The sequence below is a fragment of the Pseudoalteromonas sp. SMS1 genome (genome assembly GCF_021530565.1).
Taxonomy (GTDB): Bacteria; Pseudomonadota; Gammaproteobacteria; order Enterobacterales; family Alteromonadaceae; genus Pseudoalteromonas.
Map to the genome: position 1 here is coordinate 1 of NZ_JAKGBI010000021.1, position 111624 is coordinate 111624.

Annotated in this window: 87 protein-coding genes and 4 tRNA genes; 41 read left to right on the forward strand and 50 right to left on the reverse strand. The window is 44.7% G+C overall.

Annotated elements, in window-relative coordinates:
* From L1286_RS19505 to murB, 8 genes are all read right to left on the reverse strand, one after another.
* On the reverse strand, window positions 1-99 hold a 99-nt coding region (locus L1286_RS19505; RefSeq protein WP_235408380.1), incomplete at its 3' end, for a GTP-binding protein.
* 139 nt (window positions 100-238) lie between these two features.
* Window positions 239-314, reverse strand: a tRNA-Thr gene (locus L1286_RS19510).
* Between the two features lie 12 nt (window positions 315-326).
* A tRNA-Gly gene (locus L1286_RS19515) sits at window positions 327-401 on the reverse strand.
* A gap of 45 nt (window positions 402-446) precedes the next feature.
* A tRNA-Tyr gene (locus L1286_RS19520) sits at window positions 447-531 on the reverse strand.
* 42 nt (window positions 532-573) lie between these two features.
* A tRNA-Thr gene (locus L1286_RS19525) sits at window positions 574-649 on the reverse strand.
* 117 nt (window positions 650-766) lie between these two features.
* On the reverse strand, window positions 767-1480 hold the full coding sequence (locus L1286_RS19530) for a type III pantothenate kinase (protein ID WP_235408691.1): 714 nt from the start codon (window positions 1478-1480) through the stop codon (window positions 767-769).
* Entirely contained in the window at window positions 1480-2475 is a 996-nt protein-coding gene (gene birA / locus L1286_RS19535; protein ID WP_235408692.1) for a bifunctional biotin--[acetyl-CoA-carboxylase] ligase/biotin operon repressor BirA, read from the reverse strand. Before birA ends, L1286_RS19530 begins: the two co-directional genes overlap by 1 nt.
* On the reverse strand, window positions 2468-3478 hold the full coding sequence (murB, locus tag L1286_RS19540; protein WP_235408693.1) for a UDP-N-acetylmuramate dehydrogenase: 1011 nt from the start codon (window positions 3476-3478) through the stop codon (window positions 2468-2470). The genes birA and murB overlap by 8 nt, the downstream gene beginning before the upstream one ends.
* A gap of 131 nt (window positions 3479-3609) precedes the next feature.
* Here murB and L1286_RS19545 point away from each other — a divergent pair, with 131 nt between their 5' ends.
* Window positions 3610-5454 (forward strand): M1 family metallopeptidase, encoded by a 1845-nt coding sequence (locus L1286_RS19545; RefSeq protein ID WP_235408694.1) that lies wholly within the window; start codon window positions 3610-3612, stop codon window positions 5452-5454.
* A gap of 57 nt (window positions 5455-5511) precedes the next feature.
* Here L1286_RS19545 and L1286_RS19550 read toward each other — a convergent pair whose 3' ends face one another.
* Entirely contained in the window at window positions 5512-6099 is a 588-nt protein-coding gene (locus L1286_RS19550; RefSeq protein WP_235408695.1) for a DUF2057 domain-containing protein, read from the reverse strand.
* A 155-nt stretch (window positions 6100-6254) separates the two neighbouring features.
* Here L1286_RS19550 and L1286_RS19555 point away from each other — a divergent pair, with 155 nt between their 5' ends.
* The 5 genes from L1286_RS19555 to L1286_RS19575 all read left to right on the forward strand — a co-directional run bounded on the left by L1286_RS19555 (window position 6255) and on the right by L1286_RS19575 (window position 17165).
* Complete coding sequence (locus L1286_RS19555) at window positions 6255-6626, forward strand: histidine triad nucleotide-binding protein (RefSeq protein ID WP_063371468.1); 372 nt, start codon at window positions 6255-6257, stop codon at window positions 6624-6626.
* Between the two features lie 227 nt (window positions 6627-6853).
* Window positions 6854-7510 (forward strand): helix-turn-helix transcriptional regulator, encoded by a 657-nt coding sequence (locus L1286_RS19560; RefSeq protein WP_039611367.1) that lies wholly within the window; start codon window positions 6854-6856, stop codon window positions 7508-7510.
* A 176-nt stretch (window positions 7511-7686) separates the two neighbouring features.
* Entirely contained in the window at window positions 7687-9846 is a 2160-nt protein-coding gene (locus L1286_RS19565; RefSeq protein ID WP_235408696.1) for an ATP-binding protein, read from the forward strand.
* Between the two features lie 302 nt (window positions 9847-10148).
* Window positions 10149-13472, forward strand: a complete 3324-nt coding sequence (locus L1286_RS19570; protein ID WP_235408697.1) for an amidohydrolase family protein — start codon at window positions 10149-10151, stop codon at window positions 13470-13472.
* A gap of 381 nt (window positions 13473-13853) precedes the next feature.
* The gene (locus L1286_RS19575; protein ID WP_235408698.1) at window positions 13854-17165 is read left to right on the forward strand and encodes a methyl-accepting chemotaxis protein; all 3312 of its coding nucleotides are present in this window, start codon (window positions 13854-13856) and stop codon (window positions 17163-17165) included.
* A 43-nt stretch (window positions 17166-17208) separates the two neighbouring features.
* Here L1286_RS19575 and L1286_RS19580 read toward each other — a convergent pair whose 3' ends face one another.
* Together L1286_RS19580 and L1286_RS19585 are read right to left on the reverse strand one after the other, a co-directional pair.
* The gene (locus L1286_RS19580; protein WP_235408699.1) at window positions 17209-17997 is read right to left on the reverse strand and encodes a nitrilase-related carbon-nitrogen hydrolase; all 789 of its coding nucleotides are present in this window, start codon (window positions 17995-17997) and stop codon (window positions 17209-17211) included.
* A complete protein-coding gene (locus tag L1286_RS19585; protein ID WP_235408700.1) occupies window positions 17985-19124 on the reverse strand; it encodes a methionine aminotransferase in 1140 nt (379 codons plus the stop codon). Before L1286_RS19585 ends, L1286_RS19580 begins: the two co-directional genes overlap by 13 nt.
* 96 nt (window positions 19125-19220) lie before the next feature.
* On the opposite strand from L1286_RS19585, the gene L1286_RS19590 reads away from it, so the two are divergent.
* From L1286_RS19590 to L1286_RS19600, 3 genes are read left to right on the forward strand one after another with little or no spacing between them, the layout of a single operon-like run.
* Window positions 19221-19838 carry a methylthioribulose 1-phosphate dehydratase gene (locus tag L1286_RS19590; protein WP_235408701.1) on the forward strand — a complete coding sequence of 206 codons (618 nt, stop codon included), beginning with the start codon at window positions 19221-19223 and terminating at the stop codon, window positions 19836-19838.
* Window positions 19835-20518, forward strand: coding sequence for an acireductone synthase (gene mtnC / locus L1286_RS19595; RefSeq protein WP_235408702.1), 684 nt, complete (start codon window positions 19835-19837; stop codon window positions 20516-20518). Before L1286_RS19590 ends, mtnC begins: the two co-directional genes overlap by 4 nt.
* On the forward strand, window positions 20519-21061 hold the full coding sequence (locus L1286_RS19600) for a 1,2-dihydroxy-3-keto-5-methylthiopentene dioxygenase (RefSeq protein WP_235408703.1): 543 nt from the start codon (window positions 20519-20521) through the stop codon (window positions 21059-21061).
* 60 nt (window positions 21062-21121) lie between these two features.
* Here L1286_RS19600 and mtnA read toward each other — a convergent pair whose 3' ends face one another.
* Window positions 21122-22129, reverse strand: coding sequence for an S-methyl-5-thioribose-1-phosphate isomerase (gene mtnA, locus L1286_RS19605; protein WP_235408704.1), 1008 nt, complete (start codon window positions 22127-22129; stop codon window positions 21122-21124).
* A gap of 132 nt (window positions 22130-22261) precedes the next feature.
* Here mtnA and mtnK point away from each other — a divergent pair, with 132 nt between their 5' ends.
* Window positions 22262-23464, forward strand: coding sequence for an S-methyl-5-thioribose kinase (gene mtnK / locus L1286_RS19610; RefSeq protein ID WP_235408705.1), 1203 nt, complete (start codon window positions 22262-22264; stop codon window positions 23462-23464).
* A 32-nt stretch (window positions 23465-23496) separates the two neighbouring features.
* On the opposite strand, the gene L1286_RS19615 is transcribed toward mtnK, so the two are convergent.
* Window positions 23497-25263 (reverse strand): DUF885 domain-containing protein, encoded by a 1767-nt coding sequence (locus L1286_RS19615; protein WP_235408706.1) that lies wholly within the window; start codon window positions 25261-25263, stop codon window positions 23497-23499.
* A gap of 311 nt (window positions 25264-25574) precedes the next feature.
* Between L1286_RS19615 and L1286_RS19620 the strand changes: the two genes are divergently transcribed.
* The 12 genes from L1286_RS19620 to L1286_RS19675 all read left to right on the forward strand — a co-directional run bounded on the left by L1286_RS19620 (window position 25575) and on the right by L1286_RS19675 (window position 35784).
* A complete protein-coding gene (locus L1286_RS19620; RefSeq protein ID WP_235408707.1) occupies window positions 25575-26585 on the forward strand; it encodes a GGDEF domain-containing protein in 1011 nt (336 codons plus the stop codon).
* Window positions 26586-26690: 105 nt separating this feature from the next.
* Window positions 26691-27446, forward strand: a complete 756-nt coding sequence (gene ubiE, locus L1286_RS19625) for a bifunctional demethylmenaquinone methyltransferase/2-methoxy-6-polyprenyl-1,4-benzoquinol methylase UbiE (RefSeq protein ID WP_235408708.1) — start codon at window positions 26691-26693, stop codon at window positions 27444-27446.
* 20 nt (window positions 27447-27466) lie between these two features.
* Entirely contained in the window at window positions 27467-28063 is a 597-nt protein-coding gene (locus tag L1286_RS19630; protein WP_235408709.1) for a ubiquinone biosynthesis accessory factor UbiJ, read from the forward strand.
* Window positions 28064-28080: 17 nt separating this feature from the next.
* A complete protein-coding gene (gene ubiB, locus L1286_RS19635) occupies window positions 28081-29694 on the forward strand; it encodes a ubiquinone biosynthesis regulatory protein kinase UbiB (RefSeq protein ID WP_235408710.1) in 1614 nt (537 codons plus the stop codon).
* A gap of 65 nt (window positions 29695-29759) precedes the next feature.
* Window positions 29760-30008 (forward strand): Sec-independent protein translocase subunit TatA, encoded by a 249-nt coding sequence (gene tatA, locus L1286_RS19640; protein WP_235408711.1) that lies wholly within the window; start codon window positions 29760-29762, stop codon window positions 30006-30008.
* A 4-nt stretch (window positions 30009-30012) separates the two neighbouring features.
* On the forward strand, window positions 30013-30330 hold the full coding sequence (tatB, locus tag L1286_RS19645; protein WP_235408712.1) for a Sec-independent protein translocase protein TatB: 318 nt from the start codon (window positions 30013-30015) through the stop codon (window positions 30328-30330).
* Between the two features lie 25 nt (window positions 30331-30355).
* Window positions 30356-31102, forward strand: coding sequence for a twin-arginine translocase subunit TatC (gene tatC, locus L1286_RS19650; protein WP_235408713.1), 747 nt, complete (start codon window positions 30356-30358; stop codon window positions 31100-31102).
* Window positions 31095-31619, forward strand: a complete 525-nt coding sequence (locus tag L1286_RS19655) for a hypothetical protein (protein ID WP_235408714.1) — start codon at window positions 31095-31097, stop codon at window positions 31617-31619. Before tatC ends, L1286_RS19655 begins: the two co-directional genes overlap by 8 nt.
* The gene (locus L1286_RS19660; protein WP_235408715.1) at window positions 31620-32414 is read left to right on the forward strand and encodes a TatD family hydrolase; all 795 of its coding nucleotides are present in this window, start codon (window positions 31620-31622) and stop codon (window positions 32412-32414) included. It begins immediately after the preceding gene.
* 12 nt (window positions 32415-32426) lie between these two features.
* On the forward strand, window positions 32427-34292 hold the full coding sequence (locus L1286_RS19665; RefSeq protein WP_235408716.1) for a sensor domain-containing diguanylate cyclase: 1866 nt from the start codon (window positions 32427-32429) through the stop codon (window positions 34290-34292).
* 10 nt (window positions 34293-34302) lie between these two features.
* The gene (gene hemB / locus L1286_RS19670; protein WP_235408717.1) at window positions 34303-35313 is read left to right on the forward strand and encodes a porphobilinogen synthase; all 1011 of its coding nucleotides are present in this window, start codon (window positions 34303-34305) and stop codon (window positions 35311-35313) included.
* A 300-nt stretch (window positions 35314-35613) separates the two neighbouring features.
* Window positions 35614-35784 (forward strand): hypothetical protein, encoded by a 171-nt coding sequence (locus tag L1286_RS19675; protein WP_235408718.1) that lies wholly within the window; start codon window positions 35614-35616, stop codon window positions 35782-35784.
* On the opposite strand, the gene L1286_RS19680 is transcribed toward L1286_RS19675, so the two are convergent.
* From L1286_RS19680 to L1286_RS19695, 4 genes are all read right to left on the reverse strand, one after another.
* The gene (locus L1286_RS19680) at window positions 35781-36206 is read right to left on the reverse strand and encodes a hypothetical protein (protein WP_235408719.1); all 426 of its coding nucleotides are present in this window, start codon (window positions 36204-36206) and stop codon (window positions 35781-35783) included. The two genes, L1286_RS19675 and L1286_RS19680, sit on opposite strands and share 4 nt — an antisense overlap.
* A gap of 554 nt (window positions 36207-36760) precedes the next feature.
* A complete protein-coding gene (gene fusA, locus L1286_RS19685; protein ID WP_235408720.1) occupies window positions 36761-38848 on the reverse strand; it encodes an elongation factor G in 2088 nt (695 codons plus the stop codon).
* A gap of 163 nt (window positions 38849-39011) precedes the next feature.
* Window positions 39012-39800 carry a TIGR00266 family protein gene (locus tag L1286_RS19690; protein WP_235408721.1) on the reverse strand — a complete coding sequence of 263 codons (789 nt, stop codon included), beginning with the start codon at window positions 39798-39800 and terminating at the stop codon, window positions 39012-39014.
* 107 nt (window positions 39801-39907) lie between these two features.
* The gene (locus L1286_RS19695) at window positions 39908-41209 is read right to left on the reverse strand and encodes a GntP family permease (protein ID WP_235408722.1); all 1302 of its coding nucleotides are present in this window, start codon (window positions 41207-41209) and stop codon (window positions 39908-39910) included.
* A 1244-nt stretch (window positions 41210-42453) separates the two neighbouring features.
* Between L1286_RS19695 and L1286_RS19700 the strand changes: the two genes are divergently transcribed.
* Window positions 42454-43872: a sensor domain-containing diguanylate cyclase gene (locus L1286_RS19700; RefSeq protein ID WP_235408723.1), complete on the forward strand. Its 1419-nt coding sequence runs from the start codon at window positions 42454-42456 to the stop codon at window positions 43870-43872.
* Here L1286_RS19700 and ylqF read toward each other — a convergent pair whose 3' ends face one another.
* Entirely contained in the window at window positions 43873-44817 is a 945-nt protein-coding gene (gene ylqF, locus L1286_RS19705) for a ribosome biogenesis GTPase YlqF (protein ID WP_235408724.1), read from the reverse strand.
* A gap of 104 nt (window positions 44818-44921) precedes the next feature.
* Here ylqF and L1286_RS19710 point away from each other — a divergent pair, with 104 nt between their 5' ends.
* Both L1286_RS19710 and L1286_RS19715 read left to right on the forward strand, forming a co-directional pair.
* Window positions 44922-45458 carry a YaeQ family protein gene (locus tag L1286_RS19710; RefSeq protein WP_235408725.1) on the forward strand — a complete coding sequence of 179 codons (537 nt, stop codon included), beginning with the start codon at window positions 44922-44924 and terminating at the stop codon, window positions 45456-45458.
* 8 nt (window positions 45459-45466) lie between these two features.
* Window positions 45467-46072 carry a PGAP1-like alpha/beta domain-containing protein gene (locus tag L1286_RS19715; protein WP_235408726.1) on the forward strand — a complete coding sequence of 202 codons (606 nt, stop codon included), beginning with the start codon at window positions 45467-45469 and terminating at the stop codon, window positions 46070-46072.
* 1 nt (window position 46073) lies between these two features.
* On the opposite strand, the gene L1286_RS19720 is transcribed toward L1286_RS19715, so the two are convergent.
* Window positions 46074-46283 carry a hypothetical protein gene (locus L1286_RS19720; protein ID WP_235408727.1) on the reverse strand — a complete coding sequence of 70 codons (210 nt, stop codon included), beginning with the start codon at window positions 46281-46283 and terminating at the stop codon, window positions 46074-46076.
* Window positions 46284-46658: 375 nt separating this feature from the next.
* On the opposite strand from L1286_RS19720, the gene L1286_RS19725 reads away from it, so the two are divergent.
* Window positions 46659-47126 (forward strand): Dps family protein, encoded by a 468-nt coding sequence (locus L1286_RS19725; protein ID WP_235408728.1) that lies wholly within the window; start codon window positions 46659-46661, stop codon window positions 47124-47126.
* A gap of 4 nt (window positions 47127-47130) precedes the next feature.
* Here L1286_RS19725 and L1286_RS19730 read toward each other — a convergent pair whose 3' ends face one another.
* From L1286_RS19730 to L1286_RS19760, 7 genes are all read right to left on the reverse strand, one after another.
* Entirely contained in the window at window positions 47131-47535 is a 405-nt protein-coding gene (locus tag L1286_RS19730; protein ID WP_235408729.1) for a hypothetical protein, read from the reverse strand.
* 55 nt (window positions 47536-47590) lie between these two features.
* On the reverse strand, window positions 47591-49657 hold the full coding sequence (locus L1286_RS19735) for a S9 family peptidase (RefSeq protein ID WP_235408730.1): 2067 nt from the start codon (window positions 49655-49657) through the stop codon (window positions 47591-47593).
* Between the two features lie 260 nt (window positions 49658-49917).
* Entirely contained in the window at window positions 49918-53070 is a 3153-nt protein-coding gene (locus L1286_RS19740) for an efflux RND transporter permease subunit (protein ID WP_235408731.1), read from the reverse strand.
* Window positions 53071-53085: 15 nt separating this feature from the next.
* Window positions 53086-54252, reverse strand: a complete 1167-nt coding sequence (locus L1286_RS19745) for an efflux RND transporter periplasmic adaptor subunit (protein ID WP_235408732.1) — start codon at window positions 54250-54252, stop codon at window positions 53086-53088.
* Window positions 54253-54341: 89 nt separating this feature from the next.
* Entirely contained in the window at window positions 54342-56741 is a 2400-nt protein-coding gene (locus tag L1286_RS19750; protein WP_235408733.1) for an ABC transporter permease, read from the reverse strand.
* 102 nt (window positions 56742-56843) lie between these two features.
* Window positions 56844-57569: an ABC transporter ATP-binding protein gene (locus tag L1286_RS19755; protein ID WP_235408734.1), complete on the reverse strand. Its 726-nt coding sequence runs from the start codon at window positions 57567-57569 to the stop codon at window positions 56844-56846.
* An 8-nt stretch (window positions 57570-57577) separates the two neighbouring features.
* Complete coding sequence (locus L1286_RS19760; protein ID WP_235408735.1) at window positions 57578-58825, reverse strand: HlyD family secretion protein; 1248 nt, start codon at window positions 58823-58825, stop codon at window positions 57578-57580.
* 325 nt (window positions 58826-59150) lie between these two features.
* On the opposite strand from L1286_RS19760, the gene L1286_RS19765 reads away from it, so the two are divergent.
* Window positions 59151-60320, forward strand: coding sequence for a tetratricopeptide repeat protein (locus tag L1286_RS19765; RefSeq protein WP_235408736.1), 1170 nt, complete (start codon window positions 59151-59153; stop codon window positions 60318-60320).
* Window positions 60321-60422: 102 nt separating this feature from the next.
* Window positions 60423-62240: a pre-peptidase C-terminal domain-containing protein gene (locus tag L1286_RS19770; RefSeq protein WP_235408737.1), complete on the forward strand. Its 1818-nt coding sequence runs from the start codon at window positions 60423-60425 to the stop codon at window positions 62238-62240.
* Window positions 62241-62303: 63 nt separating this feature from the next.
* Here L1286_RS19770 and L1286_RS19775 read toward each other — a convergent pair whose 3' ends face one another.
* The 6 genes from L1286_RS19775 to L1286_RS19800 form a co-directional block, all read right to left on the reverse strand.
* Window positions 62304-65126 (reverse strand): TolB family protein, encoded by a 2823-nt coding sequence (locus tag L1286_RS19775; protein WP_235408738.1) that lies wholly within the window; start codon window positions 65124-65126, stop codon window positions 62304-62306.
* Window positions 65127-65191: 65 nt separating this feature from the next.
* Window positions 65192-65434, reverse strand: a complete 243-nt coding sequence (locus tag L1286_RS19780; RefSeq protein WP_235408739.1) for a hypothetical protein — start codon at window positions 65432-65434, stop codon at window positions 65192-65194.
* 99 nt (window positions 65435-65533) lie between these two features.
* Window positions 65534-66817: a sensor histidine kinase gene (locus tag L1286_RS19785; protein WP_235408740.1), complete on the reverse strand. Its 1284-nt coding sequence runs from the start codon at window positions 66815-66817 to the stop codon at window positions 65534-65536.
* Complete coding sequence (locus tag L1286_RS19790) at window positions 66807-68189, reverse strand: sigma-54-dependent transcriptional regulator (RefSeq protein WP_235408741.1); 1383 nt, start codon at window positions 68187-68189, stop codon at window positions 66807-66809. Before L1286_RS19790 ends, L1286_RS19785 begins: the two co-directional genes overlap by 11 nt.
* Window positions 68190-68261: 72 nt before the next feature.
* Window positions 68262-69113, reverse strand: a complete 852-nt coding sequence (locus L1286_RS19795; protein WP_235408742.1) for a D-hexose-6-phosphate mutarotase — start codon at window positions 69111-69113, stop codon at window positions 68262-68264.
* A 134-nt stretch (window positions 69114-69247) separates the two neighbouring features.
* Window positions 69248-71209 carry a methyl-accepting chemotaxis protein gene (locus tag L1286_RS19800; protein ID WP_235408743.1) on the reverse strand — a complete coding sequence of 654 codons (1962 nt, stop codon included), beginning with the start codon at window positions 71207-71209 and terminating at the stop codon, window positions 69248-69250.
* 160 nt (window positions 71210-71369) lie between these two features.
* On the opposite strand from L1286_RS19800, the gene L1286_RS19805 reads away from it, so the two are divergent.
* The 3 genes from L1286_RS19805 to L1286_RS19815 all read left to right on the forward strand — a co-directional run bounded on the left by L1286_RS19805 (window position 71370) and on the right by L1286_RS19815 (window position 74813).
* Window positions 71370-72626 (forward strand): carbohydrate porin, encoded by a 1257-nt coding sequence (locus tag L1286_RS19805; RefSeq protein ID WP_235408744.1) that lies wholly within the window; start codon window positions 71370-71372, stop codon window positions 72624-72626.
* A gap of 343 nt (window positions 72627-72969) precedes the next feature.
* Window positions 72970-74208, forward strand: coding sequence for a FlxA-like family protein (locus L1286_RS19810; RefSeq protein WP_235408745.1), 1239 nt, complete (start codon window positions 72970-72972; stop codon window positions 74206-74208).
* Window positions 74209-74423: 215 nt separating this feature from the next.
* A complete protein-coding gene (locus L1286_RS19815) occupies window positions 74424-74813 on the forward strand; it encodes a YbaN family protein (RefSeq protein WP_235408746.1) in 390 nt (129 codons plus the stop codon).
* 2 nt (window positions 74814-74815) lie between these two features.
* On the opposite strand, the gene L1286_RS19820 is transcribed toward L1286_RS19815, so the two are convergent.
* From L1286_RS19820 to L1286_RS19840, 5 genes are all read right to left on the reverse strand, one after another.
* Entirely contained in the window at window positions 74816-75937 is a 1122-nt protein-coding gene (locus L1286_RS19820; RefSeq protein WP_235408747.1) for a cytochrome c peroxidase, read from the reverse strand.
* A gap of 62 nt (window positions 75938-75999) precedes the next feature.
* A complete protein-coding gene (locus tag L1286_RS19825) occupies window positions 76000-76227 on the reverse strand; it encodes a hypothetical protein (RefSeq protein ID WP_235408748.1) in 228 nt (75 codons plus the stop codon).
* 11 nt (window positions 76228-76238) lie between these two features.
* Window positions 76239-78974, reverse strand: a complete 2736-nt coding sequence (locus tag L1286_RS19830) for a TonB-dependent receptor (RefSeq protein ID WP_235408749.1) — start codon at window positions 78972-78974, stop codon at window positions 76239-76241.
* Window positions 78974-81754 (reverse strand): Ig-like domain-containing protein, encoded by a 2781-nt coding sequence (locus L1286_RS19835; RefSeq protein ID WP_235408750.1) that lies wholly within the window; start codon window positions 81752-81754, stop codon window positions 78974-78976. The genes L1286_RS19830 and L1286_RS19835 overlap by 1 nt, the downstream gene beginning before the upstream one ends.
* 169 nt (window positions 81755-81923) lie before the next feature.
* Window positions 81924-84164: a TonB-dependent receptor domain-containing protein gene (locus L1286_RS19840; RefSeq protein ID WP_235408751.1), complete on the reverse strand. Its 2241-nt coding sequence runs from the start codon at window positions 84162-84164 to the stop codon at window positions 81924-81926.
* A gap of 221 nt (window positions 84165-84385) precedes the next feature.
* Between L1286_RS19840 and L1286_RS19845 the strand changes: the two genes are divergently transcribed.
* From L1286_RS19845 to L1286_RS19855, 3 genes are all read left to right on the forward strand, one after another.
* Window positions 84386-84826, forward strand: coding sequence for a DUF4920 domain-containing protein (locus tag L1286_RS19845; RefSeq protein ID WP_235408752.1), 441 nt, complete (start codon window positions 84386-84388; stop codon window positions 84824-84826).
* A gap of 8 nt (window positions 84827-84834) precedes the next feature.
* Complete coding sequence (locus L1286_RS19850) at window positions 84835-85389, forward strand: PepSY-associated TM helix domain-containing protein (RefSeq protein WP_235408753.1); 555 nt, start codon at window positions 84835-84837, stop codon at window positions 85387-85389.
* A 146-nt stretch (window positions 85390-85535) separates the two neighbouring features.
* Window positions 85536-86012, forward strand: a complete 477-nt coding sequence (locus L1286_RS19855; protein ID WP_235408754.1) for a DUF1842 domain-containing protein — start codon at window positions 85536-85538, stop codon at window positions 86010-86012.
* On the opposite strand, the gene L1286_RS19860 is transcribed toward L1286_RS19855, so the two are convergent.
* From L1286_RS19860 to L1286_RS19880, 5 genes are all read right to left on the reverse strand, one after another.
* Complete coding sequence (locus L1286_RS19860; protein ID WP_235408755.1) at window positions 86009-86422, reverse strand: carboxymuconolactone decarboxylase family protein; 414 nt, start codon at window positions 86420-86422, stop codon at window positions 86009-86011. The two genes, L1286_RS19855 and L1286_RS19860, sit on opposite strands and share 4 nt — an antisense overlap.
* Before the next feature lie 98 nt (window positions 86423-86520).
* Window positions 86521-87015, reverse strand: a complete 495-nt coding sequence (gene lspA / locus L1286_RS19865; RefSeq protein ID WP_235408756.1) for a signal peptidase II — start codon at window positions 87013-87015, stop codon at window positions 86521-86523.
* A 169-nt stretch (window positions 87016-87184) separates the two neighbouring features.
* Window positions 87185-88876 carry a methyl-accepting chemotaxis protein gene (locus L1286_RS19870; protein ID WP_235408757.1) on the reverse strand — a complete coding sequence of 564 codons (1692 nt, stop codon included), beginning with the start codon at window positions 88874-88876 and terminating at the stop codon, window positions 87185-87187.
* A 52-nt stretch (window positions 88877-88928) separates the two neighbouring features.
* Window positions 88929-89345, reverse strand: coding sequence for a BLUF domain-containing protein (locus tag L1286_RS19875; protein ID WP_235408758.1), 417 nt, complete (start codon window positions 89343-89345; stop codon window positions 88929-88931).
* A 126-nt stretch (window positions 89346-89471) separates the two neighbouring features.
* Entirely contained in the window at window positions 89472-91115 is a 1644-nt protein-coding gene (locus L1286_RS19880) for a methyl-accepting chemotaxis protein (RefSeq protein ID WP_235408759.1), read from the reverse strand.
* A 234-nt stretch (window positions 91116-91349) separates the two neighbouring features.
* Here L1286_RS19880 and L1286_RS19885 point away from each other — a divergent pair, with 234 nt between their 5' ends.
* Window positions 91350-93476, forward strand: coding sequence for a TonB-dependent receptor plug domain-containing protein (locus tag L1286_RS19885; protein WP_235408760.1), 2127 nt, complete (start codon window positions 91350-91352; stop codon window positions 93474-93476).
* Complete coding sequence (locus L1286_RS19890; RefSeq protein ID WP_235408761.1) at window positions 93466-93981, forward strand: TlpA family protein disulfide reductase; 516 nt, start codon at window positions 93466-93468, stop codon at window positions 93979-93981. The genes L1286_RS19885 and L1286_RS19890 overlap by 11 nt, the downstream gene beginning before the upstream one ends.
* On the opposite strand, the gene L1286_RS19895 is transcribed toward L1286_RS19890, so the two are convergent.
* A complete protein-coding gene (locus L1286_RS19895) occupies window positions 93974-94144 on the reverse strand; it encodes a hypothetical protein (RefSeq protein WP_176716792.1) in 171 nt (56 codons plus the stop codon). The two genes, L1286_RS19890 and L1286_RS19895, sit on opposite strands and share 8 nt — an antisense overlap.
* 524 nt (window positions 94145-94668) lie before the next feature.
* Here L1286_RS19895 and L1286_RS24250 point away from each other — a divergent pair.
* From L1286_RS24250 to L1286_RS19910, 3 genes are read left to right on the forward strand one after another with little or no spacing between them, the layout of a single operon-like run.
* Window positions 94669-96204, forward strand: coding sequence for a PAS domain-containing hybrid sensor histidine kinase/response regulator (locus tag L1286_RS24250; RefSeq protein WP_235408762.1), 1536 nt, complete (start codon window positions 94669-94671; stop codon window positions 96202-96204).
* A 23-nt stretch (window positions 96205-96227) separates the two neighbouring features.
* Window positions 96228-97019: a substrate-binding periplasmic protein gene (locus tag L1286_RS19905; RefSeq protein ID WP_235408763.1), complete on the forward strand. Its 792-nt coding sequence runs from the start codon at window positions 96228-96230 to the stop codon at window positions 97017-97019.
* Window positions 96982-97629, forward strand: coding sequence for a LuxR C-terminal-related transcriptional regulator (locus L1286_RS19910; protein WP_235408764.1), 648 nt, complete (start codon window positions 96982-96984; stop codon window positions 97627-97629). The genes L1286_RS19905 and L1286_RS19910 overlap by 38 nt, the downstream gene beginning before the upstream one ends.
* 48 nt (window positions 97630-97677) lie before the next feature.
* On the opposite strand, the gene L1286_RS19915 is transcribed toward L1286_RS19910, so the two are convergent.
* A complete protein-coding gene (locus L1286_RS19915) occupies window positions 97678-101316 on the reverse strand; it encodes a LamG-like jellyroll fold domain-containing protein (protein ID WP_235408765.1) in 3639 nt (1212 codons plus the stop codon).
* Between the two features lie 335 nt (window positions 101317-101651).
* Here L1286_RS19915 and L1286_RS19920 point away from each other — a divergent pair, with 335 nt between their 5' ends.
* Window positions 101652-102503: a DUF417 family protein gene (locus L1286_RS19920; RefSeq protein ID WP_235408766.1), complete on the forward strand. Its 852-nt coding sequence runs from the start codon at window positions 101652-101654 to the stop codon at window positions 102501-102503.
* 43 nt (window positions 102504-102546) lie between these two features.
* Here the strand turns inward: L1286_RS19920 and L1286_RS19925 are convergent, their stop codons facing one another.
* Window positions 102547-104154: a CHASE domain-containing protein gene (locus L1286_RS19925; RefSeq protein ID WP_235408767.1), complete on the reverse strand. Its 1608-nt coding sequence runs from the start codon at window positions 104152-104154 to the stop codon at window positions 102547-102549.
* 235 nt (window positions 104155-104389) lie between these two features.
* Here L1286_RS19925 and L1286_RS19930 point away from each other — a divergent pair, with 235 nt between their 5' ends.
* Entirely contained in the window at window positions 104390-105811 is a 1422-nt protein-coding gene (locus L1286_RS19930; RefSeq protein WP_235408768.1) for a DEAD/DEAH box helicase, read from the forward strand.
* A 13-nt stretch (window positions 105812-105824) separates the two neighbouring features.
* On the opposite strand, the gene L1286_RS19935 is transcribed toward L1286_RS19930, so the two are convergent.
* The 5 genes from L1286_RS19935 to L1286_RS19955 all read right to left on the reverse strand — a co-directional run.
* A complete protein-coding gene (locus L1286_RS19935) occupies window positions 105825-107090 on the reverse strand; it encodes a sensor histidine kinase (RefSeq protein WP_235408769.1) in 1266 nt (421 codons plus the stop codon).
* Between the two features lie 31 nt (window positions 107091-107121).
* Window positions 107122-107808 carry a response regulator gene (locus tag L1286_RS19940; protein ID WP_268832628.1) on the reverse strand — a complete coding sequence of 229 codons (687 nt, stop codon included), beginning with the start codon at window positions 107806-107808 and terminating at the stop codon, window positions 107122-107124.
* Window positions 107809-107884: 76 nt separating this feature from the next.
* Window positions 107885-108253 (reverse strand): hypothetical protein, encoded by a 369-nt coding sequence (locus L1286_RS19945; protein ID WP_235408771.1) that lies wholly within the window; start codon window positions 108251-108253, stop codon window positions 107885-107887.
* The gene (locus tag L1286_RS19950) at window positions 108250-110835 is read right to left on the reverse strand and encodes a reprolysin-like metallopeptidase (protein ID WP_235408772.1); all 2586 of its coding nucleotides are present in this window, start codon (window positions 110833-110835) and stop codon (window positions 108250-108252) included. Before L1286_RS19950 ends, L1286_RS19945 begins: the two co-directional genes overlap by 4 nt.
* Before the next feature lie 602 nt (window positions 110836-111437).
* Window positions 111438-111624, reverse strand: a 187-nt coding sequence (locus tag L1286_RS19955) for a hypothetical protein (protein ID WP_235408773.1), incomplete at its 5' end; no start/stop codon positions are given.

Below are 111624 nucleotides of genomic sequence, written 5' to 3' on the forward strand. Positions count from 1 at the left end.
AGTGATTGCTGCTGTTAGAGTTGTTTTACCGTGGTCAACGTGGCCAATTGTACCTACGTTTACGTGCGGTTTCGAACGTTCAAACTTTTCTTTTGCCATGACGGAACCTATAAGTTTTTGTGTATCTAGATTACATATAAAAATAATCCACGCGCGCGCGCGGGGACTATGTTTATTCTTTACAATTATAAATGTTTTTGTGACAAATCAAAGGAAGTATTTGGGAAGATCCGGAGACTGGTGCTGATAGGCAGATTTGAACTGCCGACCTCACCCTTACCAAGGGTGCGCTCTACCAACTGAGCTATATCAGCACACCAGAAATCTGGAGCGGGCAGCGGGAATCGAACCCGCATCATCAGCTTGGAAGGCTGAGGTAATAGCCATTATACGATGCCCGCTTTAAGAACCTGTTCTTAACTACCTCAGAACCGTCAAGAATAAAGTGGTGGAGGGAGCTGGATTCGAACCAGCGAAGGCTGAGCCGTCAGATTTACAGTCTGATCCCTTTGGCCGCTCGGGAACCCCTCCACATAAAAATTCTTTTCTAAAGCGTGTTCTAAATCATGAAAATGGTGCCGACTATCCGAGTCGAACGGATGACCTACTGATTACAAGTCAGTTGCTCTACCAACTGAGCTAAGTCGGCACTGCTTTAGTACGGGGCGAGATATTAGAGCAACCGCTGGCACTATGCAACAGTTATATTAAAAAAAATCACAATTTATTGTTTAAATGCTCATATTTACAGCAAAGCTTTCATTAATTAAGCATTTTGATGGTATTTGCGCCAAAAAACCAACCCTTGCATCACCAAATCATCAAAGTAGATGCCTGAACAATCAAGGTGTTGTTGAATAAGCTCGCCGTAGCCACCCGCAAAAACAAGTTGTATTGGCTGTGCCTTTGACGATTGCTGCATGTCATCAAAAGCTCGTTGTGCCAGTGCCACAGTCGCACTCAGTGCCGCATTCTTTACCGCATTGGGGGTGTTTTTACCAAGCGTCGTATCAAATTGAGTTTGCGCATCACTAAACACTCTTTGGGTATTGGCCACCAAACTATCTATCATCATATCTAGACCTGGTAGAATCCATCCGCCTTGATGCTGACCTGAAGCACACAACACATCAATCTTCGTAGCCGTGCCTGAATCAACGATAAGGCACGCTGTCTCAGGAAACAAATAATGGCTTGCCACGACAGTAAGCCAACGATCAATCCCCAAATTTTGGTACTCTGGATACGCGCACACAAGATCACCTAACGTTGCTGTCACATGAGCATAAAAGTAAGGAACGTCATGGGCTTTCGCATTTTCTAATATTGGCGCAAGATCATCGTTTTTACCGACTTGGGCTATCAGCACTTCCGAGATATCTTGCCAAGGGATGCTTTCCTCAGTCGTGAGTGTTATCTGACCACGATATTCCGTCGCCACTTTCACTGCGGTGTTACCGACATCAATCAGTAAACGCATTATCCCTCCTTACGCAGTGAGATCTCACCGCCATAATACGACTTACATTCACCATCTTGGCGCAGTACAATCCCACCTTGTGTATCAATCCCTTCGCAAACGCCTCGCCATTGTCGCTGGCCCGTACTCAAGCACACGACTTGATTGCGAAACGCATTGAGTTCATTCCATTGTGTGACCATGTCAGCCAAGCCATTGCGTTGATACATGGACAAGCGCTTTTGCAAACACAGTGTCAGTACTACAGCTAGCTGGTTTTTATCTATGTTTGCAACATGCTGACTCAAGTCCGTCCAAGCTTGATCTATCTGCTGCGCGGCACCCGCTGGCATTGCCACATTGAGGCCAATGCCTATCACCAAATGACAAGGGCCTTCCATTTGTCCGTCTAATTCTACGAGGATCCCTGCCAGCTTTTGTTCACGAATGTAGATGTCGTTTGGCCACTTTAATTGTACATCTAAGTCATATAACGCTTGCAGTGCATCATACACCGCCAATCCGACAGCAATGGAAACCCCCATTGCCGCCTGCATTCCCTCTTCAAAGCGCCAATAGTAGCTGTAATACAAATTGGCACCAAAGGGAGATTGCCACTGTCGACCACGACGGCCACGCCCCGCTTGCTGCATTTCAGCCACCAACGCCTGCCCTGAGTGCATCGAATTATCGGGTGCTTGAATGCGACGCATCAATTCACTATTGGTGGAGTCGATAATAGGATGTACTTCTATGTAACAAGGCTGGTCGCTTAATGCCTGCCATACAGGTAAAATTTTACTTTGATCAAGCAATGGTAAACTATGGTTCAATCGGTACCCTTTTCCCGTCACTTTAAAGATATCGATGCCCATTTCTTGCAGTGATTTAATATGTTTAGACACCGCAGCACGGCTGATCCCTAACCTTTCACCTAACGTCTGCCCAGATATAAAGTGATCACGACTCAGCGCGCTCAATATTGCAAGCTTATTGCCTGTGGGTGCCTTAACCATGCTCTACTCCTTTTGAAAGCTCACCATTGCGGCCAATTAGTCGTACTTCCGGACTCAGTTCAACGGCAAATTTTGCCAATACCGTTGCCTGAATATGTTCAATCATTGTCAATAAATCACGCCCCGTGCCCTGGCCATCATTTACCAGCACCAAAGCTTGCTTGTCATATACGCGTATGCCACCAATACGGTGGCTTTTTAAGCCCGCCCGCTCAATCAACCAACCAGCCGCTAGCTTTTCTTTGTTATCACTCACGGGATAAGTTGGTATGCCTTCGTAACGTGCACGCAGCTCACTTGCCAATGCTCGACTTACAACTGGATTTTTAAAAAAGCTGCCCGCATTAGCACACTGCGCCGGATCTGGTAATTTACTGCGGCGGATCTGCATAACTCGATTAGCCACTTGTTGTGCATTCACCTCCCTCCCAATGAGATCACGAAGCGGCCCATAGTCAAGCACGGGTCGCCATTGTTTTGGGAGCTTAAGTACAACTTCTGTGATGATAAAGCGGCCATACAATGCCTGTTTAAATACCGAGTCACGGTAACCAAATTCGCAGGCCGATTTATCCAAAGTGATAAATGACTGTGTCTCTAGGTGATACCCTGTCAAGTGTGAGAATACATCCGCTAATTCGACGCCATAAGCCCCAATGTTCTGCACCGGTGCGGCACCGACCGTGCCGGGGATCAAGGCTAAATTCTCTAATCCGCCAATGCCCATATCGAGTAGTTTAAGCACCATCGGATGCCAACTTTCTCCCGCAGCAACACGAATTTGGTAGTGCGAGTCTTGTTCGGAAACCGTAATACCGCGGTTCGCCAACTGTATCACCGTCCCCTCAAAATCATTCAAGAAAACACTGTTACTCCCTTCTCCAAGAATGAAAAAGGGCGCATTAAAATCAATTGATTGTAATTGCTCTGACGCAGTTACACGCACTAATTTTTGACAGTGCGTGGGAAGAGCAAATGTATGTAATGACTGCAAAGACTGCACAGGTTGCGCCTATCATGAATACTGACTATTTGCGGTAGTTTACCTGATTGCGACCGCCAACGCATCTGAGTAGCTTTTGTACATGGAAGTGGTATAACAGAGGCCACTCTCAATCATGAGCAAGGATAAAAATGAAACTCTCAGCCTTAACTTTTGGCCTCGCCATTGCGGGCCTCTCTCACACGGTTATGGCGGCTAAGGCCGTCGACGAGCATACCTATTCAAATCTTAACGATGTGATAAGTACACACCTACACCTCGATTTAGATATCGACTTCGAAGACAAGCAGCTCGAAGGGTTCGTCGAGCATACGTTACAATGGCAAAACAAACAGGCACGTGCATTGGTGCTAGACACCCGTGATCTTGAAATTGACCGAGTCATGTATCAAAGCAAAGACGGCCAATGGCATCGAGCAGACTTCTCATTGGCACCACGTAACGGCGTGAAAGGAGCCAAACTCACCATCACATTTAAACAGCAAGCGAAAAAAGCCCGTATTTATTACAACAGCTTGCCGCAAGCATCCGGGTTACAGTGGCTAACACCAGTGCAAACGGCCAGCAAAACGCACCCGTTTATGTACAGCCAATCTCAGGCAATTCATGCCAGAAGCTGGATCCCTGTGCAAGACACACCAGCTATGCGTACCACCTACACCGCGCGTATTCAAACACCTAAAGACGTGCGTGCAGTCATGAGTGCGGATAATTCAGAAGCCTTTGTTAAAGACGGCGACTATTGGTTCGACATGCCACAAGCGATACCACCATATTTGATCGCAATTGGCGCAGGCAACTTAGAATATAAAGAAATGTCCCACCAGACCGCGATTTTTGCTGAACCCCAAATCCTTGATGCATCGGTTGCTGAGTTTAATGATACCCAAGCGATGATAGACAAAACCAATGCAATGTACGGTGAATATGCGTGGGGCCGATATGACTTGCTAATGTTGCCACCTAGCTTCCCATTTGGTGGTATGGAAAATCCTCGTTTGTCATTTATTACGCCAACGGTTGTGGCCGGTGATAAGAGTTTGGTTAATCTCATCGCCCACGAATTAGCACACTCTTGGTCGGGTAACTTAGTCACGAATGCCACATGGGAAGATCTGTGGTTGAATGAAGGCTTCACCTCCTATGTGGAAAACCGCATTATGGAAGAAGTGTTTGGCCGCGACCGCGCGGTGATGGAGCAAGCGCTTGATGCCGCGGGTTTACGCGCACAGCTGACAAAAATTCCTGAGCCGGATACCCGCTTAAACTTAAAGCTCAATGGCCGTGACCCTGATGATGCTTTTAGTAAAGTGCCTTACATAAAAGGTCAGCTATTTTTAATTTATTTAGAAGAAAAATTTGGCCGTGAACAATTTGATATTTTTGTGAAAGGCTATTTTGATGCCTATGCATTTAAATCACTGACAACAGGAGAGTTTGTTAAGTATTTAGATCAGCATTTATTACAAAAGCACCCGGGGATTGTGTCACTGGAGAAAGCCAAAGAATGGATCTATCAACCAGGCCTTCCTGCTGATGCCCCCACCCCTACCTCAGATGCATTTAACCAAGTAGATAGTCACACACAGGCGTGGTTGAGTGGGAGTAAGCAGCTAAACACCCTGCCGACAAAAAGCTGGACTGTGCACGAGTGGCTGCACTTTCTAAACAACCTACCAAGAGATCTCTCACTGGAAAATATGGCGGCATTGGATAAGGCATTCAATCTCACCAATTCAACCAATGCAGAATTGGCGTTTGCATGGTATATGCTGGCAGTTGGGAATGGCTATGAAGCAATATACTCGGCGCTAGACAAGCATCTGACAGGGATCGGCCGTCGTAAGCTGATAGTACCGCTTTACAAGGCACTGGTGGAATATGACAAGCGTGATTGGGCATATCGTGTCTATCAGAATGCACGCCCAGGGTATCACCCTTTGGCACAAGGGACGATTGACGCAATCTTTAAATAAAGGGCACCGACCTACTCGCTTGAGCATCAGCGCTGCTCAAGCGATGCTGTTAACAAATCAGTGATCTGTGCTTTTAATAGACGCCAAAAAGGCAGCACGCTGTGCTGGGCTAGCTTGCTGCCACCAAAATTCTAACATCGCCATGGCATCGGGTTTGCCAGCGGTCGGAGCGGGTTTCACGTCGTTCATCGATCCGACAGGCGGGGTGGAGATGGCCACTTTCATGAGGGCTGCGGGCTTCACAGCATGCTCTTTTAAACGCGTTGCATTTACCGCCTCACCTTGACGTGCCTCAAACCAAATCGTCGGTGATTTTGCAAAACGACGGGCGTGCTCAACATCATCAATGGCCTCAAAGCGCACTTGGTAATCTTCAGCATGCAATGTTACTTCGACCCAAAATGGGGCAGAGTCAACAACTTCATGTTCGTCATAATCTAACTCGAATAAGTCAGAGTATTTCACTTTGATACGATGCGTACCTGCGGGTAAGTCTAAAGTGCGAACTTTGTTAAAAAAAGAATGCTCAATCTCCTTGTCGTTTACTTGCAAAGGAAGCAATTCTTCTGGGAAATTAACTTCCCCTGAAACAGAAATACCACTAAAAAGTGCTACTAAAACGCCAAATATACTAATTTTCTTCATATTTCCTCTTTATTTGCTTGCTACCTTTGTCAATGCAGGTATTTGTGCCAAATTCAGTTACAATTATGAATGTATGCTAATTGTAATTTCCCTTGTATCTTGTTACGTCCACGCTATGCTGAACAGCTAAACTAACGTATATAAGGAAAAAAGTAATGAGCCAAGAGACGATTTTTACGAAAATAATTAATCGCGAGATACCTGCAGACATCGTGTACGAAGATGAAAAGGCACTTGCTTTTAAAGATATAAACCCACAAGCACCTTTTCATGTATTGGTTATTCCAAAACAGCCGATCGCGACAATAAACGACGTAAATGAAGAAAATGCACACTTAGTTGGGCATTTACACTTGGTTGCAGCTAAACTTGCCAAAGAGCACGGATTCGCTGAAAACGGTTACCGCGTGGTCATGAATTGCAACAATGATGGCGGACAAACTGTGTACCACATTCACTTACATGTTTTAGCTGGGCTTGAAATGGGTTGGCCTCCGTACCAAAGTAGGAAAAAAGTAGTATCTTAAATTATTCTTTGTTAAAAAATGTAATTGACTAAGCTATTACTCTATAGAAATAAATTCTCCTACTAATCAACGAGTTGAGTTTTTCACAATCTAATTCTGTTTACAAAACGGTCAATCGTGCCACACTTTGTACTGTAAACATTGTTTTATTGATGAAATTTCTAATACAAAAGGTCTGAACCACGTGATAGCATTGCGTAATCAGACAGAATGAGAGTGTTTTTCAAATGAGCAGTACTGCATTTTTATTGCTAGATAAAGAGCCTATCAATACGATAGGAATAAACGTTTTACAGCCACTCCTGAAAACTCAGGGGTTAGACGTAATCACAGGAACTGATATCTCCGAAGTACCAGAAGATACTCGGTTGCTTTTTATTGAGACAGCAGTCAATGATGCATGGGGTAAACTCAAAGAGCAGTTGGTAAACCTAAAGGTCAGTTGTGATATTGTGCTGTTCAATTTAGATGAAAATCCGGAATTGGCTAATCGCGCGCTATTGAGCGGTATTCGGGGCGTGTTTTATACCACTGACAATGCGGATGTATTGATGAAAGGCATTCGTCTATTGATGGAAGATCAACTGTGGTATCGCCGTGAGATCATGTGTAACGCGTTAAATCGCATGTTGCAATTCAACAAAGACGCATTGCACAAACTCACCGAAGGTGACATCGAACCGGTTAAACTCACAAAACGTGAAAAAGCAATTATCTCGTTAATGAGTAAAGGTGCGAAAAACAAAGAAATTGCTGAAGATCTAAACATCAGCCCACATACGGTAAAAACGCATTTATATAGCGCATTTCGCAAAACAAAATGCCGTAACCGTATTGAGCTTTTGTCTTGGGCACAGCAAAATATTCCTGACGAAATTCGATAAGTACATCAGGTACACTACTCTTCGTAATTCTGTGAAAAAGCATGTGTAAGCATGCTTTTTTTGTATGCTACGCATCTATATACCTAGCAACTCTCATTATTTTCTGGTTCCTCAGCTTTACTGACTTGAGCCTTCGCTCTATCCTAGGTACGTCTATTAATTGTTAACGTAGCCTTATGTTGGACCACAAAACCCTGTACGTAGCCAGTGCAGCGATGACCGCAATGATGACGCTCATCAACTATTTGACCTGGCGAGCAAACAAGAATACGCCCGGCGTATTACTGTATATCTTTTACCCGCTTGTGTTGTTTGCAGCCATATCGATGTTTGCTTTGCACAGCTTTCTCTCTCAGTGGCAGACCATTGGCATCGCTAACACCCTACTCTTTCTTGCCTCCATCATACATTGTTGGGCTATCAGCCAATTTTTGGGTCAGCGAGGTCTAGAGTTTCGACTTTATTTATTTGCCACCCTCTTTTTGCTGTCTGCATTAATCTACTATGCCGTGGTAGATGACAGCTTACGACAGCGCATTCTGATCTCCGACCTACAGCATATCGTCGAAGCGATCCTCCTGAGTTACTATTTTATTCGCTATGCAAGACCACTCTATCCAAATGGCAGTATTGTGTACCTCATTGTTTTAGGGTTTGTATTTACCGCTTTTATTGGCCGAACCGTATTTATGGGCCATGTGGACTCCGTCACCCTGTTCGATGATCCGTGGTTTTCTATCGCCATCTTTTTTAATGGAGTACTGGCACCAATTTTCTATGCAACAGGCATGGCACTGCTGTGCAACGAACGCCGAGAACTCAACTTAAATAAATTAACTGAAAAAGCACAAAAGGATTTAGAGATCAGAGGGTTATTTTTATCGACCATTAGCCATGAGATTCGTACTCCGCTCAACGGTATTTTAGGCAGCGCGCAATTGGTGCTTAATCGCAGCCATGATCAATCTAGTAAAGCTTACTGCGAAGCAATCATTAACTCGGCTGAGTCCCTAAACCTACTCATTGACAAAGTACTCGACTACGCGAGTTTAGACCAAAGTGATGAAGTCTTATCATCTGAAGACGTTGAATTAAAAAGCTGGCTGGACAACTTGTGTTTGCTGATGAGCCCGCTTGCAGAACAAAAGAAACTTACGTTTTCTTTGGTATACGACCTGCCTGATCAAGTTTGTTATTACTGCGACCAACAAAAGCTGCGGCAAATCTTACTTAACTTGGTTGGCAATGCCATTAAATTCACTGACAAAGGAGAGGTCAAACTGTGTGTCGAATTGCTCGAAGAAGCCAATATGTCTCACATTGTGCGCTTCAGCGTCGTTGATTCAGGGCCTGGTATTGAAGAAGAGGACATCGATAAACTGACCGAACCATATGTACAAAGCAACGCGGGGAAAACCAAAGGCGGTACGGGGCTTGGATTGGCTATTACAGCAAGATTATTAAGCAAGTTAGGAAGCCAGCTAGAAATTCTCAGTGAACTGGGTAAAGGCAGCTCATTTAGTTTTGATGTCAGCTTGCCTGTCGGAGAGCTAAGCTTGGTCGAACAACGTCACCACAACCCTGAATATCCCACGGGGTTATCGGTGCTCTTGGTTGAGGACCTTGACCTCAACCGTAAAATTGCCATTGAATTTATGGCCACTGACGAGCACAAGATTAAGCTTGCCTATGATGGCACCAGTGCCATTGAACATCTTAAAGAACATGTTTTCGACGTCGTGTTATTAGATATGAACTTACCTGATTTTACGGGACAAGAAGTCTTGAGGCATCTGCAAACCGTCGAACATAAAAATAAACGCACCCCGTTTTTGGCTTTCACCGCCAGTTTAAGCCCAGAAGAGATCAAAGAGTACCTCTCTTTGGGGATAAAAGATGTCGTCGGTAAGCCCATTAAACAAGAAAAACTTCGCCAAGCGATCAGTGACTCACAAAAAGCACAAAAACCGGATATGCGTGTTGAGTTATGCGATACCTTATACGATGACACCGCGGTCAACTCACTGAAAAGCGGCTTTAGTGAAGACGAAGTCTCCTCGATTTATAACGAATTTGTTCTCTCGGCACGCAACAAACTGATTCACATTCAGCAACTGCTTAATGAAGATGAACAACAGTGTATTAAGTCTCTTCACCGCCAGGCCAGCACCGCACTGCAATTAGGTTTTAATCGCTATGGACTGGCCCTGAAGAAAATTGAACGCCGTCTATTAGACGGGAAGCAATGCGACGATGACCTCACACAAGCAATGGCCTTGTGGCAAAAAAGTTTAGAAGCGTATTTACAATTTGTCAGACAACAAACACTGAGCTAACCAAATGGTGTCTAGGCTGTTGTGAAGGGCCTTTTTTCACAGCAGCTTTCTACCCACAACCACATCACGCAAAAGTAAAATGATCGACCTAAAGTGCATCAATTTGCGCGCGCTACGTCAATTTGTATTAAAAGCACACAAAATCACCCTGTTTGATGACAGTTTTATCGTCATTTAGTCGACTTTGGTAAAAAATTTCGCCATTCTACCCGAGCAAGAAAGCGAATAGCTCACAACAAGACAAGTAATCAAAACACAGCCTCAGACTGTGACTTGACTAAGACAACACATAGGAATACACCATGGCATTATTTAAATCCCCTATCGCCATTGCGATAGGTGCGGCTTTGATCGGGCTAAGTAACCCAAGCATCGCAGCACCAGCTGGCGCTCAGAATGACACTGCTAACTGGGACGTGCTAAACCCTCCAGGCGAAAAACAGACCATTACCATTGATACTAACGAAACCACGTGGAGTAACTTAGACGTTAGCCCTGATGGCAAACAAGTTATTTTTGATATGTTAGGTGATTTATATGTCATGCCTATTGCAGGTGGCAAAGCCACGGCATTGACCAACGATCGCGCTTGGAACTTCCAACCCAAGTTCTCTCCAGATGGTAAACACATTGCCTTTATCTCCGACCGAGCAGGTGCTGAAAACCTATGGGTAATGGATGTTAACGGCGAAAATTTACGCCAAGTTTCGGATGAGACTCACAATTTGATCCACAACCCATCTTGGTCTCCGGATGGTCAATATATTGCGGTTAAACAAGGCCAAGTGACAGGTCGTACGATCCCAGGGGGGTCAATCCGCATGTATCACATCTCTGGTGGTCAAGGAGTACTAGTTCGTGAAAGGCTACATGGTGCCAAATCACAGAAAAACGTCGCTGAACCCGTTTTTTCGACAGACGGTAAAAAAATCTATTACTCCGTAGATGCAACACCTGGTGTACGCTGGCAATACAACAAAAACGCATTAACTTCAGTATTTGAGATCCGTTCTTGGGACCTTGCAACAGGTGAAGAAGAAACCGTGATCCGAGGTGCCGGTGGTGCAATCCGCCCGACGCCAAGCCCAGATGGTAAATCACTGGCGTTTGTAAAACGTGAAGACAATGGCAAAGCCATGATCAGTGCTCTATATATCAAAGACTTAAAGTCTGGTATCGAAACACAAATCTTCTCCGGACTCGATCGCGATTTACAAGAGGCAAACGGTGCACAAGGTAACACCCCTGCATTTGCATACACGCCCGATGGCAAAGCCTTGGTATTCTGGTCTGGTGGTGTGTTCCACAAAGTTGACATTGAGAGCAAGCAAGCACATGTGATCCCTACACGCGTAGTTGCTGAAAAAGAGATCACGCCCGCGCTGAAGTTTGCAGTAGACGTGGCACCGGATAACTTTAAAGTAAAGCTAGCACGCTGGTCACAAATTTCCCCTGACGGCGAAACCGCGCTATTCCAAGCGCTCGGTCACCTTTACGTGAAGGACATTGCGTCTGGTGAAGTACGCCGTGTAACAAAACAAAATGAACATTTTGAGTTCTACCCAAGTTATTCTCGCGATGGTAAACAGATTGTCTACACAACTTGGGACGACCAAGAGTTGGGGAGTATTCGTGTTGTTTCTGCCAAAGGCGGTAAGGGTCGTATCATCAGCGAAGAACCGGGCCACTACACCTCGCCAAGCTTCTCACCGGATGGTAAAAAAGTAGTGTATAAGAAAGTCACGGGGGGTTACTTGCTCAGTGGCGATTGGTCAATGCACCCAGGCATTTATTTGGTTGATAGCAAAGGCGGCGAAGCCAAGCGTATCGCTAAAAGTGGTGATAACCCACACTTTGGTGCAGACCCAACACGTGTATTTTTCTCCGTTGAGAGCAGTGAAACTAGCCGTGAACTAAAGAGTGTTGACCTCAATGGCCACGAAGAACGTAGCCACTTCAAAGGCGAGTACATCTTTGACTACCGAGTTTCTCCAGATGGTGATTATGTGGCGTTTATTGAACACTTCAACACATTCGTTGCACCATTTACCAGCACAGGTAAGACATTGTCGATTAATAAAGGTGGCAAAGCATTCCCTGTCAAACAAGTATCAAAATACTCTGGCGCATTCCTGAACTGGAAAGCAGACAGCAGCGCACTGACTTGGGCATTTGGTCCTAATTTATATCAACGAAAGCTCACAGACACCTTCTCGTTTGTAGACAATGCCTCAGAAAACTTAGATACATTGACTGCGGAAGGCATCGACCTGAGTTTTGAACAACCTGCTGACAAACCAAAAGGCCTATTAGCCTTAGTTGGCGGTAAAGTCGTGACCATGCGTGATGCTGACAATCAACAAGAGATCTTCGAAGATGGCGTGGTTGTGATTGAAGACAATCGTATTATTGCCGTGGGCGCACGCAGTGATGTGAAAATCCCAAGCTCTGCCAAAGTCATGGATATCACAGGCAAAACCGTGATTCCAGGCTTGGTTGATGCGCACGCACACGGTAGCTACGGTAGCCGCCAGCTGCAACCTGAGCAAAACTGGAATCAATTCTCTAACGTCAGCTTTGGTGTGACAACCATTCACGATCCGTCAAACGACTCAAACGAAGTCTTCTCAATGGCTGAGCTACAACGTGCCGGCTTAACGATTGCACCACGTATTTACTCAGTCGGTCGCATCTTATACGCTGGTCATGCACCGGGTTATAAAACACCTATCAGCAACCTTGAAGATGCCCAATTCCATGTTAAGCGTCTGAAAGATGCGGGGGCGATTTCTGTTAAGAGCTACAACCACCCACGCCGTGATACACGCCAACAGGTACTTGAAGCAGCAAAACAAATGGAAATCATGGTCGTGCCAGAAGGCGGCTCAAAATTCCAGCAAAACATGAATATGATCATCGATGGTCACACAGGCCTTGAGCACGCGTTACCTATTCCGCATATCTACTCAGACGTGACACAAATGTGGAGCCAAACAAACGCAGGCTTCACCCCTACGTTTAACGTTGCCTACGGTGGTATTAAAGGTGAGGACTATTTCTATAACACGACCAACGTGTGGGAAAACGAGCGCCTAATGAGCTTCGTACCTGAATATGTTGTTAAGCCAATGTCGATTCGTCGTGAAAAAGCACCAGAGCACCACTACAACCATATCAATGCTGCAGTTTCGGCGAAGCAATTGCGAGACAAAGGTGTCACAGTGCATATTGGTGCACACGGTCAACGTGAAGGCCTCGGTGCGCATTGGGAATTGTGGTCCATGGCGCAAGGTGGCTTCAGTGCATGGGAAGCATTACGCAGTGGGACAATTGACGGTGCAAAATATCTCGCACTAGACAACGACATCGGCACAATCGAAAAAGGCAAGCTGGCTGACTTAGTGATTATTGATGGCGACGTATTAAACGACATTCGCGAGTCTGAGAAAGTGGCCTATACGATTCTAAACGGTCGTGTTTATGACGCAGCGACCATGAATGAAATCGGCAATTACACTCGTCAACGTCAACCTTTCTTCTTTGAGGGGGGCAGTAAAACACCAATGCACCCAGACACCGAAGCCTATATGGAAGAAAAAGCACATAGCTATCACTGGAAACACTAATAGCATGTCATTTTTGCATTAATTAGGAAGCAGCATTCGCTGCTTCTTTTTTTGGTAATTGTCGTTTAAATGACTTAACTTACTCTCAAACTTGCAGGTTCTCTGCTTTCTCCTTCAAGATTAAAAAACACCTTGTAATTCAATCGTTACAAGAACTCAGATTCCCCTATTTTTTGTACAGTTAATTGAAATTGAAACGCTAGATCTTATTGAGAAGTGTTCTAAACTTGAATCAGATCTGCACAATTATTCGCCTTTTCTCAGCGCCCACACGCGCTGAAGATAGTCGTTAAGGCTGCGCAGTAATAAGTGGACAGAGCAATGTAGCAAGCACAGCAACACGCTTTTTTAACCAAGGAAAATAGGATCAGGGAGACCACTATGTCTAGTCTCAGCCAGTTCTTTAAATCGCTTGATTTAACCAAAAAACTCATGGCCGCTTTTTTATTGGTAGCCCTCATTCCAACTACAACCATCATTGCCTTCTCACTGATACAAGCATCAAGCACGATAAGTGATCAGGTATACTCACAGCTGGGGGCGGTGAGTAAAGTTAAAAAAAGGGCGGTACAAAGGCACTTTAAAAGTGTAGAAGACAAGTTGCAGTCGTTAGCGATCAATCCCTATGTAATCACCGCCAGTCAAGACTTTCTCGACGCGTTTGACGAACTTCAGGCAACCGATACCAACTCGCAAAGTCTCGAAACATTTTATCAGCAACAGTTTCAACCCCGCTTTGCTGACAAAACAAACAACACAATTTCAGTGTCTTCCTTGTTAGCACCACTCACACCGCAAAGTATCGAGCTACAAACTCGTTACTTAGCAGATAACCCACATCCACTGGGCGAAAAGGTGGCGTTAAAGAAAACTGGCCATTTAGATAGGTACGACATCGTCCACCAGCGGCACCATGAGTTTTTCCATAAAATCGCAGAAGTGTACGAGCTCTATGATATTTTTCTCGTAGACAATTACACTGGCAATATTGTTTATTCCGTATTCAAGGAGGTTGACTTTGCTACGTCATTAAAAGACGGGCCATATGCCAATAGCAATATCGCAAACGCCTTTACAGAGGCGCTCATTCAACAAGATGAAGTCATTTTTGCCGATTATGAGCCCTATTTACCGTCGTACAATGCCCCGGCCAGCTTTATTGCCATCACCTTAGATTTTGATGGTATCTCACAAGCCACATTGATTTTTCAGCTTTCAATCGATGCACTCAATGAAATTATGACGGAACGCCATGGCCTTGGACACAGCGGTGAAACTTATTTAGTCGGCCCGGAAGGCCTTATGCGCTCGGACTCGTTCTTAGACCCCATTCACCACTCCGTCGTCGCTTCATTTTCAAACCCAGAAAAAGGGACAATCAGTACCGAGGCGTTCCAACTCGCGATGCAAGGATTGCAGGGACAAAAAGTGGTCACTGACTACAATGGCAACCCGGTCTTATCAGCTTACAGTGGTATGGATGTGTTTAATGTCCGCTGGGCATTGCTGGCCGAAATCGATGAATCGGAAGCTTTTTCGACCGTCAGCGCACTGCGACAAACCATGGCCATCGTTATGGTGATCAGTGCCGTGCTCATCATATTAATCGCCATTTGGTTCTCGCGCTCGCTCACGCGCCCCGTCCATAGCTTGGTGAACACTATGCGCGAAGTACAAACAAAAGGAGACTTTTCACTGCGGGCCAAGGTGTGCTCTCAAGATGAAATAGGACAAAGCGCTCAGGCTTTTAACTCATTACTTGATGCGCTACAGCTATCCATTTCAGAGGCAAATAGAGTCCTCAATCAAATGGCAAAGGGTAAGTTTTGTGACCGCATAAGTGCACCTTGCAAGGGCGAACTGGCTACCTTAAAAGAGGCTACTAACGAATGTGCCACCAGTTTACAAACCGCATTAAAAGAAATTAACTTGGTGATTCAATCTATGGCCCAAGGGCGGTTCAATCAACATATCACCGCCGATTTAAGCGGTGAATTGGATCTTCTCAAAAACAACATAAATCACTCGGTCATCTCCATTGATGACACCATGAACGACATCATCACGGTGATGACCTGCGTCGAACAGGGTGAATTTAAACAGCAAGTTCAGGTAGACGCCAAAGGCAACTTAGCGCGCTTAAAAGACAGCGTTAATAATTCAGTGCTTAGCCTGAGCGGGGCAGTAGACGAGCTCAGTCATACAATGGGGGCAATCCGAAGTGGTGATTTCTCCAAGCGCATAGAATTGCCTTTGTCGGGCCAGCTAGAACAGCTCAAAGTGGATACCAATCGTAGTATGGATAACCTTGAAGCCATCATAAAAGCCATTGGTGGTACCATGACCGCGGTGAGTGAAGGCAACTTTAAACACCCCATCACAGTGCCCGCCAAAGGGCAATTAGCGCAGTTAAAGTCCAGTATTAATTTGTCAGTTGATAGCCTAGATAAAGCAATGAGCGAAATCTCGTCGGTGATGATGGCCATCAGTCACGGACGCTTCGATAGAACCATCAACTCACCGCTCCAAGGCCAACTGGCCACCCTTAAAAATGACATCAACAATACAGTGAATAATCTCAATCGGGTCATTGAAGAATTAGCCAGTGTGATGGCTGCAATGAGCAGTGGTGATTTCTCGCAAAAAATCGACTCGCCATTGCAAGGACAGTTGCTTCAATTGAAAAAGGATGTGAATACCTCAATTGATACCATTTCAAATGCCATCCATGCCGTCACATCTAGCCTCAGCGCCATTGCAAAAGGTAATCTCTGTGAATCCATTGAAGGTCAATATCAAGGGGTTTTTGCGACACTACAGCAAGACGTCAGTATCACCACACATAAACTAACGGAGGTGATTGAAGGGATCCAAAATGCGGCAAACCTTGTCACGCACAGCGCAGGGGAGATTGCAGCGAGCAATACAGAAATAAGTCGCAGAACGGAGGAACAGGCCTCCAATTTGGAACAAGCCAGTGCTAGTACAGGCCATATGCTTGAAGAGCTAACGTTAGTGGCCGAGCAATCGGAAACTGCGGTAAATAAATCAGGCAATGCGCAAACTATTGCAAAAGAAGGCGGTACCCTATCTAAGGATACCGTCAACGCGATTAATGAAGTGAACACCGCTAGCAAGGATATTAATGAGATTGTTTCTGTAATTGATGAATTGGCATTTCAAACGAATCTGTTAGCGCTCAACGCTGCCGTTGAAGCCGCTCGCGCGGGCGAAAATGGTCGTGGCTTTGCCGTTGTTGCGAACGAAGTTAGGGAGCTTGCGGGTCGCAGTGCAGCGTCCGCCAAGCAAATTAAAGACATCATCGCCAACAGCAATGACAAAGTTCAGCAAGGGACGACGCTAGCAAATAGCTCGGGACAAAAGCTCGAACACATCGTCTCAGCAGTGGCCGATGTCAATGACAATATCGTGAGTATTAACCGCTCAACCCTGACACAACAACAGGCCATCAAAGAAGTCGATATTGTGGTACAAAGACTCACCGACCTGATCCAAGAAAACTCCGCCATAACAGAAGAAACGATGGCCGCGGCCAAACGTATGGCCACGCAAGCAGCAGAAATGAGACAATTATTAGGCTACTTTACACTGCCGGAGCAAGAGCATGATGACGGGGCATTGCGCTCAACGGGCGGCCAAGAGCTGTTGGTACACCAATATAATACCCCATAAAAAGGGGACACCTTAGGCGCAAACTATGCGCTTAAGGTGTCTGTTAGGGTACGAGCTGAAAATGGTCGGCATCTAAATGAGCTGGAAACTGGCTTCTAAACGCATCTAATGGGGGCTTAGACAGCGTCACGGTAATGACGCCCATCTGGTCATCTGGCACTTGCGAAATCGGTTGTCCCAGATAATCGATAGCCACCGTGCCACCATTATGCGCAATACCATATCCATCATCACCGAGGCGATTACCCGCCAACACGTAACATTGGTTTTCGATGGCGCGTGCACGCAATAAGGTATCCCAAGCATAGCGACGTGCAGCGGGCCAATTTGCCACATTAACCATCACATCATAGTCGTTTCTGTTACGCTGAAATACAGGGAACCTCAAGTCGTAGCAAACTTGTGGTAAAATTTTAAATTCACCGATTTCAATCACTTTGCGTTGTGTGCCCTCGACAACGTAGCGGCCTTCATTCCCGAGACAAAATAAATGCCGTTTATCATAGTATTCTACGCGGGCGATGTCGGCACCTTCTGTTGCAGGCCAACACCAATAGAAACGATTGGCTTTTTTATCCCCTTCAGGTACCAATACCGATCCCGCCACAATGCATTGATGTCGCTTTGCCAACCGCTGCATAAATGCCAGCGCATCATTGGCAAATGGCGCGGTCTCTTCTTTTAAGGCAAAGCCCGTTGCAAACGTTTCGGGCAACAGCAATAAGTCACATTGCACCAGATCAGATGTCAAACGCTCAATCGTCGTAAAATTGTCTTCTGGTGCCAACCATGCAATATCATATTGCACCAAGCTCACGGTTAAAGTTGACATAATTTCTCCGCCGCCGTTAGCAAGGTGCCCTGCTCTTTGGCAAAACATAAGCGGATCACTTTGTCTTCATTTGGCGACGCATAAAATACGCTCAATGGGATCGCTGCGACGCCATGCGCTTCTACTAAATACCGACAAAATGCAACGTCATCCAAATCAGAGATAGCACTATAATCAAGCAGCAAGAAATAGGTACCTTCACTGGGTAAAATTTTAAAGCGGCTGGGCGTTAACGCCGTCACTAATACATCACGTTTTTGTTGATAAAAGTCAGCCAACTCATCCACGTGTTGTGGTTCATACTTAAGCATTTCTGCGAGTGCCAGTTGCGCCGGTGTAAAGCTAGAGAAGTTCACAAACTGATGGATTTTTCTAAACTCTTGCGCAAGTTCTGAAGGCGCAACACAATACCCCATTTTCCAACCCGTACAATGGAAGGTTTTGCCAAAACTAGATATAACAAAACTGCGCTTTAGCAGCTCTGCATCACGCAATACGCTCAAGTGTGATTGACCATCAAAAGTGATATGCTCATACACCTCGTCACTAATAACGTATAGGTCATGTTGTGCAACTAACGCTTTTAACGCGTCAAAATCAGCATGTTTCAAGGTTTTTGCGCTGGGGTTATGGGGTGTATTGATGATAATGGCACGGGTTTTAGCGGTAATTTTATCCGCGACAATTTGCCAATTAATTGCATAGTCAGGTGCATAAAGCGGAATATGAACCGTTTTACCACCAGCCAGTTCCACAGCAGGACGATAGGAATCATAAGCTGGATCAAAGACGATGACTTCATCATTAGGGCGTACCAAGGCTTGAATCGCCACAAACAATGCTTCTGTTGCCCCTGCTGTCACTGTCACTTGCTGTGATGCATCGATCGTCTGATGATATCTTCGCGCAATTAACGCTGCGACTTCCTCTTGCAAAGGCGCAACACCCGGTGATGGGGCATATTGATTATGTCCAGCCGTGCTGTACTCGGCCAAAGCAGCTTTAAGTCGATTGGGCGCATCAAACTCTGGGAAGCCTTGAGATAGATTTAGGGCATTGTGGGCATTTGCAAGGCCCGTCATCTGACTAAAAATACTTGTACCAACACTCGGTAATTTACTTTCCATCCTATGTCTCTTTTGGTTATGGCGTAGGCGTTAAAGCGATGCTATCATTGCCTTAAATAGAAGTATAGCCGTCCAAACCTTTTGGGTAGATCGAACATGCAAACAAAGGCAGCAAAACAAGCGCTCATTGATGCTGGTCGCTGGGTGAGCCAACAAGGCTGGGTCCCAGCAACTGGCGGTAATTTCTCCATTAAAACAGATAATGGATTTGTGGTCACGGCGAGTGGCTTTGACAAAGGACAGTTAACACCAGAGCAATTCCTAGAGTTAGATCAGTGTGGCACTATCCGCTCTGGCGATGGGAAGCCATCAGCAGAAACCGCGTTGCATCTGAAACTGTATGAACTACAGCCAAGTTCAGGCTGCATCTTACACACTCACTCTGTTGCTGCCACCGTACTTTCTCGCTTTATCACCGCAGATCGCTTCGAGGTAAGTGGGTATGAGATGCAAAAGTCTCTGGCAGGCATTCAAAGCCACTTAGATACTCTGTCGATCGCTATTTTTGACAATGATCAGGATATTCCCGCTTTGGCACAGCGTGTTGCTGAACATCATCAAAAAGATCCTGTCCGTCACGGCGTATTAATCCGTGGCCACGGGTTATATGCATTGGGTCGTAGCGTATTCGAGACAAGACGTCATATCGAAGGACTCGAGTTTTTATTTGCCTGTGAACTAGAAAGAATAAAATTAGAAGGGGCAACGAAATGATCAGAGCCATTTTAACCGATATTGAGGGTACCATTACCCGTATCTCCTTTGTTAAAGATGTACTGTTTCCATATGCAGCCAAACATTTACCGGAATTTGTGCGTCAAAATGAACATAACGAACTGGTTAAAAGCCAACTCGATGCGGTTCGTCAGGAAATTGACCACCCCTCGGCAAACATTGACACCATCATAGCTCGCTTGCTGTCTTGGATAGAAGACGATTTAAAGATCACACCTTTAAAGCAGCTACAGGGACTGATCTGGCAAACAGGCTATCAACAAGGTGATTTTACCGGACATATTTATCCGGATGCATACCAATATCTGAAACAGCAACAACAGGCGGGTAAGGCGCTTTATGTCTACTCCTCGGGATCTGTCAAAGCGCAGCAATTATTGTTTGCCCATTCGGATTACGGGGATATCCGCCCACTCTTCACGGGTTATTTTGATACCAAAGTCGGACCCAAAAAGTCGTGCTCATCATATCAAAATATCGTCAACCAGCTGCCTTTCGCGCCTCATGAGATCCTCTTTTTGAGTGACATTGTCGAAGAATTAGATGCCGCCAAGCAAGCAGGGTTACAGACTTTACAGTTGTGGCGCGATAATCAAACACAAAGTCAGCATCACCCATTTATCGTCAGTTTTGAGCAGTTTGATAGTGAGAAAATATAAATGAGTCAACTACATATCTACCATCATCACCAACCCGAAGTACGGCTGCTTGAGTGCAGTGATCCTGCACTCATTGCCGCTGAATTGGCAGCGGTAGGTGTCCACTTTGAGCAATGGCAAACGACAAGAGAATTGGCACCAAATGCGTTAGATTCAGAAATTTTGCAGGCTTACAACAATGACATCATCCGTCTTAAACAACTTGGTGGATACCAAACTGTGGATGTGATCGCGCTGCAAAAAGGTAATCCCAATGCCGCCAGTTTAAGAGAGAAGTTTCTATTTGAGCATACGCACAGCGAGGATGAGGTACGCTTTTTTGTCGCAGGACAAGGCTTATTCTGTCTGCATATTCAAGATAAAGTGTTTCAAGTACTTTGCCAACAAGGTGATTTGATTTCAGTGCCACAAAATACACCACACTGGTTTGATATGGGCAGCGATCCAGAGTTTACAGCCATACGTTTGTTCAATAACACCGAAGGCTGGATTGCCACAGAAACAGGGTCTGATATCGCCACTCAGTTTCCTTTACTAGATTGACCTGTAGCGCCGATATGCATACGTCACTGCACGACATACTGGCGTATGCATCATTGAAAATTAAATCGTTGCAAAATTCGGCTCGTGATAGATCCCGCTATCAAATACCCAAGCGGTGACCAGACTCGCAGGCGTCACGTCAAATGCCGGATTGAACACTGGGGTATTTTCAGGTGCCCATTGGCACTCGCCAAAACTGCCACTGACGCCTGTTACCTCAGTATGACTGCGTTGCTCGATTTCAATATCTGCACCGTGTGCACACGTTGCATCAAATGTGGTTCTGGGTGCGACGACATAAAATGGAATGTCATGATAGTGCGCCAAGACGGCTAAATTATAAGTGCCTACTTTATTCGCAAAGTCGCCATTTGCTGCAATGCGATCGGCACCTACAAACACCTTATCTACCTTACCCGCCGCCATTAAGGCAGCCGCCATATTGTCACAAAGCACAGTGTAAGGAATTTGCCAACGCGCCAGCTCGTAGGCTGTCAAGCGCCCGCCTTGCAGCAAAGGCCGCGTCTCATCCACCCATACATGAAGGTGGCTCAGTTGCTGTGCAGCTGTGTATATCACACCCAACGCGGTACCGACTCCAGCCGTTGCAAGCGCACCTGTATTGCAGTGAGTAAGAATGTTGTCGCCCTCGTCCACCAAGGCAACGCCATGCTCACCAATGCGCTGGCATAACGTCACATCTTCCTCAAACAATTGTTCAGCACGGTGCACAATGGCCGCTACATACTGCGTTTGTCGTAATGCTTGCCTCAAAGTATCCATGCAATGCTTTAAGTTAACTGCCGTTGGACGCGTCGCTTCCAATGCATTAATGGCCTCACCAAGTGCCTGCTTATTCGCCCCCTGTTCCGCCAAATACGCCACCAGTAACGTCGCCGCTAATCCAATGAGCGGTGCACCTCGAACTTGTAAGTTATTGATAAGATTTTGCATGCTCGCAACGTCTTCACAAGTATGCCAAACCTCTTGGTGCGGCAATAAGTATTGGTCTAGTACACGTACTTTACCTGCTTGGAATTTAAGACTGGCAGCAATCAGCTCTTTCATATTTCTTACTTACATCTCAATAATGAATCATGACACTCGACCATTCTACATAAAGATCTAAAGATGTATAGACATCTAAACGCTTAAAAATATAGAATGCTAAAAACAATGGTAATTTTTAGGTAAATAACAGTGAGCAAATACGCCGCCTTTGATAATGAAACCGCGCTCGATTACATCAAATCGCTTGGGCAGTTCTTTGCTGAAGATGCGCAGTTATCCTGCTATGAATTTGGAGATGGCAACCTAAACTTAGTGTTTAGAATTGAAGATCAGGCCAATAACAGCATCATTTTAAAACAAGCACTTCCCTATGCCAGGTGCGTTGGTGAAAGCTGGCCATTGACCCTAGACAGAGCACGTATCGAAGCGCTGGTATTGCAACAACACGGCAGTGTTTGCCCAGCGCATACTGCCAGCGTGTTACACCATGACAGCAACCTTGCGGTTACAATTTTAGAAGATTTAGGCCATCTGGCTATTTTGCGAAGCGAGCTCATCGCTGGCCGCACCTTTGATAACCTAGGTTATGATGTTGCCAATTACCTTGCCACTACCAGTTTTTATCATTCTGATTTTTACCTCGACCCACAAGAGAAAAAAGCGCAGGTCCAAACTTTTACGAACCCTGAGCTGTGCGCCATCACAGAGGATTTATTCTTTGATGATCCCTATCGAGATTGTGAGCGCAATAACTTTCCAAGCGCACTGACTGAGCAGGTCATGCAATTGCGACAAAATAAGGCGCTGCTCTGTGTCGTCGCACGCTTGAAAGCAAAGTTCTTGTCTTCACCGCAAACGCTATTGCATGGCGATGTGCATACGGGGAGTATTTTTGTCGGTGCAAAACAGACTAAACTGATCGATCCAGAGTTTGGATTTTTCGGACCAATTGGCTTTGACATTGGCTCGTTTATTGGGAATTTATTACTCAATTACTGCGCGCAAAATGGTCGCGTCAAAGAGCCCCCTAAGCGTCGAGACCTGCACTCATATTTGCTCAATACCATTTCTACTTGTTTGCAACAGTTCGAGCAACAATGGCACACACTGTCGCAAAAACACACCCGAGACCACGCACTGCAGGCAGCCGGGTACATTGACTCATTTTTGCAAGAAGTATTGCAAGACGCGATGGGGTATTGTGGTGCTGAGCTAGTACGCCGTACTATTGGCCTAGCGCATGTTGCAGACATCGCTGACATAGCGGACGAATCACAGCGTCTACTCGTGCAAAAGCAAACATTGCAACTTGGCGAACAGCTAATCCTAAACGCCAAGAGTTGCCGTTCAACAGATGACTTTTACCAGCTCATCATCAGCTTTGTACATTAAGTAAAAAGCCGCTTGAAGCGGCTTTTTGTGTTTTATTTTTGAGCTTGCAATGTACTTGCAATGTACTTATCAATCTGTGATTCAAGTACAAACAATGGTACAGACCCATTCTTGAGTACTTGATGATGAAATTCTCTGAGATCAAATGCCTGACCCAACTGCTGTTCTGCCTTGGCGCGCAAGCGCTTGATCGTCAATTCGCCTACTTTATAGGACAGGGCCTGAGCAGGCCATGAAATGTAGCGATCAGTTTCTGTTTTGACATTATGTAGCGACAATGCCGTATTATTTTGCATAAACTGCATAACCTGTTCGCGCGTCCAACCAAACATATGTACGCCCGTATCTACCACCAAGCGCGCTGCACGCCACATTTCATAAGTCAGTCTACCAAAGTCACTATACGGATCTTGATAGAAACCAGCTTCAATGCCTAAATACTCCGCATATAGTCCCCAACCTTCACCGAAAGCCGAGATATATTCGTGTCGATACACCGGTAAATGTGCCAGCTCTGAATTGAGTGAAATTTGTAGATGGTGTCCAGGAACCCCCTCATGCAGGGTCAGCGCCTCTAGTACATACAGTGGCCGTTTATCTAATGCATATGTATTGACCCAGTAGTACCCTGCATCAGTATCTTTGTTTGGACCAATATAACGCCCAGTGGTGTATTTAGGTGCGATACTGTCGGGCACCGGTGCCACGCCATACGGTAATCTGGGTAAGGTATGAAACAATTGCGGCAACTTCGCATCTATCTTTTTAGCAATGAACGAGGCTTCTTTGAGTAACTCAAGTGGCGTTTTTGCATAAAATTGAGGATCGGTTCTCAAGAAATGAACAAATTCAGCAAAGCTGCCTTCAAAGCCCACTTGCTTGATAATGGCGTCCATCTGCGCACGAATACGTGCCACCTCTTGCAATCCCAGCTCGTGAATTTCCTTCGGTGTCATTTCTGTGGTCGTGAAATGTTTAGCACGGTTGACATAAAATGCTTCCCCGTTGGGCACGCTAGACCAAGCAATATTGTCCCGAGCATTCGGCCTGTACTCTTGGACAAAAAAATCATGATACTTGAGGTAAGAAGGATTGACGTACGTCTCAATCACGCGTTTGGCTTGCGCTTGCAGCGCAAGAAATTCTGACTCAGGTAGATTCGCTCGATTGCTCACAAACGGGGCAAAGTAAGGAGACTTTTCTATCTCTTCACCTTGGGCTACAAACGCCATGATACTATTTTCATAACCCTGCAAAACCACCTTAGGCTGTGTCAGCCCAATTTTTAGGCCTTGCTTCATCCAATACATATTCTGCTCGAAGTATCTCGGCAGTTGCTTCATTCTTGCTATATACAGCTGGTATCCCAGTTTTGTGCTGTAGTCATGCCGTTGGATCATAAATCTGAGCGCGCTGTGAAACCCATACTCCGACGATAAAGGCACATAATGATCATTGAATCGGTAGAGGTCGACGTTATTTTGGATCTGCGCGCGCAAGATCGCAAAGTTGATTTGATTTTCTTCACTCAGTCGCGCTTTATCTATTTCGTCTAGCTTTGTTAAGAAGCGGATCCGTTGTCCGTTCGCCGCAGCAAGATGCTCAGGAGTCAAGTTCGACAAAAGGTAATCGGCATCTAAATCTGTCAGGCCTTGTGCATTTTCTTTCGCACGAAATGCCGTAACTTGCGCGGCAAGCTCTGAGAAAGACGTATTAGGATTGCTAGTCGTGATCTGACACGCTGACAAAGTGAGTGCTAACACAATTGCACTAAGAGGTTTTCGGAGTGAATTTAACACTACAGGGTTCCTTAACTTTCGCTGTGGTCTGCACCTTAACGAAGCCTTTCATCAAGATGCAAATTTAATCGACCAAGCATCTTGGTTATGCGACTAGTCAGGCATAATACAAAGTACAAAAGGTAAAGTTGTTGATAAATTCACCTAACAAGATTAAATGTATATATTTTCCACTCGAAAAACGCAAATTTTACTTTTAAATTGTCGCAATTGCGATTAATGTAGCCAAACTTCAATTCGGATGAAATTATGACCCACGCCAAAGGATACTAGCGCTTCAAGATTAACTGTAATATTTGGTAATTAACTACATGATGTTTCATGATCCAATGGCGCTAGCGCAAGAAAAAATGACGAAAGTCTGCCATTTTTTGGAACAGCATCAACTGCCTCCGACGCCGCTTAATTATCAGGTAACATATACCTACATCAGTCGCAGTAACACTGAATTAGTTGAACGTCTCGATAGAGATCTGCGCAATAACATGACCATTGACAACGTCTACATCGAACAGCTTTATTTCGAGTTTATTTATGCTGAGCACCAAGCCGAGCTTGCCGTACTGAAAGAAGTAGATAACGTCATTGACGAGTTATCCGTGTCAAGTCGACGTTCACAGCAAAACATTAAACAGTTTCGCCAGCAAATAAAAAATTGCAGCCACGCGTTAAATAATCACGACACTCAGACAAATAAAAAAATACTCGCTGAATTTTCATTGCATACCGAGCGCTTACTTGAACAGCAACAGCAATTTAAGGTCAGCCTAGAAAAAGCCCGTAAAAAGCAAAGTGAACAGCGACAAGCGCTGAGTAAAATTCGAAAACAACACCTCATTGATCCCCATACAGGATTATATAAACGTCACTACTTGAGCCAGAAAGCCGAGATGTGGCTAGACCAAGAGAAAGCCTTGTGTGCGATTTCGATTCAAGTCGATAATTTGGCAGAATTCACAGCCAAATATGGGGATGTTATCGGTGAAGCAGTATTACAACGCATCGCGCAAAAAATTAAAAAGTACGTTGTCGAAAGCGGCGTCCCCGGGCGCACTGGTAAACAAGAGTTCACGATTTTACTCGCAGATATCGAACCAGAAACCGCGCAAATCATCGCTGCGAAAATTCGTCAAGGCATTCAAAAGCTCAAATTTGTCAGCAACCGAGGTAATATTCAATTCCCCGAGATTCAACTGGCCGTAGGCATAGCCAAAAGGCATACCGAGGCAGATTTCAATGAGCTGGCGAACAAGGCCTCATTTGCGGCGCATAAAGCATTGACGCTGGGCCGAGATTGTTACATTTCAGGTGCCAATTTATAGTATCTAAATCAATAAATAATTGGTTAAATGCTGTCACTATAAATTGCACCAACATATCCCTATCAAGTACACTATGTGCATCTAAACCGTGTCAGCAAGGGCAACATGAAAGAAGAAAATCGCGATACCACACATTTTGGTTATAAAACTATCGAGTCCAATCAAAAAGAGTCACTGGTTGCAGATGTTTTTCACTCTGTCGCAGCCAAATACGATATCATGAATGATTTTATGTCGTTCGGTATTCATCGTCTTTGGAAACGTCAAACAATCGCATGTTCTGGTGTTCGTAAAGGTCATCGAGTGCTAGATCTTGCAGGTGGCACGGGCGATTTGACCGCAAAATTTAGCCAATTAGTTGGGGAAACGGGCCAAGTTATCTTGGGTGATATCAATGACTCCATGCTTAAAGTAGGCAGAGATAAACTCAGAGACCTCGGTCTAGTCAATAATATTGAGTACGTGCAAATGAATGCACAAGCCCTGCCTTTCCCTGACAATAGTATTGATGTGATTACCATTGCATTTGGCTTGCGTAATGTCACGGACAAAGACGAAGCCCTGCGTTCAATGTATCGAGTGCTTAAACCAGGCGGACGTTTATTGGTCCTAGAATTTTCTAAAACTGATAACGAAGCGCTGTCTAAATTATACGATTTCTACTCCTTTAATATCTTGCCTACGATGGGCAAACTGGTAGCCAATGACAGTGAATCATATCGTTACCTTGCTGAGTCAATTCGTATGCATCCAGATCAAGATACATTAAAGAACATGATGGAAAATGCGGGATTTGAGCAAGCCAGCTATCAGAATTTTACAGGTGGCATAGTTGCATTGCACAGAGGATTTAAGTACTAGTATCAAGGATATAAAAAGTTATGTGGATATCTGTGCTCACAGCAGTTACTGAACAAATTGTCAATCGGTTAATCACACTCGAACCCTCGCTCAGGCAAGACTTGCGCGACGCTGAGCACAGAGTCCTTGCTGTCACGCTGACCGACTTAAACCTGTCGTGTGCATTGCATTACAATGGCGATCACTGCTTTGTATACGGAAACTATCTCGACAGCGCGGATTGCCATATTACGACCGCACTAGACACGGTCTCCGAGCTAAAAGACCCCAGTCAATTAACACGCCTTATCCGTGCAAACAAGCTGGATTTACAGGGGGATATTCACCTTGCTCAAGCATACAGTAAAGCGTTCTCAAACCTGAAAATAGATTGGGCTGAACATGTATCCCGCTACCTCGGCGATGCAGGTGCACAGCACCTTGTAAACACAATTGGACAAGGTAAAAGTCGCGCTCAAAAGCATTGCGAAACCTTTGAGGACATCTTTACACAGCTATGCCAAGATGAGCTGAATGTCACTGTTCACCCACTCGAATTAGAACAATTTAAATCTCAAACAAGGGCGCTATCACAACACTTGAGCGCACTTGAACAACGTATCAACGCACTCGACTAACGATTAAGGAGCTGGAATTGTCCTTCGCTCGCCTCTACCAAATAGGTAAAACTTTTCTCAACTACGGCCTAGATGAGCTACTACCACAGCAATTACAACCCTGGTATGCGAAATTACTACGCAAGGCGCTATTTTGGCTTCCCAACAAACATACTGAAAAATCAGCAGGCGCAAGACTACGTCTTGCGTTGCAAACCCTAGGCCCGGTGTGGATTAAATTTGGCCAAATGCTTTCAACTAGGCGAGATTTACTGCCACCAGATATCGCAATAGAACTGGCCGAACTGCAAGACAACGTGCAGCCATTTTGTGGTACCGATGCGCAAAAGCTCATTGAAAAAGCGCTCGAAATAGAGCATATCGAAGCACTGTTCGAGCAATTTGATCAACACCCTTTGGCTTCTGCATCCATTGCTCAGGTTCACAGTGCCAAACTACACACCGACGAAGGCCTTAAGGATGTCGTGATTAAAGTTATTCGTCCCGATATCGAAAAACAAATCCTTGCTGATTTGTCTCTCATGGAGCAATTTGCAAAGTTACTCGCTGGGTTGGTCAGTGAGGGGCGCAGACTGCGTCCTGTTGAAGTCGTTAGAGAGTATCGTAAAACCCTGTTAGATGAATTGGACCTCATGCGAGAGGGCGCCAATGCGATTCAGCTGAGACGCAATTTCGAAGGCTCTGACTCTCTGTATATCCCCGAAGTTTACAGCGAATATTCACGCCAAAATGTCTTGGTCATGGAACGTATTTACGGCATACCTGTGTCTGATACTGAGACGCTTATTGAGCAAGGTACCGATATGAAGCTACTTGCCGAACGAGGGGTTGAGGTCTTTTTCACGCAAGTATTTCGAGACAGTTTTTTTCATGCCGACATGCACCCCGGCAATATCTTTGTCTCTTACGAGACCCCCCATAACCCCAAATATATCGGTATAGACTGTGGTATTGTGGGTACTTTAAACCGTGAAGACAAGCGTTACCTAGCAGAGAACTTTATTGCCTTTTTCAATCGTGACTATCGCCAAGTCGCTCAACTACATGTTGACTCCGGTTGGGTGCCGGCAGATACCTGTGTCGAAGAGTTTGAATTTGCTATTCGTACGGTTTGCGAGCCAATTTTCAATAAACCGTTAGCTGAAATTTCATTCGGCCATGTATTGGTAAACTTATTCAATACTGCCAGACGGTTTAACATGGAAGTGCAGCCTCAATTGGTTTTATTACAGAAGACTTTGCTGTATGTCGAAGGGCTTGGTCGCCAATTGTATCCTCAACTCGATCTGTGGAAAACGGCCAAACCCTTTCTTGAACACTGGGTTCAAGAACAAGTGGGTCCGCTGGCGGTGGCGAAAAAGCTATATCAAAACTTGCCATTTTGGGCAGAAAAAATGCCTGAGCTGCCTGATTTAATATATCAAAACTTGAAGCGTCAGCATCCGCGTCCACACGCGACTTCTCATCGTCCGAGTAAGCAGTCAGTACAAAGTATCTTACTGGGCATGGCAGCCTCAACGTTTGCAATCATTGCCGGGCTATGTTTTATCGCTGGACTACATGGTGCCAGCATGGCTAATGCAACCATTGCGATATTGATATTTATCAGTGCATGGCGTAAAACAGGGTGATATTTTACGCACTCGGCGTATAATCGAATTAAACCTAACAAATAATATTAAAAAATGGAGTAACTATGGGATTCGGCGGTATCAGTATTTGGCAATTATTAATTGTATTGGCAATTATCGTATTACTTTTTGGCACTAAGAAACTACGTGGCCTCGGTGGCGATCTTGGCAATGCCGTAAAAGGCTTTAAAAATGCCATGTCAGACGAAGAGAAAAACCAGAAAGAGTCAGAGAAGCCAAAAGAAGCAATTCAAAACCAGACTCAGCAAAACAGCAACGCAACGAGCACTGAATCTGACAAAGAAAAGGTGTAATTAGATGGGCATGTGGGAACTAGTCGTCGTCCTCATCGTCGGCTTAATTGTACTGGGGCCTGAAAGATTGCCAGTTGCGATACGGACGGTAAGTCGCTGGATAAAAACGCTGAAATCGGTGGCTAATTCAGTCAAAGCGGAAGTGAATGAAGAACTTCGAGTTCACGAGTTACACTCAAATCTAAAAAAAGCAGAACAACAAGATATGAGTAATTTGGCACCAGAGCTTCAGGAGTCCGTTGATGAGCTAAAAAAAGCAGCGCGGTCGGTACAACATAGCTACCAAGACACTTCTGCAGCACCACCACCTAAAAAAGATTAAATACTAAGAAGTAACGGGAATTTTCATGTCCGACACGGCAACTAGTGGCTTTATAAGCCATCTAATTGAACTTAGAGATCGATTGATCAGAGCACTGGCTAGTGTACTAGTGATTTTTCTTGCTCTGGTATATTTTGCCAATGACATTTATGCTTTTGTTGCAAACCCACTGGTTCTGAGCTTGCCAGAAAATACCACAATGATAGCGACAGATGTTACGGCACCATTTTTTGCCCCTTTCAAGCTCACCTTGTTTATCTCTTTGTTCTTGGCAATCCCTTTCATATTGCACCAAGTGTGGGGATTTTTAGCACCGGGCTTATACAAACATGAGAAACGCATGCTCATGCCAATTTTGTTATCCAGCGTAATACTTTTTTATGCTGGCATCGCATTTTGTTACTATGTTGTCATGCCCATTATTCTTGGCTTTTTAACCGCTGCGGGTCCATCCATGATGACCTTGTCACCAGATATCAGCAGTTACTTGGCCTTTATTTTAAAACTGTTTTTCGCTTTTGGCGTGGCCTTTGAAATTCCAGTGGCCATTATGCTTTTGTGTTGGAGTGGTGTCGCGACAACGCAAGGTCTTAAAGAAAAGCGTCCTTATATTGTCGTCGGGGCTTTTGTTGTAGCCATGTTCCTCACCCCCCCCGATGTGTTGTCTCAAACTTTGTTGGCTCTACCTATGCTGCTGTTATTCGAAATTGGAATCATTTTAGCTGGTGTATATAGTAAGAAGTCACAACAACAGGAAATCAATAATGAATAAAGTTTTTGCAGTACTTGCTTTTGGTTTATCCGTCACTGCCAATGCGAACACAGTCGACATTGCGGCGCTAGAGTCTTGTACGACAATTCAAAATGCACTTAAACGCCTTGTCTGTTTTGATGAAACCATGGCTGGTAACCAAAGTACTGCCGCCGCCCCCACTCAACACGCTGTCACTGACAGTGCATCATTGCCAACCGCTACACAGGCCCTAGCTCCAGCAACGACAGCCGCAAAACCGCAATCAGCAGAGCAAAAGTTTGGCCTTGAAAATAAGGTCAAAGAGCAGCTGTCCGATATTGAAAATATGACGCTTGAAGTAGTGAAGTTGAAAGAGTCTGCGCGCGGAATACGTACATTTACTTTGGCCAATGGGCATGTTTGGAAACAAATAGGCAGTGATTCATTTTTCGCCAAAGTGGGCGATGACGTTACCATCAAACGTGCTGCTTTTAATTCTTACTTAATGAACAAAGCTGGTTCTAATCGCTCTATCAGGGTGAAAAGACTACAATAAATGCAGCAGACCATGATCGACGCAGGCGTAAACTTGACTAGCCCTCAATTTGAAAAAGACAGAGGGGCTGTACTTGAGCGGGCACGAGCAGCAAACATTGCGAATATGCTGCTCATAGGCTGCGATATCCAATCGAGCATTGAAAGCCAAGTAATGGCCAGATCATATGGGTTTTGCAGTACGGCTGGTGTTCATCCACATGATGCCAAAGATGCACCTGAGGACTTGGCACACCAACTTACTGAGCTTGCGAGCTCGGAAGAAGTAGTGGCAATTGGTGAATGTGGACTCGACTTCAACAGAGACTTTTCACCCCGACCCATTCAAGAACAGGTCTGTATCACGCAGCTGCAACTGGCAGAGCAACTTGCGATGCCAGTGTATTTACATGAAAGAGATGCGCACCTTCGCCTAAAAGCACTGCTCGAAGACGTTAACGTAAAAGGCGTGTTGCATTGTTTCACTGGCGATAAAGCTGCGCTGAGATACTACCTAGACTACGGTCTAATGATCGGCGTAACGGGCTGGGTTTGCGACGAAAGACGAGGCCAGCAACTGAGAGAATTGATCCAATATATTCCCAATGATAGGTTGCTGATAGAAACAGACGCGCCCTATTTACTGCCACGCACGCTCAAGCCAAAACCTAAATCGAGACGAAATGAACCCGCATATCTCAGAGAGATTGCGACACACATTGCAAGCCTAAAAGATGCGACCACTGATGCCATTGCAACTTGTAGCAGCAATAATTTTAATGCGTTATTCTCACCTCATCTGACGGATGGATATTAACAGATGAGGGGAATGCTGCTGTTGTTAGTGATGCTAACCAGTTTGTCAGCTTGGTCCAGTGAGACAGAGTCAGAAACCAGCGCAAGCAATGTATTTGTATTGCCCGCCCAGTTTCGCCATGAAGCTGCCTTACCATTTAGCTATACCGTTTCTCATCACAACCACATTGACGCTTTGCTCGCCAGCGCTCCTAAGTGGCAACAACATGATGCAGGCGCGTTAAACTTAGGTGAAGTTGACGACCAAGTATGGCTTAAAGTTATCCTAAAAAATGACAGCCTAATAGAAATCCCATTGCTACTCAGTATCAATAATAATCTCCTAGACAGCATCACAGCTTATATTTTACAGGCAAATCACTCTATCTTGACGCTTGATTTGGGTGATAGCCGGCCACTTGTGCAAAGGCCCATCAAACATGAAGCCCAGTTAGTGCCCCTTGAAATTCCGGGGAAAAACCAAATTGTCGTGTATTTGAACGTGCGCCATCATGGCGCTTTAAATATCCCTTTGAGTTTGTGGCACCCAGTTGAATACTTAAAATATAAAAGTAAATTTAATCTCATCTACGGCATACTTGCCGGGTTTATTCTTGCAATGATAGCCACCAATTTTATGATGTATAGTTTCACACGTCGTAAATACTTTCTGCACGGCACCTTACTACTCACCAGTATATGGCTGTTACTTGTACACTTATATGGTTTTGGTTACCGCTATCTATATGCTGATTGGCAATGGATGCAGCAATATGGCCAAAGTATCTTAGTGCTTATGTCGACGCTTCTCCTGATACCGATACAACGCAGTGCCATATTGCCTGTAACTCATCGAGAAAATGTTGATAATAAACTCAAATATTTGCTTATCATTAGCTGCCTAGTGACGGTTATTTGTACATTGTTGCCCATTTCATTCGCAATGAAATGCGCCTATGTCTTTTCAATTGCATTGGTACTGTACTTCTGCGGTATTACGCTCTTTGCCAACGCCACTAAATTCAGCCACAAGCTTGTCGTCATTGGCGTTTATGTCTCACTACTGATTTCTCTTTGCTACCAATTTGGCTTTGAGTTGGGACTACTTTCAGGCGCGCTCTTGGAGCGTCCTGTGACCTATTTGTGCTCTTTATTTTTATGTTCGTATGTTAGCTATATCCTTGCAAAGCAGTATATTGCTGAGCGCGAAGCGCATATCAAACAACAGGAGCATAAACTCGCGAAAACACGTGCCGAAGATGCCTTACTCAAAGAGAAATTAATTATCCAAGAACAGGCTAGAGAAGATCTCGAAAGTAGTATTGATGAACGAACTTTTGAGCTTCAGGTGACACTTCGAGAGCTCGAAGAAAAAAATCGCGAGCTAGAAAAGCTCAATATGGAAGACCCGCTCACGAAAGTGAAAAATCGCCGTTACTTTGATAAACGCCTCATGATGGAAGTTCGCCGCTCACGACGTGAACAAACAACATTGAGCGTCATTATGCTGGATATTGATCACTTTAAGCGCGTTAACGATGTCTATGGCCATCTTGCTGGCGATCATACAATTTGCGCTTTCGCGCACAGCATTCAACAGCATTTGAAACGACCACACGACGAAGTCTTCCGTTACGGCGGAGAAGAGTTTGTGATCTTATTGCCAAATACTAGTCAACAAGGTGCACACGATATTGCGCAGCAAATTCGAGAAGCAACCGAGCAATGCGTCGTGAATATTGCCGATCAAACGATTCGCTTTACAACCAGTGCTGGTGTTTACAGCGCAATAGCAACAGATACCCAAAACCCCACTATTTTTACCGATTTGGCCGATAAAGCATTGTATGAAGCAAAGCAACAAGGTCGAAATCGCGTTTGTACATATCAACTTAAGTAGGAGACTTAATGTGGCTCAATCTGGACTCGATCTTTTTCCCTACACGCGCATGCGCCGCATGCGTCGCGATGATTTCTCGCGACGCTTAATGTGTGAAAACTCATTAACAGTTGCTGATCTCATTTACCCTGTCTTCGTGTTGGAAGGAACAAACCGCCGTGAAGCGATCCCATCGATGCCTGGAATAGAACGTCTTTCTATCGACTTATTGATTGAAGAGGCAAAACAGCTACAGGATTTGGGTGTGCCTGCAATCGCCATTTTCCCTGTCACACCAGCTGACAAAAAATCACTAATGGCCGAAGAAGCATATAGTCCAGAGGGACTCGCACAACGTACAGTACGTGCGCTCAAAGAGGCTTGTCCACAACTCGGCGTCATCACGGATGTCGCTTTAGATCCATTCACTGTACATGGCCAAGATGGCATCATAGATGAAGATGGCTATGTCATGAATGACGTGACTACTGAGGTTTTAATTAAACAAGCGCTGTCACATGCCGATGCTGGCGCGGATGTCGTGGCCCCCTCTGATATGATGGATGGCCGTATAGGCGCGATTCGTGACGCATTGGAGGAAGCTGGCCACATTCATACTCGGATCATGGCATATTCAGCTAAATATGCATCTAGTTACTATGGCCCATTTAGGGATGCCGTTGGGTCAGCAGGCAACCTCAAAGGGGCAGATAAAAAAACTTACCAAATGGATCCGGCTAATTCAGATGAAGCACTGCGTGAAGTTGCACTGGATCTGCAAGAAGGTGCGGATATGGTCATGGTCAAGCCTGGCATGCCATATTTAGATATCGTACGTAGAGTAAAAGATGAATTTGGTGTGCCCACTTTTGCTTATCAAGTCAGTGGGGAATATGCCATGCACAAAGCGGCGATTGATAACGGTTGGTTGGCAGAAAAACCGACGATTATGGAATCCTTGTTAGCGTTTAAGCGTGCAGGTGCAGATGGCATTTTGACTTACTTCGCGAAACAAGTCGCTATATGGTTGAATGAAAAATAACGTATCACGATAGATAAAAAAGGCGCTATTCATAAGCGCCTTTTTTTTCACCTGCGGTATGTCGACTCACCGTGCAGCAACGAAAGGAGTTGCGCACCATTCAAAAATACACAGAGACATGTGGAAAACAGTTTTCACCCCCCTTTTAACCAAATGAATACAAGGTCCATTACCAAGGGTATGATCGCTCATGGCTCACCGCTTTGTTTATTGCAGCCTAAAAAGCAACATCTGGTGGCTTTTGGGACGACTTCCGCATAGATGGATAATTCGCCTTTTAGCTAGCCCGAAATAGCAATAATGAAGCACGTAGTGAGCTTGAATAAGTTTTTCGATGAAGGTGTGAAACCTCGACTTTATAAGATAGCGTTCAAAGGTGTTGATACCCCAAGCAACCAATCAGAGCTTCGTATTCACCCCCTAGTTTGCGACTATCCGAATAGTAAAAAAGCGCCGAAGGCGCTCTTTTAAGCTTTCACTTGTAACGCAACTTCACCGATTAGTGCACAGTCAAATAATTTGGCAGCCTTTTGTACGTCCTCTATATCAACTGACCAAAATAAAAACAGAACTTGCTTTTTAGACTTAAGCTCCACGGAAACCGTGTTTGCACCGAGGATCTTTATCACTTTAATCGCAGCTATTTCATCACTGTGCAAGTAACATGTTTTTGAGAGGCATTTATAGCTAAACCCTGCCCTATCGATATGTACATACCTGTGCTTCTGTTGGATAAGCAATAGCGAGATAAATATATAAAGTGCACTTACACCCATAATTAAATACGCTAATTGCGACATTCCAAGACTTGAAAATATTGTGAAAAATAATGCGGTTAATAGTATTTGTATCGAATATACATACCAATTGATTCGCAAATTGACTGTTTTCATGAGTACCTCCAAATTTTACTCAACCCATCAATGTAATACTAAGAGCTGGGTATGATAAATTCGCTCTGTTCCTAAATCAAGCATGAAAGTCTATTTTTATTCAATAATATATTGATGACTATTGTTCGGTATCTGTTTATGAATTCTTTCTTAAATGACTTGGAATTTATAAAAGTTCTTTATAATTAAATAATTAAGAAAGGAAATGTAAATTACAACAAAACAGTTTTACTTAAATGTAGCATTTCAATAATTGCAAATAATTTCATTTATTGAAACAAATCTAATTATTTCATTAACTTATAAAATAATGATGTATATACGTAATTTTATTTATAAATAAAGTTAAGTAAAAAATAGTAAAACCACCTTTTACTATTAATAATTATCTATATATATAGAAATTATACTGAGTTTTTTAATTTTTAAAAATTGAGCGGCATGTGAGTTGGGTTGGCGTTTAGTTGTGTGAATTGCAAAAATCAACTTCTTAAAATATACACATAAAAAAACCGCCTTACGGCGGTTTTTTAAAAGTCAGCTAAAGTAACAAATTACTTAGCCGCTTTCTTTTCTTTCTCAGCTGCGATTACCGCGTCAGCAACGTTTTGCGGACATGGTGCGTAGTGAGCGAATTCCATTGAGAACTGACCACGACCAGACGTGATAGTACGTAGGTGACCAATGTATCCGAACATTTCAGATAGAGGTACTTCACCCTTGATACGAACGCCCATTGCGCCAGCTTCTTGGTCTTTGATCATACCACGACGACGGTTAAGGTCACCGATTACGTCACCTACGTTGTCATCTGGCGTGAATACGTCAACTTTCATGATTGGCTCAAGAAGTTGTGCACCCGCTTTAGGGATAGACTGACGGAAAGCGCCTTTAGCAGCGATTTCGAATGCGATTGCTGATGAGTCAACTGCGTGGAAACCACCGTCGAATAGCTCAACTTCAACGTCTAGTACAGGGAAGCCAGCTAGAACACCTTCTTCCATCATTGACGCGAAGCCTTTCTCAACTGCAGGCCAGAATTCTTTAGGTACGTTACCACCAACAACTGAAGATGAGAACGTGAAGCCAGAACCAATTTCACCAGGCTTGATACGGTAGTCGATCTTACCGAACTGACCAGAACCACCAGACTGCTTCTTGTGCGTGTAGCTGTCTTCAACTTCTTGCGTGATAGTTTCACGGTAAGCAACCTGAGGCTGACCAACAACTAGTTCAACGCCGTAAGTACGCTTAAGGATGTCTACCTTAATGTCTAGGTGAAGTTCACCCATACCTTTAAGGATAGTTTCACCTGAATCTTCGTCAGTCTCAACCTGGAATGACGGATCTTCTGCTACCATCTTACCGATAGCGATACCCATCTTCTCGTTACCACCTTTGTCTTTAGGTGCAACAGCGATAGAGATTACCGGATCAGGGAAGATCATCGCTTCTAGTGTACATTCGTGCTTAGGATCACATAGCGTGTGACCAGTTTGAACGTTCTTCATACCAACAACAGCGATGATGTCACCCGCTTGTGCTTCAGTAAGTTCGTTACGCTCGTCTGCTTGCATCTCAACCATACGGCCGATACGCTCTGTTTTACCAGTTGCAGAGTTAAGGATCGTGTCACCTTTTTTCATGCGACCAGAGTAGATACGGATGAACGTAAGTGCACCGAAACGGTCGTCCATGATTTTGAACGCAAGCGCTTTAAGTGGCTCATCAGCGTCAACTGTTGCAACGTCACCAGTAGGTTCACCAGTGTCTTTGTCAGTTAGAGGCTGAGGATCAACTTCTGTAGGTGCAGGTAGGTAATCTACAACTGCGTCTAGTACTAGCTGCATACCTTTGTTTTTGAATGCAGAACCACAGAAAGTTGGGAAGAAAGCAAGGTCACGTGTACCTTTACGGATACAAGCTTTGATTTGCTCTAGTGAAGGCTCTTCACCTTCCATGTATGCTTCCATTAGGTCGTCGTCTTGCTCAACAGCAGACTCAACTAGCATCTCATGGTACTCTTCAACTTTCTCAACCATGTCAGCTGGAACGTCAGTGATTTCGTAGTTTTCTGGAAGGCCAGTCTCGTCCCAGATGTATGCTTTCTTTTCTAGTACGTCAACAACACCTGTGAACTGATCTTCGATACCAATAGGAAGAGTCATAACTAGTGGGTTTGCGCCAAGTACTTTTTCTACTTGACCAACTACGCGGTAGAAGTCTGCACCCATACGGTCTAGTTTGTTTACGAAGATACAACGTGCAACTTCTGATTCGTTCGCATAACGCCAGTTAGTTTCTGACTGAGGCTCAACACCACCAGAACCACAGAATACACCGATACCGCCGTCTAGTACTTTAAGTGAACGGTATACTTCAACTGTGAAGTCAACGTGTCCAGGAGTATCGATAACGTTTAAACGGTGGCCTTTCCACTCACAAGTAACAGCTGCTGACTGGATAGTAATACCACGCTCTGCTTCCTGTTCCATGAAGTCAGTAGTTGACTCACCATCGTGTACTTCACCAGTTTTGTGAATCTTACCAGTAAGCTTAAGAATACGCTCAGTGGTCGTAGTTTTACCCGCATCAACGTGCGCGAAAATACCAATGTTTCTGTATTTCGATAAATCTGCCATTGTTTTACTCTATTTAAAGTAGAAAAATTATTCGGCGGGAGTATATCACCTCTTTAGGCGAACATCATCCTTGAAGTCGATTAAAATGCAGCCAATTTGCAATTAAAACGCATTCATTGCCGTATTGCATTGTTGAACGAGGCAAAATAAGCCAAATAAAGGCTTAATCACCATCTATGATGTCACCAACTTGACCGAGAACAGACCCTTCTCCCTGTCGGCTGCCCCCCTGTTTTGGCGCGCATTCAAGCACTCTGTCAGCGAGTCTAGAGAATGGTAAGCTCTGGATCCAAACGGTACCATGTCCGCGCAAAGTAGCTAAAAATAGCCCCTCTCCACCGAAAAACATACTCTTTAACCCTTTTACTCGCTCAATATCAAACTCAATTCCTTCGCTAAAGCCAACCACACAGCCAGTGTCCACTTTAAGCATCTCGCCATTTAATTGCTTTTCAACAACAGTACCGCCCGCATGCGCAAATGCCATGCCATCCCCTTGTAAGTGCTCCAAGATAAAGCCTTCGCCACCAAAGAAGCCAGCTCCGAGCTTACGCTGAAATGCGATATCCACTTTGGTACCTAAGGCTGCGCATAAAAAAGAGTCTTTTTGCAGATAAACAGATTCACCTAATGTCGCCATATCAAGCGCCAAGATAGAGCCAGGAAATGGCGCAGCAAATGCGACGCGCTTTTTACCACTCCCTTCATTAGTAAAATGGGTCATAAACAATGACTCACCGCTGATCAAACGCTTACCAGCACTGAACAATTTACTCATAAAACCCTGTTCAACGTCGGCACCGTCCCCCATTTTAGCTTCAAAATTGATACCCTCTTGCATGTAGTTCATGGCACCAGCTTCTGCTATCACCGTTTCATTCGGATCTAGCTCTACTTCCACCATTTGCATAGACTCACCAATAATTTCGTAATCAATTTCATGGCAATGCATTACACTCTCCTTTTTATTTGTTTGCTGTGCTGATTTTGATACTAGCTACTACTGTTAACTTAGTTTAAATCACCTTGCTTTGTATAACATGACAGTGTCACGTCAGATTAAAACCAGATAAATAATCCGAGCACCAACGCAACACCGAGTAACGGCACACATACGGTCAATACCGCGAGCGGCCAATAAGCATCTTGATGTTTTTCACCACAGATCGCCCTAACCGTTGTCACGACATAGCCATTGTGAGGCAGCGTATCCAGTGCCCCTGAACTTATTGCGACCACACGGTGTAATTGATTAGCATCGACACCCAAATCCAAATAATGTGGTGCAACAAGCGGTAAGGCAATTGCCTGACCACCTGAAGCAGAACCTGTTAATGCGGCAATCACACTAATAGCAATGGCAGCGCCTAATAATTCGTTACCAGGAATTGAAGTCATCAACGCAACCGCTTCTTGAAATGCCGGCGTGCCTTTGGCAACCGCACCAAATCCAACGACAGCTGCCGTATTACCTATGGCTACTAAGGCACCGGTTGTGCCCAAATTTATTGCCTGAGTAAGATTTTTAAAATAGTTAAAGTTCACAGCGCAAATCGCCAGTACACCGCCTAAAAGGGCCACGATCAATGCACTTTGCTGCAATTGCTCATGGAGAAAGAAAGACAGTAATAAAACAACCAGCAAAGGGATCAAACCGGTGATCGGATGAGGTAAATGACGTTTATCTTCAACAGGATCGTCTTCTCGAGCAATAAATTGCTCGCCATTATTAACCGCTTTTTTAATCATTTTCACCAATAAGAAATATCCCAAAATCGCCATGAATATGGCCACAATTAAACTCTCTTGCCACGCCGCATACGGTGACGTTCCCAAGTACTTGATTGGGATCCAGTTTTGAATTTCTGGTGAACCTGCCGACGTCATGGTGAACGTCACAGATCCGAATGCCAGCACCGCAGGGATGAAACGCCGTGGCAAATTGGCATCCTTAAATAAACTCAACGCCATGGGATAAACGGAGAAGGCCACAATAAATACGCTGACCCCACCATAGGTCAGTAATGCACATGCTAATACTATCGCGAAGACCGCATGCTTCATCCCAATTTTATCCGTGATGTAACGCGCAATCGCGTCTGCAGCCCCCGTATCTTCCATAAATTTGCCAAACAAAGAGCCCAACAAAAACATAAAAAACCAGGCTTGAATAAAGCCGCTAAACCCAGACATATATAGCGTCACAAAGTCCTGTCCAGACGCGCCATTGAATAACACAAGGTTACTACTGAGTGCCACAACCAGCGCACATAACGGTGCAGAAATAAACAGGTTCATCCCACGCAAGGTCAACCAAATCAGTCCTGCCAATGCCAGAACTAGCCCGAACATACTGAGCATTAAACCACCTCTTTTGTTATTTTTATGTAACTGTTATACGCCGAATTACACATGAAATAAAGGTAGGTTTTACTACAACCACCAAGTGTTGTTACGACGCCTCTCGCGTATTTTCATAGGTGCTCAAAAATTAAATGAGAATTATTTTCAAAAACAAGTTGACACACACCTTAATGTTATTGATAATCAATCTCAACAAAGTAAGTGACGGTTTATTTTGTTGAAGTACTCTATTTTGTTTCTCGACCCTGAAACACGTTGAGCGAACGTAACACGCTAGGTTAGCGCGAGCTATTTTACGCCCCTAAAATTGCACGCAAACAACCGACTATTTTACTTGCTACATTGCTCATATCAGTGACGGTAGATATGACACTAAAAGCCCGCTCGACCCGCGGGCTTTTCTATGCCTGTAACCCCGCACTTTTATCATCTATAACAAGCGTTTATAAACCCCATGATCTCAGTTTAATACCCCATATACACAACTATTCAATACGCGACTGCATCACCATAAATATAAATGAGAATTATTTTCATAAAAAATATTGACATAGATCAAAATACAATTGATAATCAATCTCAACAAAGTGAGTTGACGGCTTATTTTGTTAAGTACGCTAAATTGTTTCAAGACCCTGAAACACGTGATGCACACGTAAAATGCTTGGTTGCAGATGCTTTGCTCTAACGCCCCTTAAAGTAAAGCATACTCAACCTACTTACTAATTTTACTTGCTACATTGCTCATATCGGTGACGGTAGATATGATCATTAAAAGCCCGCTATTGCGGGCTTTTTTATTTCAATTATGCCCGCTTGCACCGATGCCCTACTCTGAGATCGCAACACTTCATCAATACACACCGATACAAATGAGAATTATTTTCAAATAAGTGTTGACACACCTTCAAATCTAATTGATAATCAATCTCAACAAAGCAGACAAGCACTCACTTTGTTGACGTACTCAAATTTGTTTCTCGACCCCGAAACACGTGTCGCGCACGTAAACAGCTTTAGGTTGTCAGTGATGAACTTTAACGCCCCTTAACGTGATTCACTAACAACCGACTTACTATTTTACTTGCTACATTGCTCATATCGGTGACGGTAGATATGAACCTAAAAGGCCCTTCTGGGCCTTTTTTATTGCCCCTTTGTACCCATTTGTAATCTCATGTAATAGCATCTAATTTGTGCCCTTGATAGAGTTGGCTGCCTTTGATTTCTTGCAACTTGCCATGACCAAAACACGCTATCGATATAATTTAATTTTAACGATACTGCTACTGGCTGGGTTTATCTTTACCAGCTGGTTTAGTCTAGTCATCGCCAAGCAATCCTTATTTAACGGTATCGAAAACGACGCATTGCCTTTGACCAGCCACCTTATTCATACTGATCTGCAAAAGCAGCTACAAGCTCCGATTATTATTTCTGCGCAAATGGCAAACAACACTTTTTTGCATGCCTGGTTGATGACAGCTCAAGATAATAAACAATTGCTATTTGAATATTTAAGACAAATGCGGCGTGAGTTCGGGGCTGTTACCAGTTTTTTGGTGACCAGTGAAGACCAAACCTACTATCGCTATGACGGCGAAACGTCACAGTTAGATAGTTTAAATGCGCGAGACAATTGGTATCGAGAAACCATAGATAATTCAAATCCGTACACTTTAAATGTGGACTTTGACCCACGTGATGACCATCAAGCAGTTGTCTTTGTAAACCACAAAATTCAGCACAATGGTGTACTGGTTGGCATTACGGGCGTTGGGGTAAAACTTGACCACCTAAAGCGATTAATTGATAAATATCAGCATACCTACAATAGAAAAGTTTATTTTATTGATCATAAGGGCCGTTTACTTTTTTATAATGATGCGACATTTACCGATGCAACACTCGCCGATAAATTTGGTTCGCACAGCGCTAAACTACTCAATAAAAATCACTACAAACTCAGACTGGAACAAAATGAAACCACCACATTTATTAACTCACGCTATTTGGCGCAATTTGGGTGGTACTTGGTTGTAGAGCAAACCTTGACACAAGACAAATCATTTTCGGACACGTTATACATCAATTTATTCATGGGGATCGTGATCACCGCAGTGATACTGCTAAGTGCCCAATTGACGTTCAATCATTACCAAAAACGTCTCGAAAAAATGGCCACTTATGACAAGCTTACCGATACCCACAATCGACAAGCCTTTGAACCTTTATTGCAAAAAGCGTTGCATAAAGCGCGCACGCAATTTACACCATTAACGATGCTAATTCTGGATGTTGATCACTTTAAAAAAGTCAACGATGAGCACGGGCACTTAGTCGGGGACAAAGTCTTAGCTGAGGTCGCTCAGACATGTAAACGTATCGTCACAACCAAAGGGTTAACCTGTCGCTGGGGAGGCGAAGAGTTCGTCATTTTACTGCCCAAAGCCACATTAAATACGGGCCACGAGTTGGCCCAACAGATCCACGAAGCATTGCGATCAAGTAACTGTGAGGTCAACGTCACTGCAAGTATTGGCATCGCACAATACCATATTGATGAGTCCGAGGATGGCTTATTAAAACGGGCCGACGCAGCTTTGTATCGTGCGAAAAGCACCGGTAGAAATCGTACGGTGCTTGCAGAAGCCGCCTAATCAGCGGCGATTTTTTCTCGCCCGAGCGCGGCGCTGACGCTTCTCTTCTTCACGTGCTGCTTTTTTTGCCTCTGCTGCGGCGCGAATTTCTGCCACCATCAGCTCTTCATCTTCGCGCATCTGCGGGGTTTCCATTGTAACCCTGCCAAGGATTGCATCACGTAATTCGTTAATGAGGATTTCCGACATTTTATGCGTATCGACTTGATTGCCACCGCGAATACATCCGCGCTTACGGCCAGCCATTTCAATAAAGGTCCAGTCACACTCTGGTAACTCGTCGATTTTGTAACGGCTTTGTAATAGCTCCGGATAAGCCTTCAATAAGTACTCAGCAGTATAACTCGCCACTTCCTCATAATTAATGGCCGTATCACGAATTGCCCCTGTTGCAGCCAGTCGATAACCTGAGTTTTCGTTTTCTACCTTTGGCCAAAGCATTCCCGGCGTGTCGTACAACATAATGCCATCTTCCAAACGAATGCGCTGCTGTGCTTTAGTCACCGCAGGCTCGTTACCCGTTTTTGCGACAATACGACCTGCCAGAATGTTAATCAGTGTCGACTTGCCAACATTGGGGATCCCCATAATCATGGCTTTGAGCTGTTTGTCCTGACCCACTTTATGCGGTGCAAGTTTTTTACACAAGGTATTAATACGGTGTACTTCTGCCGCTTTGTCATGACCAAATGCCAGCGTTTTAACGCCGTCTTCTTGCTCGAAATATGCCATCCAAGCCTTGGTCATATCCGGGTCAGCCAGATCTGCTTTATTCAAGATTTTGATGACCGGCTTGTCACCACGCAGCTGCGTTACCATTGGGTTTTCACTGCTATATGGGATACGTGCATCAAGCACTTCGATAATGACATCCATTTGCGGCATGATCTCTTTGATCTCATTGCGCGCCTTATTCATATGCCCAGGAAACCATTGGATGGCCATAAAAAATCTCTCCAAAACTAAAATCTGACGCTATTTTAACGTAAAACACGCCAGATAGATAAATCTTGATATAATGATGCTTTAAAAACTCTCTGCGCACTATCATGGCACTAAAATCGACAATCTTAAAAGCACACCTTAACATCAGCGATATGGATAGACATGTTTACACAGACAAGTCACTTACGCTCGCTCAACACCCCTCGGAAAACGAACAGCGTCTCATGGTTCGTTTACTTGCGTATATATTGCAATACAATGAGGAGTTATCATTTACCAAAGGATTATGCGTGGACGATGAACCCGCAGCATGGCAAAAAAACCTCACAGATGATATCGAATTGTGGATCGATGTAGGTTTACCTGACGAAAAGCGACTTAAAAAAGCGGCAGTACGCTCAAAGCAAGTTGTGTTGTACACCTACGGCGAAAATACTCAAGAAATATGGTGGAAGAAAAATCAGTCAACTGCCAATCAATATCGTAATTTATCTGTGTTTAGCCTACCGTACAGTGCCACATCTCAAATGACGGAATTGTTCTCTCGTTCAATGGATTTGACAGCTACCATTCAAGATGGCGAAATATGGCTCAGTAATTCCGAACATAGTGTGCAGATCACACCACAACAACTAAAGTAGGGACATCCATGAGAATAAAGCGGATCATTGTATTACACGGGTTATATATGTCGGGTTTTGTGATGCAACCGCTTTGTAAGCGCTTAGAGAAAACTGGCTGCGATATTCTCAATCTTACCTACAACACGCTAGACCCAGACAAATTCGCCATCTTCCGTAAGATTGATGAGTTTGTAGAGTCTCAACCCACCGCTCTGGTGTGTCACTCAATGGGCGGGTTGGTCGCCAGAGGGTACCTGACAAATGCATCGGATCAAAGCCAATATATTAAGAAAGTCATTACGTTAGGCACACCTCACAAGGGCAGCGCAATCGCCAAGCATATGCATGACAAAGGGTTTGATCGCTTATTAAAAAACAGCGTCGAATACTTGCTGAGCGAAACCAATACATGGCCGTTTAATGCATATCTTTATAGTATCGCAGGTGATCTGCCCATTGGTCTAATGCCGCTATTGCAAAAAGGCAGTCGCTCCGATGGCACAGTTTTGCTGGATGAGACAAAACTAAAGGGTATGGCTGAGCACAAGGTATTCCACCTCAGCCATACCACGTTAATTTATTCACGCACAGTGATGGATTACATTATCGAGATCCTACATCGTGATGAATAACTCACTTATCCGCTCTTTGTGCTACCTTGTAGGCAACTAAGGCAATAATGCCCATAATAAGTGGTACAGGTGCAGCTAAATAGCCAAACGCATCTGAATTCGCATAACTTGCGCCAGCGAGGTGCCCAACTAAACCAACCACAAACGCAACTAACGCAATAACCACTACGAGCAGTTCGCCGCGGTGTTGTGACTCTGTTTTACCTTTCATAGTGCTCTCCTTGATTACACTCACGCTCTAAAAGGTGAATTCATACATTGAATAGAACGTTTTGCCAGTTCATTATGGCGCCTCAAAGCGTTTAAAAATTGACCTGAATCAAGCAGGTTATTCACAAACATCACCCGCTAGCTGACGCTTGCGGTGGATCAAGTAAGTGGCGACTAAGTAAGCAACTTGGCAAACTTTAAGCAGGAGTAAACGCCTTTTTCGATGACGCTAATCGCTTTTCCTCGTTGGCCAAGTCACTGAAGTTCAGCCAAACTAGGTGTCATAGCGTTGATGCACGTAAGACGTCCATAACGTGCTCACAAGATACTTTTATATGCGGTTGAAACCGCAAATCGAAACAGGGTGGAATAAGATATGAGTAATAGCATTGGATTAGACGCACAAAAAAGTCAGCAAGTTGTGGCAGCACTGAATACGTTACTTAGTAGCTATCAAATTCAATATATGAATGCCCGTAGCTTTCACTGGAACATCAAAGGCAGGGAATTTTTTGAACTACACGTTAAGTTTGAAGAAATATACAACCAGCTCCTTCTTAAAGTAGATGAATTGGCCGAACGTATTCTAACGATTGAAGGAACACCACTTCACGCATTCAGTGACTACCTAGCGATGAGTGAAATCCAAGAAGCGAAAGGGGTACAAAATGGACCTGAAGCGGTCTCAATACTACTCGAAGGCTTCACGCAGCTGATCAAGCGCCAACGCGGCATCTTAACACAAGCCTCTGACGCGAACGACGAAGGGACAGCGTCGCTAATGAGTGATTACATTACGGAACAAGAAAAACTCGTATGGATGCTAAAAGCATACTTAGGTTAATCGGTTACTCCATCAGCCAGCTGGCCTCTCCTCGATGAGTTGGATGCTGGCTAAGGTACGTGGCGACATCAAGGTAAAGTTGCACTTTGATGTCACTATGTGACCACAACTCACTGATAATTTTTCTCGAAAGTGCATCAATACCAATATAATCGATCCGACGATATCCCCGCTTCTCCATATCAGCAAAGTAATCTTGCAATGCTGCAATGCTGTCATTGGTCGTCATCTCAAATTCACTCAAGTTAATTACCGCGCCGTATAGTTGGCCAGGGTTATAAGACTGCCACTTTTGACGCGCTTCTTTTTCCAGCGCTGTCATTCCCTCGCGATTAAAAGCCCCAACTAAATTCACATATACATAAGGGGGAGTAATATTGATTTGCCATTGTCCGTGTACCGTAAACATGCCACCTTCTCTCATACCTTCATTGCGGTGCCTTCGCACCGCAGCAGTTGATGTATCAGCGGGCCGATTCCGGAAGCAAAGAAATGAAAAATGCCATTTCGAGCGCTTTTTCATGCAAACTTTTGAATCTACCCGATGCACCACCGTGACCCGAGTCCATATCCGTTTTAAACACTAAGAGATTGTCATCCGTTTTTAATTCTCTCAGCTTTGCTACCCACTTCATTGGTTCCCAATACTGCACTTGCGAATCATGCAACCCAGTTGTAACCAGAGTATTAGGATAGCGCTTAGCAACCAGATTGTCATAAGGAGAATACGATAATATGACATCATAGTATTCTTTGTCATTGGGGTTACCCCACTCATCATACTCATTGGTCGTCAATGGGATCGATTCATCTAACATAGTTGTTAACACATCGAGAAATGGCACATGACAACCTATGCCAAGATAAAGCTCTGGAGCTTGATTGATTACGGCGCCCATCAACAGACCCCCCGCACTACCACCGGACGCAAAAATCTTGCCCGCATCACCATATTGCATATCTACCAAAGCACGCGTCACGTCCACAAAATCATTAAAGCTATTTTCTTTGTGTTCTTTTTTGCCGTGCTCGTACCATCGACGTCCCAACATTTCAGAGCCGCGGATATGTGCAATGACATAAACAAAACCCCTATCTAGCAAACTTAAGGTGCTACTGGAAAAAACCGGGTCAATAGTAAAGCCATATGCACCATAGCCATACTGGAGCAAAGGATTAGTGCCATCTTTCTTAAAGCATGACTTGCGATACACGATCGATACAGGCACTTCCTCACCATCACGCGCCGTAATATGTACACGCTCTGAGGCATACTCTGTGGGATTAAAATCTCCCAGCACTTTCATTTGTTTCTTGAGGGTCTTTTCCCCTGTCACCAAATCACACTCATAAATGCTACTGGGTGTGGTCAAGCTCGAGTACGAAATACGTACTGATTGGGCACTGGGTTCAGGGTTGTATGCAACCCCGGCATAATAGCAAGCATCGTCAAACCCTAACTGATAACTCGCCCCTTGGTAGTCATGAATGACAAAGCGGATCTGACCCTTTTCACGTTCGGTGATCACAAAGTGGCTATCAAATAGTTCCAACCCTTCAAGTAAAACATCATCTCGATGAGCAATGATCTCTTGCCACTTACTTGGGTCACCCACCTCATCCGTCACGGCACGAACCAAGCGGAAGTTTTTCGCATCGCTATTTGACAGCAAGTAGTAATAATCGCCGAACTTTTCTAGTCCGTATTCGTGACCTTCCTGACGTGCAAGCAAGCGTTTAAACTCACCATCGGGATGATTGGCATCTAAATATAAAACATCACTCGTTTCAGTCGCAGAGAGGTAAATAAAGATTTCGCTTTCATCTCGGCTTTTACCTAAGCCCATGTAAAATTGCCGATCTTGCTCTTCATACACCAGTACATCTTCACTTTGAGGGGTGCCGAGTACATGTCTATAAACTTGAAAGCCTAATAGGGTTTGCAAGTCTTTTTTGACATAGAAAACCGATTGATTGTCGTTACCCCAAACAATTTGTCCCTCGGTCTCAACGAGCACATCTTCTAACAATGCGCCTGTCGCAAGATCTTTAAACCGAGCAGTGTAAATACGGCGGCCATCAGTGTCGTCACAATATGCCAGCAAAGCGTCATTCGGACTAACGATCAGTTCAGCAAGCTCATAGAACTCATGTTCTTTGGCTAATTCATTCACATCGAGTATTAACTCTTTGTTGTCCATATTTTCATTGAGCGCGCGGTAATGGCGTCCATACTCTTCTTCGCCACTCACCTCATTGGTGTACCAGTAACGCCCATCTTTAACAGGTACAGATGAATCATCTTTGACGATTCGCCCTTTCATTTCTTCAAACAGCGTTGCCTTTAATGCAGCATGAGGTTTCATCACTGCTTCGCAGTACGCATTTTCAGCTTTTAAATGGGCCAGAATTTCTTCATCTTGACGGTTGTCATCGCGCATCCAGTAATAGTTATCGGTCCTTTGATGCCCGTGGTTCTCCATATGATAGGGTACTTTTTTTGCCACCGGTGGGGTAAGCGCTTTGGTCATGTATCTGTTCCTGATTTATTATTATGCTACCAGTCTATCACAGCCGTAAATTACGTACAGCGCAGGTTTCTCACCCTCATTGAGTTGATTAACTCAAAGGATAAGTAGGATGCATAGTTCATTACTTGTGATATCAGACGCTGCTCAGCTGCATTACTTTATAACATCACAAAATAACACACGACTTTCCGTCTTTATATTGCCCTTTTAAACAAAAAAGCCCAGCATATCGCTGGGCTTTGTAATATTACGTGGCGTTGCTATACCTGTTCCGCCGAACGGCCTTCATCCAAACCTTTATTGCGACGGGTGACTTTTCCAAACAATTTGGCAAAGACACGTTTTATATCCACCAAAATAATGTACAAACAAGGCACTAAGATTAAGGTGATCATGGTTGCAAACAACACCGCAAACCCAAGGGAAATCGCCATAGGAATCACGAACTTAGCTTGCAAACTAGTTTCAAATATAATCGGTGTAACCCCCGCAAATGTCGTAATTGATGTTAAGGTGATTGCCCGGAAACGGGCACACCCAGCTTCAATCACCGCATCTTTCAATCTTACGCCTTCTTTACGTACCTGATTGACGTAGTCTGTCATCACCAAGGAGTCATTGATCACAACCCCCGCGGCAGCAATCAGACCAAAGGTCGACATCATACTCATATCTAGGCCATTCAACCAATGGCCCCACACAGCGCCAATTAAGCTAAACGGTATTACCGACATAATAATCAATGGTTGAGAGTAACTCTTCAGTGGCACAGCTAATAAGATATACACAATCAACATACCTGCGACGAAGAACAACTTCTGTTCATCAGCCTGTGCTTGAGTATCTTCGACAGATCCCCCTAACTCCGATTTAACACCAGGGAATTGACTTTGTAGTTCAGGCAAGAGCTTTTCTCTAATGTTTTTAACCACTGCAGACGGCTCAATCACTTGCTCATCGATGCTGCCGTATACATACACAGTGCGATAGCCGCCTTCACGACGGATATAACTTACGCCTGGTTTTTCTATAAATTCAACCACGTCACCTAGGACCACTTCCTGTCCCTGTGGTGTTTTAACTAAGGCATACCTTAAAGAGGCAATGGCTTCACGATCAAGTTCTGGGTAACGCACCATCACTCGGATTTCTTCACCATCTCGTATCACACGCTGCGCTTCCCCGCCATAAAAGCTGTTACCAATTTGACTTGCTATGTCTGCGAGATTTAACCCTAGGTCATAAGCCACAGGCTTCAAAGTAAGCTGTACTTCTTTACTGGGTGGATCAATGGTCGAGCTAATATCAAATAACCCTTTTTCTTGTTGCAGCATCGAAATAAACTGCCTTCCAGCGGCATTCAGGGTATCAATATCAGGCCCATAAAGCAGGTAACCAAATTCACCGTCTCCCCCTCCGAAGTCATTGACATCATCAATGACAAGCAGTGATTTAACGCCTGCAATGGTTGGCATGTTCTCACGCCATCTCCGAGAAAGTTCAAAAGCATCAAATGGACGTAAGTCTTCATCCACTAACACGGCAAGCACAGAGCCCTCGCTGCGACCCTCGTTCCAAACGAGAATATCTTTGAGCATCTTCTGGCCGTATTCTTTTTCCACTTCTCGGTCCACTTCTAGCATCATTTTTTCAACTTTCATCATGGCTGAAAGCGTTTGCTCATCTGACACATTGTCATTGAGTAAAATCTTCACCATAGGATAGTCATGCGGCACTTTCGGAAGTGGGATAAATCGCACTTGGCTAGAGGTAATCAGTGACATACTGATCATAAACACTGCGATAAAGCCAAAAAATACAGCCCAACGCCATTCCACGCATTTTTCAACGGTGCGGCGATAAGGGCCATTCACAAATTCAAAAAAGCGCTTGTTGAATTTAGCTCGCCAGCTATTCTCACGCATAGGCTTAAACTTTGTATGTGCTAAGTGCGCGGGTAAGATCCATTTTGACTCGATCAAACTGAATACCAAACACAAAATCACGACAATGGAAATAGATTTGAAGAAAGCCCCTTGTGGGCCACTCGACATAACCATCGGAGCAAATACAGCCATGGTGGTCAGCACCCCAAAGGTTGCCGGCGTTGCAACTCGTTTCGCGCCACGAACGACACTATCAACGCTCGCGCCACTGCGCTCCACTTCAGTATATGAGGACTCCCCTATCACAATAGCATCATCGACCACGATCCCCAGTACCATGATAAATGCAAATAGAGAGACGATATTAATACTGATGCCAAATACAGGCATTAACATGATGGCGCCGAGGAAGCACACTGGCAATCCTATCATGACCCATAATGCTAATTTAAAACGCAAGAAAATCGACAGCATAATCGCCACAAGAATTGCCCCTTGGAACATGTTCTTTTTCATCATTTCTAAACGCGCGTCCAAATAATAGGTCATGTCAACAATGGGGGTGAGGGTTACACCCGCTGGCAATGTCTCATTTTTCTGTTCGATATACGCATGTACCGTATTTGCGATCGGTATCATGTTTTGATCTTTTGTCGCCTTAACAGACAGGAATGCAGCATTGACACCATTTTGTTTGAAGTAGAATTCCCCCTCAACGAATGCATCTTTGATGACTGCAACGTCTTGGAGATATATCTTCGCCCCATTGTCACCCACTTTAACCGGAATGCGCTTAAACTCATCACCGCTGTACTTCTGATTTTCCACACGAACAGAAATAATACCTGCTTCAGTTCGGATCTGACCCGCTGACATATTTGCCGAATAACGACGGATCGAGTTGCTGATGTCATTGATGCTCAATCCGTACCGTCTCAACGTATCAGGATCAATTTCAATTGCAATTTCATACGCAGGTGTGCTGCGCTCAACCAAAGAGACGCTTGATAGTTGTAACAGCTCATCTTCAATTTCTTTCGCGAGTGGCTTCAGCTCAGTCAAAGGTATATCGGCAGCCAATGCCATTTGAATAACATCTTGACGAAATTCCCTTTGCTGAACTCGGATCGGTTCCATATCAGCAGGAAACGTTGCAACCCCATTGACCCGAGTCCTCACTTTTTCCGTTACTTCATTTAAGTCAGCACCCGTATCAATATCCAATACCACGCTGCCATTACCACGCGTGGCACGATAGACTCCTTTTTCAATCTCGGTCACATCTTTCAACGCTTCCTCGATCTTGATTAAGATACTCTCTTCGATTTCCTGGGGGGAAGCGCCCGGATAAGATGCATTGACAGATATTTTGTTAATTTCCTGGCTTGGAAACATCTGCCGCTGGATTGTCACATAACTCACAATCCCCATTATCACGATAAAGAACATCATCAGGTTTGCGGCAACAGGGTTATGTGCGAAGTACGCAATTAACCCTTTTTGGGAAGTTTTGATTTGATCAGTCATAGTCATTCCCTGCCGTTATAGCTTTCCCACATTGTCAGTATCTCCCTGACTCTGCTCACTACCAGCCACTTTTACCGCCATACCACGTTGTGGATATTCAGGTAACGTTACAACGACCGTATCATTATTTGAAAGACCTTCACCGACAAGGTAATAAGCCCCTTCCTCGCGAATAACCTGTACTGTACGAGGCTCAAGCTGAGCGTCTGAATTTAGCAACCACACGGTTTGATTATTCACTAACTCTTGCGGCAAGCGGTAAATTTGTTTGAGGGTTTTTCCAGCAAATTGAACCTGAACATATGTACCAAATTTTATTGCTGGCGCATTGCTTGTTAAGCCATAGGGATCATCAATACGAACCACCAGATTGTTCATGCGAGTTTGTTGATCGACTACGCCTAAGTCTCGATGAATATAGGCTTGGCGCGTGAAACTGTTGATGCCTTTTTGCGATAGCGTTGCCTCTATACCAGATACATTGTCTGGCAAGAAAATAGAATCAAAGCCCGCAATCGGGATAATAATCTCAGCCTGCTCTATGTTATTTAACTTCGCCACTGAAGCACCGGTATTAACAAATTGACCCAGGCCGACATCTCGGGAAACAACCAATGCATTAAATGGTGCCACGACTTCGCAATTGTCTAAATCTCGCTGAGCTCTACTCAATGCTGCTTTAGCAGATTTAACTGCAGCATGAGCACTCAGTAGCTGAGGCTTGCGAAGGAATAAATCAGTGTGTGTTTTATTTGGAAAGCGTTTTGCTTCATCTGCGGCAACATCCGCCAGAGCTTGTTCTTCGATGAGCTGGGCTTGTGCACTTGACAGGGTGGCTTCGGCTTGCAAGAGCGCCGCTTGGTAATTGTCCTTTTCAATTTTAAGGAGCACATCTCCTTTATTAATCACACCACCTGCGACGAAGTTTGGATGCCAATATTCAATTTCACCCGAAACCTGTACTGACAAATTCGTTTGCTCAAGCGGTTGTACTTCACCATAACTGTTGATCACAACTTGATGATCTTGCGCTCGTAGTGCTTCGACCTCAACGATAGGTCGAGTGTCTACGACATCTGACTCATCATCATTTTTTGCAACAGCATTTATGCCCATAAATCCAGCGATACCGATACCCAACGCAACGAAGGGCAATATCCATTTTAGTGTCTTTGCTTGCATGACCGCACCTATTGATAATTTCCTACTGCTATCTTAACAAGATTTAGGCCATGCAGGGTGTGACATTTGTAAGAATCTGTTACAACTCTTCAGTCTTTTTTCAACTGCCGATAGACATGGTATATATCTATATAAAACAGTAAGCTAAATAAAAAAACAACGGCAAATGCGTAACTAAAGAATAGTATGGATATCGGCACAGTGACAACACTTGCAATAACGAGGATTACACTTGTTGCAATCACCAATGCGGCCGTGAAATGACCCAATCGCAACCTCACTTGTTCACGCACCAAGTGTCGATGTTTGGCACCAACCTGTTGTTTAATTCGTATTACTTCCCGCTGGCCTAGTGCGAGATTTCCCAACAAACCAAATAATCCCACGACCACTTGAATAACAATCAAAATACACACCCCAATACCGCCAATTAAGCTCACCATAGCTGTGCTATTTAATTCTCTAATTTGTGCTGATAAGGCGCTGTACCTTTGTACATTTTGTGCCACTGCTTGCTGTTTGAGTAATGCCACCACCTCTGATTTATGCATCGTTTGACCCGGCCTCAGCTTCACCAACATATTGGTCTCATAGTAATTGTGTGGAAAATACAAGATCGGTAAAGCGCCGGTTGTATGAGTAAAAATATCCTCAACAATTCCGATTAAAATCACAGGTGGCTGATTTCCAGGATACAGCGTCATGCCAATATGCAGCTCATCAATGCCGAGCTGAGACGCAGCCTGACGGTTCATGATCAGTACGTTGCGTAGCTCAGTATCTCGTTGATTAAATGAACGTCCTGCAACAACCTTTTGGCCAAGCAGCTGAAAATAGCCAGCGCCAACAAGCTGTGAATTGACTGTGAGTTGGTCAGCACTTTTTGGGGTCTTACCAATACTTGCAAGATAACGGTTATCAAAAGGCATAATGGCACTGAGTGCAACGGACTCGATTTTTGGGTGTGCCAACAGCGCTTGCTGATTAGCAAAAAATAACTGTTTGCGCGCGGCAACATGCGCGGCTTCTTTGCCCCATGAGTGCTGTTGACGCTCAATGAACATAACCCCTTGATCATCGATACCGACAGGTGTTGAAAGGCGATGAGTAAAATAGATAGATGACCAAGCGGTGGTGCACAAGACAATGATCCCCACGCTGAGCTGGGTGATCAGGACATTGACGGTCAACCAGTGCGGTAGCTGCTTGACCTGGCCCTTACCTGCGCCATGCATTTGGCTATGTAAATGCCGAAAAGACAAGTGGGACAACCCAAGCTTGGCAAAACTCGCAGATAAAATAAGTGCAACCCCCACCATGAAAACGTGGTGCCACCATCTGATCGTTAACCAGTGAATGTGTGCATACGTTGAAGCTGCAGCCTGTTTAATCACATACACCGTTATTTCGCTCAGCAGCATGGCACACAATGCGGAGATCAAAAATAACGCACTCAATTGAATGTAATGTGCGCCTCGTAACATACTTAGTTTTGCACCCAAGGTCACCTTCAAAGCCAATTCACTATGTTGTTTCTTAACCTCCAATAAGTAAAAGGTGAATAAGTTAACTAACGTGATGAGTAAAAATGCGCTCCCACCCAGTAGCAACCAGTGGCTGGTGCGCTTCAACGGCGCTTTCAGTCGATCTTGTAAAGGCATAAATTTAAATTTCAGATGTTTACCTTTGCCATAATTAAGACTCATCAATCCTTGTGTAAACTGTTGATTGAGATAGCCTATCACGTCAGGGGCTACGGGTTTGATGGTGCTGGACCTTTTGAGACGACCGACAACAAAGGTGTTTTGTCTCACTGTAAGATGTTCTAACAATGGTTGCGCAAAATTGATCGTGCTATTAAAGTCCATGAAGACATCAGTGCGATAATTTGCCGCACTTAGCTGGGGCTCTTTATTACTGCATGCAACAACACCCGCAATACGATATTGTTGATTGTCTAGCACGATTGATTGGGAAAGCAGCTCAGTCATAGAACGTAGTGGCTGTTCAACACTTCGCATATAGCGATGTGCAAAACATTCGCTAATAACCACCTCCCGAGTCCCATTGTGTTGCGTTTGGTTGAAATAACGACCGGCACGCAATTCTAAATCAAATAAGGTAAAAAAATTCGGATGAGTATAGGTTACATTTACTTGCGGCGCAGCGGCATGCGTTGTGTATAAAAGCTCTCCATAAAAAATTGGGGCGATAAGCTCAAGTTGTGATGTGCGACTACTAATATGATAGGCAGCCATATTTGACAGTGCGTTATCCATAATCGGTTCTTCTTGCCGATTAACCATCGTACCGTGCAACCATACGAGCCTATCTGCATGCGTGTAGGGCAACGGGGCATAAGCTTGCCAATAGAAGAGACTGACCACCAATCCACCAGCCAAGGCCATGGTCAATAAAAAAACGAACACCAGTGTAAATCTAGGTTTGGCACACAGCGTAATAATTGCGCTGAGAGATTCCTTCCACATATTACTCTCCTTGTGCTCGGCTCTGTTTGATCATTGCTATCGCCCATACAGCAGTAATGACTATAGATTGTCGAAAATATAAATGTGAATACATCATGGGCTTCAAGCTACTCCGTTAAACTGAGTCTGGTTGGAGCGGCTGATTTGTGCACTGCCCAGTAACTCACCATCAAACAGCTTAATTTGCCTCGCGGCCATGTCAGCATAGCGAGGATCGTGGGTGACCATGCAAATGGTAGTCCCTTGTTGGTGTAGCTCCCCAATTAGTGACATCACCGCATCCCCACTTTTAGAATCAAGATTACCCGTCGCTTCATCAATCAATAAGATACTTGGTTGAGTGACGAGGGCGCGCGCTATGGCCACACGCTGCTGTTGGCCACCTGACAATTCACCGGGCCGATGTGTTAAGCGATGTGACAGCCCCACTTTATCTAGACAATTCAAAACTATTTTTTTTACTTGCTCGGCGGTCATTTTTGGTTCCCGATAACGCAGTGGCAATGCCGCATTATCGAACACATTCAACGATTCTATGAGGTTAAAAGATTGGAAAATAAATCCGATATGCTTGTTTCTTAGTTCAGCGCTCTGATCAAATGACAACGCGTCCACCCGCTGTCCAGCTAAGAGATACTCGCCAGACGAGGCCGTTTCTAGCAACCCCATAATCGATAATAACGTCGATTTTCCACACCCAGAAGGACCAGAAACAGAAACAAATTCACCTGATTCAATCACGAGATTGATATTTCTCAATGCATGCGTCTGCAAATCGGACGTTTCGAAGACTTTTCCGATATTCTTCATTTCAATAATATGCGGCATGTCGACTCCTATTTAATGGCAATGGTTGCACCTTGCAGTGCAAGGCTATTGAGATCCGAAATAATGACGTTTTGACCTACTGATAAGCCTTGCTCGACAACGATATAACGGCCCGCATCAACACCAAATACCACCTCTAGCAATTCTGTTTCTTGCGTGTCTAGAACGTTGTAGAGCAACCCACTTTCAAGCGTTAACTGGTTCGCAGGGCGACGAATATAGACGACATCCTGCAAGTGTTCGATGATAATCGATGCGGTAATGCTGAGTTTGAGCCGCGCAGCTGTGGGGATCTGAGGTGGTAACCTCGCCTCAACCACAATGCTGTGGTTAGTCACAACAGGATCAATACGTGTTATTTCAGCTGTCACCACTTCATCACCAACCTTGATTTCAACGCGTTGTCCTAACTGGATCTGTTGGCCGTGTAATTGCCCAACGTGAAGTACGGCGGTGAATGCTTTTTGATTGCCAAGAGTGGCAATGTAGCCACCACTTTGTACTTGCTCACCCAGCCCCAGAGGCATCTGCTCAATAACCCCATCACTGGGCGCTCGCACCATCAATGCCGCTACTTTATTATCGAGTACGGTGAGTTCCTGCACTTTCAACGCGATTTTATTTTCTATGATTGCACATTCATGTTGATGTAGCTCACTAAGTTGCCTCATACGTGTTTCTGCATACACAAGTCGCTGTGTTGTGCTGTCCAGACTGGCTTGAGTTTGAAAAAAAACGTACTTAGAAATTACACCTTGTTGTGCTAATTCATGCTGTGCTTGATAGCGAAACTGCAAAGTGGCCAATTCGCCTTTCAACTCATCTAATGTTGCTTGCTCGGTAAGTCGCTCACGGTGCTGTAAAATTTTTTGCTGTTCCAATTGTACTCGCATCTCAAGCAGTTGTTGCTGCGTTTGAGCCTGCTTGAATACCAAATCATCATTTTTCAAAATAACAATAACTTCCCCCTTGACCACAGCTTGGCCAGCTTTGTTGACGATGCTTGTAACAGTGCCTGCGCTTAAGGTCGTAATGGTTTGCTGATGCGCACTTTGCAGTTTACCAAAAGCGTCTATGGTCCGTGTTAAAGGTCCACGCATAACAGGGGCAATGATGAGCGAGTCTCGCTCAATCTCAATGGCTGAACTGGCTGTTATATAGAATAACACTCCGCTCGCAAACAAGCATATGCATCCATATATCACCCAGCGATATCTGTTTGCAGATGACTTATGGGACGGGATCTTAATATCCATACAATTTTCACTCTTCGTCGAGGTTGCGTATCAACAGTGATACCTTGGTATCTCAGCGAAAAACGTACCAGAAATTAAAATCATTATTTTCAAACACTTAAAATTTTCATATCAAAATAAGTGACTCAGTTTCGACATAACATCGTGTCGATTCCGGAATCGTACCGCATACTCATTAGCAAAAATCCTGAATAAAAGACTAGGCAATACGTGCCCCCATCACTCTGCCCGCACTTTTCAATCTAGTAATTGTTATTTTATTGATAATCATACAAATACATGACATAACTAATCCCTGACCAAGCATCTTGAAGGAGTGCGTTAAATGATGAAAAATTTGGTTTTGTTACCTTTAGTTGTGCTGCTGGGCGCATGCGCTCAGACCCATACACCCCAACAGCAAGCGATACCGAAAGTTACTGACTTCTTTAGTGCTACTGCTTTTACTCTTCAACCAACCATTGATGAAGCCACTATTTTCTCTTTGCCAGAGCACGAGCAAGTCAAATTTTTAGCTCATTATAACAAGGCGTTAGACAATGGAATTCGACCAGATAAAGCCGTATTTAATTACCTTGAACAACGTCTTGATAGGTTTACGTATGATGGTGATACACTCACTGCGCAAGAATCACTGCAGAGAAATGAAGGAAACTGCATTTCTTTGGCCATATTAACTCAAGCGTATGCAACACTCGCCCAAGTGGACACCACGTTTAGAGAAGTCGGCACCATTCCAGTATTCCGTAAAAGTAACAATACGATTCTCGTGTCCAATCACTTTCGCACCAAACTACTTGCCCCGAAGTCGACGAACAATGACGAAGAAATTGAGATTATTCGCGCAGGTACGGTGGTTGATTATTTTCCAGCTCAAGATAGCTTCTACCTAGACACCGCCACATTCCAAGATTTGGTTGCCAAATACTATGCCAATAAGTCAGTTGATGCACTGCTAGAAAAAGACTTTGACATGAGCTACAGCATGTTAACAAAAGCGTTACACTACGCGCCATACGATCCAGAACTCATCAATATTTCGGCCGTTTTACATCGCAGAAGCGGACGCGCCACAGACGCACTAAAAATATTTGAATATGCCAATCAGCATCAGCTTACAAGTCAAAACTTGCTCGTCAACTACCTCTCTTTGGCCAAAAAGCAGACCGATACCCAATTGATCGAATTGCTCGAAGCCAGTATAGAAAACAGTGCTGAAACGCCCTTTGATAAAATTCAACTTGCTCAACGATCGATGAAAAAAGGCAACTACAACAAGGCAATAAGAGAGTTAAAAGACATCATTTTAGAGACCCCTTATATCCCAGAACCTTATTTTGAACTGGCACGTATTTACTACACCAAGGGGGATATAGAAAAGACGGAACGCTTGCTTACACTCGCCATTGAACGCTCATCGGATCCTGACAAACGCGCTCTATTCCAAGCCAAGCGAAACGGGATTCCAGCACGACGCTTAAAAAACACAAATTAAAAATATTTGATTATCAATTTCTTTACAATTGGGATTTATAGGATTATTTTGTTTCGTGGATGTTTAATTTTTATTCAACAACCACACTAACAAGGAACATAAATGAAAACTCGTTTTTTACTATCTGCACTTGCGCTCGCATCAGCAAGTAGCATGGCGCAAACGACTGCGCTAACAGAAGCCCAAATGATGCAATACACGAGCAAAGCCAGCATGGCCACCATTGGTAAACGTGCTGAATTGAATTTAGTGATTCAACCTCATGCCGTTGCGACATATGCTAACGACGCTGAAAGCAGCACCAACGTCATCACCCAAAAGGTCACGCATCCTAATGCAAGCTACCTAAAACTACATTTTAAAAATATTAATTTAGCTGGCGGTGGCAAACTCGTTGTGCGTTCAGAAGATGGCACTGAGCGCTATGAATACACAGAAAACAACATGCGTGCCGCCACATTGAGTCAAAGTGACGATGGTGTCACGAGTTTCTCAGCCATGTCTATTTCTGCAGATACCGCAGTGGTAGAGTACACACCTGGCAGCGAAAACACCGTGATGCAAAACGCCATCATTGATTATTATGACCACGGTACTGAAAATGAGCCACAGATGGCGCCTGCAACCGACGTTGGCATCAGTTCAACGTGTGGTGCAATGGAAAGACAAGACGTCCAATGCTGGTCAAATACTCATCCAACAGAGTTTGAGCGTAGCCGCCCTGTTGCGCGTCTACTCATGAACGGCAGTGGTCTCTGTACGGGCTGGCGTGTTGGCCCTGACAACCGTATGTTTACCAATAACCACTGTGTAGAAAGCGCTTCCGAGTTGGCCAATACTGAAGTTTGGTTTAACTATCAGCATACCGCATGTAATGGCTCAACCCTTGAAACTGTGGTCAAAGTTACAGGTAAAGACTTCCTTTCAACAGACTATACCCTTGATTACACACTGTTCACCATCAATGACTTTGCAAAAGCGCAGCCATTTGGTTATTTCGGTCTTGATGTGCGCAATGCAACACAAGGTGAACGTATTTACATTCCCCAGCACGGTTCGGGTAATCCGAAAGAGCTGTCAATCGAGTCCGATCGTGATAGCACCGGCTTGTGCTCTGTCAATGATGCCAATGCCAATGGCAGAGGTACTGGTACAGACTTAGGTTACTACTGTGACACCATTGGGGGTTCTTCTGGATCACCGGTGTTGGCAGCTGCAAGCAACAAAGTCATCGCGCTGCACCACTTAGGTGGTTGCCACAACAAGGGGGCAAAAGTCAGCCTGATCTGGCCAAAAGTGGCAACACACTTCAATAACCAAATCCCAGATGGGGATAACAACAGTGATCCTATGCCTGTTGCTAACTTCTCATTTGACTGTAATGCACTAAGCTGTAGTTTTGATGGCACAGCATCAAGCTCTCCAAATGGTGCGATTAGCCAATATGAGTGGAGCTATGGTGACAATTCAAACAACGGCTTTGGTGCCAATGTGAGTCACAACTATGCAGCGTATAGTACTTACACTGTGTCACTGACAGTGACAGATGCAACGGGGGCATCTGCCTCGACATCAAAGCAGATACAACTAGTTGACCCAAATAACGACCCCGCCAAGCTCATCAATGGTGTCGCGAAAGAAGGGTTGAGCGGTGCGCGATCTGATACTGCATTCTACTATTTTGATCTACCAGCAGGCGCGTCTAATGTGACTGTACGTATTTCTGGTGGATCAGGTGATGCAGACCTGTACGTCAGAAAAGGCAGTAAACCAACCACGTCAACCTATGACTGCCGCCCTTACCGCTGGGGGAATAGCGAATCATGTAACATCACCAGTGGCGCAGGTACTTATTGGGTTATGCTACGTGGATATAGCGCATATTCTGGCGTAACGCTCGAAGCAAGCTACACTGAATAAGTAATTTAGTTATAACAGACCAACCAATTGTTAAGGCGGACGTCAGTCCGCCTTTTTCTCTGTCTATAACTCATGCCAGACGCCAAACCAAGCCCGCCATTCATTATCAAACACATCACTGGTAACTCGACTCAGTCCCAAACCCAACCGTAAATTTGATACACCCGCAGGCGCAAATTGTGCTGCATTACCTAATACTTTACGAGTCAAATCAATCTGCCATTTTGCGCCCCAACTCCGCGCAATCATATGGCCGTCGATCTTGTGATGTTTTAAATATAAACGCGGCATTCCGCCGCGCCAACTGGTTGCAAATTCATATCCTAAATAATGTAAACCGCGCTCATATGCAAAAGGAAGCTCAGCACTGTGTATTGAGTTGGCACCCACTTTGTCATAGACGCTATTGACACGGTAGCCCCCTATTTGCATTGTTGCCTGGTCACGATATCGATTTATAGACTGCAGAAATATTGGCCAATGCCAAAGCTTCGCATACCCATTCATGACAAGATCATGTCCTCGATTGTGGCCCCATATACTAGCCCCATCGACACTAAAACCAAAAGCGAATGCTTGCCTATCTCGATGAAAAGCCAGTTGATTGCCAAGCCAGTAACTATGGTCAACAGAACGCTTACGCAATGCTTCTACATACCACCCGGTATACGGCCGCCAAACCCACCCTTCTCTTTCAAACGTTGTCGCGAGTTCCAATGTGTTTGACCAGCCAACCCAATCCGCTGAGCGACTCAGTCGCTCAGCGGATTGGCGAGTCAGGTCGAAGTCAAATAGTCGCACCGCATTTTTCAGCTCAAATAGGCCATCAAAATATTTGAGATCTGCATATCCGCCACGCAGAAAATCATTATCAGGGCTGACATTAACCCCTGCTTGCCAACTATATTTTTTAAGAATGTCTGAGCCAGCGATGCCTAAACCCACCATGGCTTCACTAGCAGAGGCCACCTGTGCCGAGACTGTCCCCCCCCAATTTTGTGCAGATGCGTGGTACGGACCTAGATGCAACGACTCAGTATCAATTTGCGTTACCTTATCTCCCCCTTTTGCATGTGGAGCTGCATGGGCCATCAAGGTCGCATCGCCGAATTCTCCTGTATCTGCCAAGGTGCCAAGCTTAGCGCCATATGGCGTGCTCTCTAAAAACAACAGTTGCCCGTTAAGATTACCGACGACTTCCTCAAACACATGGCTGCCAAATGCCAGCTGTCGGAGGATTTTCGTCAAAAGGTGATATTGATAAAGCCCCAGCTCACCGTGACGTCCGGCAACAAAATACAAAATCTGTGATTCTTCGTGCCATCGCGGCGCAGTTACATATTGTGCACCTTCGGGCAATGGCACCTGTACGGCAGTGTGCGCTTGAGCAAGGTTGGTGACAAACAGCTGCCAACCCTGCGCCGGTGTTTGTTTTAAGTAAGCTAACCTGTCCCCACGGCTATCTACTGTCGGATAATCAAATACGGTATTGAGATCACCACTGAGTAGCACCGTGATCAATTTCGACTGCGTGTCAAAGCGTATTAGCTGGGAAAAGCCATTGATAACGCGCTCCGCAATCACCTCATGAGTATTAATAAAGGCAAATCGGCGTATCCCCAAACCACGTGATACGCGAGTCACTTGATCGCCACTCACATGCCAACGATAAAGATCATTAACCCGAGAACCTGATTGTCCTTTGCTGCGTGCTACGAAATAGAGGGTATCTTCGTCACCCCATTGCGGGTGATAAATACCCGAGAAATCAACCGGTTCATAAGTCGCTAAAACCTCATGAACAAAAGAGTCTGGCTGTCTATCCGCAATATCTTGTGGGTCACGCATTAGCAATGCTTTTTGTTGCGCTTTAAACTGTGTCAATGCTGCGGTATTCTCTTCACTTGCATACACCTTGAGTACTGTTTCATTATGTTGGTTGGTTTCGACAGCAGCAAATTTACGCTGGCTTTTAGAGAACTCAACATCACGAGCAGCAAAAGCAAACTGCATAAATTCGCGACTGTCAAAAGGGGTTAGCTGCTGTGCGTGCTGAATAGCTTGAAACGTATATTGCGCGATAAAACGTTGATATAAGCGTCGTGCCGGTTGACCAAAAATACCGTTAAAAGCGCTTTCAAAGTCACGTGACTCGACCGCCATGGTGCGGGTCCATACAGCATCTAGCGTTTGTTGGCCAAACTCTGCCTCTAGCCAGGCTAAGAACCGCGAGCCTAGCAAATAGGCCATGGCACTTGCCCGATAACTGCCATCGCCAAAATTGAGTGCAGCGTAGGGCAGTAACGCACCTTGTCGCGCATAAGCTCGTAATAATGCTTCACTGTAATTGTCAAACAGACGGCCTTTGCCGGTTAACTTCGACTCTTGTAAAGTGGCATACCCCTCGGCCACCCAACGAGGTTGTGCAGCCACAGCAAGATCATAACTGTCGCTTAGGTCTCGCAGCCACTGAGTATGGGCATGTCGGCTTGGCTGAGACAAATGCACTAAATGGATGTACTCATGAAGTACCAGTAACTGCAACCAACTCTGGTGATGGGCAATCTCCATATCAGATTGAGGCGGAGTCACATAAAGTACCATCAAAGGATTGTCCGAACTGGGAAGAGCATAGCCGTTGGGCAAATTAAAAGGATCAAGGATCACGGCATCAACAACGACGTTCAATGCACGGCCTTGTTGGTTAAGCACGGCCTTACGCGCGCGTTCTAGCTCAATCGCCGCTTTTTCAGCCCAAGTTTGATGATGGGGTTGAAAGTGTACTCTAAAATGCGAGCTGGAAAAGGTCAGCCACTCGTGGGCCACCGTATTTAACGACGTAAGCCACAATCCTACGACGAACAGCAATAGCATGCCTCTATGCATTGATTATCCCTTGCACGATTACCTAAGTGATAAACCTTAGGCTATATTGCGTGTGCAAGAAAGGATTAATCGTGACGTGCCATGGCGCCTAAAGACGTAAACAAAGTGAGGATGGCACCCACCACAATAAACGCCACCATGGAGAATAACGCGCTTAGTCCCAATGTAAATTTGGCGACCGCCATGGCCGCAGCAACGCCCCAAACACTCACTCGACTCAGCCATCGCTTTGTATTGCAGGGCAATTGCATATGTTTTAATACAAAAGTCATGAACAAAAAAGCCACAAATGGATATAACACTAACATAATGCACTCCTCGCTGCGTTAGCCAAGCCATATCGCGACACGCATAGATGCTTGCCACATGTAGATAGGAATTGAATTATATAGTAATGAGAATTATTATCAATTGGGAAGGGTTATTTTTATTTCCGCGCCCTGTAAACCATTGCTTACTGACAAATCTCCACCGTGTTGTTCAATGATATGTCTGCTCAATGTGATACCAATTCCCTGACCATCTGACTTAGTGGAGTAAAAAGGCGTTGTCGCGTTTTCTAAGTTCGCAAATCCACCTCCCTGATCGGTCACGATTATCACCACGTGAGAAGCCTGATAAAATGCATTGAGCCCTACCCAATGTCGCGGCGGGTTAACGGCTTCATTGGCTTCAAATGCATTTTTTATCAGGTTTATTAACACCTGTTCAAGCAACTGCGGGTCGCAATAGCAGTATCGCACCGAACACGCTAAGTCGATGCGCTGATCTTCGTACATTTCGCTGAATAACTTTTTGATAGACATCAATAGATCTAACAACACCCGCTTTTCTCTATGTAACTTGAGCGGTTTAGATATTTGACTATAACGCCCTACAAATGCTTGTAAGTGTGCACAGCGCTGCTCAATGACGCTCAATGCATTGCGATCTCGCGACTGCGTTATTTTTGTTTGTAAGCTTTGCGCAAGCGAGCTCACGGGGGATAAGGAGTTATGTATTTCATGCCCAATCACCCGAATTAATCGCTGCCAGGCTGACAACTCTTGGTGCCTTAATACTTTACGAATATCCGTCGCAATAATCAGACGGTGGCATTCTCCTTGTTCATAAAACTCGCTGCTATGTAATGTCCACTGAACACGTCGCGATTCAGTGCGAAAGCGCCACGCTCCCTGACATTCTTCTAGGTCTAACTGCATCGCTGTATGACCTTGCACAGTGTGCCATGATTGATGATAAATTAATTCAAAGGCAGCGTTAGCATAACTGAGTTGCTTTTTTTCATTAAACACCCAAATCGGGCTGGGTAGTTTATCAATCAGTTGGTAGAGCACGAAAGATTGACGGTTATATCTTGTTTTATCTTTGTGCAATCGCTCGCTCAGCGCCACCATTTGAGCTTCCAACTCAGCCGCCTCACCCGTGTGAAAACGCGGCTTCACTTGATGGTTGTAATCTGTCTGCTGTATTGCTTCCAGTTGAATATTGACCCGTCTGAAGAGGCCAACAACTCGCCCAACTTGCCATTTGGCCATACAGTGTAAAAGATAAAAAGAAACACAACTCACGCCGATAGACCAGAAAACAGCAAACGACTGCAATGAGGTCACAACGCAGACTAACCCACTGATCACCAAGTTTAATAACAGCAAATATAGGCGCAACTCACGCTCTAAATTAGCCTTCATTTTTTAGTCCATGTTTTTCAATACGCCTATATAGTGAAGACTTACTTACACCCAGCCTGTTTGCGGCTTTGCTAACAGCGCCTTTTTCCTCAGTTAACACGTGTGTAATTGCGGCTTTTTCTAACTCTGCAAGTGTCTGTCCCTCAGAGTACGATACCGTTGCTTGCGCATAGGACGGGGCCGGGGTACTGGCAAAGCGCAGTTGGCAGTCATGCAAATTAATGTGCGTGCCATCACTCATCAGCAAAGCCCGCTCCATAACATGACTTAATTCGCGGATATTACCAGGCCATGGGTAATGCAAGAATGCGGCGCACACTTCTTCGTTAAGCGGCTTTGTTGCCATCTGATAACGCTGAGCATGTTTAGCCAGCAAATGTGTTGCAAATGGCACAATGTCTTCTTTACGTTGGCGCAAAGGGGGAAGCTCAAAAACAAACGTATTGATGCGATATAACAAATCGGTGCGAAATTCACCTCGCGCGACCAGTTGAGCAAGATCCGCATTGGTTGCACAGATCAGCCTTGCGTCACTTCGCTGTGTCTCACTGCTGCCCAGCACTTCATACTCCCCCGACTCTAAAACACGCAGTAGCTTCGCTTGCAAAGGCAATGATAGAGTTGCGACTTCATCGAGAAACAATGTCCCCGTGCAAGCGCTTGCAAAGCGACCTACGCGATCTGCCTTTGCATCTGTGAATGCTCCTTTTTTATGACCGAATAATTCACTTTCAAATAGGCTTGTAGAAAGCGCACCAACATTGACACTCACGAGGGGGCCACCAGCTCTCTGAGAGCATTCGTGTAACCACTCAACAATGTGACTTTTGCCTACCCCACTCTCGCCACACAACAAGATCGACGCATCGGTTTTGGCAATACGTGCCAATTGTGCTTCTAGGTTGCGTATTTCAGGGCATTGCCAAACATAGCTCTGGGAGGTATTGATTTGCGGCTGTGGGTGCTTAGCCGCGCGATCTATTCGCACTTTTTGACGTTGACTTACCTTCAACTGCTGTTGAATAGACGCAAGCAACGCGTCGTTTTGCCAAGGTTTTTCAATAAAGTCACTGGCACCAAGCTGCAATGCTTGTACCGCGAGTGCTACACTCCCCCACCCAGTAAGGCAAATCACGGCTGGCGCTGTACTTTGCTTGTTTAACCAGCGTAAAAAGCTCATGCCCTCTTCACCAGAAGTCGTATCTCTTGAAAAGTTCATGTCGAGTAAGATAAGCGATACGGCCCTGACACTTAAGAGCTGTTTAGCACTCGTTGGAGAGTCGGCTTCAAGCACCTCAAAGCCCTGATCTTCAAGAAAATAGGCGATACTCAATCGCACTTCTAGATTGTCATCAATGATCAATATGGTCATGATTGATACCGCGCGCATACCCCAGCTATCAAAGTGTCGCTAGGATACGCCAAACGCGGTAAATCTAAAAGGTCATAGCCAACGGATCTTCGTCATTAATGTATGGCTCTGTCCAGGTTCAATTGTTGCGGTGTCTTCCAATACATTCGCCGCTTCTAAACACAGCATGGTCAAATACTCTTCGTCTTGGAAGTTGCTCAAACGCTTCGATTTTTCAATCCATGGATTCCACAGCACGCAGGACATTGAATTTTCTCGAGATACTTCAATCACCCCTTGTGGTGTATGAATGGTTTGCACAGGCCCAGCTTGGGTATAAACCATGTCTGTTTCACGCGCAAACTCAACGGTATTGTCTTGCGTATAAGGCCCCTCACCAAACTCAATGAACTTTGCTCCTTGCAACCCATCCACTTTTGTCGATTTGATATCAGGTGTTGGTAGATAAGTATGTAGCGCTTGTGTAAGTGAAAATGGCGCTTTACCTAGGTTCGTATTGGTTAGTCTGACTTCTACAGCGTCACTCAATACAAATTCTACCTCTAGCCTAGACTCATAAGGCCAGTAGAGATCGTCTATCATCATCATAGGTAGTGAGAGGGAAATACGGACTGCATCTGCAGTTTCAACCACTTTTTCAGCGCGCCATACGACTTTTCTCGCCACGCCATGTGCAGGCCAGTCGGGGTTTTCGTGCGTGCCAAACCAAGGCCAACAGATTGGAATGCCACCTCTTACCGATTTACCCTCTTGATAATCTTCATCCGCAGAGACCCACATTAAATCCGTTTTACCGGTGGGAATAAACTCTGTAAGTTGCGCACCTTGGAGAAAAATCTTGGCTTGGCATAATGGGCTGTTTACATCAAAATACTCCAACCCAGACTCGGTTCTCGCTAATTTTACCGATTCGGAAAATTCCATGATCCACCTATAAATTGTCTTTAACTCTCCCTACATTACCGACCCACTTTCATCGAGTAAACCTCAATTACGCACTATGAATGATCTTCAACAGTTTTGTTTAAAATAGCGCCAAATATTTACCATTTGCTCGGTTAGACTTTGAATTTGCCTACCAGCTCAGTGAGTTGATGTGACAGTCCTGTCATTTTTTCACCGTTGTCACACGTATCACTGGCTATCGCACTGACACTGTCAGCGGCATTTTTAATTTCAACAACGTTGCGGTTAATATCTTCTGCCACATGTTGTTGCTCTTCAGCAGCCGTGGCGATTTGAGTATTCAAATCACTGATATTTTGAATCGACTGTGTAATTTCAATAAATTGATTTTGCGCAGAGTGGGTTAACTCAACCGTTTTTTCTGTTTTCGTCAAACTATTCTTCATATCCGTTGAGACGCCTTCAGTCATTTTGCGCAATTTATCGAGTTGCGACGCTATCTCTTCCGTTGACTCAGAGGTACGTTGAGATAAGGCCCTGACTTCATCTGCCACAACCGCAAAGCCGCGACCATGCTCACCCGCGCGAGCAGCCTCAATCGCCGCATTTAAAGCCAACAAATTCGTTTGCTCCGCGATGCCCCGGATCACGCTCAATATCGACATGATGTTTTCACTCTCACTGTCGAGCTTAGTGATGTCCGTTGTCGCGCGATTAATTACCTCAGACAAATCAGCCACACTGTGCACCGTTTCGGTAATCACCGTTTGGCCCAACTCGGATGCATGCTGAGTCTGCGAAGCAAGTTCTGCGGCATTGGCACAACTAGATGCGACCTCATTGGCTGTGGCTGCCATTTCATTGATGGCTGTCGCTGCCATTTCCAAAGCTTGTTGCTGTGCACTTGTTGAGCCAGTTAATTCATCAGCTTGCCCCGCGGTGGTCAGTGCCGTTTGATTGACCTGTTGCGCGCAATGGTTAATTTGCTGCACCAGCTGCGCAATCAAGTTCAAAAATTGGTTGAAGCTTTCGGCCAATCTGCCCGTTTCATCTTGTGTATTCACATCAAGACGCTTGGTCAGATCCCCTCCACCTTGAGAAATTGCCGTTAAACCATCACTGACGTTAACAATCGGCCCAGACAGCAAACTGGCTATATACGTTGCTAATACGATAAAAATGGCCACTAAAATGAGGCTAATCACAATCAAGGTCCACATCATATTATTGGCCGTGCTCATCACCTCTTGCTGTTCAACAAAGGCGATGAACTTCCAACCCAGTGTTTTTGATGTGTAAATATTGGAAAAGTAGTCAATGCCATCAATGGTAATTTCAAACAGGCCGTCAGGGCTACGATTTAACTCGCGATACAAACCGTTTTCCACTTCATCAATGTGCTTAAAGGTATAATCTGGATGTTTTGCATTGACTAAAATCGTGCCCGTGTCCTCTTCCAACATTAAGTAACCGGTCTCTCCCAATTTGATGCTTTTAATGATGTCTGTGAGGCCTTTCAAAGACACATCCATTCCTTGCACACCGATAAACTGACCACTGCGCGACTGTACCGCTTTCACGGTCGAAATGATTGCCGTGTCATCGGGCGCCCAATAATACGCATCGGTCAGTGACGTCTGTCCATTTGCACTTTTGCCAGTTGTATACCAGGGCCTGACTCTTGGATCGTACTGCGCGCTCACCTGCCCTTTTGGCCATTGAATATAGCCGCCTTCGGGGTTACCAAAATAAATATAAGAAATACCAGGATGGGAATCGCCAAATTGGCTGTACAATTCAAACAGTCGCTGCTCTACCGTTGTGCCTATATCAGGCGTCATTTGCTTTGCGCTGGGGTTATCGATATATACAGACACCCCTGCGCTGCCATTTTGCACATCCGGATGACCGGACAGGTATGACACATTCTTGGCAACTTCATCAAAGAACATGCTAATCCCGTTATCTATTTGTTGTGCTTCACGACTGCTCATTTCAACAAACTTTTCAATCGCAAGCTGCCGAGTTTGACTGATCACGATGGCGGCAATAATGACGAGGGGTACCACAATCGCGGTAATGAATGCGAGACGTAACTTTTGAGAAATATTCATAGCGAGACTTCCTGTGAGCATTCAAAAAATATAGTTGCAGATCTTCAACTATACAAAAAGATTAAAAAATTCCGGCCCAATAGCAGCTTGGTGCGGTGTGCAATCTCCGTAATACTCAACTACGCTTAGCTACAGTAACTCCCCATACGGACACCCCAACATGTTACGCAAAACCAAAATCTACGTTGCCATGGCACTGTTGATACCGGCAAGTACATCGTCCGCGCTAGCGTCTGATGATGAATTGGCTGAACTCAAACAACAGCTGCTCAAGCTGCAAAAGCGCATCACTCAACTTGAACAAACCAAACAACAAGAAGCGAAGCAACGAGCGCAAACAAAGGAAAGCGCACTGAAGCCAAGCGTCAAAGTAGGCGGCGCCGTCAGAACAACGTTTAGCCACACCTCTTATGATGATGACAATAAAAATCGCGGGGGCGATTTTGAGCTCGACGTATTTCGTATTAATTTCTCAGGAAACATTGGGGGGTTTGGCTTAAATGCCGAATGGCGTTACTTCGACTATATGACCGCAGTAAAATTCGCGTATCTATATTATGATTTTGCCCAAGATTGGCAAGCACAAGTGGGCCTGACAAAAGTACCTTTTGGTAACTGGCCATATAATTCTCACAGCTGGTTTTTTGGCACCACATACTATGTAGGTTTGGAAGATGACCATGATATGGGCGTGCTGTTTAAGCGTAAACTTGCCGACAACTGGCAACTGGACCTTGGCTTTTTTAAAAATGATGAACTCGGCGGTGTTGACGGGTATGTGGAAGACCGCAGTGATCGTTACTCCTATGATATAGTGGGATTTAGAAATGCAGGAGATGGAATATACGACGACCCTAACCAAGCTATAGGTGAGTACAATACCTTTTCTGGTCGTTATGGCTATCACTTCGAGCACGAAGGTGGTACGACTGAATTAGGCGTCTCAGGGCTAATGGGCGATCTACATAACGGTGTCGCTAAAGCGGGTGATTATCATGCGTGGGCAGTACATCTAAATGCCAATATTGGGCCTTGGAATTTTCAGCTGCAACATGGTGAATATGATTACAGTATCGCCAACGTCGATCGCATCGCCGTGGGCGCATACGCTTTTTATGACTCTATTGCAGCACAAGCGACCATGTCCAACATCAATATCGCGTACAGTATGAAAGTCAAACTTGGTCCGATAAACTCGCTACAGTTCTACAATGACTTTGGCATTATTTATGACAAATCAGATCATACCAACGACACTTGGATGAATGTCACAGGGGTCTCTATGTCCGCAGGCGCCTTCTTCTCTTATTTGGATTTCGTCAACGCAAAAAACCAGCCCTTTGTGGGTGGATCCATCGCCGGAGACAGTGATGATACAGAACGCAGATTTAACTTAAACTTTGGTTACTACTTTTAAACAGGTGACTTTCACAGTAAAGCTAAAAAAACGCCCCACAAACGGATTTTTTTTAGTTTTACAGCGCTGTCTGGCTTACAAGAGATGTTTTTTTACAGTGAAAAACACAAGTCCTTGTTTAATAAAATTATACCTGTAAACACTGTTTAATAAAAACACACTTGGACGGTTCCAAAAATAACAAGTTTGAAGCAACAATCTGACAATCAATAATGCCTGTTACGACATTGATACAAGCCAATTACAAACACTCAAAAGTTGCAAACTTACCCAATTTGCAGACATAAATTTTGTACGTTAGGCTTGCGCCTTTGTTAAATCTCACCCCTCGGATAATCACATAATGTCAAGAAGTATCAGACATGCTTTCGTACTGGGTACGCCACTTTTATTGGCCTCTCCCCAGACACTTTCTGCCACCAATGAGCTTTCAGAACTGAAGCAACAGCTGGCCAAGTTACAACAAAAAATCGAACAAATAGAATCACAACAAGCAACACAAGCTCAGTCAGAAAAGTCACAATCAGGGATCAAGGTTGGTGGTGCTATCCGAGTTAATTACGCAACCAACTCGTATGATGAAGATGCGAAAAACCGAGGGGGCGATTTTGATTTCGACGTCTTCCGCTTTAACTTCTCAGGAGAAGTGGCAAACATTGGCCTCAATGCCGAAATCCGCTTTTTCGATTATATGAATGTCGTAAAATATGCCTACCTCGACTATGACGTCACGTCACAATGGCAAGCACAACTTGGCTTGACTCAAGTACCATTTGGCAATGACCCGTATAACTCCCATAGCTTCTTCATGAGCCCCAATTATTTCGTTGGCCTCGAAGACGACTATGACATGGGTATTGTGATGAAGCGCCGCGTCGCCGATAACTGGCAATTGGATCTTGGCTTTTTCAAAAATGATGAATTGGGTGGAATCGATGGGTATGTGGAAGATCGCAAAGACCGTTATTCCATCGATATTGTCGGTATCAGAGGACAAAAAGAAGGGATTTATGACGCCCCAGAAGTACAGCTGGGCGAACAAAATACTTTTGTCGGGCGCTACCATTACCACCTTGAACACTTTGCAGGTTCGACTGCATTCGGTATTTCTGCTCTCAGAGGGGGCTTACATGATGGCCAGTACAGTGCAGGAGATTATCAAGCATGGGCTATCCACGTTAACAGTCATGTCGGCAATTGGAACGTTCAACTCCAGCATGGTCAATATGACTACCAACTTACCAATGTAGAGCGTATTGCCATTGCGGCCAACGCCACTTATGACACTATGCCAGCCAAAGCGACCATGTCGAGTGCAAACATAGCCTACAATTGGTCCGTTAATTATGGTCCTGTTACACATTTACAGCTATATAACGATTTTGGCACCCTTTACAATAAGTCAGATAACTCAGCAAACACATGGATGAATGTCACAGGCGTTGCGCTTACAGCGGGCCCTATTTTCTCATATATCGACTTAGTGCATGCGAAAAATCAGCCCTTTGTTGGCGGTACCATTGCAGGTCAAAGTGAGGATGTTGAACGACGCTTCAATATCAACATCGGTTACTACTTCTAGTGCTTCATATTGCCATGCAAATTCTCCATATTTGCATGGCAAACTCCCCTCAAGCCACGTCCTCAGAATAAATTACTGCACATTTCGTCTATAATGGAAAAGCAACAGCTGTTAAAATGATATGGGGTCCATACTGTGATCAGCGCATTTTTTGATTCAATTTATGGATATGTGACAGGCGCACAGCACACTTTAAACAGGAGAAACAGCACAACATGAAAAAGCTATTTAATCGCTGTTTCTGGCTACATGCTGCGGGGATCATTTTTGTCGGCCTTGGTTTTATCGGTATGGCATTGCCAGTGATGCCAACCACGGTTTTTTTCATTCTTGCGCTAGCCTGCTTTTCTCGTTCATCACCCAAATTTGAAAACTGGCTGTTAACACACCCTAAATTTGGCCCCTCACTCATCGCTTGGCGAGCACATCAGGTTGTGCCTCCAAAGGGCAAGTGGGGTGCCGGCATCGGTATGCTCATTGGCTATATTTTATTATGCTTTAGCCAAGCTCCTTGGTATGTATTGGTGCTCGTGGCCATCATCGAAGTATCCGTATTAGCATACTTGCTCACTCGACCATCACACCCTCCGATCACCAATACGTAAAATTAGTGCACAATGCCTGCGCTCGGGTATGGGGTCAGCGCATCCATAAATGCCACCAGCGCTTGTTGTTCCTGCTGAGTTAAAGAAAGCGGCTGTAGTAAAGGCGATGTAATAGGCGCGAGTGGATCTTTAGGGTCCCCGCGAAAACGAAAGCCTCCAGCATTATATACCGCCATAACGCCTTCCATATCAGCCAGTAACCCATTATGCATCCATGGTTTACTGTTCATTACACCTCGTAAACTTGGTGTTTTAAACTTACCCACATCGCTCGCTTTACCTGTCACTAAATAGCGCCCTAAGTCTTCATACTCACGTTTATAGTAGGTCAATCCAATATTGTGAAAACCATTATCACTGAACAGTGGTCCATTGTGACAGTTCATACACCGTGCCTTAGTCCTAAATAGATGCAACCCCCACAGTGCCTGATCACTGAGTTTTTGGTTATATGCCTGCTGAATCCTTGAGTGTGACTGTGTTCTAGCCAGTAAGAAGTAGTCAAAATCTGAGCGCCTCGATACAATTGTGCGCTGATAAGTCGCTAGCGCCTTTGCAACCTGCTGGACAGAAATCGTTTTCGTCCCAAACACGGCTTTGAATACAGATTGATAGCTTGGATCTGCGTTCAATTTTTCTAATAATTCAGGCAAGGTCATATTCATTTCGAGCGGATCTTGAATAGGCATTAAAGCCTGCTCTTCTAGGCTTATCGCACGTCCATCCCAAAATAACGTTTGCCAAAAAGCGGCATTTTCAACACTCGGCGCATTGCGCTTGCCTGTGAGCCTGTCATGCCCAAATGACACTGTTCTGCCATCAGCCCAGCCTAAGTCGCGGTCGTGGCAACTCGCACACGCAATCTGCCCAGAGCGTGATAATTTGGGGTCGAAAAATAGCCGTCGCCCGAGTGCTGCTTTTGCTTGACTAAACGGGTTAGACGATGGATGTACCACATCAGGTAGAAGCCCAAGCTCACGATGTGCGACCCCTGCACTGAGCTCTGGTTTAGGCCAAGCTTCTGGTGCCTGACTGTATGTACTGCGTAACGCCTCGAAGTCAACCTCAGCAAAGGCCACGAAAGAACATGAAAATAAAATAACAAATAGAACTGCTTGATACATAGATGACTTTAAAATGACCGCGATGTGCGGCTATGCACATCGCTTAGAGTTAAAAAAGAGCGTTATTTTGCGTGAAGTGCTTTAGGCTCTGCGAGTAGTAATTGTTTCGCCTCGAGCTGAGTGACTTGATGCTGACTGACCTCAAGACATACCGGCTTATTTTCTTTTCTTGCCTCACTTAGCGCAGTACCAAGTTCACCGAAGCGTTCAAACTTTATCCCATGAAGATCTTCGCTTGGTTGGTAGCAAAGCTGAGCGATTACTGCGACGCCTACAATTGAAATTGACATATTCTTTTCCTCTAAAGATCTAGTTTCACCCCTAACCAAAAGCGTCTACCTACTTCTAATCCAGTAGATAAAGGCGCAATGGTATAGGTACGTTGATTAAATAAGTTTTCAATCTCTAAACTGAGACTGAGTTGATACTGCTGAGTATTTAACAGTTTATATTTGATGTTGCTATTGACCGTTGTCACACTTGAACGACGCCGCTCGAAATACACAGAATATGCTTTTTGTGCAGGGCTACACGTTTCACAAATCCCCGCAGCACTGCTGATACTTCGCGTATAAGGCGCTTTGTACAATACATCTTGAGCACCGCTATAACGCGCTATCATCGACAATTGCCAATCTCCAAAATGACCGCCCCAACTGATATTTGCGATAAGTGGACGATTAAAGTCCTGCTTTTGGAACTCGATATCTTTGAGACTCATAAGGTAGTACTTGGTGTCGAGCTCTCCGTTCAAGTTCATCTCATCTACCGCAAAAAACGCCAGTTCATCACTCTCAAAAGCCTCATTCGCGACAAATTTATTGCCACCCAATTTCAAGGCAGGATCCCCATCAAATGAAGTAGCTGCTATCTCATTACTGACTTTTGATAAATTAATTTCAACATGTTGATTATCAAATCTGGCCATCCAGGATGCGCTCAGTCTTTTATACCGATAGGCACCGTCATTGCCTGCCAATAAGGTCGCTTGACCAATCTCGTTGTGCCCTTTTAAACGGTTAATCCCATCTCGCCCAAAGCGATTCAACCATTTGAGCTCCAATGTGCCACCCAATACTTGATGGCGATAAGCCAAGATTAACTCATCGGTATAAGGCGTTCGAATATCGCGATATTGATAAATAAAACCACGTGATACCTTCGACGAATACCATTGCGATAAGCGCCCTTGCTGTAAGTGCCTCAACTCGAAATGGCTAGGCTGCTTGGCTTCATTGAGTTTGTAATCCAGCTGGTCTTGGCTGTAGTATCTATTTGCACCGAACACCCATTGCCCCCGCTCAGACAATACCGACCAACTGCCGCGAAAACGTGGTGCAACATTGTGGTTTTTAACAAAATCATTGTAGTCATAGCGCCCACCTAGCGTGATAGTTAGATCTTGCCACTGCCACTGCCCTTCGATATAAGCACTCAGGTTATTGATGCGTGCACTGGCATCTCCTTTGGGGTTCACTTCACGCTGTGCAAAAAACTGCCCGCTCTGTAAAACGTTATTATTTAAAAGCAGGATGTCTTCAGGCTTGGTTAAATCGAGCGCACGACCGAGCTGTGCTTCAAGCGTGGACACAGGCACCTTGTACTGTGTTTCAACACAGTCAATTGTGTAACCTGAGCAATTGACACTGGGGCGAATAACAGAGCCATTATAAATAATAGCTTCTTCTAATCGGTTGAATCGCGCATATTGTTGCTTAAGTTCAAAGCCTGCTTGCCAACTTAGTTTATTGCCTAGTAAAGCGCCATAATCAAATTCAAAGTCCTGACGAAAAGACAGCGTGCGTTGTGACTTTTCAATGTCACCATAGCCCCCCTCAATACTTGATTCATATCCAAGCTCGCCTCCCCAAGATTTACCGGGTAAGCTCGCCCATGCGAACCAATATGGCGCCGTCTCCTTAGTATTTTCGCTTGTGCGCCAACTCAATTGAGAGTCCATCACCCCCCAACTACGCAGCGCAGACCACTTCACATTAAGGTGATAGCCGCCCCCCTCAACTGTATAGTCACTATTCAGGGCATTCTCGCTAAAATACTGGCCTTTAAACGGTGCATAACTGGCGCTAACTGTCAGGTCATCATTGGCAGTCAATGCATGGTCAAGTTTGATAAAGCCATTGTAGTTGGTCTGCTTTTGCAATCGCAGATGCCCTAATTGGAACAAAGACTCTTGCGACTCCAGCAGGTTGAATTGGGCAACCAAACCAGTATCAGCGTTTATTGGTGCTTTGACATAAGCACCGATATTGTGTTTTTTGAAGTCAGGTTCGCTCAGTACATCCTTACCACTAAACCAAGGCGAGTAAAATCGTTCGTACTCAACCGCTGATGTATTGGTGCCTCGATAGGAAATACCAAATTGCAACTCGTCCCCAGCTTTGGTCGTATCAGCATTCACGACGCCGCCACTAAACTGACCAAAGCGTGCGGGGATATTGCTATCAAACACTTCTATATTGTCTACCAGATCTAGGTTCACAAACGTCTCTTGACTGTGCCCCATGACATCCTGAAGATAGTTGCGATTAGCGTTATTCTGTTCATTGCCAAGTAGTGAATTATTATTTACCCCATCAATGAAATAACCGGATTCTCGACCACTGGCACCAGACAATGAAACTTCGGCCGGGCGAATATTACTCAGTTGATCCGCGCCAAGCATCGCCTCTGAGTACTGTACACCCGGTAATATTCCAAGTATGTCAGTGAAATTGCCATTCCCGGTTCGGTAATCTCTTAGCAACTGACTGTCTAAAGTATATGCACCCTCACTCGAGATGGAGATCGGATTAAGTTTGTCGCCGCGTACTTCAATTTGCTCAATATAGTCTCGTCGGCATCGCTTTGACTCGTTATCGCAATCAATATAGCGGCTTTCTTCTATCAGTGTTGCGGTATCCGTATCCACTTGCGTAGACAGATCTGAACTTTGCTGTGGCTCACTCTGGGCGAATGCCATGCATGAGATAAAGGGCAGCAATACATTGCTAACCCTTATTGGTGTCAATACCTTCATTATTGGCGCTTACTGTCTAATGGGTAGGTATCTTGCGAATCTTCGACGCCATCGTTATCACTGTCCGTGTCAAGCACAAGACCAGATGCATCAATCATTGCTTCGGTCGCATGTTCAGCGAAGAAATTCACCAATCCATCACCGTCTGTGTCTACGTGTGCAATAGAAGAATGAATAAATGCATCTTCACTGGCATAGTACAGTGCAACTGCAGTGAGCATACTGTCGCGTTCTACTTCTCCAAGCAGTGTGTGCCCAGATAGCTCAATCGCACGTTCAGGTTGTGCTAAACGCAGCAGCTGTGAAGAGAGGTTTGTCAGTGCAATGATGCGCTGTTGCTCAAGCACCGTTTCCAGATCTTCAATATGTGAGTTTATAAGGTCAGTCCATACACTGCGCACTTTTTGGATAGCTGCTGGATAATCTGAATGCTTGCCCGCTAACCGTTCGAGTTCACCTAAATAACCAACTTCAGAACCATTAGCTTGAAGATAATCAAATGCGTCATAGGTCAAAGTAAAGCGCATACTCGCATCTAACGTGGCATCAAACTTTTTAATTAGCGCAACAGCTTGCTCATAGTAAGATAAGCTCGTCGTTAACTGCTTACCTGCGGCAAGCGCTCTTGCAACGCGCAGCATATACTTACTCGCTTCATCATCTTGAGCTTGGGCAATGTCAGTATCGAGTAACTTTAGTATTTCAGCTTGTTCCTCTGCTAACTCAAATTCACCGTAATATGGCAGCAGATTAATTTTTGCGGCAATGCGCTCGCCCAGCTCAATGCCTGTATCTGTTGCATATAAATCCGATGCGATTTTATGGCAAGCCATAAAGGCTGACTGCGCGGCGGTTTTGTACTGTGCATCCGCGCTCAAATCAGCGATACTGAGGTATTGATTGATGATTGTTTCACACCCTGTGGCACCCGTTGTAAATGAGACAATATGTTTGTTTGCCTGCAGGTAGTCATCACTACTCAAGATGTCTAATCCCGCTTTTAAGTAAGCCGCGGCCTCGGGGTAAAAACCTTGCTCTTTGATATAAATTGCCGCACCAGGGGTATTAATGTTGTAAGAGATTAAGTCAACAAATAAGGCGCGCATATCACGTCCTTCTTCGTTTTTCAGTAGCTCAGCCAACACTGCCAGTTTGTCTTCACCGTTTCTCACTTTCGATAACAATACCGCACCGTCCGCTTGATCTTTCGCCCAGCCATATTTCCAATCTGTGGTTTCAAACTTACCTAATAACAGGTTCACATCTTTTTCTGGATAGAGTAAAACAAAGCGCGGAATGGCATCGATCAAACCAAATGGGTATTCGTCCATCGTGACATCAGCGTACTGATCAATGTCCAATACGTGGTGCTCGTCATATCCAACTATGCCATATAGCGACAACACTTTTGCTAAAATGGGCTTTGCTTTATCGAACTCGTTGAGGTTGGTGTAATGATCAATGACATAGCCTAAAGCCACTTGTAATATCGAATAGTACGGTTTGCCTTCATTGCCGTTTAAGTCGTTACGAGCATGGCTGATTGGCATTTGCAATGCGTAACGATAAAGCCTGTCTAGCTGCGCAGTTGCAGCTTGCTTGTCAGTATCGCTCAGACTACTTTGCCATGTTTTAACCAGTTCACCGGCATGGTCTGAAAATGAGAAATAGGTACGCATGGCAGCCGTAGCGTTGCCCGCAATCACAGAAGAAAACGCAATGTCTAAGATATTATAAGCTTGATCCGCTAATTCTTGCTGGTCGGAACGCAGATAGGAGTTAGCCAATTCAGAGTAAAAACGCTGATCCTCACTATAAAAGTTTGTAATGCCTTTTGATGCCATATACTCGGTATATAGCTGATTGGCAGACTGCCTCAAAGTATTGGCATGCGCTAATTTGTCTTGCTCAATATAAGCATTGGCCACATACAACTTTGCCCACGCCAAGTCTTGAGGCTGCGTGATAAAGTCTTCTGACAGTAATTTTGTCACCTCATTGTCTAAACCGGCAGTCGCATACCCTTGGGCAATATTTGAATAGACATTACCCTTGTTAAGATCACTGCTTAGATTTTTGGCCTGTGCGTCTGCTTTGCTTAAATGTGAGTTGTCACTAGCAAAATAATAATATGCACGATCTGTATTACTAGTTAGCCCCAGCGTGATCTCTAAATTTTTCTCGACACTACCACCTTGTGCATCAGTTACCACAACCACGACACTGTCGCTTGCAACTGATAACTTTTCTGGCGTATAGGTCACGGCACCAGTTTGTGCATCAACGCTCAATGTACCATTTTGAGGTGCTGCTTTAACACTATAGGTCAGACTGTCTCCATCAATGTCGGTGGAATTTATCTGACCGACTTTGATCTCTCCGCCCAGTACTTGCAACTTATCCTGCGCTATTATAGGTAAGTCGTTGACTGGACTCACCGTCACACTGACAGTTGTTTGCGTGGTACTTTGACCATCACTTGCCGATACTTTAAAACTGTCAACACCATGATAGTTTGCTTCAGGCGTATATGTAATCGCGCCAGTCTGTGCATTTACTTCAACAATCCCATGCGCGGGGGCATTCGCCAAGGCATAGGTCAATGACTGCTGCTCTTTATCAGTCGCTGATACGGTCAAGTTGTGTGCGCTGTCTTCTTGTAAAGAAACTTCATAGTTTTGACTTGAAAAAGTTGGCGCCGAATTGCTGTCTGAGCCACTTGATCCACACCCGGCTGCCAACAACGCGGCAATTGTCACTGATAAAAATTTCAACTTCATTGTTAGGTCCTGAATAAAAAATACACGCAGATCCTAATAGAAACAATTATCATTTTCAAATGTATTTATCTTTGCATTATTTTATTATTTGTGGTGATTTGTTGCATTTATGTTTAATTGAGAGGTAATTTACCCACATAACGCATTACGCATGTGGGTAAACTTATTATCAGAATGTATAACTTAGAGTCAGTTTATAATTTCGGCCAAGCTCACTGGGATCTCGAGCCTCACCAGCTGGCGCTCGCACATATCGCTCATCGGTTAGATTATCGATACCCACTCGAACCAATAACCCAGACAAACTGCCAGTGCCTTGATACTTAGCTGTGAAATTAACTAACTGATACGAGTCGGTCCCATAACCCCGGCTTAAATAGACGTCGGTCAAACGCCTCTGCGAACGATAAGCCAGCATTTGCAATCCAAAATCAAAGTTATCAAACACGTGATATTGCAAACTCACATTGAGTTTATCGGCGGGGGCTTCTGAATATGCTTGCTTGTTTGTCTCAACACTGCCCAAGAAAAAGTTTGGCACACCGTAAGCATCCATGTTGATGGTTGAGTACCCGACATAACTGGCAAATTTACCGAGTTCATAGTGCATTTCCACTTCCCAACCACGGCTCACCAACTTACCAATATTCTTCGCACTGTAATCTCGATGCGTTGCCACAGGTACCCCATTCGCCGGTTCAGGACCAGGTGCCCCCTGCTGCTTATCGCCATTCTGGTCGTAGTAATACATAAATGGGACGTTGTCGATAAAGTTCACGATTTCATTATCAAAATGAATGACTTTTAGCTCAAATTTGTCACCCCAATTCATCTCATCCCAAAACACACCAAACCCACCTTCTAAGTTTTCGGACTCCTCGGGCTTTAGGTCTGGTTGAGGTTCGTAATAGCAAAATTTACCGCCAATGTGACAACGCCACTCATCTTTTTTGTACAAGTCTTGTACCGACGGTGCGCGAAAGGCCTCACTGTATTTGGCGTAAAGATTGATATTATCGCTGACTTTGAATGTCAGGCCCAATTCATTCGATAACTCACTGTCATCATGATCGTCAAACTGGGTGTATACATCACTGCTACGCTTATAACTATCCAGTCGCAGGCCCGCCGTCACAAGCAACTTATTATCAAACAGTGCAACGTGATCGATAACCGATAATGATACATTTTGCGCATCGCTGTCACCGTATTTTGTACTCATCCCCTCATCTGGCGAAAACTCTGACTGGCTAAATGTTTCGTAGTCATAATTCAGTTCTACCGCAATTTGATGGTCAAACTCATCGCTTAAATCAACTAAGTTCGCAAACCTCGCCCCGTAGCGCTTTGTACTGCCTTGTTTTGTTCCTGAAAAGTCGATTTTTCGCTCGCCGCGCATAATGTAGCCAAACGTCTGTTTTTCATAGTCTTTATCTGAGTACACAAACTGTGCATCAAAGTCGATATAGCGATTGTCAGGTTGATATACATAGGTGGAAGTGATCTCGAGGTAGTCATTACTAAAATCTTGACTCAATGCAGGATATGCAAGGCCATAACCGGCATTTAAGTTGTAGGGCTGGTCGTCTGAACGAGACTCTGACCAATCAACTTTGCTCTGTACGCTGTGCGCTTTGCTGATAAACCAAGTATTCTTTAACGCGACATTTTTGCGCTCAGAATCATTTTTGATTTTGTCGAGTTTTGCGACTTCATTAATTGCTTGTGCCTCAGTATCTTGTATATTCGATCCTACAACGTCGATGTCTGAAAACGTGACACGACTTACATGTAAAACGGTGTCCATGTTGTCACTAAGCGAAAACAAAGAACCAGAAATCAATGTGCTATCTGAGTTACTTTGATGCATGGCCATCACTTTAGCCCCCACCCCAGATTTGCCATGTAAATAATCACTGGCATCTTTGGTGACTAAACGAATACTCCCACCAATCGCCCCTGAGCCAACGGTAAGGGAATCAGCACCACGCAGTACTTGCACCTGCTTCAATTGACTGGGGTCTATACCTAAGCTATTGATAGCAGATAAATTTTCATTTCCATCAGACTCTATTTTACGCTTTACGTTGTCTACTGAGACATGGATGCGTTCACCATACAAGCCTCGAACACTAGGCTGAGCCGCCAATGGCGTCACACCACCAGAAAGCTCAACACCAGGAATTTCACGCAATATTTGCGTCAGCTCAGCTTGCTGGCGACGTGCCATCGCTTCACTGTCCATGGCGGTTATAGAGCCTGCAGCATCTTTATTGATCACAGATAATTTATGACCGTGAACTTCAATGACATCGTCTATTTGATTTGGTTTAGTTGTTTGCGCTTGAGTAGTGGTAGCGTTAAGTGCCCCAAAGACGCCAACAGATAGCGCACAAAGAGTGAGTTTCATGTCCTTATTCACCTAGGTTAAATGATAATAATTATGAATCGCATTTGAAATGCGCGATTAGAATAATTAAACTAAGCGCCCAACGCAATAAGCAAATAACTTATAGTTATAAATAGATCGGGACATACTACCCAGAAATTAGGGTGAGCAATTTACAACCACACGTATTCTAGCGTAACGTAAAACGCCTTGAGATTTGATTCATAGGAAGGGGTAAAATTATGAAAGCAGCATTAATATCAGTTACTTTACTAACAATAATGACATTGAGTTCAAACGCACACAGTAAAACTTTCAATGGGGGCGCAGATAAATCTAAATTAGTGCCCATTTCCATGCTACTGAGTGATGCACAAAGATACACAACAGAGTCAGCGACTATAGCAGGCACCGTCACTCGAGTTTGCCAAAAGCGCGGCTGCTGGATGCAACTAGCCAGTGACAAAAAGTTTCAAACTTTGATGGTCAAAGTGCGTGATGGCGACATGGTGTTTCCAATGACTGCGCAAGGTAAAACCGCCTATGCCACAGGGACGGTCAAACTGATCCCTTTGTCACTGGAACAAACCAATGCACGGCGCAAAGCCCAGCAATTAGAACCCGTAGATAGCCCAGAAACATTGCACTTATTTACCCCTGTTGCTGTGACTATCGAGGACTAAAATTGAGTATGTCTTGGTTTAAACTCAATCGCAGTTTGCATCGCGATATCGGCTATTTTTGTATTGGCATGACTTTGGTATTTGCCATTTCTGGTATCGCGCTTAATCACATCCATCAGTTTAACTCTAACTATCAAGTTTCAAGAGTCTCCCATCAAATTACACTTGATGTAGAGCGTATTGAAACGCCAGAATTTGAAACTCAACTGCTGCAAAAACTGACTTTGACGACGCCTGTCAAAGCGCGTTTTTGGCAAGACAAAAACACTTACAAACTGTTTTTAGAAGACACAACCTTATATTTGAACCCGCAGGCCAATACGGTATTAGTAGAGCAAGTCAAGCCTCGGCTTTTACTCCGCCAGCTCAACTTTTTGCACTTAAATGAAGCACGTGCAGCTTGGATGTGGTTTTCGGATTTTTACGCCGTGCTATTAATTTACTTAGCGCTTTCTTCTCTGTTTATGGTAAAAGGCAAAAAGGGCGTTTGGGGTCCAAGAGGCGCTTTAGTGTTGGCGGGATTTGCCGCACCAATTGGATTTGTGGTTTATTATTCAAGTTAGCGAATCAGCCTACCACCATACGTCCCCTGTAATATCGTGTAATAGCGCGCATGCAAATCAGATACTAGAGTGACACCTAGGGTGCTGACATTGCATGCAGTGCACAGCTTTGAGTAATGTACGTTATGGGTAATATGGGCACGCTTATGCTGCACACGCAATCAGGAATTCCAGGCCTATTCCTTGCCAACTTTCTATTGGGGGATAAATCGCTCAATCACGTGCACTTGAATATATCCTTATTAGTGTACGCTCGAGACAAAACGATTTCTGGTCGAGGTAAAGTGTTTATTCCGTCAGCCTCAGAGCAAGATGTCATCTCCAACCTCTATGGCGAATTTCACTATCAGCGTGCAGCCGATAAATGCGATATCGTGTTGGACTTATTTGGGCATCAGCCGTGTATTGGTATGCCACCAACCTGTAAAACAACGCATAACACCAGAATAAACTTACTCCTTGATGATAACTGGCAGATCGGTGAAGCCAGTCTTAGCTATATTGAGCCAATTTCTCAGAACTGGCAATCGGTCGAACGACTGCCAGTCAGACAAGTAGATCACAGTAATATTGCCGACTTGTCACAGCTCGCAATTCAAGTGAAAAATGCCCACCGACACTAAAAACCCAAGCCAATCGCAATACGATTCCAACTATTTATTTGCAGCGTGACAGCCACAACCGCAAGGCGCTGCTTTTCCTTGAGTATGTCATTACTAAAAGGTGTCAGAGGTTTCACTTCTGTGACTTGTCGCGCTAGCTGTAAGACGCCCCGTTCAAATTCAGGCAGTGAGGCTAAATTTGGCTCACATAACGCCTTATGAAAATGCGTAAACTGCTCCTGACTGGTGGTGTCTTTCAATGCCTCTTCGTGCATAATTTGACAGTACTGACAGCCATTTATTTGTGACACATACAATCTGATCAAGTGCACTGTCGATGCAGGCAAACATTGCTCAGCTTGCGTACTTAATCCGCCCAGTGCAGTATGAATATATGGATATTGGGTTAATAGATGTGATTGAGAAATCATGGAAAGCTCCTTATTAAAAACGAGTAAAGAGCTTAAAACAGCTATTGCCTAAAAAATTGGATATTTCCGACATACTTAAGTCGCAATATCAACGCTACTTAGGTGGCAGACTTCTGAACATTTATCGGTGTTGCCAAAATAATGATAACGGCACCGACCATGATCGCGACATCAGCAATATTAAAAATCCCCGTACGAAGCGACCCCACACCGACATTAATAAAGTCGATAACAGCACCTTGATTGAAGACCCGATCAATGAGGTTACCCAAGCCACCAGCAAAAATAAGCGATAAAGAAGTCACTTGTAACTTAGTCAAATCATGTGACTTCAGCATATAGCCCATCAACGCTATGAGAAAAACACCGACCGCAACAACAAAAAATAACGTTCTTTGAAGAGGTGTAAAGTCTGCTCCAAAACTCAGGAATACTCCCATATTCTCGGTATAGCCAATTCTAACAATATCACCCCAGTAGCTAGTCATCTGCCATGCGACCAGATAATCACTGGCCCACCACTTTGTGCCTTGATCTAATATTAAGCAAATTGCACATACCAGTGCGATATGCACAGCTCTATTCTTTGTCATTGTTCGCTCCCATAGCTCAGTACTTCACTATAAAAAACCATTGGTGAACATAAAATGACAAACAGACTAACACCGTAATAAATTTATTTTTTTATTTTATATCAATACGTAAGGAGAAGGTCGAGGTTTCACTGCTTAGATACCTCGACCCGATGGTTAATGATGCAGGTTAGGTCACAAAGCGGTTAAAGTTGGTATGTAAATCGATGATCCTTTTCGCAATGTTCTGATTAGCATCCGCTGTCTCACTTGCGCCTTGTGCAGTTTCTTTAGCTAGTTCATTAATATTATTGATATTTTTATCAATATCTACGGCTACCATGGACTGCTGCTCTGTTGCCGTTGCAATTTGCGTATTAAGGTCGTTAATTTGCTCTATCGCCCCAGACGCCTCATCAAGCATGGTCTGCGTTTTCTCACTTTTTTCAAAGCAGTTATGGGCGCTCACCTTACCTTTTTCCATACTATTGACCACTTTATTGGCCTCTGTTTTCAAGCGATCCAGTAAGTCTTGAATATCTGCGGTTGACGATTGCGTTCGTGTTGCTAGCGTCCTGACTTCGTCCGCAACCACCGCAAAACCACGACCACTTTCACCTGCACGCGCAGCTTCGATGGCCGCATTGAGCGCCAACAGATTCGTCTGCTCTGAAATACTTTGAATGGCCTCTAATACTGAGCTGATGTTGTTGGTTTCTTCCACCAACTCAGCAATATCATCTGACGCCAAGTTCAGCTCAGAAACGAGGTTTTCTATGATCTGATTGGTTTGAGTCGCAATTTGTTTACCCGTCTGAACTTTTTCTCGCACCTTGGCTGTCGCTTCAGCGGCGTGAGCCGTACTTTTTGACATATCTTGCGTCGTGGTGGTCATCTCATAGACTGCCGCAGCCACCATTTCGGTTTGGTTTTTTTGCTCAGTGACGCTTTTTTCTGTTTGGCGCATCACATTCATGGCCAACTCGGAAGAATCCCCTAAGCTACGCACTACATCGTTCGTACTCATAATCGTCGAACGTAAGCCGCTTATGAATTTGTTAAATTCCCGAGCCATGACGCCCGTTTCATCTTTTGCCGACTCATCTAACATCACGGTTAAATCACCATCACCGCTGGCGACAGATTTCAAACGAACGATAAGCTCATCAATGGGTGTGGTAATGGAGCGACTAATAATAAACGCAGCACCAAGGGCCACCAATAAAGCCGCAATAGCCGAAATCGATATCAATTTAATGGCTAGTATTTCGTCTTTTTCAGCCTTTAACGTAGCCTTTTGAGTAAACGCCTGTACTTCAGCAAGGACTGCTATCAGCTCGTCTTTAAGCTGATCTTCCTCTGCTTCGATTTTCTTTGCCAGCGGCATCAATTCTAGAATAGACTGACTGGGGAGCTGATTTAGTAATTGCTTTAGATCTATACTCGCCTGAGCATAATGCTTGGTGATGACTTGGAGCTCCCCTTCAACCTCGTGAAATTTACTGGCCGCTTCTTGGGAGTGCGCCATAGTGATAGCCTGCGCAGCAAACGCTGTCGTATCATCAATTTCTTTTTCGACTTTCGCCATTGAAGTCAATAATTGTTGCGATAACAGCGTTACCTTTGTGTCATAACCTGCTGCACCGCTCTCTGACAAAGATTTATACAACAACAATCGCTCAAATAAAATTGCTTGTTCTAGCTGATGCTCGGTGATTTGCGTTAAAAAGTTATTCAGCGGAATATCTTCCTCGGCAATATCTATCAGTTCATATCCGATCTTGGCCATTTGCACTAAAGCGATTGCACTCACAAGCAATAACATTGCAAGTTGCACAGCCGCCATCAAGTAGATGCGTTTGGCAATACTGAGATGGTTCATACACACGACGCCTTATTTGATTGAATGTGAACACAAAAATATGTGTTCGTACTCAACAGGTTTTAAAGTAGCAAAGTAACTGCACCGAAAAATCGGGGTGACTTTGCAAAAATGCGTAGCTATCTTCCTGACTTAAAAACTCCGAAAACCCTTCTTCATCGCACATCTTTTTGTTATTCAAACGCTTAAAGCCCATTTTCCAGTGAGAAAATACGCGCTCTGGCACGGACTGCTCATGCAATTTATTGATGCGCTCATGGCGAGGATCGTTTGATATCACTTCAAACAGAGCCCGAACTTCCTCTTTTTTACCTTCAAGTAGTTGAATAAAGGTGCCTCTACCATCATAAAGCAGTAGGCCCGTGATCCCCTTTGCGACGTTACGCTGGCGAAACTTATTCATCATTTTAGCTAATTCTAATTCTGTATGGCGCTTTTTTGCTTTACTGATATAAACTAGCTGAAACATGAAATAACACTCCGCGCGATGTCGTTTTAACGGCTTTACTCAGACTTTAGTTCTTAATACGCCTTTTAACGTCTAGCACACAGGCTTTTAAAATACCAAGTATGTATCAAAATCAGTGACTAACATTTACCGCACTTTGAAAAAGCTAATCGCTTCGTGCATCCCCGCAGAAAGCGCATCCAATTTTTGGGTTGCATTGCGGTTGGTTTCGGTCACTTCAATGGCATTGTCTGACATCGCTGAAATAGATCCCATGGCATCGGACACTTCTGAAATGGCGCTGACCTGCTCACCACTTGCCTGCACGACTTCACGCACGCGACGCAGTGAATCACTGGCTTGTGCATCAATGCTTTGCAACAACTCGGTGGCTTCTTGGATCAGTGCCTTGCCATTTTCTACTTGTGGCTGGGTTTGCTCCATTGCCTCAACTGACGCCGAGGTTTCTTTTTGGATTTCGCCTATCATGGCTTCAATTTGTGCAGTTGCCTCACCCGTGCGTTTGGCCAGTTGCCGGACTTCGTCGGCAACCACCGCAAACCCGCGACCAGACTCACCCGCACGCGCCGCTTCAATGGCAGCATTGAGTGCCAACAAGTTAGTTTGTTCTGAAATGCCACTGATCACGTTGGCAATACCACCTATTTGCTCAGTGTTCGCTTCGAGCTTTTTAATTTGTGCCACAGTGGCGTTGACCGTATCCGCTATGCGGACGATTTCAGCGGCACTGGCAGCAATCGCATCTCGTCCCTTGTCGGCAAACTGTACGGTCGACTCTGAATTCTCTTCTGTTTTAGTGGTCAGCTCGCTCACGTGATCGATACTGCTGCGTAAATGTTCAAGTCTTGCCACTGTCTGCTGAGTCAATGTTGCTTGCTGTTGCGCGGCGGCATAAATATCGTCAGAGCCAGAAGAGACCACTTTCGCCTGCTCGGCTAAGTCGGATGCGCCACCGACCACCTTGGAGACGATCTCAGTTAATTGCAATTTCATTTCAAAGAGCTTGGCTAGCATACTGTTAGGATAATCCGTGGCCATATGTTGCGTTAAATCACCTTGAGAGATGGCCGATAACGCGCCTTCAGCTTGACGCACTTCTCCCCCTAACGCCTCTCTAATACTCTTAGCAATCATCAGCCCGATAAACACACTGACCGCAATCGCCAGCAACGTGGCGGCAATCATAAACTGAGCGAACCCGCCCGCAACATCACGTGCTTCTGGCGTTGCCAGTTGGTTCGCTTCTTCTTGATAATCAATAAACTCATTGATGCGTGCTAGCCAAGTGATAAAAGCAGGGCGAGCTTGTTGCAACACGATGTCATCAACCTCTTGTCCGTCTCTTTTGAGTGCAATGATCTTGTCCACCAATGGACGAGTTGTGACTTTAATCTCTTCGATGCTGTTTAAAATCCGCCTTTCTTTATCATTAAACGGCACACCCTGTGATTTCATTTGCGCCATGTTATTCTCAGCTTCCACATAAAAGCTCTGTAACTGGGCAATCTCTTGTTCAAATTCTCTCAGTTCAGCTGAGGAATTGGTAATGGCGACATCTCGGATGGCAATGGCAGTATCATGTACACTCCCCCTAAAGTTAATTGCATAGCGCTGCTTAACTGAGTTGACGTCTGTCATCTGCGCAAGCGTGTCATCAATAAAGTTAACATCCTTAATGCCTATACTGGTCAGTAAGATCATGAGGCACAAAATCGCACCATACCCTACAGACAGCCTCTGTCGTATTGTGAGCCCAGCTAGAAAGTTCATTTATTCACCTTTTTGTCACATCCACTCTGTAAATTTAGGTCCAATCAAGGCTTGGCGCCAATTATCAGTGCGGCAAAATTACGTTTATTTTAATACTCATAGATTACTAGACCCTACTCATTACAAATTAGTCACGCAATATTTCAACCAATTTTTTAAATAATTTATTACTTGAAGTTCAGAAGTATAACGCGTTAACATAAATAATAATCATTATCATTAAATAGAAGTAACGTGAAGCTCTCTAACCCATATTTATCAAACGTTTTCATTGCCATCACTGTGTTTACGGCCCCATCTATGTATGCAATCAGTAACGAAAAACAACATTTGGAGCATATTGAAGTACAAGGTGTACAGTCACGGCTGCAAGCACGCGGCATTCTCAAAGACAGCATTGCTAAAACTGAGTTAATTGATGCGCAGCAACTAAAAAATATGCAAGCGGCTAATCTAAGTGAAGCCATTGATAATGCGCTGGGGATTAGAGTGTCAAACGAGTGCTCAATGTGTGGTGCAAAACGCATCATGATCAATGGCATGAAAGGTGAGCACACCAACATCCTCGTTGATGGTGTGCCTTTGCACACCATGTTATCTGGGTTTTATGGCATGGACAGTGTGGCAACAGCAGGGATCGGTACCATTGAAATTGCACGCGGTGCAGGCGCTTCACTCACCGCACCTGAAGCCATCGGTGGAACTGTAAATTTGGTGTCGCAGAAACCGACCAAAAATGGGGCTGAAATGGATGTGGCATTTGGCAACCAAGACTACCGCAAAGTATCTATGGTCGCTATGGGGCTCAGTGAGGATGAAAAAAGTACCGTGAGCGTTATCGCCCAACATGATAGTCGCGCCCAGTTTGATGGTGATAACAATGGAGTAAGTGAGTCCCCACTATTAGATAATCACTCATTGGCAGTAACAATTACCCATGATTTCTCTTTAGATACGACGGTCAAAGCTCGCTATGGCCGCAGCCAATCGGAGGTCTTTGGCGGGCCGGTTATCGGAGATACCACCAGTTCCATTGCAGAAACACTTGCCAGTGTGAGTAAAGGTGAAGCTGACAACTTATTTGTCGATAATGATGTGCGAAATCGCTACATTGGCAACCCGTGGGAAACCGCAGAGTGGGTTGATACCCAGCGCGAAGAGTGGCTATTTACCCTACTTCATAGCTTCAATGATAATCTCGCGCTGGATGTCAGCTATGCCAATGTTGAACATGTACAAGATTCCTTTTACGAAAGCATCGATTACTATGCTAAAGATGATATGCAGTTTGCTGCAGCCAAGCTCTACTACACGCTGAACAATCAACACCTAATTACCTTAGGCGTGGATCGCCGCGATGAAACCATGCGCAGTCATACCGACGCACTGGCAAATAATCCGCTTTACATGTCAGATAGCTTTGATTACACCGTGGCAGGGGTGTTTATACAAGATACCTACACACCATCTATCGATTTTGAACTGGCATTAGCCATACGGATCGACCAAATTAATGCGAATTTTATTGCCAACCATGCTATTGGTGATGAAATTGATGACACCTTGATATCACCGCGCTTAGATATGAGATGGTTCCATCATGAAAATTGGACATCACGTTTTTCAGTCGGACAAGGCTATCGTGCCCCCCTATCATTTTTCGAAAGTGATCATGGCATTTTAGATGCGGAGAAAGGATACTTAGTAGATGTGCACGATGTAGAGCGCTCTCTGGGCTACAATTATTCACTGAATCACACAGCCGACAGGCTAAATGCAACGTTGTCTGTTGCCTACACGCAAGTCGATAATCTCGCCTCGTTGACGCACAATGCCGCTGGCACACCGGTGCTAGGTCAATTGACTGAACAAGCGGATGTATTGGCATGGGATGTTGCGATGAGCTACCAGCTTACACCATCATTGTTGATTGGTGGCAGCTTTGAAGCCTATCAGTACAATGATGTGTTTAAGTCTTCGTTTGGCATTGCCCCCACTGAACAGCGTGCAAATGTTAACTTGGAGTATGTATTAAACGCGTGGAGCCTCAGTGCAAACTATTTATTTGTACCCAGCAGAAATCTGGCCGAATACGGCTATGAGGCGTTCAATGATCAGCAAGCCACACAAGCCAAAGAAACCAATGTAGGTAGCTATGGTCTGTTCGATTTTAAAGTGACCTATGCACTGAACAAACAAGTTGCACTGTACTTTGGTGTCAATAATGCACTTGACTACAACCAAGCCGCAGATGAAGACACCCCAATCATGTTTGACAATGAAGGGGGTTACGACGTCACCTATATATACGCCCCACTGCGCGGTAGGTTAGCCTACATCGGCTTCGACTATGACTTTTAAACAAGCACTACACATGCTCCCTTTGCTCGTGGCATCATTTTTTAGTGATGCGATGAGCCCGTTTTACGCATTAGAGCTCACCCCCTTAACGCCTCAAGCCCCGGACTCTTTAGCGTACTATCAAGGTCAGGTGCTCGCACTCATGCTGATCCAGCCAAATTGTAGCTGGTGTAAAAAACAGCACAAGTTACTGCAGCAGATGTATAATGTGCAGTCACAAGATTGTCAAAAGTTCTCGGTTTTGATGATGGCAACCGGCGCACAAAAGCGCCGGCTTAAAAGACTGAAGGCACAGTATCAATCACAGTTTGCAATAGCCACCTTACCGAATTCGTTGGCTAATTTACTCGAGCATAAAAGCACACCGCAGTTGTTTATACTCGACTCACAGGGAAACCTCGTTACTTACCACGTAGGCTTTATGCCCGAGATCGCCCTGCGTGCGCATATGACACCTTTGCTGAAAAATACCACATGTCGCATCAAAGCAGTGCGGGTTAGTTAACTTTACCTAACCAGCTTAAAAACCCTTTGGCATCCGCTGTATTTTCAAACGCGATGTAGCTCAGGCCATCTTGGTGTTTTACCGCCATGCGGCATTTGTTCATAGAGATTGATTGGACTGGCAAAGTGATCGCCACCTGCTGTCCTTGGTATAAGTAAGACATAATAAAACGCTCATAAATTAATTTTAATATCTCATCGCGTTTGAACGCGGATCAATATCGATTTACAGGGTGCCTTATTAAGGTCTGCTGAATAGATGCATCGCAAGTCGATGCTCAGTGGAATCATGTTTTTACATGATTGGAAACTTGATAATTTCAAGACAGACGCATAAAGGCGCTAACTTTAAAACTATGACTGACTGGATCAAGGTAAGACATAAATGTTGCTTATTAATTTGAGTCAAACAAGCAAGTCGGCCAGCATACGTTAACTCATCAAAATATACAAGAGAAAAATGATATTAATATGGCAATTCGATTCTTCTCTCGTACATTTGTCGTTTATTGTCCTCACAAGTCAAAAAAGTATACGTCACGTAATATGCTTGATATGTGCAAACTGTTTACTAACTTGCTACAAAACTGGATATAAATCATGCAATACTAACGCAGTAAAAGTAGGTTATGACTATACTTAAGCCTGCACCGTGCTTATAAAGTTTAATTGCCGTTGGAGGGGTCTTGTGCACAGACTTGAAAAGGAACTATACGCTCAAATTAAAAAAAGCCCTGAGATATTTAACTTCTTGGTTGAATGTTCATTGGATGGTTTTTGGTACTGGGATTTAGAAAACCCAGCACAGGAGTGGATGAGTCCTAAGCTTTGGCAAACCTTAGGGTATGACCCAAAGACCAAGCAGCATTTAGTCTCTGAGTGGCAGGATATCATCAATCAGGATGATCTGAAGCTAGCAATGGAAAACTTTGAAAAACATAAGGCAGATCCAACTCATCCTTATGACCAAATCGTACGTTACACCCACGCGACCGGTAAAACAATTTGGATACGCTGCCGCGGACTGATTATCCGCGATGAACAAGATAAACCGATACGCATGGTAGGGTCACATACAGACATTACTGAAATAAAAGAGAGTGAAAAGCGAGCCATTGAAGCGCTTGAAGCACGAGAACAGTTTTTTGCCCGTATGTCTCATGAAATTAGAACCCCATTGTTTGGCATTTTGGGTATCGCTGGGACGCTAAAAAGCGCTGTCGTCAACGACAAAATAGCGCAAGATATCAGTACTATTTTAAGCTGTGGAGAGCAATTACAGTCATTGCTAAATGACATCCTCACGTTGGCAAAACTAGACGCAGAAAAACTTTCCACCAGCATTGAAATTGTTGACTTAGAAAGTGTATTTAGTCATATCCATGAACTGTACAATGCAGCAGCAGATGAAAAACACTTAACCCTCGACGTCGCAACTGACAAGGTGTCAGGCCAGTTTGTTAGAACCGACAAAGTCCGCCTGACACAAGTGCTAAGTAACCTTGTCAGTAATGCGATTAAGTACACCAAAACAGGAGCGGTAAAAGTAACTGCAGACATCGACAGTGACACCTGTACCATTTCTGTCATAGATACAGGGGTCGGCATCAAAGATGTGGATGCGATTTTTAACGCGTATACGCAAGAAGATACCTCTTATGAAGGCATGGTGAGCGGCAGCGGTTTAGGCTTAGAAGTGGTCAGCCAACTTTGTGAACTACTCAATTATGATTTAAGCTTCAACTCTGAAGTCAATGTAGGTACCCACGTCACCTTGTCGATGAACGCCGTTCAAGTTCAAATGCAAAGCACTGAACAGGCAAAAATGAGTGAGCCGCAACCAGAACTGTCCATTTCACGTGCGCTTATCGTGGATGACAATGCGCTTAATCAAGTTATCACAGCCAAAATGCTACATTCGATATGCACACATATTGAAAAAGCCTCGGATGGTTATGAGGCCTTGCAAGTCATCAGTAAAAGCGCCCCCTTTGATTTAATATTACTAGACATTAATATGCCTAAGATGAATGGCTACGAGGTACTGGCTCTTATCAATACCATGTCGCTCGAAAAACCGCCCTATATTATTATGCTCTCCGCAGATGCATTTGAAGCAACCCAACAAAAATGTTTAGAACTTGGTGCTGATGGTTATCTTACTAAGCCATTTACACAACAAGCATTAACGGAGGCATTAAGCGCAATGCCCATTTCCACCTAACTCACCTTGCAGTAACGACCTTTATGACAACCAAGCAACCACATCTAGCCCTAATACTCTTGCTATTCATCATACTTATAGTGAGGCCCGCATTTGCACAAACACTCACCATTGCCATCGGTGACTACCCCCCCTATTCAGGTGAAAAATTAAAAGGACAGGGACTCATCCCACAGGTTATTCGTGCCGCATTTGCGCAACACAATATCCGTGTCGACTTTCAATTTATGCCGTGGGCACGCAGTTTTATGGAAGCAAAAAAAGGTCAGTATGATGCCTCGGCTTATTGGTATTGCACTGAATCTAGACAAGCGCACTTCTCATGCAGTATGCCTCTCTACGAGGAGTCCGCAGTTTTCTTTTTCAACAAAAGCAACCCTGTACCGAGTTGGAATACTTTGGCAGAGCTAGAAAACTATCGGATTGGTGCAACCCGAGGTTACAGTTACACTGATGAGTTTTGGCGACTGGCGAACTCAGGCGATCTCAACGTTAATATTATGACCCGAGATGAACAAAACTTTTCAATGCTCTTAAAGGGCCGTATTGACCTCTTTCCTATTGGCTTGTTACCTGGTCAGTACTTGCTGGAAAAAAATTATCACAATGAGAAAAACGCGCTCAACTATTTACCCAAACCGCTTTTAACCGGCACGTTACACTTACTCTTTCTGAAAAATCAACCAACTTCTATGCGGTTGCTAAGCATTTTTGACGATGGGCTGGCCAAAATAAAACGCTCTGGTGAATATCACGCTATTTTGGCACAGTATCACAATGACCCGACTCTACAGCCGCCAAGCAATGCCCCATAACACGATTTATACGCTATCGGACGCGCTCGATAGCAAAGCCAAACAGTGGTTAAATGATCAAGAATGGTCAGTTCAACATTATACAAAGCGCCAGACATTTTTTGCGCAAGCCGATCTCTCTTTGCCGACTTGTGTCGTGCTTCAACTCAATAACTCTGTGCACCATTACGCTGCGCTATACCGACAATTAACCGACAGCAACAGTCCAATACAACCTGTTATTCTCGAATCTCCAAAAACCCTGTTCCCTCAAAAGTATAACTACCTGTCTACATCACTTAACTTTGTCGCCTTGCCTGTTGAAGTTGCCTCGCTTTCACAGCTTGTCAATCACGCGTTAGAAGCGGCGGCAGAAAAACAACAGAGCATTCGCATGCTGCGTGTGTATTGTGACGTATTTACCGCCAGAGAGTTAGCCATCGCACATCACCTTGCCAACGGGAAAATAGCCCATGAGATAGCACAGTGCTTGCAATTACCCTCTATCACCATTGAAAAGTACCTGATGCGTATGGCAGAAAAAACCGCATGTCAGACACCCGCCGCGTTAATCCAACTGCTTGCCAAATACCCTCCCAAATGGGGGTTACCGCCACACCAAGACCGATAAAAAACGCGGCAAACTGTGCCGCGTTTTTTATTTTGGGCATACACATCACTAACAGAAGATATGACAAATAAAATGCTTCGCGCCATTGTAGGCGTCTTTTGCCGTATCTTCGGCTTTATCTTTCGCCGTATCAAATGCAGTGCCAGCAAAGTCCCCCGCCTTTGCACCATAGTTATTGACCGCATCATCGACACTGATAATGCCGCTAAACACGGCTTCTTGCGCTGAGACCCCATATAGGTTCATAGCCTGATCAAGCGGTAACATATTGGTCTGTACAAAGCGAATTGCTGGCACATAATACTGGGTTACGGCTTGATCAACGGTGAGCATATTAGAGTTAACGGCTTCCAACCCACCGATTACCCCGTTTCCAACTAAATCTGCGGTATCAGCCACTGAGTTAGTATCAATCACCACGTTAACGTCGACATCTAGGCCGATTAACACGGCTAATTCTCCTGATACACCGACAGTAAGTTCACCGTCCTCATACCCTGCCGTAGCGCCCGCATTAATACCCACACCTAGACCCGCTTCAACTCCGCCTTCTGCATTGCCGCCAACACCTGCTAGCGAGCCGCTAGCATAACCGGAAGCTGTTGCCATAATCCCCGCTTCAGCCCCCGCGGAACCCGAAAGACCATAACAACCGTCGCCATAGCATAGCTTGCTATCACCTTCGACATTCGCATAAGCAGACAATGCTGCCGTGCCTTCGGTAGTTGCATTTGTACCAGGTACAAAATCTACTTCAACTTCCAGGGTACTCGTCGCTGAAACCGTTGCTTGCGTGCCTAATTTAACATGCTGAGAAAGCTGTGTTTTATCTGCGGTTAATTGCGCTTCAACTTCAGCATCTACCGTCACCTCTACACCATATTCCTGCGATGCAGAGCCAACGCCATCGACTTCCACAGCACCACCCGCAGTTGCCACCGCACCTGCACCAATATAGCTTCGCGCTTCTGCGTTTACACCATCGGGACCAACGGAGAATGACAGCTCAGCATCCGCCTCAGCATAGGCTTTCGCATTTGCATAGCCATTAATGCGCACACCACCAATCAGTTCTTTACTGATCGAAGTCTCTGCGGTGACACCAACTTTAAGTTCAACGGCCTTGTCTACCTCTACGGTCGGAAAGTCAATTGAAAAGGCATGGGACTGAATTTCATCCGCAAGCAGCGCAAATACACCATTGCCCATGGCCACTGAGTTATTCACGACCGCTCCAGCAGGTACACCCGCAATCATCACCACATTGCCAGGACTTGTATTGACCGACACGGGCAATTGATATGTTTTGGAGTAATCCGCAATCGCCACGACATTGTCTGTAAAGCGAATATAGTCAACATCGGTCATCAATAAACGCGTTACACGTGTTTGATCATAACGATAAGTAAGCACCAGTGAATTCCCCACACGCTCAACCGTATAATTTTTTCGGTTATCCGCCACTTGAAAAACGGTCCCGCCGCTGACGCTGCGCTCCAACTCAGCATCATCAATAAAAATCTTTTGTTGAGATGAAACTAACTGACCATCATACCGTGCTGTCAATTCAACATTGACGTAAAAGTCATGATGAGCATTACTGATATCAAGCTTTAAGCCTTTCGCGTCACTGGCACTTAGATCAATGCTGCCACCTTGTATTAGGTACTTATTGTCCTTATCCAATAGCACGACATCATGCGGTAACCCGGAGATAGTCACCGTCGCACTTTGCGCAACTTTTGGATTCACGATGACGTTCAACGGTACAGCTTTGCCAACACCAAAGCTACTTTTGATATCTCGATACTTCCCGTTTACCAAGTACCAAGGCTGATCCGCACTGCCCCTCACATAACGGTCATTCTTTTCTGTCACCACCCAAACACGACCATCGTTATCAACGGCGATCTCTTTGGCTTTTGCACTGAGCTCTCCTGCGCCGCCATAACTCGGAATGTAATTTGGATCATTAACTGGCACGGCTTTGCTGGTATCACCAAATACGTCTGTGGTTGGGTCAAATGGTGCATTGCTGTCACCGCCTGAAGCAGATTGCGGATCAAAAGCATCAGAAGGCGTAAAGTACCAAGGCGCAGAAATACCAAAACGATTTTTTACATACCCTGCGTAGTCGATGCCCCAAACTTGACCATCGGCCCCCACTGCGAGCTTTTTCATAAAGCCATCTTGGGTTAGCCAATCCCCTGATGATTTTTTACCATTGAGCTTTATCTCTCCTTTCAAGCTATTTCTTACATACACTTCACCATTTTGGCCTGTCGCAGCAGCCCAAACATAACCATTTGGCTGAACCGCCACTTGCGGAAAGAAACCATCAACTTGCTGCCAAGGAGAATCGAAGCGATCGCGAAAATACACGCTCCCATCATCCGTACCGGCCCAAATACCGCCGTCTTTATCACTGCCAATACTGACAAAACGCATACCTTGGTCGACATCAGTATCAACCTTCCAATCGGTAGTTTTTGTTCGACTAAAAACCACACCGCGTTTATTTATACCCCAATAAATGTCACTGTGATGTGTCACTTGTTCAATGGGTTCACCAAAATCAATACTGCCACTTTTCGCGAATAATATATCATCTGCTTTTGGCGGCACCACATACACAAAATTATAACGCTGCACGGGCATGATGGAATAAGGCTGCATACTACCGGCATGCACTTCTACCTGTAGAGAAAATTTGCCAAAGAAACCTTGTGGAATATTAAGCAGTAACCCGTCATCTTGCAGTGCTTTTAAATCCAACACTTGCATATATGTGCCATTTTTATTTTTCTTTGGCAGCAGTGCATTTCCCTTAACACTCACCCCTTTTGGCAAACCAGAAACGGTGACTGCACGATAATTTTGCGGTACGCGCAACTGAGGTACGGTAAAGGGGTAATCTGCAGATGTTGTGCGAGCGGTGCCTGCACGTGCACCATGAAGGTGCATATAATCGCCACCGGTCGCATGGTCTATCACGCTCCCATCCACAATGTCTTTCTCATTGGCTGGATAATTGGCAATTAAGTGAGCGGTCACTGCACTTAATACCGCGCGATTATTTGCTCTGAGCTGCTTTTGTGTTCGCGCTGTGTTCCATATTCTAAAATCATGGATAGCACCTTGGAGTAGTCCATCCCCATTCCATGCACTGCGGCCAATATAACGATGACGGCGCGGCTCGTTACTCGGCAGATTCATATTGCGGTTAGTTGCAACCAATTCACCGTTTATATAGAGTTTGGCCGTTTTCTTGTCGTGTTCGAAAGTTGCTGCTAAATGTGTCCAATAGCCAATGGGAATGGCTTTTGGCGAATCAACCACCGTCTCATGACCATCTCGGTATACACTGAATCTTGGTTTGCCCGTTGTCGCGATTGACGTGGCAAAAATGATATTATCTTGACCTGTTTGGTTGAAAAAATCGAGCAAACGCGCGAAGTGCGTCACTTGGTCCACTTTTACCCAAGCTTCAATTGTAAAGCTCCCTGAGACATCCACATTTTTGTCACTGACGAGTTCTGCGTAGTCATCTTGCCCATCGAACACAATTGACGAGGCAATACCTCGCTCTAACACCCTATACTCTTCTGCTGCAATCGTTTGCGAAAAGACGCTAAACAAAGCAATGAGGGCATATTGAGTGATCCGCCCAATACCGTGATTCAACATGATTAATTAACCCTTTCTTTGTCTTTAAATCGGAATCACCATAATGTGATTCGCACCATAGAGGTAAGCGATACTCTAAAAAAGAAGTATCTGGAATGAAATATTCCCGAAGGCGCTAGGTTAGCATGTAGAGCAATACAAAGTGGTGTGACGAGAGAGTGAAGTACATAAAAAAGCATTAAAAAATGGGACTGTACGCTAAGCTAGAGCCGAATTCTAAAAATAATCGCAAGATCACCATCGTTTCTGAACTTTCCCCTGAATAGCCGAGAAAAATTGAAATATATATCCAGAACCATCGGTCTTTAACGATAATCTATTTTCTAGGAGTTCACATGCAACATAAAACACTAATTAATTTGGTGACCGGATTAACGGCATTCAGCTTGTTTATCTTCGCGCTATCTATGATGCTAGGTGGAAATGATCGATATGTACAAACACTCTTAACATTTTACTACCTAGACTCAGCGATTTCTGACGTACTGGCAGCGCAGTTGTTAGGAGGTGCCATTGTGGTTGTGAGTGCTTTGCTTGTCGCCAGACAGAGTACACTAAAGAAAGCTGCTTACTGGGGCCTAATGAGCATTGCAACTCTATTTCTCGTGACTTTGCTTTCCGAAGCCCGCTGGATCCAATCTCATGGCGGCTTTCCGGTCATAGGTTCCGGGCAAGGGATCATCAAATACTTCGCTCTTTTACCCATCGCGATTTATTTGTTTACCAGAGAAAAGTTCAGTGCCAAGGTACACTTATGGTTAAACTTTTTTCCTGTCGCACTGGTATTACTGTGGATTGGTGGGATGAAATTTCTGGAGCTAGAGGCCAAAGGTATTGAACCACTCGTCAGCCACTCTCCTTTCATGTCATGGTTGTATGACTTATTTTCAGTACAAATGGCGTCTAACCTGATCGGTATTTACGATATCTTTTTCACCGCCTTGCTCGGCCTAGCGCTCTTTTTGCGCCATAAACCGCTATTTTTAGTTTCTGCACTGGCGTGTGGTGCCGTGTTTACAATGACACAAACTTTTCTGTTTACCACACCAGGCGCACTTAGCGCATCTACATTGCTGACCGGCACAGGGCAGTTTGTCATTAAGGATATTTGGTTTATCTGTAACTTATTGATCCTCTACTACCTCATCAATGACCAGACGCATTCTAACAATGCCACAGTGCAATAAAGCCAACGACTTGAAGCGGTGAAAGACACACTAGGCAGTCCTATCAATTGATTGTCAGCCTACCATATTCTGTATTCACCGCTTCATGCATAAGCGTTTTCACTGTGAACGTATTCCTTCCAGCTTCCTTTGCTCGGTACATCGCCTGATCCGCGGTGTCGAGTAATTGTGCACTGTCATCCTCATTTGCAGGCCTGATTGAGCTTGCCCCAATACTGATGGTGACAAATGGGCCCACAGTGGATTTCTCATGAAGAATCTCCAATGCGACCACCGCCGTTAAACACTTTTCACAAAACACCTCGACCTGTTCGGTATCTGGCAAAATAAATATGAACTCTTCTCCACCAATACGTGCAAAAACATCACATGCTCGTTGCGCCAATTGGCTGAGGGTTTTTGCAACTAGGCATAAGCAGCGATCTCCCGCGACATGGCCATAGTAGTCGTTGTACTCTTTAAAAAAATCGATATCGATCACAACTAAGCTAATTGGGCTTCCAACACGCACTGCACGCCGCCATTCCTTTTGAAATTGCATATCAAAATGACGACGATTTGACACATCAGTCAGGCCATCCACTTGAGTCATGGTCAGGAGTTTCGCATTCGCTTTATCCAACTCTCTGGTTTTAATCCTCACGGCCTGCTGAATTGCTATTTGCCGACGATATAACAAGCGTACATAAAAGAACATTAATAAGGTCATTACCATACCAATGAATAACACCAGCATGGGGGTAGCTGACGTACGGCTTTGCACAAAATTGTGAGAGGGTGATGCACTGATCACCCAATTTCTTCCCCACACATCCAACCAAGACTGCAACTGACCTTGAGATTTAAGACGGTTACGATAGAGTGTTTGTCGCTGTGCTTTGTCTGTGACATCTTCAATTACAAATTCAATATCCCCCTCGTTTTTACCCAGCTTAGACTGCGCAACGAGGGCATTTAATTTGAATACCCCCATAACAAAACCACGAATATTCTCTCTTTTATCAGCCACCGTGAGCGACAAATTGTCATAAATTGGACGAAGTGCGATAAATGCTTTTTGCTTATGAGGGTCTTGTACCAAGGTAATACTCGCGGTTACTAATGGGAGTGCGAGGTCTCGGGATGCCGCGATAATCTCTCGCCGGGTTTGATCTGAAAATAAATCAAACCCCAGCGCGGCTTCATTACCAAATAAAGGTTCAATATACTGAACGGGGTAATATTGTGCCCGATTATAGGCGGTCTCCATTTGCCCTGCTACACGCTCAGTTATGGCAAATTGTACGTAATTTTCACGATTTTTTTGCTCAAACGCAATACGCTGTGCTTGTGTAACATGCGGCACCCACTGCAGTGCTTGAACACCTGCTTTGGTGGCTAAAATACTCGATGAAATATGTTGAAACTGCGCTTTAGTGGCATCCGGATGCACCTTAAACAGCACAGCTAAACTCTGTAAAGCAGATAGATTGTTCATGACCGTTTCTTTAAACGAGTCAACACGTAGAAGGTATTCTTTATTGAACTCTTGGATAATGGAATGTTGTTGCTCTTGGTACAACATATACACTAAGGAAGTGGTGAAAAGGCTCCCTGCGAGCAATACACTCAGTTGTATACAAAGCGCCACTTTCCTCTGTGTGATGTCCATAATAAGTCCCTTTATATGCACGCTGTTTGAGCAAGTATAGACTACCAGTTAAAACCTGCTGACTGCACCACAGCTGAACGATGAGTCATTACAAGCGAGCCTAAAACCAATGTGCAGGCGGATTAAATTCGGCAGACCAGATGAACTCTGCTATGATCGCCTATCCAAGGCAATATCGCCAATCTTAGACAAGGTAAAGGTCACCCCTTACCACCTCAGTACAAAGAGAGTATGCATGAACTTTTCTCAACTTGGGTTATCCCAAGTACTTCTTAACACGCTAGAGACGAAAGGGTACAGTACACCAACCCCAATCCAGCAGCAGGCAATCCCAGCCGTATTAAACGGCCAAGACGTAATGGCCGCAGCACAAACGGGTACAGGAAAAACAGCAGCCTTTACGTTGCCGCTGATTGAAAAGTTACTCAGCTCGCAGCAACCTCATGCTAATCAAGCGCGCGTGTTAGTACTTGCCCCAACGCGAGAACTTGCAATCCAAATCGCAGAAAGTGTCGAAACCTATAGTGCGGGCACACGCATACGCAGTACTGTGGTGTATGGTGGTGTTAAAATTAATCCACAAATGATGCGTTTGCGCAAAGGGGTCGATATTCTTATCGCAACCCCAGGTAGGTTATTGGATTTATATCAGCAAAATGCGGTAAAGTTTACAGAACTTTCCGCGCTCGTACTGGATGAAGCAGATCGCATGTTAGATATGGGATTCATCCACGATTTAAAGAAAATCATTCGATTACTACCAAAAAAGCGCCAGAATTTGCTGTTTTCAGCTACGTTTTCAGAGCCCATTAGAGAGTTAGCACAAGGGCTTTTTTCTTCTCCTATTGAAATCTCAGTCGCAGCCGAGAATACCGCGGCTAAAACGGTGATTCAAAGCGCATACGCACTCGATAAAGCACAAAAAAGTAAATTGCTATGCCACTTTCTAACAGAAAAGAAGTGGCGACAGGTACTGGTATTTTGTCGCACCAAACATGGTGCAAACCGGCTCGTGGCTTTGCTCGAAAAAAATCACATTAGTGCAGCCGCCATTCATGGTAATAAATCGCAAGGAGCTAGAGTCAAAGCACTTAACGGTTTTAAATCCGGTGAGGTCAATGTTCTCGTTGCCACTGACATTGTTGCCAGAGGGTTAGATATCAGTGAACTGCCTTACGTTGTGAATTATGACCTACCAAATACCTATGAAGACTATGTGCATAGAATTGGCCGTACAGGTCGGGCAGGCAGTGAAGGGATCGCAGTTTCTTTTGTCACCGCAGCAGATGCCGATGATTTATATGGTATCGAACGCTTTATTGGTGCCCTGATCCCACGTGCTGAGGAGCCCGGATTTATTCCACAAAACCCTGTACCAGAAAAGCCTTTGGATACCCGCCCCATCAAACCAAAGAAACCAAAAAAAAAGAAAGTAAAAACACCGACACCAGACAGCGAAAACCGCTCACCAAAGCAAACTGACAACGAAAGTGGAGGTGGAAAAAAGCATCGCCCACGGCAACGCACACAGCATTCAAACAAGCCCAAGCGTGCCTCAAACTCACACAAGGCAAGTACACAAAACTCGCACACAAAGCCGGGAAATACCCCACGTACGGCACAATCAAATAAGTCCAAAACACGTAAAGCTAAGTAATACTGAGCCCAGTTTAATCGCTGGGCTGATTCTTGTGCGTTTTAATATTCAGACAAAAACAGGCTCCGCCTAAATCAGCAAGCCCGTCAATCACTGTGATATTCCCATCATGTAATTGAGCTACCGACTGTGCAATGGCTAGGCCCAATCCACACCCACCAGAGTCCCTTGAGCGACTGGGATCTAGTCTTGTGAAAGGTTCAAAAATGCGCACTCGTTTACCCGGAGGTATACCAATGCCATCATCTTCAATATAGAAACATGTTTGGCCTTCTTTGGTGCGCACTGATATAAGGCACTGCTGCTGTGCAAACCGCCCTGCATTGCGCATAATATTTATCAACGCTCGGCGCAGTAAGTTGTAATCCGCAATCACTGTGTCGCCATCACATGAGATACGATAAGTGACACTTGGGTAAAACCCCGCGACTTGTGCAATCGCGTCCTGAAGCAACTCCTGACATGATATTAACTGCCATTGCATAGCTGTACTGCCATCTTTGAGCTTGGCGTAATACAACAACTCCTTGACGAGTTCGTCCAGTCCCACCAGCGCAGTTTGCATCGTATTTTTAAGCTCTACTTGCGTATTTAAGTCAGCATCTTCAAGCATATCAAGTGCAAACTGAATCCGTGCCATTGGGCTCCTAAACTCATGTGCCACACCATGCAATAGATCTCTTTGCAGATTTAACTGTTCCGTGCTCTGCTGCTCATTGGTCGCAAGGTAGCCATGCAACTCTGTCAATTGTGCTGATGTACTTTGTGCTTTTTTAATATCCGCAGGCAATACCGCTGCAAGCTGAGTTCTCACGTTTACATGCGCGCGATACATCGCCATTAGCAAGACGCTGAGGCCAAGCCCATTTACCAGACAAGCCATTAACCATAAAAACCAATCAGCAAACCAACTTAAAAAGCTGTGGTATATCACAGGGCCAACGATGAGCACCTGGCTGTTATTTTGCATCACATAAATACTTGCGGTCTGAGCATCGACAAAGAGTTGGTTAATAGGTAATAAGGATAGCTGCTCATATAAAAACGGGTCATCTGTCAACTCATCGAGAGGCACACTAAGGAATGGTACCTCTGCTAATTCGGGTAAGCTCTGCAAACTCGTTGCCACCGACAAAGCGTCCCTGTTTTGAATTTGCACATCCCCCTCGTCAGCCAACAGGTTGAGATGGCGCTCATATTGAGCCAAAGCCGCGTCTTGAACGTCGAAATAGACATCCTCCATTAGCCATTTCGCTGATAAAATGTTTATCAGCACCATGACGCCCACCCAAGATGCAATCAATGTGCCGTTAATCTGCAATGAGGTACCCTTTGTTCCGTATGGTTTTTATGACATGAGGCTGCTTGGGATCGTCGCCGAGCTTTTTGCGAAGTCGCGAGATACGCAGATCGATTGATCGATCCATTGCATCGTATTCAAGGTTAAATATCTTGCGATGTAAGCTGTCTCGGGAAATGATGTTGCCCGCTGATTGAGCCAGCACCCAAAGCAATTCAAACTCTGCACTAGAAAGTATGACTTCCTCATTTAGATAACTGACAGTACGGTTGCGCCAATCTAATTGCAAGTTGCCATCACACACGGTTCGAGTGTCTTTATGTTGCGCTTGTAAACTAGATTGACGACGTAACTGAGCACGAATGTGCGCCAATAAAACTCTGGGCTTAAGCGGCTTACATAAATAATCATCCGCGCCCACCTCAAGCCCTGTTACTTCATCAATGTCATCCACCAACGCCGTCAACATTATGATAGCGCCACCGAAATGCGGACGGACCGCTTTGCAAATCGCTAGGCCATCGGTACCAGGTAGCATCAAGTCTAGAATAATCAGATCTGGTTGAGTCTTTAATATGTGTTCAATAGCACGACGCCCATCATTCAGCACCTCGACCGTAAAACCATTGTGCGCTAAAAACTGACTGATTAAAGACGTTAATTCACGATCATCATCTATTAATAAAATTTTTTGCATAACATCCACTAAGATACAACAAATCAGCGATTCCATCCAAAATAGTCTGTGATGGAAAATAGGGAGCCGAGGCGCCCTATTTAGTTGCTTGTCTACACAAAGTATAAACCTCTTGATTGTAGTCACTAGCAAATTGGTATTTTACTGCTCGGCTGTCACTGGCTTGTGAGGGATATAAGACATCTCCCTCATTTTTCCAGTAGCGCACGCCACATCGTGCTTTTAGCTGCTGAGCCTCTTTATCCTCAAACCCTGGAATAACGAGCCGCCTACTTGCAAATACCAATAACCGATAGTCTTTTTGAGACTTCGCATGAGCCAACTGCGCGTGTATCCCTGACACCTCAGTCTGCATCGGTGCTGTCTGCGTTGATGATTCCATACATCCTCCCAGCACGATCAGCCCCGTCACCACAGCCGCACACAGTTGCCCTTTTACCTTCATACTGACTTACTCCGTTGCCGTCTTAGGCCCAACAGCATCACCCCCAGTAACGACCAAAGAGAACCACTGTTTGACGAACTATTTGTGTTGTCTGGCGCAGGTGTAGGCTCTGGTGTCGGTGCAGGATCCGGAGTCTTGGTATTGGCTTTAACCGTGATACTAACTTGCGCAGTTGCAATCATTCCTTGTGCATCGGAGATGGTATACGTCATCTGATCTTGCCCAGAGAAGTCTGCAGCTGCTGAATATTTGATAACCTGATCATCAAAAGTCACAGTGCCTTTGCCTGCATAATTCACAGCGGTCAGTTTTAGTGCATCCCCATCCGGATCTGTGTCATTTGCTAACACCTTAACCTGCACTTGTTTCGCACCATATTCCACACTCATTGCATCATCCACTGCAAGCGGTGCATCATTCACCGGAGTGACTGTGATACTCAACATGAATGGATCACTTTGCATGTCACCACGTTTAGCAACCACCTGAGCGGCTAAGGTGCCATGGTAATTCGCTACAGGTGTGATTGTAGTCCCTTGCACCGTGTAGTTATTGCCACCAGCAATTTCGATAGCATCAACACCTTGTGCCGTCGCCATTGTTAAATCACTCACTTTTACCGTAATCGCGGTATCTTCAGCAACCGATAATGGCTTTTGCCCAGTTACTTTAGGTTTCACGACTGCCCCATTTTGATTCGCGATGGCAAAATTACCACTGTTGATGGCAAAAAAGATATTGTCACTACACCGCACCATCACCCGGGCTTTGTCTGTAGTCATTGCTGGTAACGACACTTCATATTGGCCATTATTGGCCACTTTGCTAGCCAATGTTGTCGTAAATTTCGCACCGCCATCGTCTGACAACAAAATGTCTACTTGCGAGCAGTTAACGGGGGCTTGTTCGGTGTTAGCAGTATGCCAACTAACGAGCTGCTGATTAGTGCGCCATTGTGAGCTTGCGTCTGGCAGCTTCACTGCGAAGCCAGTCTCATTGGCAATCACCGAAATACGCATGTCATCTTCGCCAACGCCCCCTTTGCCATCTCTCACCAATAAACGAAAATCTAATGCACGCGTGCTCGTTGCGTATGCCTCACCATAACTTAACGAACCACTCAAAATATCAGACATTTTTGGTAATGTACGCTCGGCTGCTTCGGTCGGGTTGAAGGCCCGAAATAGTGGGCGCCCTCCCTCGTCAACACTGTCACTTTGTTTACTGTCTGAGGCACTGCCGATATTGTACTGTTGCCAACTATAACGCAGCGCATCTCCCTCTGTATCACGCGCACTGCCAGTTAATGTAAAAGGGGTTCTCGCTGGTATAGTATAATCTTGCCCGGCATCTACCTGAGGTCGCTGATTCGTTCTGGCTTTATGAGTACCACAGCTTTTTCCGGCTTTTTCACGCGTAAATGCCATCATTTGCTCTAGAGAGTGTGCATGAAAATAAGGATCTGAATTTGCTTGTAAATCTTGCTCATCACAAATGCCTGCATAGCCCATGATCGTAGAACCACTGCCAGGTTCATAAGCACTCGTACCAACCCGATTACCTGTACACGCACCTGCCGTACCATTGAATGTATGTTCTGCGCCTAACTGATGACCAATTTCATGCGCAACATAATCAACATGAAACGCATCATTGTCAGGTTGTTCGCTTCCTGTTACACCTTCTGCTTTTAACTCTGTGCACACCACTTCAAAACCAGCTAAACCGCCGCCGCCAGTACCTACAAGATGACCTACGTCATAATTTTCCAAACCAATATGCTCGTTAATAACCGCACTGATTTTATCAATGTCTGCATCGGTGTTATCAAAAGGGTCACTACCGGCATCAAGGAAAATGAGCTTGTCACTACCTGCGACTAATTCAAAACGAATAGCCATATCTCGGTTGTAAACATCATTGAGTCTATTCACCATGGTGACCAGTGCAGACATCACACGCTCTTTTGTACCGCCGTGATATTTTGCGTATTCGCCAGTGGTTGCCACCGCCAAGCGATATACAATCTCAGTGTTAGGTAACTCCGCTTTAGACAAGCTGCGCTCATGGTGGTGTAATGAATTACCTGCCCCATGCCTGCGCGGCGAGTGTTGACGTATTTCTACCATCGGCTTTTTTTGCCCTTGGCGGGTATACACTGAATAGGTATTGTCAGTATGCCGCTTGGGATCGATGTATATGTGCGCACCTTGATAATTAAACATGCCATAAAAGCCCTGCTCATCCATATTAAAGTGGCCTCGATGCGATGTGTTATTTTTGTCAACACCGATGAACGTTCTAATATGTGGGAACTTTGCTGCCAACTCAGGCGCCATTACCTGATACGGAGACAATATAAATGTCACCATTTCGCCAGATGGCAATGGCAGTACAACCTCGCGTTCTTGCTGCCCAGCAGCACTTAATGCGTGTTTGAAGGCAGGTTCACTTAATGTATAAAGTTTGTGACCTTCCCAGTCACTGCGGCTTTTATCAGCACTTTGCCAATATACGCTTTGCGCATAAGCTGTCGTCGCCACAAATTGGCTGACCAATACCGCAAGTACATGTTTTCTCATAGTAGGATCCTGTTGTCATTGATTGTAAGTGCATGAATGACAATAACCGAGATTCAATATGGCTAGGGTAACCAATTGTGGTGGCTTTGTATCCTACTTGATACAAACGCAGTGTATAGATGTAAGACGGATAAATAGGAGTAACTTGAACAGCTTTAGGGCGTGTTCATACCTTAATTCACTGTAAAAGCGGGAAAGTAAACGAGGACGGTTGAAAAAACAAGGGAAAGAAGGAAGCCAGTACCGCACTCCTTGCGGTCATATACGCAACACACTCCGGCATGTTGACATATATGTGGCGGCCTTCCTTGAAAGATACTTCTAACCACTTTTCTGGTTGTTATATCTATGCTAGTTAACCAACTAACATCTCAAAACTCGACGCTCAGTTAAACTTATCGACTCAAGGAAAAATACCATTTCCTTTTTAAAGGTTTAACTTACCACTGTTTACACGCACTCTGGCTTATTCTTTTTACTACTTTGACTGACAATGCATCCTAGCTGCTCCAGCATCCTGGCTGGTTTCGCTTCCTAGCTAATTTCGCTTCCTAGCTGATTCTGCTTCCTGGCTGATTCTACTTCCTAGCTAATTCTGCTTCCTAGCTGATTCTGCTTCCTGGCTGATTCTGCTTCCTGGCTAATTTCGCTTCCTGGCTAATTTCGCTTCCTGGCTGATTCTGCTTCCTAGCTGATTCTGCTTCCTGGCTGATTCTGCTTCCTGGCTGATTCTGCTTCCTGGCTGATTCTGCTTCCTGGCTGATTCTGCTTCCTGGCTGATTCTGCTTC

What these genes read in the sequence shown, in the direction of transcription:
- L1286_RS19835 (WP_235408750.1), bottom strand. Translation starts at nt 81,754, where the DNA reads ATGAAGTTGAAATTTTTATCAGTGACAATTGCCGCGTTGTTGGCAGCC.
- L1286_RS19790 (WP_235408741.1), bottom strand. Translation starts at nt 68,189, where the DNA reads ATGACCATATTGATCATTGATGACAATCTAGAAGTGCGATTGAGTATC.
- L1286_RS19700 (WP_235408723.1), top strand. Translation starts at nt 42,454, where the DNA reads ATGACCAAAACACGCTATCGATATAATTTAATTTTAACGATACTGCTA.
- L1286_RS19795 (WP_235408742.1), bottom strand. Translation starts at nt 69,113, where the DNA reads ATGGAATTTTCCGAATCGGTAAAATTAGCGAGAACCGAGTCTGGGTTG.
- L1286_RS19545 (WP_235408694.1), top strand. Translation starts at nt 3,610, where the DNA reads ATGAAACTCTCAGCCTTAACTTTTGGCCTCGCCATTGCGGGCCTCTCT.
- fusA (WP_235408720.1), bottom strand. Translation starts at nt 38,848, where the DNA reads ATGGCAGATTTATCGAAATACAGAAACATTGGTATTTTCGCGCACGTT.
- L1286_RS19800 (WP_235408743.1), bottom strand. Translation starts at nt 71,209, where the DNA reads ATGAATATTTCTCAAAAGTTACGTCTCGCATTCATTACCGCGATTGTG.
- tatA (WP_235408711.1), top strand. Translation starts at nt 29,760, where the DNA reads ATGGGATTCGGCGGTATCAGTATTTGGCAATTATTAATTGTATTGGCA.
- L1286_RS19755 (WP_235408734.1), bottom strand. Translation starts at nt 57,569, where the DNA reads ATGCCGCATATTATTGAAATGAAGAATATCGGAAAAGTCTTCGAAACG.
- L1286_RS19575 (WP_235408698.1), top strand. Translation starts at nt 13,854, where the DNA reads ATGTCTAGTCTCAGCCAGTTCTTTAAATCGCTTGATTTAACCAAAAAA.
- L1286_RS19850 (WP_235408753.1), top strand. Translation starts at nt 84,835, where the DNA reads ATGTCTTGGTTTAAACTCAATCGCAGTTTGCATCGCGATATCGGCTAT.
- L1286_RS19950 (WP_235408772.1), bottom strand. Translation starts at nt 110,835, where the DNA reads ATGAGAAAACATGTACTTGCGGTATTGGTCAGCCAATTTGTGGCGACG.
- L1286_RS19915 (WP_235408765.1), bottom strand. Translation starts at nt 101,316, where the DNA reads ATGTTGAATCACGGTATTGGGCGGATCACTCAATATGCCCTCATTGCT.
- L1286_RS19875 (WP_235408758.1), bottom strand. Translation starts at nt 89,345, where the DNA reads ATGTTTCAGCTAGTTTATATCAGTAAAGCAAAAAAGCGCCATACAGAA.
- L1286_RS19660 (WP_235408715.1), top strand. Translation starts at nt 31,620, where the DNA reads ATGCAGCAGACCATGATCGACGCAGGCGTAAACTTGACTAGCCCTCAA.
- birA (WP_235408692.1), bottom strand. Translation starts at nt 2,475, where the DNA reads ATGGTTAAGGCACCCACAGGCAATAAGCTTGCAATATTGAGCGCGCTG.
- L1286_RS19760 (WP_235408735.1), bottom strand. Translation starts at nt 58,825, where the DNA reads ATGGATATTAAGATCCCGTCCCATAAGTCATCTGCAAACAGATATCGC.
- L1286_RS19695 (WP_235408722.1), bottom strand. Translation starts at nt 41,209, where the DNA reads ATGCTCAGTATGTTCGGGCTAGTTCTGGCATTGGCAGGACTGATTTGG.
- L1286_RS19680 (WP_235408719.1), bottom strand. Translation starts at nt 36,206, where the DNA reads ATGAAAACAGTCAATTTGCGAATCAATTGGTATGTATATTCGATACAA.
- L1286_RS19665 (WP_235408716.1), top strand. Translation starts at nt 32,427, where the DNA reads ATGCTGCTGTTGTTAGTGATGCTAACCAGTTTGTCAGCTTGGTCCAGT.
- L1286_RS19810 (WP_235408745.1), top strand. Translation starts at nt 72,970, where the DNA reads ATGTCAAGAAGTATCAGACATGCTTTCGTACTGGGTACGCCACTTTTA.
- mtnC (WP_235408702.1), top strand. Translation starts at nt 19,835, where the DNA reads ATGATCAGAGCCATTTTAACCGATATTGAGGGTACCATTACCCGTATC.
- L1286_RS19630 (WP_235408709.1), top strand. Translation starts at nt 27,467, where the DNA reads ATGTGGATATCTGTGCTCACAGCAGTTACTGAACAAATTGTCAATCGG.
- L1286_RS19805 (WP_235408744.1), top strand. Translation starts at nt 71,370, where the DNA reads ATGTTACGCAAAACCAAAATCTACGTTGCCATGGCACTGTTGATACCG.
- L1286_RS19840 (WP_235408751.1), bottom strand. Translation starts at nt 84,164, where the DNA reads ATGAAACTCACTCTTTGTGCGCTATCTGTTGGCGTCTTTGGGGCACTT.
- L1286_RS19725 (WP_235408728.1), top strand. Translation starts at nt 46,659, where the DNA reads ATGAGTAATAGCATTGGATTAGACGCACAAAAAAGTCAGCAAGTTGTG.
- L1286_RS19720 (WP_235408727.1), bottom strand. Translation starts at nt 46,283, where the DNA reads ATGAAAGGTAAAACAGAGTCACAACACCGCGGCGAACTGCTCGTAGTG.
- L1286_RS19785 (WP_235408740.1), bottom strand. Translation starts at nt 66,817, where the DNA reads ATGAAGGCTAATTTAGAGCGTGAGTTGCGCCTATATTTGCTGTTATTA.
- L1286_RS19590 (WP_235408701.1), top strand. Translation starts at nt 19,221, where the DNA reads ATGCAAACAAAGGCAGCAAAACAAGCGCTCATTGATGCTGGTCGCTGG.
- L1286_RS19920 (WP_235408766.1), top strand. Translation starts at nt 101,652, where the DNA reads ATGCAACATAAAACACTAATTAATTTGGTGACCGGATTAACGGCATTC.
- L1286_RS19775 (WP_235408738.1), bottom strand. Translation starts at nt 65,126, where the DNA reads ATGCATAGAGGCATGCTATTGCTGTTCGTCGTAGGATTGTGGCTTACG.
- L1286_RS19895 (WP_176716792.1), bottom strand. Translation starts at nt 94,144, where the DNA reads ATGTCTTACTTATACCAAGGACAGCAGGTGGCGATCACTTTGCCAGTC.
- L1286_RS19690 (WP_235408721.1), bottom strand. Translation starts at nt 39,800, where the DNA reads ATGCATTGCCATGAAATTGATTACGAAATTATTGGTGAGTCTATGCAA.
- L1286_RS19815 (WP_235408746.1), top strand. Translation starts at nt 74,424, where the DNA reads ATGAAAAAGCTATTTAATCGCTGTTTCTGGCTACATGCTGCGGGGATC.
- L1286_RS19565 (WP_235408696.1), top strand. Translation starts at nt 7,687, where the DNA reads ATGTTGGACCACAAAACCCTGTACGTAGCCAGTGCAGCGATGACCGCA.
- L1286_RS19560 (WP_039611367.1), top strand. Translation starts at nt 6,854, where the DNA reads ATGAGCAGTACTGCATTTTTATTGCTAGATAAAGAGCCTATCAATACG.
- L1286_RS19715 (WP_235408726.1), top strand. Translation starts at nt 45,467, where the DNA reads ATGAGAATAAAGCGGATCATTGTATTACACGGGTTATATATGTCGGGT.
- L1286_RS19740 (WP_235408731.1), bottom strand. Translation starts at nt 53,070, where the DNA reads ATGACTGATCAAATCAAAACTTCCCAAAAAGGGTTAATTGCGTACTTC.
- L1286_RS19735 (WP_235408730.1), bottom strand. Translation starts at nt 49,657, where the DNA reads ATGACCAAAGCGCTTACCCCACCGGTGGCAAAAAAAGTACCCTATCAT.
- L1286_RS19675 (WP_235408718.1), top strand. Translation starts at nt 35,614, where the DNA reads ATGAAGCACGTAGTGAGCTTGAATAAGTTTTTCGATGAAGGTGTGAAA.
- L1286_RS19580 (WP_235408699.1), bottom strand. Translation starts at nt 17,997, where the DNA reads ATGTCAACTTTAACCGTGAGCTTGGTGCAATATGATATTGCATGGTTG.
- L1286_RS19845 (WP_235408752.1), top strand. Translation starts at nt 84,386, where the DNA reads ATGAAAGCAGCATTAATATCAGTTACTTTACTAACAATAATGACATTG.
- ylqF (WP_235408724.1), bottom strand. Translation starts at nt 44,817, where the DNA reads ATGGCCATCCAATGGTTTCCTGGGCATATGAATAAGGCGCGCAATGAG.
- L1286_RS19585 (WP_235408700.1), bottom strand. Translation starts at nt 19,124, where the DNA reads ATGGAAAGTAAATTACCGAGTGTTGGTACAAGTATTTTTAGTCAGATG.
- L1286_RS19530 (WP_235408691.1), bottom strand. Translation starts at nt 1,480, where the DNA reads ATGCGTTTACTGATTGATGTCGGTAACACCGCAGTGAAAGTGGCGACG.
- L1286_RS19710 (WP_235408725.1), top strand. Translation starts at nt 44,922, where the DNA reads ATGGCACTAAAATCGACAATCTTAAAAGCACACCTTAACATCAGCGAT.
- L1286_RS19880 (WP_235408759.1), bottom strand. Translation starts at nt 91,115, where the DNA reads ATGAACTTTCTAGCTGGGCTCACAATACGACAGAGGCTGTCTGTAGGG.
- L1286_RS19855 (WP_235408754.1), top strand. Translation starts at nt 85,536, where the DNA reads ATGCTGCACACGCAATCAGGAATTCCAGGCCTATTCCTTGCCAACTTT.
- L1286_RS19765 (WP_235408736.1), top strand. Translation starts at nt 59,151, where the DNA reads ATGATGAAAAATTTGGTTTTGTTACCTTTAGTTGTGCTGCTGGGCGCA.
- L1286_RS19910 (WP_235408764.1), top strand. Translation starts at nt 96,982, where the DNA reads ATGACCCGACTCTACAGCCGCCAAGCAATGCCCCATAACACGATTTAT.
- L1286_RS19860 (WP_235408755.1), bottom strand. Translation starts at nt 86,422, where the DNA reads ATGATTTCTCAATCACATCTATTAACCCAATATCCATATATTCATACT.
- L1286_RS19770 (WP_235408737.1), top strand. Translation starts at nt 60,423, where the DNA reads ATGAAAACTCGTTTTTTACTATCTGCACTTGCGCTCGCATCAGCAAGT.
- L1286_RS19570 (WP_235408697.1), top strand. Translation starts at nt 10,149, where the DNA reads ATGGCATTATTTAAATCCCCTATCGCCATTGCGATAGGTGCGGCTTTG.
- L1286_RS19620 (WP_235408707.1), top strand. Translation starts at nt 25,575, where the DNA reads ATGATGTTTCATGATCCAATGGCGCTAGCGCAAGAAAAAATGACGAAA.
- L1286_RS19930 (WP_235408768.1), top strand. Translation starts at nt 104,390, where the DNA reads ATGAACTTTTCTCAACTTGGGTTATCCCAAGTACTTCTTAACACGCTA.
- L1286_RS19905 (WP_235408763.1), top strand. Translation starts at nt 96,228, where the DNA reads ATGACAACCAAGCAACCACATCTAGCCCTAATACTCTTGCTATTCATC.
- L1286_RS19935 (WP_235408769.1), bottom strand. Translation starts at nt 107,090, where the DNA reads ATGGTGCTGATAAACATTTTATCAGCGAAATGGCTAATGGAGGATGTC.
- L1286_RS19780 (WP_235408739.1), bottom strand. Translation starts at nt 65,434, where the DNA reads ATGTTAGTGTTATATCCATTTGTGGCTTTTTTGTTCATGACTTTTGTA.
- L1286_RS19925 (WP_235408767.1), bottom strand. Translation starts at nt 104,154, where the DNA reads ATGGACATCACACAGAGGAAAGTGGCGCTTTGTATACAACTGAGTGTA.
- lspA (WP_235408756.1), bottom strand. Translation starts at nt 87,015, where the DNA reads ATGACAAAGAATAGAGCTGTGCATATCGCACTGGTATGTGCAATTTGC.
- L1286_RS19820 (WP_235408747.1), bottom strand. Translation starts at nt 75,937, where the DNA reads ATGTATCAAGCAGTTCTATTTGTTATTTTATTTTCATGTTCTTTCGTG.
- L1286_RS19830 (WP_235408749.1), bottom strand. Translation starts at nt 78,974, where the DNA reads ATGAAGGTATTGACACCAATAAGGGTTAGCAATGTATTGCTGCCCTTT.
- L1286_RS19655 (WP_235408714.1), top strand. Translation starts at nt 31,095, where the DNA reads ATGAATAAAGTTTTTGCAGTACTTGCTTTTGGTTTATCCGTCACTGCC.
- L1286_RS19945 (WP_235408771.1), bottom strand. Translation starts at nt 108,253, where the DNA reads ATGAAGGTAAAAGGGCAACTGTGTGCGGCTGTGGTGACGGGGCTGATC.
- L1286_RS19745 (WP_235408732.1), bottom strand. Translation starts at nt 54,252, where the DNA reads ATGCAAGCAAAGACACTAAAATGGATATTGCCCTTCGTTGCGTTGGGT.
- L1286_RS19890 (WP_235408761.1), top strand. Translation starts at nt 93,466, where the DNA reads ATGACTTTTAAACAAGCACTACACATGCTCCCTTTGCTCGTGGCATCA.
- L1286_RS19600 (WP_235408703.1), top strand. Translation starts at nt 20,519, where the DNA reads ATGAGTCAACTACATATCTACCATCATCACCAACCCGAAGTACGGCTG.
- tatB (WP_235408712.1), top strand. Translation starts at nt 30,013, where the DNA reads ATGGGCATGTGGGAACTAGTCGTCGTCCTCATCGTCGGCTTAATTGTA.
- L1286_RS19940 (WP_268832628.1), bottom strand. Translation starts at nt 107,808, where the DNA reads ATGCAAAAAATTTTATTAATAGATGATGATCGTGAATTAACGTCTTTA.
- L1286_RS19730 (WP_235408729.1), bottom strand. Translation starts at nt 47,535, where the DNA reads ATGTTTACGGTACACGGACAATGGCAAATCAATATTACTCCCCCTTAT.
- L1286_RS19825 (WP_235408748.1), bottom strand. Translation starts at nt 76,227, where the DNA reads ATGTCAATTTCAATTGTAGGCGTCGCAGTAATCGCTCAGCTTTGCTAC.
- L1286_RS19550 (WP_235408695.1), bottom strand. Translation starts at nt 6,099, where the DNA reads ATGAAGAAAATTAGTATATTTGGCGTTTTAGTAGCACTTTTTAGTGGT.
- L1286_RS19750 (WP_235408733.1), bottom strand. Translation starts at nt 56,741, where the DNA reads ATGTGGAAGGAATCTCTCAGCGCAATTATTACGCTGTGTGCCAAACCT.
- mtnA (WP_235408704.1), bottom strand. Translation starts at nt 22,129, where the DNA reads ATGAAAGAGCTGATTGCTGCCAGTCTTAAATTCCAAGCAGGTAAAGTA.
- ubiE (WP_235408708.1), top strand. Translation starts at nt 26,691, where the DNA reads ATGAAAGAAGAAAATCGCGATACCACACATTTTGGTTATAAAACTATC.
- L1286_RS19870 (WP_235408757.1), bottom strand. Translation starts at nt 88,876, where the DNA reads ATGAACCATCTCAGTATTGCCAAACGCATCTACTTGATGGCGGCTGTG.
- tatC (WP_235408713.1), top strand. Translation starts at nt 30,356, where the DNA reads ATGTCCGACACGGCAACTAGTGGCTTTATAAGCCATCTAATTGAACTT.
- L1286_RS19555 (WP_063371468.1), top strand. Translation starts at nt 6,255, where the DNA reads ATGAGCCAAGAGACGATTTTTACGAAAATAATTAATCGCGAGATACCT.